This is a genomic window from Serratia sp. D1N4 (assembly GCF_054552755.1).
The window spans coordinates 2,072,601-2,187,943 of the sequence record NZ_CM137274.1 but is presented as its reverse complement, the minus strand read 5'-3'; the positions used below and the strand labels follow the sequence as shown (position 1 = coordinate 2,187,943).

General features: G+C 52.8%; 102 protein-coding genes, 1 tRNA gene and 1 pseudogene (2 of these 104 cut by a window edge). 34 read left to right on the top strand and 70 right to left on the bottom strand.

Annotated elements, in window-relative coordinates; translation table 11 throughout:
• The 11 genes from fliH to fliR all read left to right on the top strand — a co-directional run.
• Positions 1-198: the 3' portion of a flagellar assembly protein FliH gene (fliH, locus tag ACX1CU_RS09425; protein ID WP_459402297.1), read on the top strand. 489 nt of this gene lie to the left of the window's left edge; 198 of the gene's 687 nt are visible here — the last part of the coding sequence; its start codon lies beyond the left edge, outside the window; it ends in the stop codon at positions 196-198.
• Positions 198-1,559 carry a flagellar protein export ATPase FliI gene (fliI, locus tag ACX1CU_RS09420; protein ID WP_459402766.1) on the top strand — a complete coding sequence of 454 codons (1,362 nt, stop codon included), beginning with the start codon at positions 198-200 and terminating at the stop codon, positions 1,557-1,559. The genes fliH and fliI overlap by 1 nt, the downstream gene beginning before the upstream one ends.
• 18 nt (positions 1,560-1,577) lie before the next feature.
• Positions 1,578-2,024 (top strand): flagellar export protein FliJ, encoded by a 447-nt coding sequence (gene fliJ / locus ACX1CU_RS09415; protein ID WP_459402296.1) that lies wholly within the window; start codon positions 1,578-1,580, stop codon positions 2,022-2,024.
• On the top strand, positions 2,021-3,157 hold the full coding sequence (locus tag ACX1CU_RS09410) for a flagellar hook-length control protein FliK (RefSeq protein WP_459402295.1): 1,137 nt from the start codon (positions 2,021-2,023) through the stop codon (positions 3,155-3,157). Before fliJ ends, ACX1CU_RS09410 begins: the two co-directional genes overlap by 4 nt.
• 123 nt (positions 3,158-3,280) lie before the next feature.
• On the top strand, positions 3,281-3,769 hold the full coding sequence (fliL, locus tag ACX1CU_RS09405; RefSeq protein WP_459402294.1) for a flagellar basal body-associated protein FliL: 489 nt from the start codon (positions 3,281-3,283) through the stop codon (positions 3,767-3,769).
• Between the two features lie 6 nt (positions 3,770-3,775).
• Positions 3,776-4,780, top strand: coding sequence for a flagellar motor switch protein FliM (gene fliM, locus ACX1CU_RS09400; protein WP_459402293.1), 1,005 nt, complete (start codon positions 3,776-3,778; stop codon positions 4,778-4,780).
• A complete protein-coding gene (gene fliN / locus ACX1CU_RS09395) occupies positions 4,773-5,189 on the top strand; it encodes a flagellar motor switch protein FliN (RefSeq protein WP_459402292.1) in 417 nt (138 codons plus the stop codon). The genes fliM and fliN overlap by 8 nt, the downstream gene beginning before the upstream one ends.
• Positions 5,189-5,596 carry a flagellar biosynthetic protein FliO gene (fliO, locus tag ACX1CU_RS09390; RefSeq protein WP_459402291.1) on the top strand — a complete coding sequence of 136 codons (408 nt, stop codon included), beginning with the start codon at positions 5,189-5,191 and terminating at the stop codon, positions 5,594-5,596. Before fliN ends, fliO begins: the two co-directional genes overlap by 1 nt.
• A complete protein-coding gene (gene fliP / locus ACX1CU_RS09385; RefSeq protein WP_459402290.1) occupies positions 5,593-6,327 on the top strand; it encodes a flagellar type III secretion system pore protein FliP in 735 nt (244 codons plus the stop codon). The genes fliO and fliP overlap by 4 nt, the downstream gene beginning before the upstream one ends.
• A gap of 942 nt (positions 6,328-7,269) precedes the next feature.
• Positions 7,270-7,539, top strand: coding sequence for a flagellar biosynthesis protein FliQ (gene fliQ, locus ACX1CU_RS09380; RefSeq protein WP_459402289.1), 270 nt, complete (start codon positions 7,270-7,272; stop codon positions 7,537-7,539).
• A 2-nt stretch (positions 7,540-7,541) separates the two neighbouring features.
• Positions 7,542-8,324 (top strand): flagellar biosynthetic protein FliR, encoded by a 783-nt coding sequence (fliR, locus tag ACX1CU_RS09375; protein WP_459402288.1) that lies wholly within the window; start codon positions 7,542-7,544, stop codon positions 8,322-8,324.
• Between the two features lie 59 nt (positions 8,325-8,383).
• Here fliR and flgL read toward each other — a convergent pair whose 3' ends face one another.
• The 11 genes from flgL to flgB form a co-directional block, all read right to left on the bottom strand.
• Complete coding sequence (gene flgL, locus ACX1CU_RS09370) at positions 8,384-9,346, bottom strand: flagellar hook-associated protein FlgL (protein WP_459402287.1); 963 nt, start codon at positions 9,344-9,346, stop codon at positions 8,384-8,386.
• An 18-nt stretch (positions 9,347-9,364) separates the two neighbouring features.
• The gene (flgK, locus tag ACX1CU_RS09365) at positions 9,365-11,017 is read right to left on the bottom strand and encodes a flagellar hook-associated protein FlgK (RefSeq protein WP_459402286.1); all 1,653 of its coding nucleotides are present in this window, start codon (positions 11,015-11,017) and stop codon (positions 9,365-9,367) included.
• 705 nt (positions 11,018-11,722) lie between these two features.
• Positions 11,723-12,664, bottom strand: coding sequence for a flagellar assembly peptidoglycan hydrolase FlgJ (gene flgJ / locus ACX1CU_RS09360; protein WP_459402285.1), 942 nt, complete (start codon positions 12,662-12,664; stop codon positions 11,723-11,725).
• Positions 12,664-13,764, bottom strand: a complete 1,101-nt coding sequence (locus ACX1CU_RS09355; RefSeq protein ID WP_459402284.1) for a flagellar basal body P-ring protein FlgI — start codon at positions 13,762-13,764, stop codon at positions 12,664-12,666. Before ACX1CU_RS09355 ends, flgJ begins: the two co-directional genes overlap by 1 nt.
• Before the next feature lie 35 nt (positions 13,765-13,799).
• A complete protein-coding gene (locus ACX1CU_RS09350) occupies positions 13,800-14,459 on the bottom strand; it encodes a flagellar basal body L-ring protein FlgH (RefSeq protein ID WP_459402765.1) in 660 nt (219 codons plus the stop codon).
• Between the two features lie 61 nt (positions 14,460-14,520).
• The gene (gene flgG, locus ACX1CU_RS09345) at positions 14,521-15,303 is read right to left on the bottom strand and encodes a flagellar basal-body rod protein FlgG (RefSeq protein WP_459402283.1); all 783 of its coding nucleotides are present in this window, start codon (positions 15,301-15,303) and stop codon (positions 14,521-14,523) included.
• 17 nt (positions 15,304-15,320) lie between these two features.
• A complete protein-coding gene (locus ACX1CU_RS09340) occupies positions 15,321-16,076 on the bottom strand; it encodes a flagellar basal body rod protein FlgF (RefSeq protein ID WP_459402282.1) in 756 nt (251 codons plus the stop codon).
• Positions 16,077-16,088: 12 nt separating this feature from the next.
• Entirely contained in the window at positions 16,089-17,327 is a 1,239-nt protein-coding gene (gene flgE / locus ACX1CU_RS09335; RefSeq protein WP_459402281.1) for a flagellar hook protein FlgE, read from the bottom strand.
• Between the two features lie 61 nt (positions 17,328-17,388).
• Entirely contained in the window at positions 17,389-18,090 is a 702-nt protein-coding gene (gene flgD, locus ACX1CU_RS09330; protein WP_459402280.1) for a flagellar hook assembly protein FlgD, read from the bottom strand.
• A 12-nt stretch (positions 18,091-18,102) separates the two neighbouring features.
• Positions 18,103-18,507 carry a flagellar basal body rod protein FlgC gene (flgC, locus tag ACX1CU_RS09325; RefSeq protein ID WP_459402279.1) on the bottom strand — a complete coding sequence of 135 codons (405 nt, stop codon included), beginning with the start codon at positions 18,505-18,507 and terminating at the stop codon, positions 18,103-18,105.
• A 5-nt stretch (positions 18,508-18,512) separates the two neighbouring features.
• Complete coding sequence (flgB, locus tag ACX1CU_RS09320; RefSeq protein WP_459402278.1) at positions 18,513-18,920, bottom strand: flagellar basal body rod protein FlgB; 408 nt, start codon at positions 18,918-18,920, stop codon at positions 18,513-18,515.
• A 158-nt stretch (positions 18,921-19,078) separates the two neighbouring features.
• On the opposite strand from flgB, the gene flgA reads away from it, so the two are divergent.
• From flgA to ACX1CU_RS09300, 4 genes are all read left to right on the top strand, one after another.
• Complete coding sequence (gene flgA, locus ACX1CU_RS09315) at positions 19,079-19,747, top strand: flagellar basal body P-ring formation chaperone FlgA (RefSeq protein WP_459402277.1); 669 nt, start codon at positions 19,079-19,081, stop codon at positions 19,745-19,747.
• A gap of 1,210 nt (positions 19,748-20,957) precedes the next feature.
• Complete coding sequence (gene flgM / locus ACX1CU_RS09310; protein ID WP_459402276.1) at positions 20,958-21,269, top strand: flagellar biosynthesis anti-sigma factor FlgM; 312 nt, start codon at positions 20,958-20,960, stop codon at positions 21,267-21,269.
• Positions 21,270-21,280: 11 nt separating this feature from the next.
• Entirely contained in the window at positions 21,281-21,715 is a 435-nt protein-coding gene (locus ACX1CU_RS09305; RefSeq protein ID WP_459402275.1) for a flagella synthesis protein FlgN, read from the top strand.
• 273 nt (positions 21,716-21,988) lie between these two features.
• Positions 21,989-30,580, top strand: coding sequence for a GH36-type glycosyl hydrolase domain-containing protein (locus ACX1CU_RS09300; RefSeq protein WP_459402274.1), 8,592 nt, complete (start codon positions 21,989-21,991; stop codon positions 30,578-30,580).
• 137 nt (positions 30,581-30,717) lie between these two features.
• Here ACX1CU_RS09300 and ACX1CU_RS09295 read toward each other — a convergent pair whose 3' ends face one another.
• From ACX1CU_RS09295 to ACX1CU_RS09285, 3 genes are all read right to left on the bottom strand, one after another.
• Positions 30,718-31,017, bottom strand: a complete 300-nt coding sequence (locus tag ACX1CU_RS09295; RefSeq protein ID WP_459402273.1) for a putative quinol monooxygenase — start codon at positions 31,015-31,017, stop codon at positions 30,718-30,720.
• 184 nt (positions 31,018-31,201) lie between these two features.
• On the bottom strand, positions 31,202-31,504 hold the full coding sequence (locus tag ACX1CU_RS09290; RefSeq protein WP_218520036.1) for a contact-dependent growth inhibition system immunity protein: 303 nt from the start codon (positions 31,502-31,504) through the stop codon (positions 31,202-31,204).
• A 512-nt stretch (positions 31,505-32,016) separates the two neighbouring features.
• Entirely contained in the window at positions 32,017-32,406 is a 390-nt protein-coding gene (locus ACX1CU_RS09285) for an MGMT family protein (protein ID WP_459402272.1), read from the bottom strand.
• Between the two features lie 254 nt (positions 32,407-32,660).
• Between ACX1CU_RS09285 and ACX1CU_RS09280 the strand changes: the two genes are divergently transcribed.
• Positions 32,661-33,263: a site-specific integrase gene (locus ACX1CU_RS09280; protein WP_049635414.1), complete on the top strand. Its 603-nt coding sequence runs from the start codon at positions 32,661-32,663 to the stop codon at positions 33,261-33,263.
• Between the two features lie 264 nt (positions 33,264-33,527).
• Here the strand turns inward: ACX1CU_RS09280 and ACX1CU_RS09275 are convergent, their stop codons facing one another.
• Positions 33,528-34,058 carry an NAD(P)H-dependent oxidoreductase gene (locus ACX1CU_RS09275; RefSeq protein WP_459402271.1) on the bottom strand — a complete coding sequence of 177 codons (531 nt, stop codon included), beginning with the start codon at positions 34,056-34,058 and terminating at the stop codon, positions 33,528-33,530.
• 121 nt (positions 34,059-34,179) lie between these two features.
• Between ACX1CU_RS09275 and ACX1CU_RS09270 the strand changes: the two genes are divergently transcribed.
• From ACX1CU_RS09270 to ACX1CU_RS09255, 4 genes and pseudogenes are all read left to right on the top strand, one after another.
• Positions 34,180-34,539, top strand: coding sequence for a winged helix-turn-helix transcriptional regulator (locus tag ACX1CU_RS09270; RefSeq protein ID WP_459402270.1), 360 nt, complete (start codon positions 34,180-34,182; stop codon positions 34,537-34,539).
• 237 nt (positions 34,540-34,776) lie between these two features.
• A pseudogene (locus tag ACX1CU_RS09265) lies at positions 34,777-34,931 on the top strand (integrase); the annotation flags it as partial.
• Between the two features lie 36 nt (positions 34,932-34,967).
• Positions 34,968-36,122, top strand: a complete 1,155-nt coding sequence (locus ACX1CU_RS09260) for an SIR2 family protein (protein ID WP_459402269.1) — start codon at positions 34,968-34,970, stop codon at positions 36,120-36,122.
• A complete protein-coding gene (locus ACX1CU_RS09255) occupies positions 36,110-37,885 on the top strand; it encodes an ATP-binding protein (RefSeq protein WP_459402268.1) in 1,776 nt (591 codons plus the stop codon). Before ACX1CU_RS09260 ends, ACX1CU_RS09255 begins: the two co-directional genes overlap by 13 nt.
• 277 nt (positions 37,886-38,162) lie before the next feature.
• Here ACX1CU_RS09255 and ACX1CU_RS09250 read toward each other — a convergent pair whose 3' ends face one another.
• The 50 genes from ACX1CU_RS09250 to ACX1CU_RS09005 all read right to left on the bottom strand — a co-directional run bounded on the left by ACX1CU_RS09250 (position 38,163) and on the right by ACX1CU_RS09005 (position 98,079).
• Complete coding sequence (locus tag ACX1CU_RS09250; RefSeq protein WP_459402764.1) at positions 38,163-39,605, bottom strand: IS1182 family transposase; 1,443 nt, start codon at positions 39,603-39,605, stop codon at positions 38,163-38,165.
• Positions 39,606-39,827: 222 nt separating this feature from the next.
• Complete coding sequence (locus ACX1CU_RS09245; RefSeq protein WP_459402267.1) at positions 39,828-40,802, bottom strand: nucleotidyl transferase AbiEii/AbiGii toxin family protein; 975 nt, start codon at positions 40,800-40,802, stop codon at positions 39,828-39,830.
• Positions 40,799-41,518: a DUF6088 family protein gene (locus tag ACX1CU_RS09240; RefSeq protein WP_459402266.1), complete on the bottom strand. Its 720-nt coding sequence runs from the start codon at positions 41,516-41,518 to the stop codon at positions 40,799-40,801. The genes ACX1CU_RS09245 and ACX1CU_RS09240 overlap by 4 nt, the downstream gene beginning before the upstream one ends.
• 478 nt (positions 41,519-41,996) lie before the next feature.
• Positions 41,997-42,848: a DUF4431 domain-containing protein gene (locus tag ACX1CU_RS09235; protein ID WP_459402265.1), complete on the bottom strand. Its 852-nt coding sequence runs from the start codon at positions 42,846-42,848 to the stop codon at positions 41,997-41,999.
• Between the two features lie 268 nt (positions 42,849-43,116).
• Positions 43,117-45,321, bottom strand: coding sequence for a metallophosphoesterase (locus tag ACX1CU_RS09230; RefSeq protein WP_459402264.1), 2,205 nt, complete (start codon positions 45,319-45,321; stop codon positions 43,117-43,119).
• Positions 45,322-45,503: 182 nt separating this feature from the next.
• On the bottom strand, positions 45,504-46,391 hold the full coding sequence (phnE, locus tag ACX1CU_RS09225; RefSeq protein WP_459402763.1) for a phosphonate ABC transporter, permease protein PhnE: 888 nt from the start codon (positions 46,389-46,391) through the stop codon (positions 45,504-45,506).
• A 2-nt stretch (positions 46,392-46,393) separates the two neighbouring features.
• Entirely contained in the window at positions 46,394-47,254 is an 861-nt protein-coding gene (gene phnE, locus ACX1CU_RS09220; RefSeq protein WP_459402263.1) for a phosphonate ABC transporter, permease protein PhnE, read from the bottom strand.
• Positions 47,255-47,330: 76 nt separating this feature from the next.
• The gene (gene phnD, locus ACX1CU_RS09215) at positions 47,331-48,263 is read right to left on the bottom strand and encodes a phosphonate ABC transporter substrate-binding protein (protein WP_459402262.1); all 933 of its coding nucleotides are present in this window, start codon (positions 48,261-48,263) and stop codon (positions 47,331-47,333) included.
• Positions 48,264-48,312: 49 nt separating this feature from the next.
• Positions 48,313-49,146 carry a phosphonate ABC transporter ATP-binding protein gene (phnC, locus tag ACX1CU_RS09210; protein WP_459402261.1) on the bottom strand — a complete coding sequence of 278 codons (834 nt, stop codon included), beginning with the start codon at positions 49,144-49,146 and terminating at the stop codon, positions 48,313-48,315.
• 100 nt (positions 49,147-49,246) lie between these two features.
• Positions 49,247-49,996 carry a phosphonate metabolism protein PhnP gene (gene phnP, locus ACX1CU_RS09205; RefSeq protein ID WP_459402260.1) on the bottom strand — a complete coding sequence of 250 codons (750 nt, stop codon included), beginning with the start codon at positions 49,994-49,996 and terminating at the stop codon, positions 49,247-49,249.
• Positions 49,997-50,020: 24 nt separating this feature from the next.
• The gene (phnN, locus tag ACX1CU_RS09200) at positions 50,021-50,557 is read right to left on the bottom strand and encodes a ribose 1,5-bisphosphokinase (RefSeq protein ID WP_459402259.1); all 537 of its coding nucleotides are present in this window, start codon (positions 50,555-50,557) and stop codon (positions 50,021-50,023) included.
• Positions 50,557-51,693, bottom strand: a complete 1,137-nt coding sequence (phnM, locus tag ACX1CU_RS09195) for an alpha-D-ribose 1-methylphosphonate 5-triphosphate diphosphatase (RefSeq protein ID WP_459402258.1) — start codon at positions 51,691-51,693, stop codon at positions 50,557-50,559. Before phnM ends, phnN begins: the two co-directional genes overlap by 1 nt.
• A complete protein-coding gene (phnL, locus tag ACX1CU_RS09190; RefSeq protein WP_459402257.1) occupies positions 51,690-52,394 on the bottom strand; it encodes a phosphonate C-P lyase system protein PhnL in 705 nt (234 codons plus the stop codon). Before phnL ends, phnM begins: the two co-directional genes overlap by 4 nt.
• Before the next feature lie 13 nt (positions 52,395-52,407).
• Positions 52,408-53,196, bottom strand: coding sequence for a phosphonate C-P lyase system protein PhnK (gene phnK, locus ACX1CU_RS09185; RefSeq protein ID WP_459402256.1), 789 nt, complete (start codon positions 53,194-53,196; stop codon positions 52,408-52,410).
• Positions 53,196-54,047 carry an alpha-D-ribose 1-methylphosphonate 5-phosphate C-P-lyase PhnJ gene (locus ACX1CU_RS09180; RefSeq protein ID WP_459402255.1) on the bottom strand — a complete coding sequence of 284 codons (852 nt, stop codon included), beginning with the start codon at positions 54,045-54,047 and terminating at the stop codon, positions 53,196-53,198. The genes phnK and ACX1CU_RS09180 overlap by 1 nt, the downstream gene beginning before the upstream one ends.
• Complete coding sequence (locus ACX1CU_RS09175) at positions 54,040-55,107, bottom strand: carbon-phosphorus lyase complex subunit (RefSeq protein WP_459402254.1); 1,068 nt, start codon at positions 55,105-55,107, stop codon at positions 54,040-54,042. Before ACX1CU_RS09175 ends, ACX1CU_RS09180 begins: the two co-directional genes overlap by 8 nt.
• Positions 55,107-55,688, bottom strand: a complete 582-nt coding sequence (gene phnH, locus ACX1CU_RS09170) for a phosphonate C-P lyase system protein PhnH (RefSeq protein WP_459402253.1) — start codon at positions 55,686-55,688, stop codon at positions 55,107-55,109. Before phnH ends, ACX1CU_RS09175 begins: the two co-directional genes overlap by 1 nt.
• A 3-nt stretch (positions 55,689-55,691) precedes the next feature.
• A complete protein-coding gene (gene phnG / locus ACX1CU_RS09165) occupies positions 55,692-56,135 on the bottom strand; it encodes a phosphonate C-P lyase system protein PhnG (protein WP_459402252.1) in 444 nt (147 codons plus the stop codon).
• A complete protein-coding gene (gene phnF, locus ACX1CU_RS09160) occupies positions 56,136-56,864 on the bottom strand; it encodes a phosphonate metabolism transcriptional regulator PhnF (RefSeq protein ID WP_459402251.1) in 729 nt (242 codons plus the stop codon).
• A 323-nt stretch (positions 56,865-57,187) separates the two neighbouring features.
• Positions 57,188-58,357: a glycerophosphodiester phosphodiesterase family protein gene (locus ACX1CU_RS09155; RefSeq protein WP_459402250.1), complete on the bottom strand. Its 1,170-nt coding sequence runs from the start codon at positions 58,355-58,357 to the stop codon at positions 57,188-57,190.
• 79 nt (positions 58,358-58,436) lie between these two features.
• Positions 58,437-58,898 carry a phospholipase domain-containing protein gene (locus ACX1CU_RS09150; RefSeq protein WP_459402249.1) on the bottom strand — a complete coding sequence of 154 codons (462 nt, stop codon included), beginning with the start codon at positions 58,896-58,898 and terminating at the stop codon, positions 58,437-58,439.
• A gap of 291 nt (positions 58,899-59,189) precedes the next feature.
• Positions 59,190-61,235: a bifunctional 2',3'-cyclic-nucleotide 2'-phosphodiesterase/3'-nucleotidase gene (locus tag ACX1CU_RS09145; RefSeq protein WP_459402248.1), complete on the bottom strand. Its 2,046-nt coding sequence runs from the start codon at positions 61,233-61,235 to the stop codon at positions 59,190-59,192.
• Between the two features lie 199 nt (positions 61,236-61,434).
• The gene (locus ACX1CU_RS09140; RefSeq protein ID WP_459402247.1) at positions 61,435-61,644 is read right to left on the bottom strand and encodes a DUF6538 domain-containing protein; all 210 of its coding nucleotides are present in this window, start codon (positions 61,642-61,644) and stop codon (positions 61,435-61,437) included.
• Between the two features lie 235 nt (positions 61,645-61,879).
• On the bottom strand, positions 61,880-62,416 hold the full coding sequence (tssJ, locus tag ACX1CU_RS09135) for a type VI secretion system lipoprotein TssJ (RefSeq protein ID WP_459402246.1): 537 nt from the start codon (positions 62,414-62,416) through the stop codon (positions 61,880-61,882).
• Entirely contained in the window at positions 62,397-63,494 is a 1,098-nt protein-coding gene (gene tssG, locus ACX1CU_RS09130; protein WP_459402245.1) for a type VI secretion system baseplate subunit TssG, read from the bottom strand. Before tssG ends, tssJ begins: the two co-directional genes overlap by 20 nt.
• A complete protein-coding gene (tssF, locus tag ACX1CU_RS09125; RefSeq protein WP_459402244.1) occupies positions 63,458-65,221 on the bottom strand; it encodes a type VI secretion system baseplate subunit TssF in 1,764 nt (587 codons plus the stop codon). The genes tssG and tssF overlap by 37 nt, the downstream gene beginning before the upstream one ends.
• Positions 65,222-65,490: 269 nt before the next feature.
• The gene (locus tag ACX1CU_RS09120; protein ID WP_459402243.1) at positions 65,491-66,336 is read right to left on the bottom strand and encodes a hypothetical protein; all 846 of its coding nucleotides are present in this window, start codon (positions 66,334-66,336) and stop codon (positions 65,491-65,493) included.
• Positions 66,333-68,912 carry a hypothetical protein gene (locus ACX1CU_RS09115; protein ID WP_459402242.1) on the bottom strand — a complete coding sequence of 860 codons (2,580 nt, stop codon included), beginning with the start codon at positions 68,910-68,912 and terminating at the stop codon, positions 66,333-66,335. The genes ACX1CU_RS09120 and ACX1CU_RS09115 overlap by 4 nt, the downstream gene beginning before the upstream one ends.
• Positions 68,913-68,983: 71 nt before the next feature.
• Positions 68,984-72,382, bottom strand: coding sequence for an ImcF-related family protein (locus ACX1CU_RS09110; protein WP_459402241.1), 3,399 nt, complete (start codon positions 72,380-72,382; stop codon positions 68,984-68,986).
• On the bottom strand, positions 72,379-73,629 hold the full coding sequence (locus tag ACX1CU_RS09105) for a hypothetical protein (RefSeq protein WP_459402240.1): 1,251 nt from the start codon (positions 73,627-73,629) through the stop codon (positions 72,379-72,381). Before ACX1CU_RS09105 ends, ACX1CU_RS09110 begins: the two co-directional genes overlap by 4 nt.
• Positions 73,630-73,634: 5 nt before the next feature.
• Positions 73,635-73,892 carry a PAAR domain-containing protein gene (locus tag ACX1CU_RS09100; RefSeq protein WP_459402239.1) on the bottom strand — a complete coding sequence of 86 codons (258 nt, stop codon included), beginning with the start codon at positions 73,890-73,892 and terminating at the stop codon, positions 73,635-73,637.
• Positions 73,893-74,022: 130 nt separating this feature from the next.
• On the bottom strand, positions 74,023-76,065 hold the full coding sequence (locus tag ACX1CU_RS09095; RefSeq protein ID WP_459402238.1) for a DUF1176 domain-containing protein: 2,043 nt from the start codon (positions 76,063-76,065) through the stop codon (positions 74,023-74,025).
• 31 nt (positions 76,066-76,096) lie between these two features.
• Positions 76,097-76,609, bottom strand: coding sequence for a hypothetical protein (locus ACX1CU_RS09090; RefSeq protein WP_459402237.1), 513 nt, complete (start codon positions 76,607-76,609; stop codon positions 76,097-76,099).
• 88 nt (positions 76,610-76,697) lie between these two features.
• Positions 76,698-77,189, bottom strand: coding sequence for a hypothetical protein (locus ACX1CU_RS09085; protein WP_459402236.1), 492 nt, complete (start codon positions 77,187-77,189; stop codon positions 76,698-76,700).
• 367 nt (positions 77,190-77,556) lie between these two features.
• Positions 77,557-78,093: a hypothetical protein gene (locus ACX1CU_RS09080; protein ID WP_459402235.1), complete on the bottom strand. Its 537-nt coding sequence runs from the start codon at positions 78,091-78,093 to the stop codon at positions 77,557-77,559.
• 16 nt (positions 78,094-78,109) lie between these two features.
• Positions 78,110-80,353, bottom strand: a complete 2,244-nt coding sequence (locus ACX1CU_RS09075) for a peptidase M23 (protein ID WP_459402234.1) — start codon at positions 80,351-80,353, stop codon at positions 78,110-78,112.
• A gap of 15 nt (positions 80,354-80,368) precedes the next feature.
• The gene (locus ACX1CU_RS09070) at positions 80,369-82,729 is read right to left on the bottom strand and encodes a type VI secretion system Vgr family protein (protein WP_459402233.1); all 2,361 of its coding nucleotides are present in this window, start codon (positions 82,727-82,729) and stop codon (positions 80,369-80,371) included.
• 153 nt (positions 82,730-82,882) lie between these two features.
• The gene (locus ACX1CU_RS09065) at positions 82,883-83,491 is read right to left on the bottom strand and encodes a hypothetical protein (RefSeq protein ID WP_459402232.1); all 609 of its coding nucleotides are present in this window, start codon (positions 83,489-83,491) and stop codon (positions 82,883-82,885) included.
• A gap of 35 nt (positions 83,492-83,526) precedes the next feature.
• Positions 83,527-84,066 carry a hypothetical protein gene (locus ACX1CU_RS09060; RefSeq protein WP_459402231.1) on the bottom strand — a complete coding sequence of 180 codons (540 nt, stop codon included), beginning with the start codon at positions 84,064-84,066 and terminating at the stop codon, positions 83,527-83,529.
• 126 nt (positions 84,067-84,192) lie between these two features.
• Positions 84,193-84,738, bottom strand: a complete 546-nt coding sequence (locus ACX1CU_RS09055) for a hypothetical protein (protein ID WP_459402230.1) — start codon at positions 84,736-84,738, stop codon at positions 84,193-84,195.
• On the bottom strand, positions 84,738-85,316 hold the full coding sequence (locus tag ACX1CU_RS09050; RefSeq protein ID WP_459402229.1) for a lytic transglycosylase domain-containing protein: 579 nt from the start codon (positions 85,314-85,316) through the stop codon (positions 84,738-84,740). The genes ACX1CU_RS09055 and ACX1CU_RS09050 overlap by 1 nt, the downstream gene beginning before the upstream one ends.
• Before the next feature lie 120 nt (positions 85,317-85,436).
• Entirely contained in the window at positions 85,437-87,989 is a 2,553-nt protein-coding gene (locus ACX1CU_RS09045) for a type VI secretion system Vgr family protein (RefSeq protein WP_459402228.1), read from the bottom strand.
• A 2-nt stretch (positions 87,990-87,991) separates the two neighbouring features.
• Positions 87,992-90,640 carry a type VI secretion system ATPase TssH gene (gene tssH, locus ACX1CU_RS09040; RefSeq protein ID WP_459402227.1) on the bottom strand — a complete coding sequence of 883 codons (2,649 nt, stop codon included), beginning with the start codon at positions 90,638-90,640 and terminating at the stop codon, positions 87,992-87,994.
• 186 nt (positions 90,641-90,826) lie between these two features.
• Positions 90,827-91,318, bottom strand: a complete 492-nt coding sequence (locus tag ACX1CU_RS09035; protein WP_459402226.1) for an Hcp family type VI secretion system effector — start codon at positions 91,316-91,318, stop codon at positions 90,827-90,829.
• Between the two features lie 12 nt (positions 91,319-91,330).
• Entirely contained in the window at positions 91,331-93,034 is a 1,704-nt protein-coding gene (locus ACX1CU_RS09030) for an OmpA family protein (protein WP_459402225.1), read from the bottom strand.
• Between the two features lie 9 nt (positions 93,035-93,043).
• Positions 93,044-93,700, bottom strand: coding sequence for a type VI secretion system protein TssL, short form (tssL, locus tag ACX1CU_RS09025; protein WP_459402224.1), 657 nt, complete (start codon positions 93,698-93,700; stop codon positions 93,044-93,046).
• Positions 93,697-95,046: a type VI secretion system baseplate subunit TssK gene (gene tssK, locus ACX1CU_RS09020; RefSeq protein WP_459402223.1), complete on the bottom strand. Its 1,350-nt coding sequence runs from the start codon at positions 95,044-95,046 to the stop codon at positions 93,697-93,699. The genes tssL and tssK overlap by 4 nt, the downstream gene beginning before the upstream one ends.
• Positions 95,047-95,068: 22 nt before the next feature.
• Positions 95,069-96,640, bottom strand: coding sequence for a type VI secretion system contractile sheath large subunit (tssC, locus tag ACX1CU_RS09015; protein WP_459402222.1), 1,572 nt, complete (start codon positions 96,638-96,640; stop codon positions 95,069-95,071).
• Positions 96,641-96,667: 27 nt separating this feature from the next.
• On the bottom strand, positions 96,668-97,168 hold the full coding sequence (gene tssB, locus ACX1CU_RS09010; protein WP_459402221.1) for a type VI secretion system contractile sheath small subunit: 501 nt from the start codon (positions 97,166-97,168) through the stop codon (positions 96,668-96,670).
• Between the two features lie 823 nt (positions 97,169-97,991).
• Positions 97,992-98,079, bottom strand: a tRNA-Ser gene (locus ACX1CU_RS09005).
• Positions 98,080-98,309: 230 nt separating this feature from the next.
• Between ACX1CU_RS09005 and yccA the strand changes: the two genes are divergently transcribed.
• Both yccA and tusE read left to right on the top strand, forming a co-directional pair.
• Positions 98,310-98,969, top strand: coding sequence for an FtsH protease modulator YccA (gene yccA / locus ACX1CU_RS09000; RefSeq protein WP_459402220.1), 660 nt, complete (start codon positions 98,310-98,312; stop codon positions 98,967-98,969).
• Positions 98,970-99,082: 113 nt separating this feature from the next.
• On the top strand, positions 99,083-99,412 hold the full coding sequence (gene tusE, locus ACX1CU_RS08995; protein WP_459402219.1) for a sulfurtransferase TusE: 330 nt from the start codon (positions 99,083-99,085) through the stop codon (positions 99,410-99,412).
• Positions 99,413-99,415: 3 nt separating this feature from the next.
• Here the strand turns inward: tusE and yccX are convergent, their stop codons facing one another.
• A complete protein-coding gene (gene yccX / locus ACX1CU_RS08990; RefSeq protein WP_459402218.1) occupies positions 99,416-99,694 on the bottom strand; it encodes an acylphosphatase in 279 nt (92 codons plus the stop codon).
• A gap of 95 nt (positions 99,695-99,789) precedes the next feature.
• Between yccX and rlmI the strand changes: the two genes are divergently transcribed.
• Both rlmI and hspQ read left to right on the top strand, forming a co-directional pair.
• Positions 99,790-100,980 carry a 23S rRNA (cytosine(1962)-C(5))-methyltransferase RlmI gene (rlmI, locus tag ACX1CU_RS08985; protein ID WP_459402217.1) on the top strand — a complete coding sequence of 397 codons (1,191 nt, stop codon included), beginning with the start codon at positions 99,790-99,792 and terminating at the stop codon, positions 100,978-100,980.
• Between the two features lie 61 nt (positions 100,981-101,041).
• Entirely contained in the window at positions 101,042-101,359 is a 318-nt protein-coding gene (gene hspQ / locus ACX1CU_RS08980) for a heat shock protein HspQ (protein WP_024913550.1), read from the top strand.
• 67 nt (positions 101,360-101,426) lie between these two features.
• Here hspQ and ACX1CU_RS08975 read toward each other — a convergent pair whose 3' ends face one another.
• Complete coding sequence (locus ACX1CU_RS08975; RefSeq protein ID WP_459402216.1) at positions 101,427-101,840, bottom strand: CoA-binding protein; 414 nt, start codon at positions 101,838-101,840, stop codon at positions 101,427-101,429.
• A 217-nt stretch (positions 101,841-102,057) separates the two neighbouring features.
• Here ACX1CU_RS08975 and ACX1CU_RS08970 point away from each other — a divergent pair, with 217 nt between their 5' ends.
• Both ACX1CU_RS08970 and ACX1CU_RS08965 read left to right on the top strand, forming a co-directional pair.
• Positions 102,058-102,729 (top strand): DUF2057 family protein, encoded by a 672-nt coding sequence (locus ACX1CU_RS08970; RefSeq protein WP_459402215.1) that lies wholly within the window; start codon positions 102,058-102,060, stop codon positions 102,727-102,729.
• 124 nt (positions 102,730-102,853) lie between these two features.
• Complete coding sequence (locus ACX1CU_RS08965) at positions 102,854-103,312, top strand: methylglyoxal synthase (RefSeq protein WP_459402214.1); 459 nt, start codon at positions 102,854-102,856, stop codon at positions 103,310-103,312.
• 34 nt (positions 103,313-103,346) lie between these two features.
• On the opposite strand, the gene helD is transcribed toward ACX1CU_RS08965, so the two are convergent.
• Positions 103,347-105,401, bottom strand: a complete 2,055-nt coding sequence (gene helD / locus ACX1CU_RS08960) for a DNA helicase IV (RefSeq protein ID WP_459402213.1) — start codon at positions 105,399-105,401, stop codon at positions 103,347-103,349.
• Positions 105,402-105,545: 144 nt separating this feature from the next.
• On the opposite strand from helD, the gene ACX1CU_RS08955 reads away from it, so the two are divergent.
• Together ACX1CU_RS08955 and yccS are read left to right on the top strand one after the other, a co-directional pair.
• On the top strand, positions 105,546-105,998 hold the full coding sequence (locus ACX1CU_RS08955) for a YccF domain-containing protein (protein ID WP_459402212.1): 453 nt from the start codon (positions 105,546-105,548) through the stop codon (positions 105,996-105,998).
• Positions 105,999-106,023: 25 nt separating this feature from the next.
• Positions 106,024-108,168 (top strand): YccS family putative transporter, encoded by a 2,145-nt coding sequence (gene yccS, locus ACX1CU_RS08950; protein WP_459402211.1) that lies wholly within the window; start codon positions 106,024-106,026, stop codon positions 108,166-108,168.
• Here yccS and ACX1CU_RS08945 read toward each other — a convergent pair.
• On the bottom strand, positions 108,165-108,818 hold the full coding sequence (locus ACX1CU_RS08945) for a TfoX/Sxy family DNA transformation protein (protein WP_459402210.1): 654 nt from the start codon (positions 108,816-108,818) through the stop codon (positions 108,165-108,167). The genes yccS and ACX1CU_RS08945 overlap by 4 nt on opposite strands.
• 299 nt (positions 108,819-109,117) lie before the next feature.
• Between ACX1CU_RS08945 and sulA the strand changes: the two genes are divergently transcribed.
• Both sulA and ompA read left to right on the top strand, forming a co-directional pair.
• Complete coding sequence (gene sulA, locus ACX1CU_RS08940) at positions 109,118-109,624, top strand: SOS-induced cell division inhibitor SulA (protein ID WP_459402209.1); 507 nt, start codon at positions 109,118-109,120, stop codon at positions 109,622-109,624.
• Between the two features lie 360 nt (positions 109,625-109,984).
• Entirely contained in the window at positions 109,985-111,070 is a 1,086-nt protein-coding gene (gene ompA, locus ACX1CU_RS08935; protein WP_459402208.1) for a porin OmpA, read from the top strand.
• A 71-nt stretch (positions 111,071-111,141) separates the two neighbouring features.
• Here ompA and matP read toward each other — a convergent pair whose 3' ends face one another.
• Positions 111,142-111,600, bottom strand: coding sequence for a macrodomain Ter protein MatP (gene matP / locus ACX1CU_RS08930; protein WP_459402762.1), 459 nt, complete (start codon positions 111,598-111,600; stop codon positions 111,142-111,144).
• 210 nt (positions 111,601-111,810) lie between these two features.
• Here matP and ACX1CU_RS08925 point away from each other — a divergent pair, with 210 nt between their 5' ends.
• From ACX1CU_RS08925 to fabF, 4 genes are all read left to right on the top strand, one after another.
• Positions 111,811-113,559, top strand: coding sequence for an AAA family ATPase (locus tag ACX1CU_RS08925; protein WP_459402207.1), 1,749 nt, complete (start codon positions 111,811-111,813; stop codon positions 113,557-113,559).
• 67 nt (positions 113,560-113,626) lie between these two features.
• Entirely contained in the window at positions 113,627-114,145 is a 519-nt protein-coding gene (gene fabA / locus ACX1CU_RS08920; RefSeq protein ID WP_459402206.1) for a bifunctional 3-hydroxydecanoyl-ACP dehydratase/trans-2-decenoyl-ACP isomerase, read from the top strand.
• Between the two features lie 131 nt (positions 114,146-114,276).
• Entirely contained in the window at positions 114,277-114,801 is a 525-nt protein-coding gene (locus ACX1CU_RS08915) for a winged helix-turn-helix transcriptional regulator (protein WP_459402205.1), read from the top strand.
• Positions 114,798-115,343, top strand: the 5' end (the start) of a protein-coding gene (gene fabF, locus ACX1CU_RS08910; protein ID WP_459402204.1) for a beta-ketoacyl-ACP synthase II. 729 nt of this gene lie beyond the right edge of the window; the window shows 546 of its 1,275 coding nt (coding positions 1-546); it begins with the start codon at positions 114,798-114,800; the stop codon falls past the right edge of the window. The genes ACX1CU_RS08915 and fabF overlap by 4 nt, the downstream gene beginning before the upstream one ends.

The following is a 115,343-nucleotide window of genomic DNA, read 5'->3' as shown; positions in this document are numbered from 1 at the left end:
CGCGTGCACCCGGATGATTACCCGCGGGTGGAACAGCAGCTTGGCGTTACGCTCAGCCTGCATGGCTGGCGGCTGCTGGCCGATGGTCAACTGCACCCCGGCGGCTGCAAAGTCAGCGCCGACGAAGGCGATCTGGATGCCAGCCTGGCAACGCGCTGGCATGAGCTTTGCCGCCTGGCAGCGCCGGGAGACGTATGATGACGGTGCGACTTGGCCGCTGGCTGAACGCGCTGGATGCGTTGGAAAAACGCATTGCCCGTGCCCCTGCGGTACGCCGCTACGGTCGGCTGGTGCGCGCCACCGGGCTGGTGCTGGAGGCCACCGGGCTGCAACTGCCGCTCGGAGCAACCTGCCTGATCGAACGCCATGATGCCGGTGCCATACAGGAAGTGGAAAGTGAAGTGGTCGGGTTCAACGGCCAGCGGCTGTTCCTGATGCCGCTGGAAGAGGTGGACGGCATCGTCCCTGGCGCTCGAGTCTATGCGCGCATCGCCCCGGAAGGGCAAAGCGCCAGCAAGCAACTGCCCCTCGGCCCTGCGCTGCTTGGCCGGGTGCTGGACGGCAGCGCCAAGCCGCTCGACGGCCTGCCCGCCCCGGAAACCGGCTACCGGGCAGCATTGATCACCGCACCCTTCAACCCATTGCAACGCACCCCGATTGAGCAGGTGCTCGACGTCGGCGTGCGTACCATCAACGGTTTGCTGACCGTCGGGCGCGGCCAACGTATGGGCTTGTTCGCCGGTTCCGGTGTCGGTAAAAGCGTGCTGCTCGGCATGATGGCGCGCTATACCCAGGCCGACGTGATTGTCGTCGGGCTGATCGGTGAACGTGGCCGTGAGGTGAAGGATTTTATCGAAAACATTCTGGGTGCCGAAGGCCGTGCCCGCTCGGTGGTGATCGCCGCCCCGGCGGATGTCTCACCCTTGCTGCGCATGCAGGGGGCCGCTTATGCCACCCGCATCGCCGAAGACTTCCGCGATCGCGGCCAGCACGTGCTGCTGATTATGGACTCGCTCACCCGTTACGCCATGGCGCAGCGCGAGATCGCACTGGCGATCGGTGAGCCACCGGCCACCAAAGGCTATCCCCCATCGGTGTTTGCCAAATTGCCCGCGTTGGTGGAGCGCGCCGGTAACGGCATCAGCGGCGGTGGATCGATTACCGCTTTCTATACGGTGCTGACCGAGGGGGACGATCAGCAGGATCCGATCGCCGATTCGGCACGCGCCATTCTCGATGGTCACGTGGTGTTAGCAAGGCGCTTGGCCGAGGCCGGGCACTATCCGGCCATTGATATCGAAGCCTCGATCAGCCGGGCAATGACCGCGTTGATTGATGAAGAACACTACCGCCGAGTACGGCAATTCAAGCAGATGCTGGCCAGCTACCAGCGTAACCGCGATCTGATCAGCGTGGGGGCCTATGCCGCAGGCAGCGATCCGCTGTTGGACCGCGCCATCGCGCTGTATCCGCAGATGGAAGCCTATCTGCAACAGGGCATCTTCGAACGCAGCGGATACGACGAGGCCTGCCAGCAATTACGGCAACTGATCCTGTAACCAAGGAGCGTGAACGCAATGAAAACACCATCACCTCTGATTATTCTGCGCGATCTGGCGCAGGACGCTGTGGAACAGGCCGCACAGCAGCTCGGCCAGGCACGCCAGGCGCAACAGGCCGCAGAACAACAGCTCAGCCTGCTGCTCAACTATCAGGATGAGTATCGCAACAAGCTGAATAGCACCCTATGCGATGGCATGGGTTCTGCCAGTTGGCAGAACTACCAGCAATTTATCGGCACGCTTGAACAGGCGATCGTTCAGCACCGCCATCATGTGTTGCAGTGGAACGAAAAAGTCACTCATGCCGCCAAGCACTGGCAGGACAAACAGCAACGGCTGAACGCCTTCGACACCCTGCATACCCGCGCCTTGAGTGCCGAACAGGTGTTGGAGAATAAACGGGATCAGAAACTGATGGATGAGTTCGCGCAGCGCAGTGCACACAGGAACCTAGCCCAATGAATCTCACTCTTCCGGTTGGCCTGCTGACGGCTGGCGATAATCTGGCGCTAGGTGAAACCGCTCTGCCGCTAAGCGATAGCGAGCTGTCTTCGGCCTTTGCCCAACTGCTGAGTGAACGCTTTTCGCCCGAGGGGAAACCGAACGGCAAGCTGATGGCGGCACAGTTACAGGCTGCGGTTCCCAACGCACCCGCGTTGAGCCGTAGTCAGCTTAACCCACTGTTGGAACAGGCTGGCGTGCTGAGCCGCGCAGAACCCCAAGCGGTGTTGATTGACACCAGCCCCCGGCTTGATGAACAACAGCAAAAGCCTGATGAAGCTCCATTACCACCAGCCGCCACGCTACAGGCGCTGTTCGTCATATTGCCCGCCCTACCGCCGCCACAGCCGAGTGGACAGGCGATAATTGGTGAGCAAAACCAGCCTGAAGCCACGGATTTGTTAAGCACGGTGAATGATAAGCCAGCCGAATCTGCGCCAAATCTGGCCCAGCAGAAAGCGCCAACAACCGTTGCCGATAAAACCCCGCTGGCGGTAAAAGCCGATACGACCCCATTCGCGCCCGATAGCCAGGCTGACCAACCGCCCGTTCTAACCAAACTCACCGCCGAGCCTGCCCAGCCCTCAGCGGCGATCGCTTATGCCCCCACACCGGCGGTTACCAGCCCGGTTGCCGCAACCACATCGCCAACACCTCAGTTGCATGCACCACTCGGCAGCGCGGAATGGCAGCAGGCGTTAAGCCAACAGGTGCTGTTGTTCCAGCGCAACGGCCAGCAAAGTGCCGAACTGCGCCTGCATCCGCAGGAGTTGGGCGCGCTACAGATCAGGCTGACGCTCGACGACAACCAGGTGCAGTTACATATTACCTCGGCACAGGGTCAGGTACGTTCGGCGGTGGAAGCCGCATTGCCGCAGTTGCGCCAGGCACTGGCGGAAAACGGCATCAGCCTTGGCCAGAGCAGCGTTGGCGGCGAATCGCTGCCATCACCGCAGCAAAACTCACACAGCGGCGGGCAGCCTGCGTATCGCCAGCAGCACGGCCGCGCGGAAACCCATATGCAAAACCTTGATACTCCAGCAGCCTTACAGGCAATGGCCCGGTCGGTCGAAGGCGTTGATATTTTCGCCTAAACGCTCAATCTGGCGCGCTTTTCTCCACCTATTCTGGCTATTGGCCAGCAGGATAAACGAGATAATCCGCTTATATGTCATACGTGAGTTTTTTGCACACGCCGCCCTAATGGATACTACATCATGTCTGAAAATTCCCTGCCGACAGCACCCAAAAAGCGTTCATTCCAGTTGATCCTGTTTGTGCTGATCGCCCTTGGTGCCTGCGGGGCCGCAGGCTACGGTTGGTGGCTGATGCAACCACCGAAAGACGGCAAGTCTGCCGCAGCGGCGCAAAAGCTGCCACCGCCCGCGCCGGTGTTTATGCCGCTCGACACCTTTACCGTCAACCTGGTCACGCCGGATAACAACCCAGACCGCGTGCTGTATATCGGCCTGACGCTGCGCTTACCCGATGAGGCCACCCGCCGCCAGTTAAACGATTTTCTGCCGGAAGTGCGCAGCCGCTTGCTGATGCTGCTGTCGCGGCAGGAAGCTGGCCAACTGGCCAGTGAACAAGGGAAACATCAATTGGTGGTGCAGATCAAAGAAGCCCTCGCTACACCGCTGGTCAAAGGGCAGCCTAAACAGGTGATCAGCGATGTACTATTCACTGCCTTCATACTGCGGTAATCCTCCATGGGCGACAGTCTTCTTTCACAAGCAGAGATCGACGCCTTGCTCAACGGTGAAGCCGAGGGGGATCAACCCGCTGCGACCATTGGCAGCGAGAATGAGATCAAACTTTACGACCCGAATACCCAGCGCCGCGTGGTGCGTGAACGGCTACAGGCGTTAGAGATTATCAATGAACGCTTTGCCCGGCAGTTTCGCATGGGGCTCTTCAACCTGCTGCGCCGCAGCCCGGATATCACCGTCGGCGCGATCAAGATCCAACCGTACCATGAGTTTGCCCGCAATCTGCCGGTACCGACCAACCTGAATCTGGTGCATCTGAATCCGCTGCGCGGCACGGCGCTGTTCGTATTTGCTCCCAGTCTGGTATTTATCGCCGTCGATAATCTGTTTGGTGGCGATGGCCGTTTCCCCACCAAGGTGGAAGGGCGGGAGTTCACCCCCACCGAACAGCGGGTGATCAAACGCATGCTGCGCCTGGCGCTGGAGGCCTATGGCGATGCCTGGAGCGCCATCTACAAGCTCAACGTGGAGTACGTACGCGCCGAAATGCAGGTTAAGTTCACCAATATCACCACCTCGCCGAACGACATCGTGGTTACCACGCCGTTCTTGGTAGAGATCGGTGCGCTGAGTGGCGAGTTCAATATCTGCATCCCGTTCGCCATGATCGAACCGCTGCGGGAACTGCTGACCAACCCACCGCTGGAAAATTCACGCCAGGAAGACAGCCATTGGCGGGAGACGCTGGTGAAACAGGTTCAGCACTCGGAGCTGGAGTTGATTGCCAACTTTGTCGACATCCCGATGCGCCTGTCAAAAGTGCTGAAACTACAGCCAGGCGATGTATTACCCATTGATAAACCCGAGCGTCTGATCGCCCACGTCGACGGCGTGCCGGTGTTAACCAGCCAATACGGCACCCTGAACGGGCAGTACGCCCTGCGCGTTGAACATCTGATTAACCCTATTTTGAATGCTCTGAATGAGGAACAGCCTAATGAGTGATCCTAAGCCACCGTCTGGCGAACAGCCGGGATCCGTAGACGATCTGTGGGCTGATGCGTTTAACGAACAACAGGCCGCCGAACCCGCCACGGCAACCACCGAAGGCGTGTTCACGTCGCTGGAAGCACAAGACGCGCTCGGCAACCTGCAAGATATCGAGCTGATTCTGGATATCCCGGTCAAGCTGACCGTCGAGTTGGGCCGCACCAAAATGACCATCAAAGAGTTGCTGCGCTTGTCGCAGGGCTCCGTAGTGGCGCTGGACGGTTTGGCCGGAGAACCGCTGGATATCCTGATCAACGGCTATCTGATCGCTCAAGGTGAAGTGGTGGTGGTGGCCGATAAGTTCGGCGTGCGGATCACCGACATCATTACCCCTTCCGAGCGCATGCGCCGCCTGAGCCGCTGATGAACGCCCACGCCGCCGTACCCACCCAGAGCACTCAGCAGCAGCAGCCGGTCACTGCGCTGCCCACCGGTTCAACGCTGATGCAGGTCAGCAGCGCGCTCGGCGCGATCCTGCTGCTGATTGTGCTCGCAGGCTGGCTGTTCCGCCGCCTGGGGTTTGCGCCCCAGGCTCACAGCAGTAAATTGCTCAACCTGAAGGCCAGTTGCCAAGTGGGGCAACGTGAGCGGGTAGTGGTGGTTGAGATCGATAACACCTGGCTGGTGCTGGGGGTCACCGCCCAACAGATCACCCCGCTGCATACCCTACCGGCTCCGCAGAAAGACAGCGCGGCAGAAGCAGACACGCCACCGGCGGATTTCCGCCAGCTAATGCACAACGTGCTGAAGCACCGGGGGAAAGCGCGATGAATCCACGCTCGCTGCTTGCCGTTACCCTGTTGTTGCTGAGCCCAGCGGCGTTGGCACAGCTACCCGGCCTGATTAGCCAGCCTTTAGCCAACGGCGGCCAAAGCTGGTCCTTGCCGGTGCAAACGCTGGTGTTGCTGACCTCACTCAGCTTCCTGCCCGCCATGCTGCTGATGATGACCAGCTTCACCCGCATCATCATCGTGCTGGGCCTGCTGCGTAACGCGCTGGGCACCCCTTCGGCACCGCCGAATCAGGTGATGCTGGGGCTGGCGCTGTTTCTGACCTTCTTTATCATGTCGCCGGTATTCGATCAGGTGTATCAGAACGCTTATCTGCCATTCAGCCAGGATAAAATCAGCATGGAGGTGGCGTTCGAGCAGGGTTCTCAGCCGCTGCGTGAGTTTATGCTGCGCCAGACGCGGGAAACCGATCTGGCCCTGTACGCCAAACTTGCCAACCTGCCACCGCTGGCCGGGCCGGAAGCAGTGCCGATGCGCATTCTGCTGCCCGCCTACGTCACCAGCGAGTTGAAAACCGCCTTCCAGATCGGTTTTACCGTATTTATTCCGTTTCTGATTATCGATCTGGTGGTCGCCAGCGTGCTGATGGCGCTGGGGATGATGATGGTGCCCCCCGCAACGATCTCATTACCCTTCAAGCTGATGCTGTTTGTGCTGGTGGATGGCTGGCAGTTGCTGCTCGGATCGCTGGCGCAGAGTTTTTATAGCTAGGCCTGATGGGGAATGCCAACCCGTTAAGACTAACCAATCCCCTCTCCTTGGGGAGAGGGGATTGGTGAGGGGCGATCACCGGACTACAAGCCCCTCACCCCGGCCCTCTCCCCCAGGGAGAGGGGGCGCTCTGTTCAGCATTGTGGTGTGGGTTTTAGCCAAGCTACCCCGTGGCAGCTGACCAGTTGCTGCTCTCCCTCAGGGCTGTCTCTTGTTCACATCTTGAGGTAGGGGAATGAGTGTTTATTTAGGTCGCTAAACATATTGTGTACACATTGGCAATGTGATGAACGCGCCGTCCGTGGCGCGGTCGCTTATGCGCCGTGTCTGCGTTCAGCGCCTTCAATGGCTTCAACATCAGTGCTCATCTCACCAACAACGGAGTTTGACACGCTGTTATCAATACCATTATAAAATTTGCCCGTTACTTACAGATTCGGGTGTTGACGTTAAGCGCATCATGGCCTGCTGAGCAAGACACCGTTGCCAGGGGCAACCGGCCATGGATGGCCGGTTGAGGCGATATGAACAGGGACGTGAATTGAGCCGACCCGTCCGGCAACGGGGGCGTAGCGAAGGAACCCGCGCAGCGGGCAGGCCATGTTAAGCGTAGGCGTGGGTGCAGGGCCCCGCCTTGGGCCCTGCAATTGCCGTCCATTATTGTTCCATCGGATTATGATCTTTTACGGCAATTCCCATTACACCTGACTTACAGAGACGAACACGTTGTGTATAAGAGACAGCCCTCAGGGAGAGAGGGCATCCTGTTCAGCATCGTGGTGAGGATTTTAACCAGGCTATCCCAAGGCGGCTGACCAGTTCCCTCTCCCTCGGGGAGAGGGTTAGGGTGAGGGGTTAGCAAAGGGCTGCAGGATTATGCAGTCTTGCGCTCAACTGACGGGCACGTCGCCAAAAGGAGGATTTTCATAGTGGAGAATAACGATGACACCTGAATCAGTAATGACACTCGGTGCCGAAGCGATGAAAGTAGCGCTGGCGCTGGCCGCCCCGCTGCTGCTGGCGGCGTTGATCAGCGGCCTGGTAGTCAGCCTGCTGCAAGCGGCCACGCAGATTAACGAAATGACGCTGTCGTTTATTCCCAAGATCCTGTCGGTAGTCGCCACCCTCATCATTGCCGGGCCGTGGATGCTCAACTTGCTGCTGGATTACATGCGCCTGCTGTTCAGCAGTCTGCCGCAGCTGATTGGCTAACCATGCTCACGTTCGACAGTGCACAACTCAGCGTCTGGCTCAGCCAGTTTTTCTGGCCGCTGCTGCGCGTGCTGGCGCTGATCGTCACCGCGCCATTACTCAGTGAAAAACAGATTAGCAAACGGGTAAAAATCGGCCTCGCCGGGCTGATCGTGTTGCTGATCGCTCCGGCGTTGCCCAGCAGTAACATCCCGATTTTTTCCATCACCGGCCTGTGGCTGGCGGTACAGCAAGTGCTGATTGGCGTAGCACTCGGGCTGACCATGCAGTTCGCCTTTGCCGCCGTGCGCCTGGCCGGAGAGGTGATCGGTATGCAGATGGGGCTGTCGTTCGCTACCTTCTTCGATCCTGCCGGTGGCCCCAATACGCCGATCCTGGCGCGTTTGCTGAACCTGCTAGCCATGCTGCTGCTCCTGAGTTTTGACGGGCATCTGTGGCTGATCTCCCTTTTGGCAGACAGTTTCTACACGCTGCCGATCCAGGCTCAGCCGCTCAACGGCAACGGTTTTCTGGCGCTCGCGCAGTTGGGTTCACCGATTTTTATCAACGGTATGATGCTGGCACTGCCGCTGATCTGCCTGCTGCTGACGCTCAATCTGGCGCTCGGCTTGCTCAACCGCGTCACCCCGCAGCTTTCGGTGTTCGTTATCGGCTTTCCGGTCACCATGACCATTGGCATTCTCACCATTGGCATGATGATGCCGATGCTGGCCCCATTCTGTGAGCATCTGTTTGGCGAGTTTTTCGATCGGTTAGCGCTGCTGATCGGCGGGATGAAACAGTAAAAAGGGGTACGGCACCGGGTTGTGTAGGAAGAAGTGCCGTACCAAATCGAAAAGCGCAATTAACGATTGATCTGGAACAGCGACATCCCCTGCATATCGCTGAAAGTCTTATACGACGCCTGCAACGCCGCCTGCTGCATATAGTAAGACGAGATCGCTTCGACCACATCGGCGTCAACCAGCGCGCTCAGTTGCCCTTGGTGATAGGTGTTGCTTTCAATCCCTATATTATCCAGCACATCCAGCTCCTGTAATTGAGTACCCAATTCCGCGCTGGTGCTCAGCACGTTGTTGTAGGTGTTATCCAGGCCGCGAGCGGCCTTATCCAGTGCGGCTTTCACCTGTTCACGGATGGCATCATCAGTTCCCTGCAACGGGGTTTTCAGGGCATCGAGCGCCCTATCGATGCTTTTGAATACGTTAGTTTCTGCAGGGCTGCCATCCGGTTCGGGCTTGATATTGCGGGTTAGCGCCATAAAGATCCCGCTACCGCTATGGCCGATGGTCATGGTGCGGTTAGCATCCACCTTTTGTTCGATCGCCGAATGGCTGCCCTGATAAACCACCGTGCCCCCCTGTTCGGCAAACGGCGGCTGATCGTTGGCATAACCGGCGAAAATATAGCGGCCGTTGCCATCGGTGCTGTTCGCCTGGCTCAGCAGTTGATCTTTCAACCCCTGTAACCGGGTGGCGAGCGAATCACGATCGTTGTCGCTGAGCGTACCGTCTCCGGCATTGACGATCAGCGCTTTCATGTCTTTGATGCCGTCTGCCGCGCTGCGCAGCACGGTTTCTTCCAGCGAAATATTCTGGCGGGAGAAGGTCCGCGCCAGCGCATACTGGCTATTCTCGGATATCGCCTGAGAGATCATCACCGCCTGTGAGGCCGCCAGCGGATCGTCCGAAGGTGAGATGACACGCTTGCCGCTGCTCAGCTGTTGCCCAGCCTGCATCCACAGCGACTGATTGTTGGTGACCCCCAACAGATTCTGCTGGTAGATCATGCTGGTGCTCATGCGCATGGTGTGGGTTCCTCAAACTCAACGGATATTCAGCAAGGTGTCAAACATGGCGGTAGCGGTCTGAATCACCTGCGCATTGGCCATGTAATACTGCTGGAAACGCAACAGTTCACCGTATTCTTCATCCAGATTAACCCCGGAGATCGCTTGCTGCTGAACCTCCAGCTGTTTGACGATATGGGTTTGCGAAGTGCTGTTAACCTTGGCCGTGGCGGTCTGGTTACCAACGCTGCTCACCAGCCCGGCATAGGCGCCGCTCAGCGTTGCTTTGCCCTCCACCACCTTTTGCGTTTGCAGATCGAGCAGCTTTTTGGCGTTATCATTGTCGCCCTTGCCGCCCTCTTCTGCTCCCGCTGCCGCCAGCTTCGCCGAGTCACCGATCGCCACTTTCAGGCTGCCCGCCACATCGCTGACCGGTTTGATAGTGAAACTGTCGTTTTTCTGTGCACTGCCGCCAACGCCGATCTGCAAACCCTCAAAGCTTAATGTCGAATTGCCGTCGGCATCGGTTCCCGGCGTGGCCGCGACCTTGGTGTTGTCGGCAAGGCGCGTCACCTGCCAATCGCTGCCGTCAAACTCCACCCGGTAATCGCTGGCTTTAACTTTGCTGGTGTCGGTAAAAGCCACTGATAAAGAGGCATCCCCGCTGTTGTGCGTATTGTTGATAACGCGCCCCCCCGCGAAGCTGAAGAAATTCTCGCCCGGCTCGCCATTGATATCAAACCCCTGTCGGTGCTGCTGGTTAAAACTGTCCGCCAAGGCCAACGCCAACTGCCCCAACTGGTTATGGGCGCGATCCAACGATTCGCTGCGGAATTTCAACACCCCGCTGACGCTGCCGCTCGCGATCTGGCCTTCAGGAATTTCACTGGCACCGCCGCCCCGGTTGTAGCCGAGCGTCAAACGGGCCGAGTCTTGGCTCGAAGGCACGGCGGCAACCTGATACGCAGAGTTACCCTGCACCAGCGTCAGGCCATTGGCAAAGGTGATGGTATAGGCATCGCCGTCCTGCTGCGTCACCTGCACACCGACAATCTTATTCAGCTCGGTGACCATCTGATCCCGTTGATCCAGCAGCGCATTCGGTTCACTGCCGCCGCTGCTGGCACGCAGTTGGGTGATTTCATCATTCAGCCTGGCGATCTGCTGGCTGTAGGTATTGATCTGCGTGGCGCTGTCGCTCAGTTGCTGATTCACCCCCGCCGCCATATCACGCAGGTATTTGTCGGCATTATTAAACTGGTTCACCAACCCGCTGGCCTTGCCTAGCACGCTCTGGCGCGCGGCATCGTCCCCGGCATTGCTGACCAGGTTTTGCAGGTTTTTGAAAAAATCCTCCATGCCGCTCGCTAACGTATTAGTTTTGTTCGCCAGCAGATTGTCGATCTGAGAGATTTTTTCAAAATAGCTGTTCTGAGCCGCAGCCTGACTTTGCGCACCGCGCAGTTGCGTCATGATGAACTGGTTATATTCACGGTTCACGCCGGTCACGTTCGCCCCGTTACCGATAAAGCCGTTCATGGTGCCAAGGCCGCCGTTTTGCGCCAGGATCGCCGTCTGGCGGTTATAGCCCGCCACGTTGTAGTTGGAGATATTGTTACTGACGGTGCTGAGCGCCACCTGCGCCGCATTCAGGCCACTCATTGCGGTATTGATTAAGCTGTTGGACATGGGGTTTCCTTATGCTGCGGCTGCTGGATTCAATGATTCTGCTGAGCATTGCCGCTTAGTCTGTATGGGTTATCGGCGTTAAAGGCGAAAACTTGAGGGAAATGCGCCTTATATCAGGGTTGTCTCTTGTTCATATGCTGGGTATGTATTTATTTCGGTCGCTAAACATATTGCGCTCATTCGACAACAAGGTGAACGCGCCCGAGCAGGGGGCTCAAGAGCCAGCCCCCTGCACCCCGGCCCTTGCCATATCAGGCGGTCGCTGCGCGACTTCCCTCACTCCACCACGGCGCCTTCGATGGCGTCAACACCGGTGCTCATCTCGCCTATTGCATTGCTTGAAGTTCTCTTATCAACACACATGTTGATGTTACCCGGTGATAACAGATTCGGGTGTTGACGTTGAGCGCATCATGGCCTGCTGAGCAAGACGCCGTTGCCAGGGGCAACCGGCCATGGATGGCCGGTTGAGGCGATATGAACAGGGACGTGAATTGAGCCGACCCGTCCGGCAACGGTGACGCAGCGAAGGCACCCGCGCAGCGGGCAGGCCATGTTAAGCGTGGGCGCGGGTGCAGGGCCCCGCCTTGGGCCCTGCAATTGCCGTTCACTGCTGTTTCATGGAATTGCATTCTGTTTACGGCAATTCCCATTACAGCAAACCTACATAGACGAAAGCGTACAACCCAACTAATAAAATTCCCCTCAAAACAACTCCTCCGCCCCCTGACCATAGGCCTTCGCCACCTGCTCACCCGCGCTTTTCATCTGCTGAATCACGCTAACCAGTTTTTTGGCGTAGTGCGGATCGGTGGCATAACCGGCCTGTTGCAGCGCGTGCGCCGCCTGCTCCGGGCTGCGCGCGGCGGCCACATTGGCATAGCGCGGGTTGTTGGTCAGCAGCTTGACGTAATCACCGATCGCTTCCACGTAGGAGTTGTACACGCGGAAGCGGGCCTTGATCTTCTTCGCCGCCCCCTGCTCAAATTCGGTGGTGGTGATTTCCGTCACCGGCCCATCCCAACTGCTGCCAGCCTTGATGCCAAACAGGTTGTAACTTGGCGTTCCCTCGGCGGTGGGGATTTCACGCTTGCCCCAGCCTGACTCCAGCGCCGCCTGCGCCACAATCAACTGATGCGGAATACCGCTTTGCAAACTGGCAATCCTTGCTGGCCCCGACAACTGCGCGACAAAGTTGCCATTGCTAAGCGGTACGGCGGCTACCGCTGGCGCTTTCGGCAGCGCCCGGCGCACTATCTGCTCCAGCGCCTGAATCGGTAACCGTTGCAGCACTTGGTTATCCAACAGCATCGGCACGGTGCCCGCCGTTTCGCTTGGTTCACTATTTGCCGCAGCAAGCTGTCTGGCCATCATCTCTGCCAGCCCGAACCCTTTCTGCGCCATCTGCTGGGCGATCTGCTGATCGTACATCGAGGTATACAGCCGGGTTTGATCGCTGCTTAACACGCCGTCCTGCGGCAAGGCGGCGCGCATGCTTTTCAGCATCATCTGCACGAACATGCCCTCAACCTGTTGGGCGACCTGCTTCAGGTTGCCCTGCGGATCGGCGGCAACATCGCGTTTCAGGCTGTTCAGCGCCTGAGTATCATAGGCCGCTCCCGACACCGCCATCAGATCGCTGCTCATCAGATAATCTCCAGCTTGGCACGCAGGCAGCCCGCACTCTGCATCGCTTGTAGAATCGACATCAGATCGATCGGCGTAGCCCCCAGCGCATTCAAGGCACGAATCACGTTGTTCAGATTGGCGCTGGCGTTCACTTTCTGCAACGATCCGCCCTGCTGTTGCAGCGAAATCTGGGTATTGGGCATCACCACCGTTTGACCACCGCCCAGCGGGGTATCCGGCTGGCTGACAATCTCCTGACGATCGACCACCACCGATAAGTTGCCCTGGGCCACCGCGCAGGAATCAAGCATCACATCGCGATTCATCACCACTGAACCGGTACGGGAATTGATGATCACCTTGGCATCCATGGTCCCTATATTGATGTTGATATTCTGAATATCCGCCAGAAAGCGCACCTGCGAACTGTTGCCACGCGGCACCAGCACCTGCACGGTACGCGAATCCAGCGGCGATGCGGTGCCGCCGCCGCGCTGGCGGTTGATGGCATCGCTGATCTGCTGCGCCAGCGTGAAGTCATCATCGTTCAGTTGCAGAATGATCACGCCGTCCTGACCAAAGGTGGTGGGCAGTTCACTTTCGATGATCGCGCCGTTGCTGATGCGCCCGCCCGCCAGTTGGTTGACCTGCACGCTGCTGCCCCCGGCTGCCGCTCCGGCACCGCCCACCAGCACATTGCCCTGCGCCAATGCGTAAACCTGGTTGTCCACGCCTTTCAGCGGTGTCATCAGCAAGGTGCCACCGCGCAGGCTTTTGGCGTTGCCCATTGAGGACACCACCACGTCAATATTCTGGCCCGCGCGCGCGAACGGCGGCAGCTTGGCGGTCACCATCACCGCCGCCACGTTTTTCAACTGCATATTGGTGCCGGGCGGTACGGTGATCCCCAGCTGCGACAGCATATTGCTCATGCTTTGGGTGGTGAACGGGGTCTGCATGGTCTGATCGCCGGAACCGTCCAATCCTACCACCAGCCCGTAACCGATCAGGGCGTTGTCACGCACCCCTTGCACTTTAACCAAGTCACGAATGCGTTCGGCGTGAGCGGGCAACGTCAGTGCGCTGAGCAGCAGCATCAATACTATCTTCTTTAACATTGTCACCTCGCTGGCCTGTCTTGAAACGCGCTAGTTTAAAACGGTGAAATATTCAGGAAGAAACGCTGCAACCAGCCCATGGTCTGCGCTTCATTGATGTAACCATTGCCGACGTATTCAATGCGGGCATCTGCCACCTGTGTTGAGGTGACCGCATTGTTGCCGCTGATGGTGCGCGGATTGACCACGCCGGAAAAACGAATAAATTCGGTGCCCTGATTGATGGCGATCTGCTTTTCCCCCACCACATGCAGGTTGCCGTTGGCCAAAACCCGGTCGACAGTCACGGTAATGGTGCCGCTAAAAGTGTTGTTGGCGTTGGCCCCGCCTTTGCCACCGAAGGTGCTGTCGCCGGAGATATCCATATCGGCGCGCGCATTGCCCAGCAGGCCCTCGAGATAACGCGGTGAGGTCGCAACGCCGAATGTGCTCGCCCCGTTGCGGCTGGCATTGGCCGACGAACTTTTGCTGGCGCTGACGTTTTCCTGCAACACAATGGTCAGGGTATCGCCGATATTGCGTGGACGACGATCTTCAAACAGCGGTTGATAGCCATAGTTCATCGGCTGCACCGCCTGGAAAATCGAACCGTTTGGCACCGGTGCGCCTGCCGGTGCCGGTTGCGCCGTGGTCGCCCCTTCCACCAGCGGCGTGCGCGGAAGATAGGCACAGCCGCTGAGCGTCAGTAACGCCATGGCGCAAAGAAACAACCCAAAAACCGTTAAATTGGTGCTTACCACGGCGATCTCCCACCCGTTACAGCTGCGTCAGCTTTTGCAGCATCTGATCGGAGGTCGATACCGCTTTGCTGTTGATTTCATAGGCGCGCTGGGTCTGGATCATACTGACCAGCTCTTCCGCCACATTGACGTTAGAGGTTTCCACATACCCCTGATACAGCAGACCAGCCCCGTTCAGGCCGGGGGTACTTTCATTCGGCGCGCCGGAGCCTTCGGTTTCCTGATACAGGTTTTCGCCCACGCTCTCCAGGCCACTGTCGTTGATAAAGGTGGTCAGGGTCAGTTGCCCCACCTGCTGAGCAGTGGTTTGCCCCTGCTGGGTGACGCTGACGATCCCGTCACGGCCAACGGTAATGCTCAAAGCATTGGCGGGAATGGTGATCGCCGGTTGCACCTGAAAGCCACTGGCCGTCACCAGTTGGCCGTTCTGATCGATCTGGAACGAACCGTCGCGGGTATAAGCCTGGCTGCCGTCCGGCAGCATGACCTGAAAGAATCCCTGCCCTTTGATCGCCACATCTTTACTGTTGTTGGTCTGCGACAGATTCCCCTGGCTGTGGATGCGTTCGGTCGCCACCGGGCGCACGCCGGTGCCAATCTGCAAACCGGAGGGCAACGTGGTCTGTTCCGAAGACTGCGCCCCCGGCTGGCGCATGGTCTGGTAAAGCAGGTCTTCAAACACCGCGCGCTGGCGCTTGAAACCGTTGGTGCTGACGTTGGCCAGGTTGTTGGCGATCACGTCCATATTGGTCTGCTGCGCATCCAGACCGGTTTTGGCAATCCATAACGATGGGATCATGGCATCTTCCTCTGCACTTAACTCATTGACAGCAAGGCGTTGGCGCGCTGTGCGTTTTCGTCCACGCTGTGGATGACCTTCATCTGCATTTCAAACCGGCGGGCGTTGGCGATCATCTCCACCATGGTTTCCATCGGTTTGACGTTGCTGCCTTCCAGCACTCCCGGCATCACCCGCACCTGCGGATCGTTTTGCAACCTGTTGCCACGCTGCTGCTGGCTGGCGGCGGTCAGATGGAACAGGCCATCATCACCGCGCATCACGTCACGCATCTCGGCCTTTACCAGCTTCAGGCGGCCAATTTGCGCCACGGTATTCGGCGGATCGCCAGCATTCAGCGCTGAAATAGTGCCGTCTGCGGCGATGGTCAGTTGCGCCTGAGGGGGGACTTCGATTGGCCCGCCGTCGCCCATCAGCGGCTGCCCCTGCACCGTCAGTTGCCCGCTGGAGGAGATCTGAATGCTGCCGTTGCGGCTGTAGGCTTCGCTGCCGTCCGGCAGGCTGACCGCCAGAAAACCGTCCTGTTGCAGCGCCACGTCCAGCGGCCTGCCGGTGTAATTCAGCGGCCCCTGGCTGATATCGGCACCCGGCGTGGAGGCCGTGACCAAAGTACGCGTCTGCAAGCTCGGCCCGTCGACCGGCACCGCACGCAGCGCCACCAGTTGCGCACGGAAACCCGGCGTGGAGGCGTTGGCCAGATTATTCGCCGTAACCGACTGCTGCTCCAGCGTCTGGCGTGCGGCGCCCATGGCGGTATAAATTGCGTGATCCATAATTCAGTCCTCTTAACGCAGGCTGACTAACGTCTGTAAGATAGAGTCCTGGGTTTTGATGGTCTGCGCGTTCGATTGGTAGTTACGCTGCGCGACGATCATGCTCACCAATTCCTGGCTGAGATCGACGTTGGAAGATTCCAGCGCACCGCTGGTCAGCGTGCCGAACCCACCGCCACCGGCCAGGCCCACGCGCGGCTGGCCAGACGTGCCGGTGGCATTCCACAGGTTGTCCCCCTGCGCTGCCAGCCCTTCCGGGTTCGAGAAGTTGGTCAGGACGATCTGGCCCAGCAGTTGGGTCTGCTGGTTGGAATACACCCCTACCACGCTGCCGTCTTTGTTGATCTCAAAGCCTTTGTACTCACCGGTGGCGTAACCATTCTGAGCAATCTTGCTGACAGAATCGCTGCCCACGTTCTGTTGCAGGCTGTTGGCAAAGTTGAGGTTGAAGGTTTGTGCCGGTGCGCCGTCTTTGGCCGACATTGGTACCAACAGGTTGAACGGCGTGGTACTGGGGTTGCCCACCGCATCCCGCGTATCGATCAGAACCCCGCTGGTGTTGAAATTCAGGCTGCCCGCTTTCCCGACGGGAGAACCGCTCACGCTGCCGTCCTGGGTATAAACATCCCACTGGTTATCCGCCGTTTTAACAAAATAGGCGTTAACGTTGTGAGCATTGCCCAGCGAATCGTAGGTGGTAATGGTGTTGACGTAATTGAACGAGTCGGTTTGGTTCGGCGCAAACGGCGTTACTTGCGGTACCGGATGGGTGGATCTCAGGTTAACCACCATGTTGCCGGAGGTGGTGGCTCGCGCGATCATCATCCCTTCCGGGATATTCAGCGGCACCGGCTCGGCCCCCTGTTGGATTGCCGGTGGCGTTCCACTGGCCGGATAACCCGTCAGGCTCAGGCCCTGCATGTTGGTAATATTGCGGTTTTCGTCCATTCTGAACTGGCCGTTGCGGGTGAAGAAAATCCCACCGTCGGCGTCCTGCATCCGGAAAAAACCATTCTGGCTGATGGCAATGTCCAGCGAACGGTTGGTATTGGTGGTGGTTCCATCTTTGAAGTTCTGAGTGATCCCCGCCACTTTCACCCCCAGCCCAACCTGTGAACCCGCAAACATATCCGCAAAGGAAACGCTGCCGGATTTGAAGCCGAAGGTCGCGGAGTTGGCAATATTATTACCGATCACATCCAGATTGGTGGCTGCCGCGTTCAGACCGCTGACTGCTTGTGAAAAAGCCATATTATTCTCCGAAGATAGAGTTATTAGGATGGGCTCAGCAATCCATCGCCGTCGAGGGAGTTCATTCCCTGTTATCCGCAGCCCAAAACTTGGATAAGATCAGGCGCACATCGTCCAGCGTGGCGGATCCCGCCATGCCCAGATCCAGTTTCGCGCCATCTGCCCCGCGCGTGACGCCGTTCACCTTGGCAAAACGCAGCGGCTGCGCCACCAGTTGTTCACTGCCGCTTTTGGCTGCGAACGCCACGCTGTAAGCCCCGTCTGGGGCGTTGGTGCCATCTTCCTGCAAGCCATCCCAGGCAAATGAATGCACGCCTGCGCTCAGCCCGCCGAGATCAAGGGTACGTACCACTTTGCCGCTGGCGTCACTGATGGTGGCGGTGACCGCATCGGCGCTGCGCTCCAGCTCAATGCCAAAAGGCGTGGTACTCACCTTGCCCCCCTGATTGCCTACCAGGATCTCTTTCCCCGGCACCATCACACCGTGACCAATCAGCGAACTGGCCTGGATTGACTGATTGCCGTTGATCTGGCCGGAAATCGCCCCGAGCGTGGTATTCAGCTTTTCAATACCGCTGACGGTGTTGATCTGCGCCAGCTGCGTGGTCAGTTCGTTGTTCTGCATCGGGTTGGTCGGATCCTGATTTTTCAGTTGCGCCACCAGCAACGTCAGGAAATTGTTGTGTAGGTCTGTGCTGTTGCGGTTGCTGGCACCGGCAATGCTGTTGTCCTGTGATTCATTGGTCGTTGCGGCAATCGCCATAACAAGCTCCGGTTACTGACCCAGCGTCAGGGTTTTCATCATCATGGATTTGGTGGTATTCAACACTTCAACGTTGGCCTGATAGCTGCGTGAAGCGGCAATGGTGTTAACCATTTCCCCCACCACGTCAACGTTGGGCATGCGCACGTAGCCTTTGGCGTCCGCCAGCGGATTGCCGGGTTGAAACACCAGGCGATCGGGGGCCGGATCGTCCATCATTTGCGCCACGCGCACGCCGCCGGTCGCTTGCCCCGCCGCGGCGGCTACCTGAAATACCACCTGTTTGGCCCGGTACGGCTCGCCATCCGGGCCGGCAACGCTGTCGGCGTTCGCCATGTTGCTGGCGCTGACGTTCATCCGTTGCGACTGCGCCGATAGAGCAGAACCGGAGATATCAAAAATATTCAGTAGCGACATACTCGTTATCCTCCTTGCAGCACGGACATCATGCCCTTGATCTGCCCGCTCATCAGGGTCAGGTCGGTCTGATATTTCAGGCTGTTATCGGCAAAATGGGTACGCTCGCGATCCATATCCACCGTATTGCCATCGAGCGCCGGTTGATCCGGTACGCGGAACAGCAACGCCAGCGACGAGGGTTGCACGTTTTGCGCCGGAATATGCTGGGCCGAGGTCAGATTCAGCGCAATGCCGCTGGCTCGCCCCTGCGCCATCGCCTGGCTCAGTTGGCTGGCAAAATCGATATCGCGCGCCTGATAGCCCGGCGTATCTGCGTTGGCGATGTTGGCGGCCAGGATCTCCTGCCGCTCGGCACGTAAGTTCAGCGCCTCTTGGCCAAAGCGCAGCGCTGCGTCCAGTTTGTCGAGCATGCTTTCCTCACGAGATGAATGTTTGGAACCGACAGCATAAGCGCCGCTATCAGCCAGTTATCGCGGGAATAAGGGCAAAATGCGCGGCTATTTGCCGGTTTAGCCTGCGAAGGCCATGGGTACACTGAGATACCGCGTTACTGCATTTGAAGGCGAAAATGAAAGGTAAATTGCCGGGTATCACCGTCCTGCTGCTCACCGCCCTGCTGTTTGGCCATAGCGCGCGGGCCGACGATCTGGCGGCGCAAATTAGCCGTTTTATCAGGGTGCAATTGGCTGATAGTTCTATCGAACTCAAGGTACAGGTGCGTACCCCGGTTGGCCAATGGCCGCAGTGTGAAGCCCCGCAGCTTGCATTGCCGCAACATGCCCGGCGCTGGGGCAACCTCAGCGTTTCGGTACGCTGTGGCCAGGAACGGCGCTTTATCCAGATTCAGGTGCAGGCGATTGGCCACTATCTGGTTTCCACGCGTGGGATCGAAGCGGGCGGCAAACTGACCGCCGCCGATATCACCCTGAAAACCGGGCGGCTGGATACCTTGCCGCCGCGCACGCTGACGCAAATCCGCCAGGCGATCGGGGCCATCAGCCTGCGTAATATCCGCCCTGGGCAGCCACTGAGCCAGGCAATGCTCAGGCGCGATTGGGTGATCAAAGCGGGTCAAGCGGTGCAGGTAATCGCGCAGGGGGACGGGTTTAACATCAGCGGAACGGGTAAGGCGATGAACAATGCCGCAGCGGAAGACAGCGTGCGGGTACGGATGGTTTCCGGGCAGATCGTCAGCGGTATCGCCCACCCTAACGGCACGATTCGGATTGCGTTATAAAAAATATACCCTAAATAATTCGAGTTGCAGGAAGGCGGCGACGCAGAGAATCCCCAGGAGCATAGGCCACTATGTGACTGGGGTGAGCGAGGAAAGCCAACGCACATGCAACTTGAAGTATGACGGGTATAAAGATTTGCCGCAGCGTGCCGATAACAGCACTGTGAAATCTTTTCGCGCCTCTCCCGATGAGAAAGGGGCACCAGGTTTAGTATCAGTCAGTTAAATAAAGAATGCCGAATAATACGGCACAATGCTAAAGGTGAGGGGCTTTAGCTCGGTAATCTTGGCTCCCCCTCACCCTAGCCCTCTCCCCAAGGGAGAGGGGACTGGTTAGCCTTAACCGACCAGCATGGCTAACAAAGCAACACTCGTTTGACACGCTGTTATCAATACCATTGTAAAATTTGCCCGTTACTTACAGATTCGGGTGTTGACGTTAAGCGCATCATGGCCTGCTGAGCAAGACACCGTTGCCAGGGGCAACCGGCCATGGAGGGCCGGTTGAGGCGATATGAACAGGGACGTGAATTGAGCCGACCCGTCCGGCAACGGGGGCGTAGCGAAGGTACCCGCGCAGCGGGCAGGCCATGTTAAGCGTAGGCGTGGGTGCAGGGCCCCGCCTTGTGCCCTGCAATTGCCGTCCATTATTGTTCCATCGGATTATGATCTTTTACGGCAATTCCCATTACACCTGACTTACAGAGAGGAACACGTTGTGTATAAGAGACAGGCCCCAGGGAGAGGGACTGGTTAGCCTTAACCGACCAGCATGGCTAACAAAGCAATACTATGTCGAGCAATACGCCCCTTCTCCCTGTGGGAGAAGGGACTGGTTAGCCTTAACCGACCAGCATGACTAACAAAGCAACACTATGTCGAGCAATACGCCCCCTCTCCCTGTGGGCTGTCTCTTATACACATCTCAAATTGCGGTCAAATAGCCGCAATTTGAGAAACATAGCAGGCTGATTTTAAAGATAATTTTTTCGAGCGGAAAATTGACAGGCTTAAAATAATTACATTAAAAAACAGCAAGATGCCGAGTTGTGTATAAGAGACAGCTCCCTGTGGGAGAGGGCCGGGGTGAGGGGGCTTTAGCTCGGTGCTCTTGGTTCCCCCGCCCCCTAATCCCAAGGAAGAGGGAAAACTGGCCCGCAGGGCAATACATTATATAAACCACAGCAAGTGGTACGACTGGAGATTGAGCATGAGTATCGATCGCACTCAGCGGTTACAACCCGTTCCTGCGGTACAACCGCGAGAAACAACCGCTGAGAACACCCTGCCAACGCGCAAAAGCGTGCAGCAGGAACCGGCCGTCAGCGGCACTCAGGTTAAGCTGAGTGACGCGCAAGCGCGCCTGATGCAGCCGGGCACGCAGGATATTGATATGAACCGGGTGGAAGCCATCAAGCAGGCGATCCGCAGCGGTGAATTGAAAATGGATGCCGGAAAAATTGCCGATGCGTTGTTACAAGAGATGCAAAACGATGCGCAATGGATGCTTAACGACGGCTAAAGGGAATCACGATGGAAGACCTGATACAACTGCTGGATAAACTGCTGGTAACGCTCAATGCCTTGGGCACGACGATCGCGCAGGAACATGCCTTGCTGTGTTCAAATACGCTGGCCGGTGTGGCATTGCAACGGGTTACGGACAGCAAAAGCCAGCTGCTGGCCACGGTCAGTTACCTGGAAAAACAGCGGTTAGCGGTAGAACAGCCCCATGGGCTACGGGCTCCTTATACGCATCATGCGCACCTTGCTGCCCATTGGCAACGCGTGCAGCAACTGGGCCAGCAACTGCGTGAGCAGAATCAGCACAACGGTTTATTGATCAAACAACATATTGATCACAACGCACAGGCATTGGCGGTGCTGAGCAAACAGAACTCATCGCTGTATGGCCCTGATGGCCAGGCTTGTGCCAGCAGCCTGCTGGGGCGCAAGATTGGGGTTTAAGGATCTGGGTCGCACCATCAGCAAAAGCGAATATGTCCCTCACGCCGTGTTCATCCCTTATTTCAATATAAAACGCTACTAATCAGTCCCATCGGCATTTCATTAGCTAATAATTAACTCTGCAACGATAAATCTTGCTATAGTCGCAGCATACCTTTCCAAAATCCCCACCCTTCTGTGAAGTTCTCCACGCTTCCCACTTCACTATTTTTGCACCATTTTCCCCGTTTCAGCGACTGCCTCTCGGTGTCTGTTACGCTACGGAGTGTATGAGTGAAAAAAAAATTTATGCGTTGGTTTAGTCATAAGCCCAAACTGCCCCTTGCACCAAAAGAACGTCAGCTTACAACGGAAAAACGCCGGGACGAGGCGACGATCAATGCTGAGCTATTTTCCATCGATCAAATGGAACGCTACGGCCAAAGGCTGGCGCGATCCCATAAGCTGGCCAGCAAGAAAACGCCCTACTTTTTATTAAAACGTCTGGATGACAACGAAACGGTGTTAACCCAGAGTTGCCATATTCTGAGCACCGGCAGCAAAATCAGCATTGCCCCGGCGGGCGAGTGGCTGCTGGATAACTTTTATCTGGTGGAAGAACAGATCCGGCTGGTACGCCACCATTTGCCGAAAAACTTTGGTAAGGGGCTGCCGCAGCTCTCTGCGCCCCATAATTGCCCGCGTATTTATGATATTGCCACCGAAGCCATTGCTCACGGCGATGGCCGCTGGGACACCGCCAGCCTGACCCGCTATATCGCCGCCTATCAGAAAGTCTCGATTCTTACGCTGGGTGAGCTGTGGGCGCTACCGGGCATGCTGCGCCTGGCGCTGATTGAAAACCTGCGGCGCGTCAGCATTGAAGTGGCAGAAACCCAGCAAGAACGCAATCTGGCCACGCGCTGGGTCAACAAAATGCTCGACAGCGCCGAGAACGATCCGGCCAACCTGATCATCGTTATCGCCGAGATGGCCAGCTCCAACCCGCCCCGTGCCAGCGCTTTCGTGGCTGAACTGGTGCGCTGCCTGAAAGGCCATGGCAAAATGCTGGCCCTGCCGCTGACCTGGGTAGAGCAGCGGCTATCGGAAGTCGGGTTAACCAGCGACCAGCTCATCCTCAACTTTAACCAACAGTTGGCCAACAGCCAGCTTTCGGTCAGCAACAGTATCTCCAGCCTGCGCCAGTTGAGCGATATGAACTGGGCCGAATTTGCCGAAACCATGAGCCAGGTGGAACAAACCCTGAACCAGGATCCGGCGCAGATTTACGGCAAGATGCATTTCGATACCCGCGACCATTACCGGCATATTATCGAAACGCTGGCTCGCCAGTGTGCGCACAGTGAAACCGAGGTCGCCAAACAGGTGCTATCGCTGGCGCAAAATGCGGCAGATCAAGGCTGTATGCGCCACGTGGGCTACTATCTGGTGGATACAGGCCGGGATGATCTGGAGCAGAGCCTCGCCATTCGCCGTTCACCGTTAGCCCGGCTGCGCCTCATGCTGAAAAAGGTGTCACTGTTATCCTGGCTAGGCGGCTTGGGCCTGGTCACGGCGGTGGGTAGCCTCTATATTCTCTCTGAGAGTTACCGCAGCGATACCCCGCCATTACTGTGGCTGTTAGCCATCCCGACGGCGATCGTGGTCAGCCAGTTTGCTATCAATCTGCTGAGTGAGATTATCAACCGGCTTAAAACGCCGAGGCCGTTGCCGCGCATGGATTTCTCCTGCGAGATCCCGCCCCAGTTCCGCTCGCTGATCGTGATGCCCAGCATGTTGGTCAGCCGAGCCGGTATCGATGAGCTGATTAACAGCCTGGAGGTGTGCTATCTGGGTAACGTGATGCAACACCTGCATTTCGCGCTGTTAACCGACTTCCCCGATGCGCCCGCACAAACCCAGCCTGAAGATGCCGATTTGCTAGCCTATGCGGTTCACCAGATCGCCCAGCTTAACCGCCGCTACCCAGCCAACCTTGGCACCTCGTTCTTTTTGCTGCACCGCGAACGCGAATGGAATAAGCAGCAAGGGCAGTGGATGGGCTATGAACGTAAGCGCGGCAAGCTGGCGGCGCTGAACCAGTGGCTGCGCCATCAGGGAGATCAGTTTGCCACCGTGGTGGGTAACCACCCTGAAGTGCTGAGCAACGTTAAATACGTGATTACGCTGGATGCGGATACCGTGCTGCCGCGCGAGGCCGCGCACCAGTTGGTGGCCACCATGGCGCACCCGCTTAACTACCCGGTATATGATCCGCAAAGCAAGCGGGTGGTCAGTGGCTATAGCATTTTGCAGCCGCGCCTGGCGGAAGAGATCCCGCGCTATGGGCAGAGCCGCTATGCGGCGATGTCCAGCAGCGTTGCCGGTAATGACCCCTATTCCCTGATGTCTTCCGATCTCTATCAGGATCTGTTTAAAGAAGGCTCCTTCGTCGGTAAGGGGATCTATGACGTCGATATGTTTATCTGCACCACCGACGGCATCTGCCCGGAAAACCTGGTGCTCAGCCACGACTTGCTGGAAGGCTGCTATGCCCGTTCCGGCCTGCTGAGTGACGTGCTGCTTTATGAGCAGTATCCGGCCAACTATCTGGTGGACGTTGCCAGGCGCAGCCGCTGGATCCGCGGTGACTGGCAACTGCTGAACTGGATGCGCCTGCGGGTGCGCCAGGCGGACAACAGCCGCATCGCCAACCCGCTCAGCGTGCTGTCGCGCTGGAAACTGGGGGATAACCTGCGCCGCAGCCTCGTGGCACCCAGCCTGTTGATTCTGCTGTTTTACAGCTTGACCATCGCGCCAAATCCGCTGTTCTGGCTGCTGGCATTCGCCATCATGCTGCTGCTGCCAACCCTGCTAATGCTGTTGCAGGGGCTGATCGGCAAGCCGCGCCGCCGCCCGCTGCTGCAACACGTGAGCATTGTGCTTAACGGCACGCTAAAACGCTTAGCGCATATTGGCCTGCACTTGGCCACGCTGCCGCATGAAAGCGGCTATACCCTGCGGGCGATTGCTGTGACGCTCTGGCGGCTGGCCATCAGCAAGCGCAATCTGCATGAGTGGACCAGTTTTGCTCAAAGCCAGGCCAGTGTTTCACCACAGCTAATCAATTTTTATCGGGCAATGTGGCTGAACCCAGTCGCAGGCATTTTACTGGCCCTGCTGAGCGCAGTGTTCAACCCTGCCCTGCTGCCGTTTGCCCTGGCGCTCGGCCTGCTGTGGTTTATCGCGCCGCGCCTGCTCAGTTGGCTCAGCCAGCAACCGGTACGTCCTTCGGTGGCGATCAACGATCGGCAGCGCCGTTTTCTGCGCCAGACCAGCCGGGAAATCTGGTCATTTTTTGAAACCTTTGCCAATCAGCGGGAAAACTGGCTGCCGCCGGATAACTATCAAGAGATCCCGGTGCCGACCATCGCCCATCGGACTTCGCCCACCAATATCGGCCTGTCGCTGCTGGCTAACCTCACCGCCTGGGACTTTGGCTATATTCCGCAGGGCGAAGTGTTGCAGCGCATTTCCCTGACGCTGGATACGCTGGACAAGATGGAGCACTACCGTGGTCACTTGTATAACTGGTACGACACCCGCACGCTGGCGCCGTTAACCCCGCGCTATATTTCCAGCGTCGACAGCGGCAATCTGGCCGGGCACCTGCTGACGCTCAGCTCTGGCATCAGCGGATTAAAACATCAGCCGATCCTGGATATTCCCCGCCTGATTGCCGGGCTTAACGATACTTTATGCCTGATCGAAGATCGCTGGGGCCAGGATGCCCCGGGTTTACTCAGGCAGGTACGCAAAAGCCTGCACGATCTCGCATCACTGCCGCTCAATCAGCTATTTGTACAGTTGAACGTGATCAGGGTGTTGGCTGCTGGCTTGCCAAACCTGGCGGACGCGAAAGACAACGTATTAATCGACTGGTTGGAAAAGTTTGATAAACAGCTGGGCCTGATGTGCCATGAATGGTCGCTGCTGCTGAGCTGGCTCGCCCCCGATAACGAGTTGGCTACCCTGCCGTCCACCCTGTGGCTGGCGCTGGCCGATCAGCAGCCTTCGATCGGCCCGGAACAACTGGCCAGCATGCAGTTAGCCATTGGTGAAGCCCGCCAGCGCCTGGCGATTATGGCGGAACTGGAAGAACGGCTGAATAATCATGCGATCATGGATTTCCAGTTTCTGTATCACAAGGCCAGCAGGCAGCTTAGCGTCGGCTATAACTGCGATATCACTAAAATGGACAGCGGCAAATACGATCTGCTGCCCTCGGAAATTCGCCTGACCAACTTCTTTGCCATTGCCGCCAATCAGTTGCCGATGAAGAGCTGGTTTGCTCTGGGCAGGCTGTTCACCGTGATCGACAAACAGCCCGCGCTGATGTCGTGGAGCGGTTCGATGTTTGAATATCTGATGCCGCAGTTGGTGATGCCCGCCTACCCAGATACGCTGTTGACCCGCATGTGCCAGTCGGCGGTCGATCGCCAGATTGACTGGGGTAAACAATGTGGCGTGCCGTGGGGCATTTCAGAATCCGGCTATTTCTCGTTTGATCCGCAGCAGAACTACCAATATCACGCGTTTGGCGTGCCGGGATTGGGGCTGCGCCGTGGGCTGGGTGACGATATCGTCATTGCTCCTTATGCTGCGCTGATGGCGCTGATCGTCGCGCCTCAACAGGCTTACACTAACCTGCGGGTGCTGGAGAAGAACGGGGCAAAAGGCCAGTTCGGATTTTATGAGGCGCTGGATTACACCGCCTCCAGGCTGGCTCGCGGCCAGCTTTATGCCGTTGTGCAATCCTATATGGCACACCACCAGGGGATGGGCTTCCTCGCGCTGTCTCATCTGCTGCTTGATGCGCCAATGGTCGATCGCTTTGCTGCCAATCCTTCATTCCAATCCGCCCGCTTGCTGTTACAAGAACGGGTGCCTGATGCCGTTGAGCTTTACAGCCCGCGCCGCCAGTTCGAGTCTTATGAAGGCCGCCTGAAATCCGTCGACTACCAAACCCGTGAATTCAACGACGTAGGCAGCCCAATCCCGGAAGTTCAGCTACTTTCCAATACGCATTATCACCTGATGGTGACGCAGGCCGGTGGCGGTTACAGCCGCTGGAAAGACATCGCGCTGACCCGTTGGCGTGAAGATACCACCCGCGATAACCGTGGGACCTTCTGCTACCTGAGCGACCCGAAAACCGGCGAGATGTGGAGCACCACCTGGCAGCCGGTGGGCAAAACCGCCGAGTACTACCACGCGATGTTTACCGATGCGGGCGCGGAATTCACCCGCACGGAAGGCACCCTCAGCGTACAGACTAAAATCGTGGTCTCGCCAGAGGACGACGTTGAGCTGCGCCGCATGACGTTGACCCACCGCGGACGCCATGCCCGAACGATTGAAATCACCACCTATGCCGAAGTGGTCTTGGCGCCTGCCGCCAACGAGCTGGCCCATCCGGCGTTCAATAATCTGTTTATACAGACCGAACTGTTGCCGCAACACGAAGCGATCCTGTGCCATCGTCGCCCGCGGGAAGCGAAAGAATCCTGCCCGTGGCTGCTGCATATGATGGTGATCCACGGTGACATCCAGCGGGAAACCTCGTTTGAAACCGATCGTTCGAAATTTATTGGCCGGGGCCACACGCCAGCCGACCCGCAGGCGCTGAAACAGGGTGGCGCGCTGAGCAACACATGCGGCCCGGTGCTGGATCCGGTGATCGCTATCCGCCAGCGCATCCTGCTGGAGCCGGGGGTACCGGTGATTATTGATGCCATTTACGGCGTGAGCGAAGATCGCCCAACCACCCTGGCGTTGATGGAAAAATACCGCGACAGCCATCTGGCTGACCGGGTGTTTGAAATGGTGCGATCTCACAGCCAAGTGGTTTTACGCCAACTCAATGCCAACGAAGACGATGCCAGCCTGTTTAACCGCCTGGCCGGTGCCCTGCTGTTCCCTTCCCATGATCTGCGTGCTGAATCGCGGGTGATTATGCAGAACCGGCGCGGACAAGCTGGCCTGTGGGGGCACTCCATTTCTGGCGACGTGCCGATTGTGCTGCTCACCGTCACCGACGAGCAGAATATCAGCCTTGTGACCACGCTGATCCGCGCCCATAACTACTGGCGTTTAAAAGGGTTACACGCCGATCTGGTGATCCTTAACGACAGCATGGGCGGCTACCGCCAAGACCTGCACAATCAGATCGTCGATCTGATTGCTGAAGATGCGCAAAACAGCCAGCGCGATAAATCCGGCGGGATCTTTATCCGCAACGGCGAGCAGGTGTCGGCGGAAGATCGCACTCTGTTGCTGAGCGTGGCGCACATTGTGCTCGACGATCAGAGCGGCGGGCTGCTGGAGCAGATCACGCAGCGGATGCAGGCCACCCTGTCGATTCAGCAGCCGCTGATCCCGAAGGTTAACCTACCGCGCAATCTGCAACCGCTGCGGCGCTTCAATACCGAGCATCTGGCGTTCTTTAACGGCTTTGGCGGCTTCTCAACCGATGGCCGTGAATACCAGATCCTGCTGGAAGAAGGTAAAAATACCCCTGCCCCTTGGTCTAACGTGATCGCCAATGCCAGCTTTGGCACGGTGCTTTCTGAAAGCGGCCAAGCCTATACCTGGTATGAAAACGCCCATGAATATCGCCTGACGCCGTGGGAAAACGATCCGGTGTGCGACAGCTCCGGCGAGGCGTTCTATTTGCGTGATGAAGAGAGCGGCTACCTGTGGTCGCCAATGGCCCTGCCGGTGCGCGGGCAAGGCAGCTACCTCACGCGCCACGGCTTTGGCTATAGCGTGTTTGAGCATCAGGAAACCGGCATTGACAGTGAACTGACGGTGATGGTGGCTGAACATGCGGCGGTGAAGCTGTTTACCCTCACGCTGAGCAATAACTCTGGCCGCACCCGCAAACTGCTGGTGACCGGCTATGTGGAATGGGTGCTGGGCAACCTGCGCTCAACCTCTTCCCGCCATGTGGTGACCTCTGCCGCCAGAGTGGCTAACGGCTGCGGCGTGCTGGCCAATAACTATTATGGCAGCAACGGATCCGAACGAACCGCGTTCTTTGCCGTGAGCGGCGCTCACTGTGCCATCAGTGGCGATCGGGGTGAGTTCCTCGGGCGCAACGGTTCACCGGCCGCTCCGGCGGCGCTGGAACTCCTGCGATTATCCAACAAAACCGGTGCTGGGTTCGATCCATGCGGCGCAGTGCAGTCTGCCACTACGCTGATTGACGGCGATCAGCGTACCTTTGTGTTTGCCTTAGGCATCGGCCAGGACGCGCTTGAAGCGGAAGCCCTGATACGCCAGTTCCTCAATGAAGACGCGGCGAACGCCGAACTGGGCCGAATTCACCATCACTGGCATCAGATGCTGGATAAAATCCAGATCACCACGCCAGATCCGGCGCTGAATCTGCTGACCAACGGCTGGCTGATGTATCAGACGCTGGCCTGCCGAATGCTGGCGCGCAGCGGGTATTATCAGTCTGGCGGTGCTTATGGCTTCCGCGATCAGTTGCAGGACAGCCTGGCCCTGGCGCATTCCGCGCCGGAAAGAATGCGCGAGCAGATCCTCTTGTGTGCTTCACGCCAGTTCGTTGAAGGCGACGTGCAGCACTGGTGGCATCCACCACAGGGCAACGGCGTGCGCACCCGCTGTTCGGATGATTATCTGTGGTTGCCGCTGGCGATCTGCCACTACGTTAAGGTGACCGGCGATAGCTCTATTCTCGAACAGAAGGTCGGCTACCTTGAGGCGCGCAGGCTCAACCCGGGCGAAGAGTCCAGCTATGAGCATCCTTCTATCAGTTCCGTTGAAGAAACCCTGTGGCAGCACGGCGTTCGGGCGATCAAAAACGGCCTGACGTTTGGCGAGCATGGTTTACCACTAATCGGCTGTGGCGACTGGAATGATGGCATGAACTTGGTGGGGATGGAGGGGCGCGGTGAAAGCGTCTGGCTCGGCTTCTTCTTCTACAGCGTGTTACAAGGCTACGCCGCGCTGGCGCAGCAGCGTGATGATGCAGAGATCGAGACGTTGTGCCGGGAACAGGCCGCCACGCTCAAGCAGAATCTGCACGACCATGGCTGGGATGGCGAATGGTATCGCCGGGGTTATTTCGACGGCGGTGAACCCTTGGGTTCCCACACCGCCAATGAGTGCCAGATTGATGCGATCGCCCAAAGCTGGTCGATACTTTCCGGCGCGGGCGATACCGAGCGCAGCCAGCAGGCCATGCAGCAGTTGGATCGGCAGTTGGTTGACACCGATGCCGGGATCATCAAGCTGCTGATGCCACCGTTCGACGGCAACGGCCCTAACCCCGGCTATATTCGCGGCTACCTGCCCGGCGTGCGGGAAAACGGCGGCCAATATACCCACGGGGCAATTTGGGCGGTGATGGCATTTGCCGAGATGGGCGAAGTGGAACGGGCATGGCAACTGATGGCGATGATTAACCCAATCAATCATGCGTTGAACGACGAGGCGGCGGCGCGTTACAAAGTGGAACCTTACGTGATGTGTGCGGATATCTACGCGGTAGACCCGCACGCCGGGCGCGGCGGTTGGAGCTGGTATACCGGCTCTGCGGGCTGGACCTACCGTTTAATTACCGAATCCCTGCTGGGGTTGGAACGCCACGGTGAATTTATCACCCTCCACACGCGGCTCCCGGCCAGTTGGCCTGAAGTCTCGCTGAGCTATCAGCAAGGCAGCAGCCGCTATCACATCACCGTACGGCGCAGCGAGGAGCAATACCGGGTGGTGCTGGATGGCAATGTGCTGGCAGATGACCGGATCCCGATCGGGGATGACGGCATGGACCACCGGGTTGAGGTGTTTGTTTAAGCGGGGTTAAACAAGTGAGGTGTCTGGCTACGGGGTTTGCTTACGTGTGCAAATCCCGTGGTCGGTGGGTAAGCAATGGCGGCTCAAATGCTTAATGGGGATTGATTTGACTGTTGGCTAAGTGCCAGTAGTGGACTTTATCTCTCCGGGTCCACCCGACTATCCATCAAGATATACTGCGCCGCTTTACGCGCATATTGATCAATCAAAGGAACTAGCCGAGTGAAATGCTCACTGGCACAGTGTGCATCGAGTGCTGCCCGGTCAGGCCACTCTTCAATAAAAATAAAATGCCCCGGATCCTTTTCATCCCGGTACAAATCATAAGCAATGCACAGGGACTCTTTCTTCGTTGCTGCGATGAGTTCCCGGTAGAAAGGGAGAACGGTGTCGACGCACTCGGGTTTGATAAAATCTTCAGCGATGACCTTTAGCATGCGAACTCCTTCATTAAAAATGGTACAAGGTTTTCTAGGGGTAATGCCAGCCTGAAGGGCTGTTCAGTGCCAGAAATAGACCTTCAAAAGTTACAGCCGAGCCAACTCAGCGGCCCAACGGAATTGACAATACCTTGGCTAAAGTGGATATGTTGTTGGGCGTTATTTTGCCTTGGCATGTACATTAAGAAAGTGAGTCGAAAACCTTTGTCCTCAACAAACGGAGAAAATCTGCTGAGGTCATACCCCATAATTCTATTGAGAACTCCGCGCCATAGCGGCTTTCAAAATCATTTTCAAGGTCGTCGCATTCTTGGGTAAATTCCTCAATTTCGCCTATTAAGCTTTGCCGTAAAGAAGGTGATGTATCAGCAATCCATGCATCAATTTGAGCTTCCACGCTTTCACCGGAACCAAACAGATCATAATCTTGGCCAAAATAAATTGCGATCAAGCTGTCCAGCTCGGATACGTTGATATCTTTCATAGTAAGGCCATCGGGTAGGCAACAAGGATGAGATAAGGTTTACGGTTTCAGTATTCAAATTTGAACGCCATGCGAAACTTATAGCAGCTGACATTCTACCAGTCGACAGGTACATCGTGATGTAAGCGTGCACAAAACTTTGAACGTCCGCATCACGCCCTGAGTGGACCTGACGACCTTGCTTTCTGCCCACTCCGTGCCATGAGCGGACATAACGACGATGGGTAGGATTAAGCAAAGTACATGTCCATCAAGACATGCTCAGACAGATCTACGCTGCATGGATATGTCCATTGAGCTATGAAACTCCGCCATCTATAGCTCCAGGTTGATACCTCCACAACCTTTAACAATCATATTTTCCCTGGCATATGACGAGAATCACCATATGCCAGAAAGTCTACTTCGCTCACACCAGACTGTCAGGTTATCTACTAAACCTGTCAGCTTAAATCTAACCTGACACAACTAATCAGTAGGTTGGGAGCATTACCGTCAATTGCATTGGGTTATTATAACTGGACACGAAAACCATTTTGTTCTGCTATTTTCCACGCTGAAGCCAACTCAGTTGGCGTTGGTGGAATAATATCAAACCAGTAAAAATTAAATGCTTTTTCTCTCTGTTTATGTAAATCACCCATCGTATCAAACCCATCTCCAGGCAATCCTGTCTCAGAATTTACAACCAATACACTTAATGGTGGTAATTTGTTTTGAGCACAAAAGTGAAGAATATGACCTAGTTGACGATCCATTGTACCTGCACCTTTATAACCAAGAATATCAGCAATCTCTCCATATGTAGTTATCTTACGCTCATAAGCGAATCCGATAAGAATTTGCCATATTTGTAATGCTCTATTCTCAAGGGTATTTTTTTCAGAAAAATATTGGATCATAGATTCCTCTTCAGAGTTATAACACCGGCAACAGGGCCGACCAAATAAGCTCAGCGTTTTGTGTGTCCCGCGACCACAGGGAGCACACTGCTTGCGATAGCTATTCCTAGAATAGGATATCATGATCAAGGTCGTCCACCATTCCCCTATTTTCAGTAGCTCAGGGCTTTAGAGTGGGGACAACTGTCAAAGGTAGCAATTCGCTCTTGAGGGACAGCCATAATCAAATCTCCCACACCTCAGGAGGTTTGATTATGAACACGTCACCGTGGAACAAAAATCGCATCATCGGCCAAAAAAAGCCGCTTCAGATATCCCAAATCTGGGGGATCCGCATCAGACTTGAGCTGGAGGGTAAAACGCGCGATTTGGCTCTGTTCAACATGGCTTTGGATAGTAAGCTTCGGGGCTGCGACCTGGTTAAGCTTAAAGTATCGGATGTTGCATATAGCGGTTCTGTTTCAAGCAGAGCAACGGTGTTACAACAAAAGACCGGTAGCCCTGTCCAGTTTGAGTTAACCAAAGGGACAAGAGAAGCAGTTGCAGCATTGATTAAGCTGGGCAATTTGCACAGTAAAGACTACTTGTTCCAATCACGGGTCGGTTCTTGCCAACATATCTCAACCCGACAATACAGCCGTATTTTTCATGGATGGATAGCAAAGCTTGGCCTCGACGATTCGCTGTACAGTACACATTCCATGAGAAGAACAAAACCTTACCTGATATATAAGAAAACCAAGAATCTTCGTGTGATCCAACTCCTGCTTGGACATAAGAAACTGGAAAGCACGGTTCGTTATTTGGGCATTGAAGTCGATGATGCGTTGGAGATCTCTGAGTCTATCGAAGTCTAGGATTGTCAGGGCTGCAACTGCAGCCCTTTGCCAAAAGCAGATGATATTCACATCACTGTGCGTTTTTTATATCGATAATATAGTCATCCCACGGTCAGGAAATACAAGGGGGCTTGGTTTTTCAGATGAAATTAACTTGAACCTCGGCCTCACGTAAAATAATCCTAAAAGGGCTAATCAGTGCTGAGAAAAGATGCATTCCTATCACATGGGATCTTTAAAAATCAGCTTAATTAATTTCTTTACGCGTGACCATGATATTATCTAAAGTGATTTAAGATAGTCAATATAACCTTTGGCGTTAATTTCCAACTCTTTTTCCGAGATTTCAAATTCCGCACCATAGAAGGAATAAAACGGAAGATAATTTGCACCCACATATTTTGCTGTCATTTCGAAAGGTAGAAGTATTTCCTCTAGTGAGTGATGGTAGCGCCCATTACAGGTGAAGTCTTCTTGCTTAATGCCAGCGCTCACGGCCAATGCAAATTTACGGCCTTTAAGCTTATATCCACTATTAGAACCGTATGCCCAGCCGTAGGTAAGGACTTCGTCCAGCCAACTTTTCAGCAGTGGAGGGCAATTAAACCAATAAAGTGGGAACTGCAGAATAATACTATCATGTAGCTCAATTAACTTCTGCTCTTTTTTAACGTCAATAACACCATCAGCATAGGCTTGGTAAAGGTTGTGAACAGTATATAAGTCAGGATGTTTAGCTAACTCGCTGACCCACCTTTTATTTACAATAGAGCTATTTAAGTTTGGATGAACAACAATAACTAAAGTTTTCAAGTACCCCCCCCTCTCATTAACTAATAAATTAACATTCTGTCAGATGTTTGCATCATAGCCGGGGTTGTATTAAAGTACAATACTATCACTTTAGATATATACTATACAAAAGGATAGTGCAATGAGCGAAAGAAAGTTTGATAATTCCTGCGAAATTATGGGAGAAACAGGTTTTGCCTATACGCTTTCACTGGTAAGTGGAAAATATAAAATGATTATTCTCTATTCTTTAGCAGGAGTTAGTTCTGTTCTGAGATTCAATGAGCTCAAACGCCGTATCGGGACAATTTCATACAGAACACTTAGTCTGACGCTGAAGGAGCTGGAAAGCGACGGCTTAATTATCAGAAATGAGTACCCACAAATTCCGCCAAAAGTGGAATACAGCCTCTCTGATAGAGGGCTGTCGCTTATCCCAGTTTTAGATCTAATGTGTGACTGGGGGAACGTTCATCGCGCTGACAAAACGAACGAAAAATAGTTATAAAGCACAGTAAGTTGCAATATCAATTTTAAAAAATTACTAATGTTTAATGGAGAAAACCTAGTTTAGTCAGGGTAAAGTGTATGCGTATTCAATAAGCTCTTGGACCATGACGTACGCTTCTCTCGAAGCTGCCATAGCAAGGTGTTCGGGCAGCTATGAGCGAGCAGCGGAAGTTGGCAACTCCAACAAAATGACTAACATTGAGGTGTCTTAATCAACGGGGAGCAGGTCAAAACTGCTAATGCCGCTTTAAAACGTATTGGCTATAGTGGTAAGTTAGTTGCTCATGGTTTGAGAGCTCTTGCTCATAGTGATAAAATCAGATCAGAAAAGCTTATAACAGATCGATTTATCTTGAGCATCGAATTGATTTGATGAAGTGGTAGGGAAGTTTTTCAAAAATAAGAATGGAAAAGGAATATATGAACAATGATATTCTAAAAGCATTTAAAGCGTCAGATTTAGTCGATAAGAATATTAATTTTCTTATTGGTTCTGGTGCATCAGCAGGCTACATACCGACCTTATGGATTAAGGATGAAATATCATATGAAGATATATTAACTAATGAGAAATATCAAGAAATTGAAAACGTTATATATCATTCTTACTACGACGATATTTTATCTAAAAGCTTTTGTATAATCCCAACCACCTTCAAAGAGAAAATTAAATTCAAACACACTTTCATCAATTATTTAAGGTTTATTAAAAACCTCTCATCTTTAGTTGATAAAAAAAGTGCCAATCAAATCCGCAGAGCAAATATCTTTACAACTAATTATGATCTTTTCTTAGAAAAATCATCTGACTTACTCCTAAAAACCAATACTGGCTTTATATTTAATGATGGTGGGAGAGGGCTCCATACTCGCCACCTTAATATAAGTAATTTCCATACGTCAACTTGGCATCAGGGGACTAACGATCTTTATAAATTTGAAATTCCTACTATCAACCTCATTAAAATGCATGGGTCAATATCTTGGAGTAAAGTTAACGAAGATACTATTAGCATACGTTATCTCAATACCCTTCCTGATGAGCTGTCGATTGAGACAGATTATTACTTAAATATAACAGAGACGATAGAGAAGATAGACCAACTATATTATTTCGATGGTGCAAAAACTGCTATTGAGCTTTCTCAAGAAGATGATGAAAGATTAAAGAGATTTAGAAATGAATATGAAAAACTAGCAATTGTTAATCCAACAAAAGCTAAGTTTGAAGAAACTGTCTTTCAGCAACACTACTATCAGTCGTTGCGACTATTAAGTTATGAACTCGAGAAACCGCAAACAATATTAATTTGCTTTGGATTTTCTTTTAAAGATGAACACATTAGAGAAATAATCCAAAGATCTTTAAGTAATCCATCTCTAATAATCTATGTGTTTTGCTATAGATTAAAGGATAAAGAAAACATAAAAAGAATCATCAATAGCAAAAAAATCGTTTTCATATTTCCTAATTCCTATACCAATGAAAACAACATTGATTTCAAAAGATTTATATCATGCATATTCCCGAAGAAAAATGAATATGCATTGCGGGGGTTAACATGCAGCTTGTAATAGGTGCCGTAACTTCGGTTAAGGGAACAGCAGTCAGAGCCCTGATTAATCCTAATCTTTATCAAACTACATATATTTATGATGGGAAATTATACCGTGGTGTGTCTATAAATGAATACATTGTGATAAAAAAGGGGTTTCATGAGATAGTTGGGAAAATCGAAGGTGAAGAAATAATTGAAAAAAAATCTTACAACCAAGAACAACCCAATGCAGAGAAGTATGATAGATTTATCGACCTTAAAATTATTGGATACGTGCAAGATAACAAGTTTCAATCTGGCATAAAGTATCTTCCCATGATTCAAGATAGCCTGTATTTGGCTTCGGATACATTAATAAGCGCCATCTACACCTTTGGCGGTAATTTGGATTCAAAATCCATAACAATAGGAAAATCTTTGCTGGAGGATATATCTATTAGAATACCTATTAATGGGGTTTTCAATTCCCACTTAGGTATTTTCGGAAACACAGGAAGTGGCAAATCAAACACTCTGGCTAAACTTTACATAGAATTATTTAACTCATTTAAAAATAGAATATTTGCACGCTCCCGATTTATGTTCATAGATTTCAATGGCGAATATCGGACAATGCATAATAATTTCATTAAATATAGTTCGTATGTAGAACTTGACACCCACACCAATGCAGGAAAAGATAAATTACTTTTAAAGCAATCTGAGTTCTGGGATGCAGAGTTGCTTTCAGTATTATTCTCAGCAACAGAAAAAACACAAAAGCCCTTCTTGAACATCTTAATTAGAAATAGGATTGAGTATGGCGAAGGACTTAACGATTACTTCCAGAAAACTTTACAGGTTATGTTTGGTCAGAACCAACATAGAGAAACAATAAGTGTTTTACTTAGTATAATAAAGATTATCAACCCTGATAACGAGGAAAACATAAATAATGAACTGGCGACCTTTAGTTGGTTTTCTAGAGGTGAAAACAATAAATACTATTTAGGTGGGGTTTATCCAAGCACGCCGGAAGAGTATTTGTCGCATGCCCCAACCCTAAGAAGTACATATATAAACCATGAGCAACTTACAGCATTCGAGCAATTATCAGTACGTGCAACATTACAGCTTATACAATCAGTATCAAGAAACTATGTTCAATATGAACATATAAGCCCTTTAATTGGTAAAATAAATGCATCTGCAAAATCACTTGAAAAAGTCATTAAAGTAATTTCCGATGTTGAAATTCACCCCTCACCATTAATATTCATTTCCCTAAAGGACTGCAATCAAGACATAAAAAAAACCATACCAATGCTGATTGCGAAGTGTTCTTTCTTAGAACATAAGCGTTTCGAAGAAAAAGAAAAAAGTTTCCATTTAATTATTGATGAAGCACATAACATCCTTTCTGAAAGTTCAGTTAGAGAGTCCGAAACTTGGAAAGACTATAGACTTGAACTTTTCGAGGAAATAATCAAAGAAGGACGTAAATTTGGTTTTTTTATAACAATTTCCAGCCAAAGGCCCGCGGATATATCTCCAACAATAGTGTCTCAAATACACAATTATTTTCTGCATAGATTAGTTAATGATAACGATATATTTTTGTTAAAAAACTCTTTAAACAACCTCGATAACTCATCTCGCGCCTTAATACCATCATTACCTTCAGGTGCATGTGTACTATCTGGTACCGCTTTCCACACCCCAGTAGTAATACAGATTGAGAGGTTATCGAAAGAACTTGCACCAGAGAGCGATACAATAGATTTGGATGCATATTGGTAATTTCTCTGGCGCGCAGCACTTTCCCCACCTCGCCTGCTCGCTTAAGAGGGCGTGACCTTGCTTAACTCTCCGTTGCGTTAGTAACGTCCGCTCCTGGCACAGGCTGTGTGAAAACTCGTTTTTGCATTATCTGAGTACTATCCCCGTTCAGGAACGCAAGATATTCCAGATATTGACTGCATTCGGAGTAATTTAGATATAGAGGCAGTTCGAGGCTTTTGAAGCCTGGTATTGAGGGCTATTGAGTGGTTATCAGGGGCTAAAGCGGTTATACCGGCTAGTTGTATTGCTCTCGCAGCTTAATGGCCAATCCTTCATTACCCAAGATCGACATCATCCTTTTCAGGTTATAAGCCAGCACATGCAGACTGATTTCTGTGCTGACGTTTTTAAATCGTCGCATCAGGAAGTGAGTTGCCCCCATCCACATTTTAATTGTTCCGAACGGATGCTCTACCGTTTGCTTTCGCACGACAGCTGTTTGTGGCGATGCATCAAGCCTGGTCTGCATATCTTCCATTTCGGCTTCATGAACCCAGCGTCTTATACGTCTCGGATCGCGTTTTGATGTGGTGCACCTTGACCGCTGGCTGCAATCGCGACATGCAATATGGTTAAAGTACATTTGCAGCTCTAACCCATCTTCGACTACCGTAAACCTGTTCTGAAGCTCGCTACCCGTAGGGCAAATATAAATGTCTTTTTCTTGGTCATATTTGAACAATGAACGATTGAAAAGACCTTTGCGGTCTGCGCCAGAGGTATCACCTTTTGGTACTAAGGCTACGGCACCTAAATCCTGAGCGGCTTTAATATCACTCCGGCTGTAATAGCCTTTATCAGCCAGAACTGTAATATCCATTTTGCCAACAGCATCTTGCGCTAATTTTGTCACAGCAGTTAACTGCCCACGGTCTGGTGTATTCGTCACTTCATGCGCAACAATCAGGTGATTTTTGGCATCAACGGCAGTCTGAACGTTATAGCTAACCTGACGGTTAACATTGTTTATCTTCATCAACCGGGAATCAGGATCTGTCAGTGACAATTGTTTATCAGGATGCTGTTCCACGGCCTGCTGCATTTGCTTTAACTCTTCTAAGCGCTGTTGCAACCATGCCAGTTTCGTCGCTGTTAAATCTGTGATTATTTCAGGCTCAGCAGTCTTGTCAGCTTCATCAAGCTTATTCAGGTAAAGAGCGATACTTTGCTCAACCCTTTCGATGTGACCTTTTGCTTTCTGGGGGGTGAAGTTGTTCGATTTGCTGTTTACCGCCTTGAACTTGCTGCCGTCGATGGCAACAATCACATTGGTGAACATTTGCATCTGACGACACAAGTCAATAAAAGCTCGGCAAGTGTTTTTGATACCTTTACCATTGTTTTTTCTGAAGTCGGCAATGGTTTTAAAATCAGGTGTTAATCGTTCAAGCAACCACATCAGTTCCACGTTCCGATGGGTTTCTTTTTCTAACCTGCGGGAGGACTGAATGCGGTTCAGGTATCCATAAATGTACAGTTTTAGCATGGTTGCAGGGTGGTATCCTGGCCGCCCAGTCTGTTTGGGATTAACGCTTTCGAAGCCAAGTACATCAAGCTGTAATCCATCAACAAATACATCAACAACTCTGACTGGGTTATCCTCGGTGACAAAATCATCCAGCACTTCAGGCAGCAACGTCACCTGATGTCTGCCCTGACCTTTAATGTGATGGGTCATATCTTCACCCGCAATATGTAATCGTATCTTTCTAATTTTAATGAATAAAGTGGGTTGACGCATGGGTTTATCAAGAATGGTTGATCATATTAAGTCACTGCTTAGACCAAAAAGTGATCAGCAGTTTTCACACAGCCTGGGCACAGAACGGCCTGTCATATGAGGTGAATCTCTGTGCCTTAACCGTTTAGCTCATACACAAAAAAATATATTACCACCGTTTCAATCAGGCCTTCTTTGCAGAAGGTCGGCTACTGAGGAAAGTAATCCGAAAACTTCCTCGTCAGAGGGAAGGTCACCGTCGTAAACTAATTCAGAAAATGCACCGTGAAAAATACCCCTGATACTTTTCCATGTTTCACTGGACTGACCGAAAAGCAAACTCTCATGCAGAGGTTGGTCAAGCCAGTTTCCTGCATCGCTGAACTGATCCCTGTCAGCTTGAATAACAATATCAATGAGTTCCCAAAGATTATCAGAAGAAAAAAGCTGACTGTACTGTGCATCGCGTTTGATCATGCACAGATCATATATATGACGAATTTTATCAGCTAGTGCCTGCTCTGGGTCTTCCGCTCTCGAGGCTCTGACCAGCCCTAATATTTTTTCCGCTACCGTTCGTTTAATGTCGAGAACGTTGACTTCAAATTTTTCCAGCCCGTAGCGTGTTATGACTTCATCACCGCCATCAATCCGTCCTTCCCTGATGAATTTAGCAATCAGCGATTCGGCAGGCATAAGCGAGAAAGGTTCTGGTGAGGTAAAACTGTTTGTTTCCAGCAGAATAACATCAGAGGCGTGACCAAACTCTCCATCAACAATTCGTGGAAACTCATAATAGACTTTCCGGAATTGACTTCCTTTAGACTCACCATGTCTTTTAACATAGGTCAATCCGGCAGAGATCGTTTCCTCAGCTGCCCTCATGCGCCTTTTAATCTGGTTGCCGTTCAGCTCCCGATTGTTAAACATGGCCAGATCAACATCTTCTGAAAACCTTTGGATTAGACCGAAGACCTTGGATAGCGCCGTTCCGCCTTTAAAAATAAAATCCTCCCTGAACTCAGACTGGCTTAGTTGGAGAAGGATCCGTGTAACCCAGTAATCCTTCTCAACATAAACTTCTGGGATCTTAAAATACTCTGCTGTCCGGTTAATCAGTTCTAGGAATATTTCCCGGTTGTTATGAAGATTCATTCAATATTCCATTCACCTGCATTATCCCAGTAACTGTCCAGCCCAATCCGATAACGGGTCGTCGGATTAAGACTATTTTTGAGATTCGCGGCCATATTTTTATTAATTCTTTCTATCAATAATCCCAACAAAGCCCGCGTTACAGGCGAATAAAAACTGGCCAAGTTAATAAGTTTATAAAGGTCATCTTTTTTGATATTCTTCAGTTTGTTCGCTATTACTTTCATGACTTCTGATGGGTTACTGTCCGGTATTTTCTTAATGTCAGAAAGAACATCAAGAATCTCAAGGTATTCCCTGTTGGATTCTGAAACGGGCACTTTAGCTTTCACTAATTTCACTTCGAGGGTGCCCAGATTCTTGCGCTGTGGTGATTTGTCACTGGCAATGGTAATTGTTCTGGGAACCTGAGTAGTCAGCCCCAGTCGGTTATAGAGACCTGTTCCCGTAACATAGCCTCTCCGCTCCCCATCTTGATACATGAAGATTTTCAACTTCTCGGTATCACTCAACTGCATTTCACCAAACATCCCTTTTTTCGGGCGGTAAAACTGGCCTTTAGCGAACCTTTTAATGTCACCATTCTTCACCAGGCGACTGACAGCTTTCACCGTCGTTTCAGGATTTGAAAAATATGGTGTTAAATCTCTATAGGTGAAAACTTTACCAGGTTCAAATCGGGTTATTTCCTTCTCAACTAAGGGTTTTATCTTCATATTGTTATCCTCCCGTTAAGTATTCTACGCCTGTTTAGTAAATGGTAAAGTTTTTTTGCAGGAAAACATGACATACGCAGGGCTTTAATATAATAAGCACCTGTAATTACAGTGAATTATAATATCGATTCTGTTCAGTCAAATTTATTGCTGATAGTCTGCCTCGTTAACATGGGTGACACCACAAAAAAACATTGAAGTTGGAAGATCTATAGTTCAATCAGCCTGATGTACAACAGATCCTGAAGATAGAAAGAACCATCCGTCAGTTTAGTAAGATTAAAACGCCACACATATTATAAATACTTCAAGGGTGTTGTTGGATTGCTCCCACCCGATAGATGAACTTGCCTTAATTTTTATAATGTCCGCTCTGGCACAGGGCCGCATCGCTGCCAACCCCATCACCCTGCCGTTATACTCTAGTACCCAACTGCAACTGGCCACGGCAACCAGAGCATTAAGGGCAGCAACACGCTTAACGCGGCTTGTTGCGTTGAACTCGACAACGCTCCTCAAGGCTGCTATTCCCACCATTATTCAAACCTGCATAAACCTCGCAAGGCATAGTCAGATCCTTATCCTCAAGATACCAATACGGGGGTTCAGGTGAACAGATATCCATCTCCTTCACACGCCACTGATTGCTGGATTTATTGAGTACCACCCAAAGCATTTTATCTAAATCTGCCGCACACTCTTTAGCCAGCTTCCAATTAAGATTACCACCGTCAGTTGCCACTAATTCTCCCACCAGCACGGCCCATTCGTTACTCACATTCAACTTGTCGACCTTAATCAGCACCGCCTGCCCTGCTTCACTGGCAGCTGCGGGGCGGATGGCATCAAGAATAGGCTTACGTTCACTGTTGGTGGGCTGTAGCGTATTGGCTTTGGCATCGAATTTGGGAGTACCCGATAAATCTAACAACAGAGCAGTATTATGATGGCCGTTATCTGCATGACTGAGGCTGCCGCTGACGGTAACGTGCTGGCCAGCAAAATCCGATAAATTAAGAGAACCAGTGGGGATCAGTGTAACCTCAATCTGGTCTTTTTCGGCTTCATTATAATCTTCACCGACAGTGCAAATTGGCTTATCCAAAAAGAGTAGCCCTTGAATATCCCGGCGGTCAGTCGCTGGATCCTCGCCGTAATTAGGTGAGCCAAAGAACACCCGTATTTCGACAATGCCGCTGAGGCTAATGGGTTTGCCATAATTCAGGCAACTCTCTGCTGCCGATACAGCACTGGTATAAAGCACGAAAAGGCTCATGACAACAGTCATCAATTTATAATGGCGGATAATATACTTATTTTTAGTCATCATCTAAGGAGCTCTTTCTCCGTCTTGTAATTTCATCTTTTGGGCATTATTGACCGCAGCGCTGCGCTAAGGTAATCAAGCGCAGGCCGCATCAGGTCTTATTGCAGATTACGACACTCAACGCCTGCTCATCTTATTGTTCCACATTCATCTGGGAATATCACAAAAAAGACACCCGAGCCTACAGATGGTCAGGCGTCTTTTTTACCTATGAAGCACCGAGCAAACAGAAGAAGAACTCAAATCCTCTCTGATAGATAGCCCCGTCCGGTTACTCTGCAAAACCTGTTTTATCGCTCAGGTTAATCACCTCATGCTGCTCAAGGTTAATCATAAAGTGGTCACTGGGCGGCAATGAAGTACCCAACTTGCGCAGAATGGTAAACAGAGCACCAAAACGGTTCTGAAATACCTGGCTGACGCTATTTTCATCCAGCACTTTCTTATCAGAAAAATGAATGGTTGCCTGGGTATTCGCCAAAGCATCAGCCAGCACGCTGTACTGACCAATACGCTCAGGCGTGATGTCATCCAACGCCAGATCCCCAGCGTTAGCCAAGCGATAAAAATCGGTGGCCAGATCAAATCCGCTCCATGGTGCAAAATCATCTAGCCTGAGGTGGTTTGCTTTCGCTAACGACGCCGCCTTGTTCTGCGCACGCTCCCAGTCTGCGCTCATCGTCTCTGGCGCTACGTTCGGTGGTGCTGAAGGCGAAACCACAGTGCATTTGGCTAGCATTGTCACTGGTGACAATGCCGGGTTAGCCTGCAATTGGGCCAGCGTCACTTCTGTATCCAGTTGAGAGAGGATCAGCATATCGCGGCCAGTCATACTGAACAGCATTTCGCGCATTTCACAGGGCCATTCGCTGGGTAAAAACCGCAGGCGAGTCAGCTCCGAGAGATAAATACTATTGAATTCATGGTAATCCTTGGCGGCAAGGATATCTGCATTCCATAACTTCGCCGAACCTTGAGCGGCCAAGTGCTGATGCTCCATCTGATAATGCTCAAACAGCTCATCGAAATGCGGAACCTGACTCAACCGCACGGTTTCCACCTCTATGGCACTTTCGCTGGTAAGCGTCAGCAGCTTATAGGCAGGAACATAAGCCGCCATCGACGGTGCCTGAATATTCACCAGAAAACCATCGTCGTACTTTCGCACACCGGTATCATTAAAATGCATATGCCCCCCGACATGGATCTGAATACCCGCCTGAGCCAATGCATGAGCGGTATCCTCTGCTGGCCGGCGCGCCATCTGGAAGCTACCGGTGCCAAACAGGGCTTCTATATCCTCAGATGCCCCATTATAAAATTCGGTCATCGGGAAATGGCTGAAGGTGATCAACTGCTTATTCTGCTCTTTGGCGCGCTGCGTCACGGTTTTGATCCACTCAATCACGTGAGTTTTATGCGTCAACATTCGGTTATACCCCGCATTGCCTGAGCCATTAAAGTTTTTGGGGTTGGCAGGGTCCGCGTCATTGGCAGAAGATGTGGGAATATAAACATTGGCATCAATCGCCAACAGCCACACCCCAGGGATAGGCTCTACCAGATAGCTGGCATCAGGGACCTGTAAACAGTGGGTGTAACCACTTTTCTTATAGCTGCCGCCGGTACCTTCGGCACAAATTTCATAATGTCGATACTGCCAAGCGGCCTGCTGGCGGGCGAGATCAAATGTGTAGCTGGCGGTTGAATAGCTGCTGTAAGGGGTTTCCCAGTAAAGATAGGAGGCTTTGGGCATAAACCCGTGATCGGCAAGGGCGGAGGTCACCCCTTCATAGCCCAACTCGCGAATATCCTCCGTACAGACGGTGGGTAATTCATACCCTGCATCAATGATTGCCCAAGCCTCGCTGTAACCGTTGCATTCAGCAGCGCCCTTGCTGTAGATGCGTTGTTCTTTACCCTCCTCACCGAGAAAATCGCTTTTCCCTCCGGGGCGCTCAAACGGCACATTCGGATCGTGATTGCCCGGAGCGGCGAAAAACTCAATGCCATAACGCAGGGAATATTCATCCAGAATTTTTTTCAGCCCACGCATATGGATTGGCTGCCCATCATCACTGAAATCGCCCGGTAGGGCGATCAACCGGATCCCACGCTGTGCGGCATCGTCCAACGCGGCCAGAAAAGCAAAATAGTTCTCATTAAACAGCCGGGTCGATGTCAATTGCGCATACATGGTGCGGATCATGGCTGGCTGCCCGCTTTTACCGTTCATCAGGCCAGCGAAGGCGTTACCTTCGAAGGTGCCGTAAACGTCATGAAAATGGACATCGGGCATAAAAGCCACGGTTACCGGGTTCTTATCTGGTGGGAGGTCAGTGATGGGTTTTTCTGTTACCGGGTTTTCCGTTGAAGTGGGTGGTAACACCCGCTCGCTGTTGCTGTCGGTATCATTACAACCCACTAGAACAGAAGCAGAGATAAAGAGAACGCCAATCGGCCAAATTTTTTTCACCGGAAACTCCATTTAAATTAAGAGGAAATTTCGAGCGATAGTAGGTTCTCTTTGTGTCAGAAAGATGATTGCTACAGCATTGGCGTTAAAATAACCCGGGTAGGTTAGGCGGAAGTATCATTAATAAATCAGTGGGTTATACGCCTATCCGGTCACTGGCCGGATAGCGTTATGCATGTCATTTACTTCTCTTTCTGGTAAAGAGGAACCTCTTCTCCCAGGATGTATTTGTTGCGCAGGATCGAAGATATCTTGTCCATAATCATCACCACCACCACCAGGATCAGGGTGATAAACATCACCACATCCCAGTTCCACAACCGCATGTTTTCGGCATACACCAGGCCGATCCCTCCGGCACCAACAAAACCTAAGACCGCCGCAGAGCGGGTATTGGATTCAATCTGATACAGACTCAGCGCCAGAAAGGTAGGGAAAGATTGGGTGAAAATACCGTAGCGATGCTTTTGTAAACTGTTGGCCCCCACCGCCGTCAGGCCACGGCTGGGGGATTTCTCCACCGCTTCATGCCCTTCGGCATACAGCTTGCCCAGCAAACCGATGTCCTGCATCAGGATCGCCAATACCCCAGCCAGCGGCCCCATTCCCACCGCACGCACAAAAATCAGCCCCCAGATCGCCATGTCGATGCCCCGCAGGATATCGAGCAAACGGCGCACTATCATGGCTATCGGGCGCAACCAGGGTGATGACATCACATTGCGGGCCGCAAAGAATGAGAGTGGTAAGGCGATCAGTGAGGCAGTGAGCGTGCCAGCGAACACGATGGCAATGGTGATGAAGATCTGCTGGAAGTAATACACGAACGGCCAGTTGACGAAATCGTGCCAGACAAACATCCGTACAAAGTAACGGCCAATCTGTTGGCAACCGTTGATGAACTGTGGCCAGGCGATGCCAAAAAACTGAAAAAAGAACAGGTAATACAACACAATGGCCGCGGCGATGGTGCCTAACGTGCGCAGATAGCGGCCCTGACGAGCAAAAATTTCCGCATGCTGCTGTTTGAGCTGTTGCAGCGCGGCGGCGGATAGCGGTTGAACGGACATCATTATTTCCCCTCTACGACGCGTTTACGCAGCTCACCGGACAGATAATCCAGCAGCGATACCACCACAATAATCAATAACAGCGTCATGCTGACCTGATCGTAGCGGTCGAGTTTGATATTGGTCATCAGTTCCTGGCCAATCCCCCCTGCCCCAACCAGCCCCAGGATCGTGGATTGGCGGAAGTTGATTTCCAGGCGCATAAAGCTGTAGGACAAAAATACCGGCTTAACCTGTGGCCACAGGCCAAAACGCATCCGCTGCAACGGACTGGCACCACAGGCAGTCAGGCCACGTACCGGTTTGTGAGAGGCTGTTTCGATCGACTCATAAAACAGCTTGGTCAGGCTGCCAATGGTGTGCAGCGCCAACGCCATAAAGCCGGGGATCGCTCCGATACCGAATGCCATCACGAACATCACCGCCCAGGCCAGCTCTGGCATGGTGCGTAAAAACGCCACCAGCGTACGGATAGCCAAGCGCAGGCTCGCCAAGCCATGGGTATTTTTTGCCGCCAGAAAGGCCAGCACGCCAGCCACCAACGCTGAAAACAGGGTGGCGGCGAGCGCCAGTTGCACGGTTTCCCAAATCAGCGGCAGCTGGATAGGCAGACGATAACCCCAGTAAGCGAAGGAGCCTTCGGTTCGCCCATCGGCAAATAACGCGTGCCAGTGCAACACCGGCAGGGTTTCTGTCAGATAATCAAAGAAATGAGGAAGGGAAATCCACACGGTATGCAGATTGAATTCAGCGACATTGCCCGCACCGAGATAGAGCACCGCCAGCCCGAGTGACCAGATCAACGCTTCGCGCTTCTGCTTGCTGCGGATGCGTTGGTAATACTGTGTGAAATCGGTGTTCAAAATAGCGTTCCATCATGTTGTGACAGGGAGAGCGTTCTCCTCTCCCCACAGGCCGAGTCAGGGAGAGGAGCAGAGGTTAACGCTCGCCTTTGGTCAGATCGCGTTTCATATCAATAATGGTCTGATATTCAGCCAGTTTGACGTCCTCAAGGTGCTGTTTACCGCCCATGGCTTTGATAAAACAGGCATGGTCTTCTTTATCCAGTTTTTTGACTGCCGCAACCAGTTGGTCTTTGAAATCGGTCGGCAGCGCCTGACGCACCAAAACCGGGCCGTTGGGGATTAACGGCGACTGCCAGATGATACGGATCTTCTTCATCAGGTCTGGCTGATCCATACGGATCATGCGGCCAAAAGCACCGCTGCTATAACCGCTATCGTAATCCCCCACCATCGATGTCCAGGTCACCGCCCCTTCAAACTGACCGTTCAGCACGCCGAGGATGTCCTGTTCATGGCCACCGGAGAAAGTCACGCTGGAGAAGAAATTGTTGTATTTGTCGTCCACGGAACCACCAAACTGCTTTTTAAATACCTGGTTGGGCACCAGAAAACCGGAGGTGGAATCAGGCTCCGCAAAACCGAAGGATTTACCTTTCAGGTCTTCCAGCTTTTTATAAGGGCTATCGGCTTTCACTACCACCACCGAATGATAACCACGGGACTGGTCCACATCGTCCACGCCGATCCCCACCAGTTCGACCGCTTGCGGATCTTTAATGTAAACAGAGGCCATTGACGAAGGTGACATGCCGAATACCAGGTCGATCTTGCCGCCGAGCAGCCCCTGGATCACGCCAGCATAATCAGAAGAGTTACGCAGCTTGGTATCCACGTTTAACTCTTTGTTGAGAAACTGCTTCACGCATTGGTTGTCGCCAATCTGCTGAGTGGCGTTTTGCCCGCCCATAATCCCCAGATTCAATTCCTTGGGTGCCCCCGCTGCCCCTGCATTAAATGCCAACATAACGCCAGCCATGATGCTGGTCAGAGTGAATAATTTTTTCATTGCGCTTGCCCTGTGTGAAAAGATAAAGGTGGAGAAAATACTCAGGTGATTAATGGATCTGATTGGCTTCTTCGCCGTACAGCTGGTGCAAAATCCGCTCATTCAGCAGCGATGGATGGCCGTCGAAAATAATTTTCCCCTGAGCAATGCCGATCACCCGCGTGCAATATTCCTTCACCAGTTCGACCGAGTGCAGGTTAACCATCACCGCGATGTCGTCCTCACTGATTTTTTGCAGCGCATCCATAATGCGGCGGGTGTTTTTGGGATCGAGAGAGGCTACCGGCTCGTCGGCCAGCAGGATTTTCGGGTTCTGCATCAGCGCCCGGCAAATCGCCACACGCTGCATCTGGCCGCCGGAAAGATTCTCTGCGCGTTGCAGGGCATGCGGCAGCATGTTCAGCCACTGCAACAGTTCGATCGCCCGCGCGCGGTCTGCGTCGTCAAACACTTTAAAGAAGGATTTCAGGGTCGACGTGTGGCTGAGGCGGCCGAGCAGGACGTTGGTGATCACATCCAGGCGCGGCACCAGGCAGAAGTCCTGAAAGATCATCCCGCAGCGGGCGCGCCACTGGCGCATCTGGCGGGTGGTGAGCTGCGCGATATCCTGGGTTGCGCCGTCGTCGTCAAAATGCAACATCTCACCGCAGCTTACCGGGATGGTGCCATTCAGCGTATGCAACAGGGTGGATTTACCCGCCCCCGAGCGGCCAATCACCGCCACAAACTCCCCGGCATGCAGATCAAAATTGATGTCATCCAGTACGCGCTGCTGAGAGGAGTAAGCCTTGGCTAATCCTTTGACGGATAACACTTTACGTAAAGGAAACAGTTGTTGTGCTGGATAATCGGTCGGTGCCAGTTTTAACAGTGCCTGAACCATGTGATATCTCTAATTTTGAGGGTAAATCAGTATGTGGTCCTATTAACGGCTACTTTCATGACATCGAGGTGATGGTTTTATGAACAGAAAATGATGTTAATCAGAGTTCAATCCTAAGATTATCAAACGCCTGTTCCATCCCCGACGGCAGTGCGTTGCTCATCAGCCACAGGTCCAGCTTATGACTGATATGTGTCAGCAGCATGCGGCACGGCTGCACACGTTGCTGGATCTCCAACGCACGGGTCAGATCGTTATGGTTGCGCGGTGTTTGCGGTTGTGGCGGCAGGCTGCAATCCAGCACCAGCACATCGAGTTTGATCTGCTGTAAATAGCGTGCGGTTTCTGGTGGCAGGCCAACGGTGTCGGTCAGGTAGGCAAGGGCTTTTCCGTGCGCTTGGATCAGGTAACCCTGCGTAAGCTTGGAGTGAATCAACGGCAGCGGTGTGATGCTCAACCCGCCTAATTCGACGGTTTCAAATGGGATTAGCGATGGCTGAAACGCCAGAATCCCCGGGTGTTTGAACAGATCGTCACAGCCCTGTTCATCGGCCGGGCCGTAAACCGGGATAGCCTCACCGCAGCCCCAGCGTAAAGGGAATAACCCCTGTACGTGATCCATATGGTAGTGCGTCAGCAAAAAACGCTGAATTTCCCTCGCCGCAAAGCGCCGCTCCAGCGAGCTTATCCCTGCATCAATCAAGGTTGTTTCCCCCTGATAACGCAGCATGGCGCTGCATGGCCGCCGCCGAAAAGCCGGTTCACTGCGTGCCCGCAGGCAAGCCTGGCATTCACAGCCAAACACCGGTACCTGTTGGGCACCGCCAGTGCCAAGAAAGGTCAGTTGCATAATGGTTTCTCTATGGAGGAAAACTCACCAATACTCCGCCAGCAGCGCATCAAGGGTCTGCCTAAGATCGCCGTTGTTATCCAGCAGGCGGCACCCCGCAGGTAAGTTCTGCTGATAGTCGGCCGCACGTGCCAGCCGTTGCTCGATCTGCGCGGCATTCTCTCGCCCGCGCTGTTCCAGCCGTTGGCGCAGCACGGCGGGCGAAACCTGCAAACAGATCGGCAGCAGCCTGCTACCGTAGCGGCTTAACGCCTGCGGCAGGTGTGCCCGCGAGCCATTGACCACTACGTCGTTCCCCTGCAGTAACCACAGATCAATCTCAATACCCAAAGCGTAATGATACTGATGCGCCTGCCAATCAAGGGCGAACAGCTTTTTGGCGCGGCGGCGCAGAAACTCGGCTTCACTCAGCGCAATATGGTTCTCACAGCCCATCGCTGCCGGGCGGGTAATATAGCGGTGTGCCACCAGCGGCCCAGCGCGGGGATCGTCCCGCAACCGTTCGAGCAGGCTGTCTTTGCCGGAACCCGATGGCCCCATCAGATAGATAAGCCGGGCCATCAGAACACCTGCTTGCCCTGACGCCAGACGTTTTGCACGTAAACATGCTCAGCGTGTGGCCGCACCAGCACCAGATCCGCCCGTAGTCCTTCGGCGATCAGGCCGCGATCCTGCAACCCCAGCGCCCGCGCCGGGTTGCGGGTAACCCGTTGTACCGCCTGCGGCAGGTTGAAGGCGTTGCTGTCGTCATTACTGAGGCGAAACGCCGCATCCAACAGGCTGGCCGGGTAGTAATCGGAAGAGAGAATATCCAGCACGCCAAGCGCAGCCAGATGATGGGCCGCCACATTGCCAGAATGGGAACCCCCGCGCACGATATTGGGTGCGCCCATCAGCACCTGCAAACCCTGCTGGTGTGACGCTTGGGCGGCGGCTTCGGTAGTCGGGAATTCGGCGATCGCACTGCCCAACGCTCGGGATTCAGCCACGTGCTCGGCGGTGGCATCGTCGTGGCTGGCAAGCGCGATATGGCGCGCCCGGCAGTGAGCGGCGATTGCTTCCCGGTTGTATGTAGACCAGCGCTCGGAAAGATGAATCTGCTCCTGTTCAAACTCGCTCATCTGCTGGTCACTCAGATGATATTTACCCTGATAGTATTCACGGTATTTTTCGCGTGAGGCAAACTGGCGCTGGCCCGGCGAGTGATCCATCAGCGAAACCAGAGACACGCCCGGCTTATCCATCAGCTGTTCGAACAGTGACAACGTGTTTTCATTTGGCAGTTCGCAGCGCAGGTGCAACCGGTGCTCGGCGCGGTTGACCCCGGCTTGCTGGCTGTGGATCACCGCGTCGATCATTTTTTGCAGGTTTTCCAACCGGTGGCCGCCGTCGCGCACGTCGCCGATCGCCACGGCATCCAGCACCGTGGTGATGCCGTTAGCCACCATCAGCGCGTCGTGGCTGCTCATGGCCGAATGTGCAGGCCAGTCAACACTCGGGCGCGGGGTGAAAAATTTATCCAGATTGTCGGTGTGCAGCTCAATCAGCCCCGGTAGCAGCCAGCCGCCTTGGCCATCCAGCGCTTGCGGCAACTGGCTCGGCGTATCGGCAAAGCTGCGGATCACTCCGGCATCCATCTCTAATGAACCAGCAACGATCTGATCTTCCAGCACCAGTTTGACGTTATTGATAATCATAGGGTCTCCAGCAATTGTGTGGCTTGCATATCGTGTAACCGGTCAGCCACCTGCTGGCGGACGCCCTCATCATGGAAAATCCCGACAATCGCCGCACCGCGCTGCTTGGCCTGTTCGATCAGTCTCACCACCGCTGCGCTGTTGCGGCTGTCGAGGGACGCCGTCGGTTCGTCCAGCAGCAGGATCGGGTAATCTTTGATAAAGCCGCGTGCGATATTCACCCGCTGTTGTTCACCCCCTGAGAAAGTGGAGGGAGCCAGTTGCCATAGGTGCTGTGGCACGTTGAGCTGGCTGAGCAAGGCTTCGGCCCGTTCACGGCATTCGGCACGGTTGACGCCAGACTCCAGCAGCGGCTGCATCACTACCTCCAGCGCGCTGATGCGCGGGATGACCCGCAGAAACTGGCTGACCCAGCCAATGGTGTGGCGGCGCACCGCCAGGATTTGCCGGGCTTCGGCCTGTACCAGTTCCAGCCAGTCGTTTTGGTGATGCACCCAAATCCGACCGCTGTCCGGCTGATAGTTGGCATACAGTGAGCGCAACAGAGTGGATTTACCGCTGCCGGAATGGCCGTGCAGCACCACACATTCACCGCTGCGGGCGATCAGATTGGCATCGTGCAGCACCGGCAAACGGGTGCCATGCTGCTGGTGCAGAACAAACGTTTTACTGAGGTGTTCAACCCGGATTTTAATCGTCATTTGGTCACCTGAATTACGACAACACCGAAGAAACCAGCAATTGGGTATAAGGATGGTGTGGATCGTCCAGCACCCGATCGGTAAGACCGCTTTCCACCACCTCTCCCTGCTTCATCACCAACAATCGGTGAGCCAGCAGGCGCGCGACGCCGAGATCGTGAGTGACGATCACCGCCGCCAACTGCATTTCCACCACCAGATTGCGCAGCAAATCCAACAGCCGCGCCTGTACGGAAACATCCAGCCCGCCGGTGGGTTCATCCATAAACACCAGCTTGGGGTGCGTCACCAGATTGCGGGCGATCTGCAAACGCTGCTGCATGCCGCCGGAAAAGGTGGTGGGCAGATCGTCGAGGCGCGCAACCGGGATCTCCACGTCCTCCAGCCATTGACTGGCCTGCTGGCGGATCTCACCGTAATGGCGCTGGCCGATGGCCATCAGACGTTCACCAATATTGCCACCGGCAGACACCTGCGGGCGCAGGCCGTCGAGCGGATGCTGGTGCACCACGCCCCACTCGGTGCGCAGCAGGCGGCGACGATCGCTCTCTGCCATGGCGTACAGATCCTGTTGCAGGCCGTTTTGCGGGCGGTAAAGGATCTGCCCCTGCTGCGGTGCCAAACGGGCAGAAATCGATTTTAGCAGCGTGGTTTTACCCGAGCCGGATTCGCCGACGATGCCCAATACCTCACCGGGGTAGATATCAAACGATACGTTGCTGAAACCTTTGCCCGGCGCATACAGATGGGTAAGGTTGTTGACCGCCAGCAACGGCGTGGAACTCAGCGGAACAGAAGTCATCAGTGCTGCACCTTTTGGTCTAATTGTTGCTGGCAGAAGTCGGTGTCGGAGCAGACGAACATGCGGCTGCCCCGATCGTCGAGCACCACTTCATCCAGATAGCTGTGGCGCGAGCCGCACAGCGCACAGGGCTGATCCCACTGCTGCACGCTGAACGGGTGATCGTCAAAGTCCAGGCTTTCTACCTTGGTGAACGGCGGCAAAGCGTAGATACGTTTTTCGCGCCCGGCACCGAACAGTTGCAGCGCGGGCATCATGTGCATCTTCGGATTATCGAATTTCGGGATGGGTGAAGGGTCCATCACGTAGCGATCGTTGACCTTCACCGGGTAGGCATAGGTGGTGGCGATATGGCCGTAGCGGGCGATATCTTCGTACAGCTTCACCTGCATCACGCCGTACTCCTCCAGCGCGTGCATCTTGCGCGTTTCGGTTTCACGCGGTTCGATAAAGCGCAGCGGTTCCGGAATCGGCACCTGATAAATCAGGATCTGATCCGTCTGTAACGCGGTTTCCGGAATACGGTGGCGGGTCTGGATCAGCGTGGCCTCTGGCGTGCGCTCGGTGGTGGCTACACCCGCGACCCGCTGGAAGAAGCGGCGGATCGATACGGCGTTAGTGGTGTCGTCTGCTCCCTGATCGATCACCTTCAGTACGTCCGCACGGCCAATAATGCTGGCGGTGATCTGAATACCACCGGTGCCCCAGCCGTAAGGCATCGGCATCTCGCGGCCGCCGAACGGCACCTGATAGCCGGGGATCGCCACCGCTTTCAGAATCGCGCGGCGGATCATGCGTTTGGTCTGTTCATCCAGATAGCCCAGGTTGTAGCCGGTCAAGACGTCATTCATCGCGGGCCTCCTGTTGCAGGCGTTTGAGTAATTCCAACTCCGCCTGGAAATCAACGTAGTGCGGTAGTTTGAGGTGGGAAACAAAACCGGCGGCCTCCACGTTATCGGCATGGGCCAGCACAAATTCCTCGTCCTGCGCCGGGCTAGCAACGCTTTCACCGTATTCAGCGGTTTGCAGGGCGCGATCCACCATCGCCATCGCCATGGCTTTACGCTCTGAACGGCCAAACACCAGCCCATAGCCGCGGGTGAAATGCGGCAACTGACCGGGCGGATCGACAAAGCCATTCACCGTTTCGCATTCGGTCAGCAGGATCTCGCCAATCTCTATCGCGAACCCAAGCTCTTCCGGCACGATTTCCACCGCAACCGATCCGCTGCGGATCTCCCCGGCAAACGGGTGATTGCGGCCATAACCCCGCTGGGTGGAGTAGCTCAGCGCCAGCAGGAAACCTTCATCGCCACGCACCAACTGTTGCAGACGTGCCGATCGCGAGCAGGGGTAGACCGGCGGATTACGCGTGATGTCGTCCGGCGTGCTGCCATCGTCCTGCTCTTCATGAGCCAACTGCTGCTGACTGAGCAAATCAAACACATGAACGCAGCTTTCCGGCAGCGCTTCATCGCCCTGTGGTGCCGGTGTCGTTGTTCCTTCCGCCAGCAGCGCAAAATCCAGCAGCCGATGGGTGTAATCGTATGTTGGGCCAAGCACCTGACCACCGGGCAAATCCTTGTAAACCGCCGAGATGCGCCGCTCCAGCCGCATATTGGCCGTGAGCAAAGGTTCGCTTACCGCCAGGCGCGGTAAGGTGGTGCGATAGGCGCGCAGCAGAAAGATGGCTTCTACCAGATCGCCACTGGCCTGTTTGATCGCCAGCGCTGCTAATTCACGATCGTAGATGCCGCCCTCGGTCATCACCCGATCCACCGCCAGCCCAAGCTGTTGGCCGATCTGCTCTGCGCTGAGCTCGGGCACGCTTTCATCGCCACGCCGCAGGTTTTCTTGCAATTGATGGGCCGCCGCAATGGCTTTTTCGCCCCCTTTTACCGCAACGTACATCAGCACTCCTCCACGCGGGTGGTTCGCGGCAGCGCCATCAGGCATTCACCGCAGGTCAGTACAATATCCAAGCCCAGCGGGAAACGCTGCGGCCGCTCCAGCAGGTAATCCCGCAGCGCGGTGGGCAACTGGGGCGAGATTTCCCGTGGTTTTTCAATGCCGGGGCCGGAAAGGCGCAACCTAGGACCACCTTCCAGAGCGGCGACTTGCACCACCACGGTGGCACCAAGCTCCGGCGATATTTCGCTGCCGTGCGGTAATGCCAGCAGATCGGCAGACTGCAACGGTGCATCGAACAGCGCCAGACCGATCTCTGCGTTGCTGATGGCCAGCGGTGCGCCGGTATGAAAACGAATATTGGTCAGCACCTGCTCATTTTTTAACTCTGCTGAGAGATGAAGCGGGGTTTCCCGATCGGCCAAGGTCAGCAACAGTGCAGTGCTGGCAGTATTCAGCGCGCCCCACACCGGGCCGCCTTGTAGCGTTACCTTCTGCCCCGGTTCGCTTAACGCCTTTAAAATCAATCGGAAAGCCTGTTGAGATTGCTCAATCGGTTGGTCAAAACCGGCCAGTAGCGTCATGGCTTAGTCCCCTCGTACCAGCGTAAAGAAATCCACCCGGCTAGCCGCTACCGAACGGGCGCGCTGCTGGCGCTGTTCCTGCTGCATTGCCGCCAAGGGTTCAATCAACCGCTGTTGCAGCAGTTCATGGCCGCCCGGCTGTTGCAGCAGGGCATCAATCAGCGCACACAGCTCGGCATGGGCTTTGTCACGCCCGCTGATATAGCTGTAACCCTGGCCGCCGTTTTCCAACTGCACCACTGCGCGGGTGACGGTCATATCCCCCAGCACAAAGCGGCGACCCGTGGCGCCCATCCGCCCCTGCAACTGGGCCAGGCCGATCTCCGGTGCGCGCAGGCTGTGGTAGCTCGGGCTGAGGTTGAGCGCCTGCCAGTGGCTGCGCAACTGGGCTGGCTGGCTATGTGCCAACACCGACATCCAGCGTTGTCTCTGCTGTAAGGCTTGCATTCAGTGCTCCATCGTCAGTTCGATCATGTCGGCGCGCGCCAGGCTGACGGAATATTCCGCCACCCGATCGCTGCCGGTACAGGTGTTCAGGGTGCGCACGCACAGCAAAGGGGCGTGGGTAGCGATCTCCAGCAGGCGGCTCTCTTTAGCCTGAGCACGGCGTGCGCTGATGCGCGTCTGATAGCGGGTGAGCGGCTGATGGATATGTTGCTGGATAAACTGATGCAGTGAACCGCTGTGGAACTGTTGCAATGCGGGCCACCAATCCAGATCGGGCAGATAGTGGTCAATCACACTGATCGGAATACCATTCACGCGGCGCAGGGTGCGCAGATGAATGATGGTTTCCCCTTCTTCGCGTGAGAGTGCGCTGGCAATATGCCCGTTGCATGGGCGCAATACCGCCAGTAAACGTTCACTGGTGGGGTGACTGCCCTGCTCCAGCAGATTCTGGCTGAAACGGGCATTGGCATGCAGCGGATAATTAAAGGGGCGCATCAGCACCAGAATGCCAATACCGTGGCGGCGCTGTAGCCAGCCACGCTTTACCAGTTCGTCTACTGCGCGGCGTAGCGTGTGGCGGTTGACCTGGTAACGTTCGGCAAGCTGTTGTTCAGAGGGCAGATAATCCCCGCAGCGGTATTGGCTGCCCAGTTCCTGCTCCAACTGTGCGGCGATCTGCTGATAGCGTGTTGGGTAAGTGGTCGGATGTCTAGATAAGTGTGTCATAGAAAAAACTCCGACACGTTATCTAACTGGTGGCATATGCAGGCAGCGATGGCGTTCATAATCGGCACTCCATAACAAAAGTTAGCGTTATGGTGCCCATCGCTGATGACAATGGCGTTACGTGGGGATGGCGAATTGATGAACAATGCAGGGGGTGGCGCGTCTTGTCGTTGTTTATACCTCAGCCAACATCTTTTCCCCCTTCTCACCGGACGATCGCCGGTGAGAAAGAAGAGTGCTTTGGCTGCAAAATAACCTGCCGCTCCTTCGGATTATTTTGGGTATCACATCATTTTATCGTTAAATTAGCTCACCACCTCTGCTTATGGATTCTGAGTCTCTGTAGGCAAGCGTTTTTGCGTTTCAATAAACAGCGCTTTTGCTTCAACGGCAATATCAGGATAATTGGAGAAAAAACCATCCATTCCAAGTTCAAAAAAACCTAAGTATTCAGCAATAGACAGAGCATCTAGCCTTGATTTATTAAACGTCCAACCTGTAACGGTCATACCAAGCTCATGAGCATAAGTATAAAAATCAGGTGTATATAAAGGCCAACTCGAACTGGTTGTTAACGCCTTTGACGTAGAGAGGGATACACCAATATCTGGCGCATATTCTTTGATATCAGCAAGACGAATCACCTGTGGAGGACTGTCTTGTGTAAGTACGCAGTAATCCTGGCAATCCAAGCCTAAAGTCCCACTATACTCAGTGTCATTAAAGCTGCTATCAATCGCATTACCCAGTTGAACCAGAGGTAATAAATAGCCTCTATTTTGCATTTTGTTCTTTAAGCTTTTTAATGTCTCCGCACTAAAAGACTGAATGTATATTTTGTTTTTTTCAGTGTAACCGTATTTTTCTAATGACTCTAGTATTTTGTTTTCTTGAAGCTCATCTTTTAATTTTGCTTCTGGGTAGATGCCAATTTCTTTTGCTGTCTCCGTTGAAAGCCTTTGAGCCAGCTTAATTACTTCATCAAAAGTAGGGACTTTAAATGGATCGTTCGATGTTGGGGTAAAACCCGGATAAGTATATTTAGCAGTGCCATTTAGCTTCATTTCAAGTTGTTTGATCTCTGCTAAGGTGTACTCCCCTACATTCGTAGAACCATTTCTGGCACCAAAACGTTCCAAAACATCGGTCGTCCGTTCCAAGGTCGTATCATGAACAGCGACAAGCTCACCATCCTTGGTTAATTGAAGATCGGGCTCAATGTATTCGGCGCCCATTTTAACGGCTAACTCGTAGGCCCCTAACGTGTGCTCGGGTAAATATCCGCTTGCGCCTCTATGTGCAATGATTATCGGTAACTTAATGGGTTTGAGTTCTGGTTCGATATACTCTGGCTTGGTGATATATTCAGTTTCTTTTTGGGTCACATACTCAGTCTCCGTCTTGGTAATATACTCGGTATCACCATCGCAGCCGGTGAACAATATCGTCCCTGCGGCGACTGCACTAAGATTAAATATTCTATTGCCCCTCATAACATTCTCCTTTTAAAAATTTAGAATATAGACTCGTTATACTTCATGTTGCATAAATGCTGACTGCATGACTTGGCATTTATAACAGCCCCATGGCAGGATCGGTAATACTGTCTTTACCGGTTTCTACCCGCCCGGAAAAACGGCGATAGTAAGCGGGTAATTCTTGGCACGTCACCTCAAAGTCATACCAGTTGCCGCTGTCTTGCAACTCCCAGCTACATTCCTGCTGTGCGCCCGCGGCTACAGTGGCCGTCCAGGGGCCATCTTTGCGATAAGCTTTTGCTGTGACGTAAAAGGCACAGGGCCGATCGCTGCTGTTCATCAGGGTAACCAGCACTTTTCCATACGTGATGTCATAACAAACGCGTATTTCAGGATCGGCATGCCCCAGCGTTAGTTCGCCAGCAAAAGCCCGATGGTAGCCATTGGGGCCAAGCACCCACAAATCATAAGCCCCTGCATCCGCGTTATCGAGAACCCAAACGTCATCCAATTGTTTACCCGCTTCTACCACATAACGGCGCGGTACGCGCTTCAAATCGCTCTGTTCCCGTTAGCAGCCCCTCGAATGACTTCGGGCATATCACGTTTTCCATTGCCTTATGCTTTGTATTGTTCAAGTTACGGCAGGAAGTAGCAAAAGCCATGCATCGACAACTTGATCCCAGAAAAAGATACTGATAAATAATGGTATATATATTAAGGAAATATGTAATTAGTATGACATTGGAAATAAGAGGGATCTCTATATCCTCGTTCCATTACAGCAGGAGTATTACCCTGCTGTAATGGAAAAGTTTTGTCGAACAATGTGACGTTAAACTTTAGATTACTTAGAGAGATCAATCTGGTATAGGCTCATACCATTGCCATCATCCGCTTTATATACGCTGATATTCTTCAAGCCGATGCTCTGCGCATAGGCCAGTTTATCTGCGGCGGAACGGAAAATAACCGGGCCTGCGGTGGTCACCGGGACAAAACGCCAACTACGTGCGCTGCCATCCTGTTCCCGTGTTAATACTGCACGATTCTTGATGTAATTTATCAGTACATCGCGGTTGTTATCCGGTGATGCATAAATGATCCGATCCGCCGTGAGCCCTGGGAAACCACCACCGCCGGTTGCTCGATAATTGTTGGTGGCAATAATAAATTGCTGGCTGGCATCTATTGCTTGCCCCTTATAGGTGAGATCAACAATCCGCTTGCCGACGGGTTGCGTGATATCAATCTGGTATTTCAGGTCATCGGACGTAAACATATCAAAGTTAAAGCTGGGAAATGAGGTGGTCAAGTTTTGCGCCACGTCAGAAGCTGGATCAATCTGATTAAAGCGCTCCGCCGCTTTTTCCAGCCAACCCTTGACAATATCCCCCGTGACCAGCACCGCATAGACAGTATTGGGATACAGATAGAGGTCGGCGGCGTTATAGATAGAGAGATCCCCCGCTTCAACCACCGTAAAATCCCCCACACCAGAAAAGCCCCCCTTAAATGGCGCACTGACAGAGAGAACCGGAATATCATGATACTGAGGGAGATTAAGATCGACATAAGCCTTGACGTAATCCGCCTGAGCAGCGTTAACAATCTGAATGGCGGAGGCTTCACCAATATCGGCAAAATAGGTTGTCATATCAAAATCACTTTTTCCAATCGGCGTTTTGACATAATCAATCACTTCTTCATGAACGGCCTGAATCGTTTGTAAAATTGACGGATCGGCGGCGACATAAGTTTTTGTGCTCGGATCTAATAGCGTTTTTTCCAATTCAACACGGGTGTTTTCCTTGATGACCTTCCAGCCAGATTGATCGTGCTGTAGGGTCAAATGAATTAGCCCCACCGCCTTCCCCCAATAGCTGGCCATCACTGCCGGAACGCCATTCAGAAAACCATTTTTGCTGTCGACGCCTAGAGCATTACAGACGCTGCTATTACAGGATGCCAGCGGGAATTCATTGTGGGAATGCCCCATAATGATCGCATCTATTCCAGGGACTTTTGCAAGATAATAGTTGGCGTTTTCCATCTCTGCGGAGTAAGCGCTTGTGCTATATCCACCATGGGAAAGTGCAATAACCAGATCGGCCCCCTCCGCTTTGGCCATGGGAACATATTTTTCGGCAGCTTCGACAACGCCGCTGACGCCGATCTGCCCATCCAGCCAGCGCTTGTCCCAGTTCATAATAGGAGGAGGAGTGAAACCAATCACGGCGATCTTGATAGACGCCAGATTTTCCTGACCCTGTGAGTCATAGGTTTTCAGGTTTTTATTCAGGATGATATACGGCTTATAAAGTGGCTTGCCGTCTTTCTGGCTCCAGACATTGGATGAAACCAACGGAAAATTGGGGCCGACACATTTTTTTTGCTCACTCACCGTAGGCAGCGCCGCTATATTAAATGTTGCCCCAGTCACCTGGGCCAAATAAGGTAAACCGTAATTGAACTCATGATTACCCAAAGTACCCGCATCGTAACCTATCTCATCCATTGCTTGGTAAATAGCCAGCTTTTCATCACAGTTAATCGGATTAACCTGCGCCTGATAGTCTGCCAAGGCCGTACCCTGAATGGTGTCGCCGTTATCAAATAACAGAACGTTGCTGTATTTGCTTTTAATTTCCCGCAACAGCGTTGCAGTTCGCTCAAACCCGACGCTATTATCCTCGCTAAGCTTGAAATAGTCATAACTGAGGGCGTTGGCATGAAGATCGGTGGTCGAAACCAGCGTCAGTTCGCTGGTACCGACGACTGGAGCAACGGCAGTATCTGTTCGATTACTGCTTGAATCACAGGCGTCTAATACCAATACCACGATGGATAGAAGAGACAGGGAAATAATATTTTTCTTAAAACCGGCTAACATAAGCTCTCCAGGAAATAGGGGCGTCACTTAAACATTGATTGACACCATAGAAAACATCAGTCCATGATTAAATATAGAAAAACAAGAATAAAAACCGTCTATTACATCGAGGTTTCATTTTAGTGAACAATGCAATAATAGCTAATAAAAACTGATAGCTAACCACACCCTGCCCCGTTATCCAGCGATGTCGCTGGCTCTAAAACAAAATGCGCTGGTGATTCTGCGCGTAAATCGGGGGCAGTCTGAGGCGATAACCTTCCAGCCGGACCAACCTTTCTGCTTCAAAGCGATTGGACGTGCCTAGAGCCTTGAGGATTTCTGTTCGTTGGAAATGGGAGATTAGAGATAAAGGGATTCTTCTGCGGAAGTAATAACGTGAGCCACGTTTAACCAGATGAGTGCACATAGGGAAACCCTGTGTAGCATCTGTGTGTAGCAATAGGAATTCTTGGGGGGGAGAAAATCTTTAGGAAACAACTAGAAGGATCGACATAGGGGGCAGCTAAGCTAGCTGCCCCCTGCCAAACCACTCGGCATGCGGGTCCGCACCGGACGGTTCGAGTCGTTGAGGTTATGAGAGTCGAGGCATGCCACGGGCATCAAAGTAGCCTATTGTCAGCACGTTATGTAGCGCTGTCATGCTACTCCTTCAACGGTTGCAACTTGAGGGTGTTGTCACCCAGCTCTATCACCCGGGCACGATCGGGCTCCAGTTGTTCACGGGGGATCACCAGCCGCCAGGTGTTCTTTGCCGTGTCTGGCATTCTGAACATCCCGACCACCGCCACAAATTTCGCGTCTTTATCCAGCGGCATGTCCAGCGTCGCTCCGTCCCCCGGTTTTACCACCACCTCACGCCAGGCCAGCAGGTCAGCCTGCAGCAGGGCATCGCCCTCGTTCAGCACGCTCTGGTAGGTGGCCTTCTCCAGCGCTTTGCTGTCACGCAACTGGTAGACCCGAACCATTGTCGGCACCGATAACGCCGTCATATCCTCATCGTCCCGGTTCAACGCCGCACGCCCGGTAAAATCCAGTCGCAGTGTGGTGATCTGCTTGTAGAAAACTGATTTGGTGGCCGACTTGGTCCCCTCCACCACGCTTTGTGTCAGACCGCAGCCACTCAGCAGCGCAACGGCCACAACAAGGGCAAAGGGTGACTTAAAAGCGGTAATTGACATACTGACTCTCCCTGTTTTTGGTATTGAGGTGTAATCCCTGATAACGGCCCAGACTGACCGTGATGCTGTCCGGTAGCGCCGCCGGTGGCGGCGACATCCCGACGCCCAGTATGCCGGTCAACCCCAGCAGTACCCGAGGTTCACCCAGCACCGGAGCCGGTAAACTGTGGGTCGGCAGTCGCAGCTGCAATCGGGCATTGCAACGCCACCCCAGATACACCCGCAGCAGTACCAGCAAATCCTGGTGTAACTGCCCGCCCGGCAACCAACTCTGAGCTTCTGCCGGATCGTCGGTACTCAACAACAACAGCAACTGGCTGTTAACATCAATCCCGGTGTCGCCCAACACCGCCCCCTGAGACAGGCTCACCGAGGGAATTTTCGACAGGCTGGCAGGCTGAGCCAATCGGATTTTTTGCGGGCAGTGCGGCGTCACCGTCGCCACGGTGTTCGGGGCCAGCAGCTTGACCAGCGCCACCACCCCTTCCGCTGTCCGGGTCGGCAAACGCATCACCCCGAGCAGCGCCAGAAAACGCGACACCGGGGTACCAATATGGTTAGCGGTACCGGGAATACCCAGCCCAATCAGCCCCAGCAGGCATTGTGAGGTGGCGTCAGTCCCGCCCGACACAAAGGTGGCCGGGTAGGAGTATTTACGCCAGATACGATAGAATTGGGTGAAGATCCGGTGGTTGAAGATGTCGAGGAATGCCTCAATCGCCTCATGCCCTTCCCGACGCTGGGCAATGTCATCCAGATACGACGTCGGCAACGGGGAATCCACCCCGTACAAGCCGAGAAAGGTGGTGCGCACGGTGGCTGGCCGTTCGGGATGATCCGGATCGGTTTCCAGTGCCTTCAGTTCACTGACCGGGAACCCCATGCCGGGGTGCGGCCGAAAGCGCACCGGATCATCCGCCGGGTGGGCGGTACTGCCCAGCGGCGGGTTGTCCGGCAGCGCCTGTTCCAGCAACTGGCAGAAACGGTAGACATTGGCATACGACATCCGCCCGGCCAGGGCTTCAACAAGCCCGCTGTTTTTCAGCCGGGTATGCGCTGACTGTGGTTCTCTTTCCATCGCAGACAGGTTCCTGACGGTTGCAGTATCAGCGTAAGCTGGTTAAACAGATGAATATCGGCGTACAGCGCAAAGAAGCGGCTGAGCATCTCGCCAAACAGGCTGATATCCCCTTCGCCGGCAAAGCCGTTGCTGTCGAGGGTGACTTCAATGTCCACGCCCCGCAGCAGGAAGCCTCTTTCAAAGCGCTGTATCAGATGGTGTTTGACATCGACAATCGCCGCCAGACGGCGACGGTTCATCTCATTCTCCGTCCAGTCGTACAGCGCCAGGGTGCCGCGCAGCACCTCGGCATTGTCCATCATCGGCAGGAAGTTCGACCCCAGATGACTCAATATTCGCCAGTGGAAACGGTCACGATTCGGGGGATAACAAGGCATAGTCGGTTGGCATAGGTTGCGTACCTTCAGGCCGCTCTGGGCGAACGGCACCACCGTATCGAGCAGGGTACTCTGCAACGCGGTGCGCGGCAGTTGGCCGTTGGTGCCCGTCAGCGTCAGCGACAGGCTTTCATCGGTGCCGAGTTTGTCACTGTCAAACGCCTCGCCCCCGAGGATCAGCCAGGTATCGTGCAACCCGTTCACACCGCGTTTGACGCGGGTATGGAAATAGCGTTCCGGGGCTTCGGAACGCAGCATTCCTCCCTTATGGCGGAAACTGCTGAACGGGACGTAATGTTGATGCCCGGTATGTTTGGACGAGGTCACGCTGTTGACCGAATAGATTTCGGTATGCCCGTCCTGCAGGCGCATCGGGCGCAGCAGGTAATCGCTCTCCAGCGGTGAAAGCGTCAGCGGATCGGCCTCCAACTGGAACAGATTGATCACCGGCACACAGTGCAGACGGATATTGTCGGTATTGAACGGCAAATCATGGGGCCACAGGGTGTCCAGCACTACATCCACTTCAAACCAGGGCATGCCCTGCGGGAATGTCGATGACGCCAGCCCGTTGAGGGCCACAAACATGAACTTCTCACGGAAGGTAAAATACTCCAGCAGCAGTTGATAACCGCTGAACGCACTCTCCCCTTTTGGCCACAGCCCGTCCTGCTCGCCAAACCCCAATGGAGAAAAGTGCCCATCCAGGCGCTGGCGATCGGTTTGCCCAGGGAGCCGCAGGTACAGCGTCTGCGCCTGCAGCGTGAACGCCCGGTGCAGTGCGCAGGCCACCGGACCATCGGCATTCAGGTACAATGGCAGGCGGCTCAAATCCGTCTGGCTCCAGTCGGTCAACGCCCCGCAGGCAAACCGCAGCCGAATGACCGATCGCCCGTCAGGCTCGGTGGCAATGCCCGCCGAAGCCACGCTGAGCGGCGTCAGCGTGATGTCCTGGGTAGTGGTATACCGGCAGCGGGTCTGGTGTGCCCCCACTGGTTGTGACATCACCTCAAACCCGCGACCAAGGTTTTCACTGTGTTTCATCTGCTGCCGATCGGGCGTCAGTTCTATGATCGACAACGAGGGAATGGTGCGCAGGTAATGCGGCCACAGCAGGCTGACCAGCCCTTCGGTCAACTCGGGCAAATCATCATCCAGCTTTTCCCGCAGCCGCCCCATCAGGAAGGCAAAGCCCTCGAACAGGCGTTCGACATAGGGGTCACTGGCCCCCACCTTGTCCAGGTTCAGCATCGCCGCCCGATCCGGGTGGGCCTGGGCGAACTCTTTACCGGCTTCACGCAGGTAGCGCATTTCGGCCTCGAAATAGCGCAGGGTTAAATCTTCCATGCAGAAAGTGCCTCTTAAAATAACAATCAGTGCGTGAACGGATATTTAATATCCTGCGTTATTTTCATTTTCGTGACGAACTTATCCATTTTTCTTTGCTTCATCAAAAAAATTTAACAAACTGCCACGGCAACTGGGTCTAGTTCTGGTACCTATGACATCCGCTCGATGAAGCTTTCAGGTAATCTTTCCAGGATGGAGCACCACGCGTCAAAGGCTCCAGATGCGTCAGAACGAAAGCCGCAGAATGGAGCGGCTTGGGTTATTTTTCAGTCAGCGATTAGATCGCGTTTGACCCAGGCCACTAAAGGCATACCTTTAGCATTAATATAACCAATATTTGCCCACTCGTTATCCGGCGTTATTTTTATTACTTTAACTTTATCACCAGATACAAGATAAGCTTTTGTTTTGCTATGAACATTCGGTTCAGAAAACAAAACCGCCTTAGCTTTTACCGATAATTCATTTTTGATACCATTTAGATAATCAACAATTGCGTTGGCGATAACCTCTTTTGAACCATTGCTCTCTTTTAGTAATTCTTGATAATTATTTATATTACCTGTATTTGGCACATCACACCGCAATATATTCTCTATTCCTTTATCACTTATCAGTGAGAAGGTTTTTTTTACTCCATTGATTGATGGTCTCATTGATAGAAAGGGAAAAGTATCAGCTCCCTGTGCCGTTGAACTCGCCAATATATCTTTATTATCAACCCAGTCATAACCACAGACTTCACCATCCCAATCACTCACTATGCAACCATCTCTCATATCAATTACGCTACAATACTGTTTGTCAGTATATTTTTGCGTTCCGTCCTCCTGCGTAACCTCTCCACCTGAAATACTATTTACTATCACGTAGTTGCCAGAGGGAGATGTTTTTGTTGAACCATCTTCAGTATAATATCTATCGCTACGAGTTATGTCTAATAGGCTATTTTTATTTGAGAATGCTAACTTCCCCCAGGCATGACTATCAAAGTGCTCACCTTTCTTTTCTTTTGAGAATATTAAAAAATTACCATTCGGTGATTTGATTAGTATATCAGCATGACTTATCATAGAAAAAAAACCGATAAGAATAATAAAGAATTTAATCATAACTTAATCCTTAATGAGTTATATCTCTCGATAGAATTCGTCATTTCCCTAGTTAACTTATACTCTTCCAGTAATTTATTTTCATAAAAATTATGTTCCGCCCCCCAGGTTTGAGGATCTAAACTTATTGCAGGGTTATGTGAATGGAAATTTCTTATTGCTTTCTTAAAATCCCTAACAACATATCCAGGTCTATTAACTGAATGATCTAAAACAACCGCACGTCCAAATTTACTCTTCACAAAATCTTTTATTTTTTTATTTTCAGAAGTTACCGTCGCCCCCTCATATTGATGAAGTCGTTGTATGAAATCTAAAACTTGAATATCCAAATATTCAGGTAATAATATAACTTTGAGCAATGCTGCCAATGGTTTATTGTGTACAATACTTCCATATGAAGTTGCATTACTACCCTGCCTTATCAGTGTTTTCAAGTCTGATGCTGTGATCCTATTCCCTTGAGTTAAAACTTGATCGCTGTAATACATTATTGCAGATGAACCCGTCCCTTCTACAGACCAACCACAATGCGTTACATAGTTTTCGTACAAATCAGGGTGTAGATCTCGAAATTTCGCGAGTTGAGTAGGAAGTTCACCTTTCCCTTCACGCCCTTCTTCATCCTTAACCGTTTTCTGCATGGCACCAGCAGTGATTACCTCACTATCATACGACTGAATCGCATCCATTTTGCCTTCATTCTCAGACATAGCGATAAGTATCGTTTTCTCATCTTGCGTGATTTGTCCTTCTGAGATTAATTTGTCCCATCGAGCATAACTCGCAAGAGTTATCTCCCCCCAGTAAACTGGGCCATATTGTGTCCCGTATTTTGTAACTTTAAATCTATTAGCATAAAGTTCTTCACAGTTACATTCAGAGGAACTCAATGCCTCCAAAAACGCCACCGGATGCAGATGCCACAACGCCTCCCCACTGCGGATCTCTGGCACATGCTTCATCCACACCATCGCATTGATATGCTGGCGGTTGTACTCCGCATCCCCCGGATAGCGCTTCGCCATCTCAGCCAACGTACTCTGCCACAGCGCCGAATTCGCATCGTGAACCCATTCACTGTGGTGCTTCACGATAAACCGCTGCACCTGATCCTGTATGTGCTTTTCCCGGCAATGTAGATACTGCCACAATTCACTGTTAGAGACCTTTCCATCGCCGTCCCTGTCCATCTCACGCAACAAACGCTGATACCCCTCCGACACCGTTGCTGAATACATCCCTTGGGTGTGGCTGTCTGCCTGCGCCTTAAGCTGCTCAAACACCTCCCGAAACCACGGCTCCTGCCTCGCTTTTTGCACGTCTTTCGGCGGAGCTTCCTCCTTCAGTAACACAAACCCCCGTTTTGCCAGATCAAACTGATTGACGAGAGTCACGTCATTCACTGGCAGCCAGGCACCTTCTTCCGGCACGTAGTACCAGTCTTTCCCCTCCGCCATCTTTTTGGCAGATTTTCCCATCGGGGTAAACCTGTCTTCATGGGTAGGTGACGGATCATCCCCGCCAAACACCGCAAAGGTGTTTCCCTCCTCTTGATACAGATACCGTGTTTTCCCAGCCAGTGACCGGATAAGCGGTTCGCCCCCCGTGAAACCTGTTTTGTTCGCCACAAAATCTGGCAGACGGCTGTCCTGACTGAACACTTCCAGATGGGAGAAATGATTCGGTGGCTCAAATGGCGATTCGTGCCGCCCCATATGCCCGATAACATCACCGGCCTTCACCTGAATAACCTCATCACCCTTGAGTGTCACCACTTCATTGAAGATCCCTTTCTTTCGCGCTGCCTCTATCCACGCCGGGACAGGCCGGGTCTGCCTTTTCAGGTATCTCTCCAGCCCGGAAACCCACCCCGCCATGCCTGCTTCAACGGTCGATGAACGCCCCTCCGGCACCGTTTTCACTCGCACGAAAGCAAACGGGGCCACCCTGCCGCGCAGGAAGAAATTTGCTTCCTCAAGGATCTCCACCACACTGTTGCGAGGCAAAACAACCTGGCTCTCGACCGGAACGGCATAAGGACGCTGGCCATCCGCCGACGTCGGGACGGTAGCCCCCTGGGGCAATCCACTGCGCACCCAGCCGGTTGCCGGGTTGTCTTGCCGCACTTTCAGCGAACTCGCCACCACCTTGGCGGTCGTGTTAGCCTCCAGTCCATACGCCGCCAACGGGGCCAACTGTATCCACAGCGTGTAAAAATCCAGCGCGTTATCGGGTTTCTCGGTATCGGGCGTACAGGTAGATTTGATCAACACAAAGGTCGATGTGAAGCGAAAGGCTTTGGGGAGATGAGTCAGTTTGTACGCCGCCGTCAGATAATCATCATTCAGCCGGTAAGCAACTATCTGACCGTCTGTCATCACGTTCAGACCGCTGCGGCGCTGGCCGCTCGGATCGTACACGCCACCGGCATAGAACCGGTCATTCAGGTGGATACCACCATGCCAATGGCCTTGAGACTTGAACAACCAGAAAGCATCGCCCAAACCTCCCTGCAAAGCAGACATCAACTCACTGGCAGATGAATAGCCCTCAACGGGCAGAACCATTTTCATTCCATAAACTCCTGTAAAAAACATCCCAGGCTGACTAGCCATGACAACGAATGGCCGTGTCTTTATTCTGGCTACTCTTCGATCGGGTTATCCACTGTGTCAGCCCCAGACAACGGCGCGGCTTCCGCCTGGACATCAAAAATCTGTGTCGGCAGGGTAAAGCCTCGCAGTTTCAGCAAGGCCAGCGGTCCACGGCCCAGTTCGGTGCGCATATTCCAGGTCAGTGGCGTCCCGTCCGGGGTGTTCAGGATCAGACGATAACGGGTATCACCGTCATCCAGCGGTGTGATGGCCGCCTTTTCCAACAGACGGATCAGCCCCCAGTTGCCCTGTTCATCGGCAAACAGGTTCGCCCCGCCGTTGACGCTGGTCCAGGTCAGCATCACCCCCGGCTTATCGGTGGCACCAGGCCAGTTAAAACTCTGCCAGCTTTCCATCTGGTTGAAGTAACGCAGCTTCTGGCCATCCAGATTGAAGGTGGTTTCCACCACGTCACGCACCGGCTTGCCCATCAGTTCAAAACGGATCCCCATGCCGCCATCGGTATACAGAATATCGGCCAACTGACTCAGCTGATTGACCGCCTGCAGGAACGCCGGATTGAAACGCAACCCTTGGCTGTTCACCTTGTCCGGCACCCACAGGTTACCTTCCTTGTGCAGCACGCCCCCCAACTGGCGGGTCAGGAACTGGTCGATACGCCCCGAATCCGCCCGGATAAACTGCCCCAGCATCGGCAACGAGGCATCGCTGCGCGTCGCGGCAAACGGGTAGCGCCCGTCAAAGGCGGTATGCCAACTGGTGACGATCGAGGCCTGCCACTGGCTGTTCAGGCTGGCAGCAGACGGTTGCAGGACGGTCTGCCAGGCCTGGTTCAACGGTTGCACAAACAGGGTCTGGCCAAAGTTGCGCCATTCCGAACCCAGACTGGCGGCGATCAGGTTGCCATACTCCTGGGTATCGGTCAGATCAACGCTCTTACCCTCAAACACCGTCTGCGCCAGTATCTGAGTCATTTCCTGCGGATCGTTGGCGTTCGCCACCTGCTGCAGCTTGAGACGTACCCGGGTCAGGCGGGTCAGGAAGGTTTGCAGACTGAGTGAGCTGTCGGCGGTCATCACCCCGGTGGTATTGCCTTTACCCATCAGGGTCAGTAGTGGACCAAAGGTGCCATCCAGTGGGCCGGTCGGGCCCTCACTGCCCTGGTCAATCGCCGGTAATTTGTCTTTATGCAGCAGATTTTTTGCGGATTTAACCAGCGAATCGGATAGCGCCTCGCTGCGCGCGCCGGTCTGCCCCTGATAGGCCAGGGTATTCATCAGCGCAATCAGCGGGGACTGCCGTACATCGCCCATCAGGGTGAGTTGGTCGGTCACGTCGGACAGGTTGGCGGCATTGTTCAGCCGCAGACTGTTGAGGAAGTTGAGCCAGGCGTTGCTGAAGTCACTGAAATAGCGCTCGGTCAACCGGGCCTTCAGGGCTTCTGGCGACACATCGTCAGACACCGGGTGCTGGCTATCGCTCAGCACCCAGTCAATTTCTTCCCGCCGTGCGGTCGCGGCCGTTTCAATGGCTTTTTGCACCTGCCCTTCCCAGGCCTGGCGGGTAAACATCCCCGGTACTACTTCCTGAGTGGTAAACAGCGCCTGGGCATCGGTATCCCCGACCATCTGGGCCAACGTCAGATCGGCATAGTTGTTGGCCACCGACTGCAACATTTTCTGGTATAACGCGCCATCGGCATTACGCCGCCCCATCTGCCGGAGCAACAATTGCCGCACCTGAGCCACCAGGGCCGCGTCCGGCTTGATATGCCACTCGGGATGGGTGGCCAGGTTGCGGGCATAAAAGCCCCATAAATCCGGGGCCACGGCCTGCCAGACGCCGGGCGTTACCCCCGTGCGGGCGGTGTCGTTCTCGGCCAGCACGCGGAGAAGAAATGCGGTATCGACTTTCTCCGGCCGCGCCATCATCAGGTAGGCCTTGAGTTGGTCATACCCCTTGGGCCCCAGCGCGATACGCTCCTGGGTTTCAGGTGGCAGCGCGGCCAGCTTGCTGAGTTGTTGGTGCAATTTGGCCGCCGCCCCGTCACGGATCAACCGGTTGTTGGCCTGCGTAAAATGCGGCCACAGGGCATTCAGCAATGCCTCGTTCTGGTTCAACCCAAAACGCTGATACCAGGGGGTGCCGTGTTCAGCACGAAATTGCAGGCGCTCCAGTTCCGTCTGCATCTGCCGCAAGGCCAGCAGTTGTTCATCCGGGGCCGCCTGCTGTCGAATGGCCGCCAGTTGCGCCTGCGCGGTTACCATTTGCTGACGGTTGGTCAAGAACGACAGCAGGCTGCCCGCCCCCCACAACAACATCAGCCCCAGCAGACCGGCATACGCACTCTGTTCCCAGGAGAACCCGACACGACGGCCACGGGCGCGATTATCGTCCAGAACGCCCTGCCAGACCGGATCGGGTAACCAGCCGTGTGGCGCGCCGTCTTCGGCTTTCGCCACCGGCAGGCTGAACATCAGGCCACGCAACGCCAACGCCGGGGAGAAGTCACGCAATAACGGGGTCAAAGCCCGTGACCAGTGGTCAATACCCCGTTGCACCAGAGTCTGGGACAGGCGCAGCAGATAATCATGCGTGATGTTCTCACGCATCTGTGCAATCCCCTCGCGGCGCAGCGGGGTCACCAGGGTCTGCAGGTGACCTGCCATCTGCTCTGGCGTACAGCGTGATGGCAACAGGCAGCCCACAGGCTGTGTCGGTCGCTCCCACTGCGACCAGTCACTGTCAACCACTTGCCACAGGTACAGCGGAGCCTGCCAATGCCAACGCTGACCCTGTTGTTGGAACTGACGCCAGGCGTTATCCAGGGCGGTAGATTTCTGGCTTTGCGCTTCGGTCAGCGCCCAGACAATCCCGTCCAACGGGCGACGGCGACGCAACGTGCGCAAGGTACGGTGCAGGGGCTCCGCCAGTTCGTCCTGTGGGCGGCCTCCCCACAGCAACAGGGTATGACGCCCTTCCAGCCAGTGTTGGGTGGTCAAGCCAGGCACCAGTGCCTCAACCTGTTCGGGCTCCCCCACGACCAGCAGAATGCGGGTCTTGCGCCGCCAGAAGAAACCCTGGCGTTGGCGCAGGTGTCGACGCATCCCGTCAAAAGCGGTGGACGCTTCAGACACCGGCTCAGCGTCGGGGATCTCCTTATGGTCGTCCCCTTTCAAAGCCTGTCGCTGCACCTCATAGGCCTGGCGACCCGCGCGGCGAACCACCGCGTAATAGACGCCCATCAGCATCAGGACGAGACAAGCAACGCCAGGAACGGCCCATTGCCAGTAACGGTGGGCATCACTGCCGGGTGTGAGGCCCAGCAGGCCCGGTTCGCGCCGGAGCAACCAGCTCAGGACGGCGGTAATCAGTAGTACAACCACGGCCAGTGGCCAGAAGTAAGAACGGGTCCAGGTACGCGTCACTGCGTTATCTCCTGCGGGGATAAAGGGGGGGAAACCACGGTACTCCATACACCAGTCTCAGGTGCTGACGCCCCACTGAAGATAAACTGGGGAGCCTGTGTTAACTGAGCGGCCTGTGTGGCCGCAGCAATGGCCAACCAGGGGGTCACGCAACCGGGATGCCCCAACGAGGCGTCCAGGTCGTAAATCCCCTGCTCACGCGTCACCGGAAACGCCACCGTTTCCATCACCGTGCTGAGTGAGGCCGTACTCTCCTCGCGCAGGCCGGAAAGCCATACATGGCTGATTGACTCGGGAGACATCGGCACCCAGTCCAGCGCCTGACGGACCGCGTATTCTAGCCGGGATTCGGGGGCAAATTCCGGGCGGTGCAGGTATGCCTGCGGGGAGAGCGTTGTCTGGGTCAAGCGGTTGCCGAAAATCAGCCCGACGGCCGATTCGGCGGTCATCTCGGGTTGCTGGGGATGTATCTGCAGCGCCACCACAACCAGCAGTGCCGCCTCATGAATATGATTATCCAGCCAGTCATCCACCCCTGACAATCCCACACCGTCAACCCGGCTCATTGGGTGGGCAATACCCGCATCATCCCAGGCGGCTTGCCACACCTGCTGCAATGCCTCGTCAGATAACGCCGTACTCGATTCGACAATCAGCTTTAGAGGAACGGTTTCGTCCAGAGGAGATAATGTCTCAGCAAACGATGTAAATAGGGAAAGCAGAAGACGCTGAATCACCGCTTCCGATGGCTCATCTTCCGTCTCCCCCCACGGATTTTCCAACTGCGGTAGCCGACTATGCCTGACTGCTGCCTGACCTTGCCAGGAGGGTTGTGATAATAGCGCGTTTTCATTGTGCGTCAGGGCCGAAAGTTGCCTCTCAGGATGTTCCTCATTGAAATGTGCCGTATGCAATACCGCCCCCAACACCTGCAACGAGCGGCGGCCCTGTCGGGTCTGCTGTAGCAACACCTGCCAGCGCTGCGCATCCCAGCCATCGGCCAACAGATGCTGGCCGATGTACACCAGCCAGCGCCCCGCCGCCAACAGGCCCCAGCACAAGGCCGGGATCCCCAACGCCAGTGACCAGAACAGCAGTGGTTGGCGAGCGAGTGACTCTCCACCCCATAAGACCGCCACCACCACCCCAACCAAAAGGAAACAGGGGAACACCCCCAACCAGCGCCACCAACGGGGAGGCACCGGACGCGGGGCCAATCCGGGCAGACGATCCAATCTGACGGGCATAATGATTAACTCGCTGTAGCTTGGGGCAGAGAAGAGATCAACGTGCATCCGCAGGCACAGCGATGGCCATGAAAGGCCACCGGGATCCCGTTATCACAGAATGTGGCATGCCCCTCGCTGATCACGGTCTTCCCGTGAGCGAGGCAAGAGACCGGATCCCCCAGGCGAGCAACCCCAATGCCGCCGAACCTCATAGTGGAAGACCCTGATTTGACGACACCGCCGTGGGTGGTTTTATCACCGATGCGAATAATTCCCTTCATCGTATTACTTCCCTATCACGTTGAGGATTAACATGAAAAAACAGCACTTGCTGATACTATCTTATTTTTTCGGATCACGTTAGTTATCAAAGAGTAATATTAACGTTCGTGGCTGCCCCACAGTATCAAATTAGGGTACCCCGTTATCACCTTCACGTTCTTTATAGCCACTAGTCACCGACGTCACATTCCTTAACCCAGTCACTGTATAGCCGCCGATAGGCTCTTCATCATTTTCTGGGGACAAAAGAATAATCTCCCCATCAACACCGTGATTGTAATGTCCAAAGTGGCTGGCGACGGTTCCTATATAACAGTGGCCATTGAGCCAAACAGGAATTTTTGCAACAAATTCATAAGCATAATGAAGAGGGAAACCCATGCTATAGCGTTCGGCCTCTTCAGGCAATGTTCCTGGGGGGACTGGGCATATGGGGGGAGTAATCTGCCCAATGGGTTGCTCTTTAAACAAGCTTTTTTGCATTTTTTCAAGCGACTTCAACAACCCTTTCCGGTCTTTATCACTCAGCGCAGGTGTCAGCGGCTGCCCTTCTTCCTGAGAGCCAATTGAATCTAATTGATAATGGTAGCGAAGGGTAACCACAGCCGTTTTGTCAGCGTTGTTAAACGGACGTATCAGGTAAAGATTATCCTCACCGAACATGCCATTAAACCAAAGTGCATAGACCTGACCATCGATTTCAATCCACTGACTCCACTGGTTAGCACCACGTCCATTTTCTGAAAATAGCTCTCCTGATATACTGGATTCATTATCGTCCACACCATTATTGGTGGAGTAAAATTCGGTATTGCCGCGTTTGAGAACACCGGTAAAACGGAATAAGCCGGTCCCCCCCACATAGGCATCAACAATTAAATCACGTTTGCCGTCATTATCGAGGTCAACAAGCTGAAACCTTACCGTGCCAGTTTCCGTATAGGTGGTAATATTTGAGTGTAAAAACGCCTGCCACTCGTCGTCAGTGATATCGGCAGAGGGTTTGGTTTCTGGCAGTTGGGCGTTTTCAGCATACGAAACCTCAAAATCGGTGATAGGTTTTTTTAACGGAAACTGCTCAGTAATCTTGCCTAAGGTCGGTAGCTCCGGGTTCGCCATTTTCTCTTTCATAACGGCGTCATAAAATTTTTTCAGCGCAGCGTTATCACGTTCGACTTCTTTTTGAGTGCGAACTTTGCTGACAAAGGTAGGAAGGTGCCAGACTCCACCGATGAAAAAGTTAAATCCCAGTCCAACGGTATCATAGTATTGGTCACTCAGAACAAATTGCCTGCCATCCCAGACCCAGGCTCGAATCGGCCCACTGAACTCCCAGAGTTTACCCTCCTTATAGTCTCCAACATCACGGGTGATAAATTGTGGACGCGATTTGAAAGCATTATCAATCAACCACATAGCAAAACGGGATACGTCAAAGCATTCTGTTCTTATTAATGAATAATTTTTATCTACCGGGATGATGTCGTAAACCCTTTCATACCCCTCATCAAGCTTCCTACAGTACATTTCTGGTGTTGGTTGTATCCAGCGCCCTATTTTTTGTAACTGCGCTGGAGATAATGGATTAATTTCTGGAGATGCAATAACTGGCCGGGTAATGATTACGGGTTTTGGAATGGCGGGTAAAACATGATCATTGTTGTTCTTTCCAGGGTGCAGCAATGCGCTACGTGTCCCAATACGTTTTTGAAATTCATCCATTTTCAAAAAAACGGCGTCCGAACCTGCCGTCGAGAGCTCCACACGCTCTCCATTGGCTAAGAATTCAATTTTATCACTCTGACGCAATGCAGTAATGATAGACTTTCCCTGCTCATAATTGAGTGAGAAATACCCCCATGACTTTTCCTTTAATATTCCCTCCAGCTTGTCATTAATAAACAATTTCACGTTTCTTCTAGGAGGGTCTCCCTCTGTTTGCTGATTAAAAGCAACCTCGATTTCCACATTGTCATTGGTTCCCGCATGACGCGTTAATAAAACACTGACTTTTTCTTCACTTCCTTCACCATAACCCGCAGCCCGACAAGTACCTGTATTATCACAGGCCACTTCCCAGTATTTATGACTAAAGAAAAAACCTTTTAATGGTGCGGCATATGACGATCCTGTGGCGAGTAATCCCAGAGCAAAGAGTATAAAAACACGCATATAGAAGCCTTTACATTAAAAACACGCAAATTTATTCAGGAAATTTATTATACTTCCAACCGTTTGGCTTTTGGCAGTTTTCCGATATGCTTTCTAATTTCTCTAGCGTATTATTATCAAATCCTTCCTCACGCCCAGACTTGATGTTTACAATATAGCCACTGCCTGTTTCAAGTAATACCCTGGAATTATCAGATAAAAACACAGCACCAAAGATCCCATGACTCATTAGACCTTTTTTTATTGTTTTCTTATTTTCCAGATCAAATATAACATAACCATTGCTAGCGGGGCTCTGATCATTGAATTTTAATGGATATCCCCACAGTACCACTTTTGTCCCAGAGCAATTTACTTCATAGCCATTGATTGACACATTGAATTTATAAATTCTTTCTGACTTATTTTCTTTTATCTTTAGTTTGTTTGACTCTAAAATTGAAATATCTAATCCGGGTTGAAATGCATAGCATGAATTAATTGTAAACAAGAAAAAAGCCAGACCAGTTAATAATATTTTCATTTCCTTGACTACAGCCTCCATTTTTATCCTTTTCATTTATCCCCCAAGTCGCCACAATGGAATAGCACCTAATTTTCACGAGTATTATCACAATGCCGAAATAATAATTTTAATCAATACTTTTCAATTTGAATGATGAATATATTTTCTTGTAAACATCAAATGCATGTGGATCACCTTTACCCATAAAAGTAAATCCTGATTTTTTTGGTAAAAGAATTTCTGCTTGAAAACATTGATCCACATGATATCCCGCATCATCTTTATATCTACATGCGACTATAGCACTCAAGCCGGTGAGTTTTGAAATAACATTTACATCGGCTAAAACGGGAACCCCCTCAGTCATAGCCTCCCATTTATCATCTTCATTCTTGATAAAGTAATAACTGTCTTTCCTTGATATGTACTTGCATATTGTAAAATTCCCTGAGCCTTGCGCACTCGGATCATTAATGTTCAAACAATTATTTTCTTCATTAGCCTTCAATTCAGTTGGAATACTTAGTGTAGCACCGTTGAAAAGTACATCTTTATAGCGTTGGCTAGCATAAGTGTAATCAATAAAAAAAATGGAAAGCAATATTAAAAAATACCTCATTTAGCCCCCCCCGTTCAGCAACACTGCTAATCTCCGCGATAGTGTAAAATCTGTAAAGCCAGAATCCACACATCATAATTTAAGTTGAATATGTATTGAATTTTCTGTCGTTAAATAACTGTGCCTAATACCGCTACAGTTTCGAATTCAGGTGATGTTTGTCCAGTGATCAGCAGTAGCCGGTGAAACCGTTTAACAGCAAAGAGCAAATCCAAGCCCAGCCAGACCTGATGTAGGGGGTAGCACAATTAGGCGCCGTTATTTAGATTTACTACCCCCTCCAAATAAATATTCACTTACCCAAAATTTTTTAAATATAATTTCAATGTTATAATTAAGAAGCCAATATTTGGCTTCTTATGAAAAATCATTTTTGAATCACAAGATTGCCAGTGATCTTTTCTGGAAATTTTGAAAGACAACTTTTGTCACCTAAAGGATATACTTTTGCATGGATAACATCACCGGCGTTACCGATAAAAATTAGATTATTAAATACATCTTCATTCGAAGAGTGGCTATGAGAGTAGAAAGAACCACCTAATCTTTTATTTTTCAAGCCGGGATATAGGTATGTAACAACATCAGAAGCAACATTATCATTCATAGTCATAACTGAGAGCGAGTCAAAAGTATATAATTTCTTATTATAAATATATCCATGCCCAAAAGTAGTAGCTCGAGAACCATCAGGAGAAACATTAGGATCTTGTGTTTTTCCTGTTAAAAGTAAGAAAGTCTCTTTTTCCAGCCCAGATATTTTGGCATTAGGCATCACAGCACTAATTAAATCATTCCCTATAGTAGCACAAAGTTGTACCGCTTCTTGATCCGCATCATCAGCATTGCAGTTTCCAAATATAAAAAACAATGATAAAAACAATGAAAATTTAACTCCACGCATGTAACTCATATTCACCTCAAGCTATTTCAATTGGTCGATAGTTATTATTTTGAGATATCTCATCATTCAAAACAAACCAAGCATGCTGGAATGATGGCCAACGAACATCCTCAAACCCTTCCCTCCCTGGGTTTATACGCCTAGTGACTTCTTCAGCATCGCCGTGGTCACTACCTTTATCAGCCCAATAATTAACACTAAACTTGCCACTTGGAGTTAACCGGCCATTTATACGAACCATTTTCTGCTTGCTTACCCAAAAATAACCACCGGCATCACAAGCATAGTAAGCATCTGTAACTGGGAGTATATTATTAGGTTCTTGTGTAAAGTATTCAGACCCTGGTCCGAAACGATATTTACTATATCTACTATAATTAAACCTTCCTGTAAGATGCACTGTTCCGCGCCCTTTAAATCTTGCGCCATCTCCTGTTTGTGTATTCCCCAAGTTGTCTCCCTGGACTTCTCCAGGCTCGTACATATTGAAATACTCCAAATCACCGTCTTCTACAAATGATTTAAATCGACCGGTTTCCCTAGCCATTTGGCCCATGAAGTGAGCTATTCTTAACGGTGAGGTGATAAGATATTTATTCAATACTTTGGATAAACTAGCTTTTACATTTGCAGGACGGATTATATCTCCTGACCGTGCTGTTCCTTCAACAGTCAACCAGTTGATTACTTGATCCTTTGTTAACGATGGTTGTAATGCCCTTGACTCATTGCGACGAATAAGACGTATAAAATCATTTTCACCCATCCATCCACACTTCCTGAAATGCGAAATAAACTGCCGTGGTTCAAAGTGCCAGACGCGTCCAGCTGGTAGCCCAAGCGCCTTGGCATCAAAACACAACGCCTTGATATGCGCCATCAATTCATCCCAATCTTTGTCTGCCAATGCGATCGTTTCACCGGCTAGTTCATAAGCTGATGGTGTCGGTTGATCAAATATTTCACCAGCTAGTTCATAGGTTGACGGTGTAGGTTGATCAAACTCTTGGAGTTCGGGTTGCGTATATGAAGCCTCTTGTTTATTACCTACACGGTCTTTCCCCAAAAGGTCCGTCTGATGCTTAGCCAGTGAAATCGATGTTGTCGGTGACTTTAACCAACGATAACGATCCTCAGCCGTTGCTTCATCCCATTCCAGCGGAAAGTGGCAAATCGTCCGGCTTAAATCTTCCCCATTGAGGGCAAAGAGCGTAGGAGAGTTCCACTGGCTGTTATCGTCTGTATCGTCGTCAATCAATATCCACCCAGTCCAGTGAGGAAAATCGCCGTCGCTGAATTTTGTTATCTTACTGTCGGCCAGATTGACAACGCCACGGCCCCCTGGATAGTTTACCGTACGCCACAGGGGCGCATTGGCAGGGACTAGTGTTTCATGTTCGGTATTAATCACCCGCCCAAAGCGTAACAACTCATAACCTGCACTCGGGCTATCGGGGTATAATTTAAAAGCTGTTTTATAGAGGTTGTACTCATAATCCTCACCATCGACGTTAACCAACGCCTCACCTACTGTCACATAGGTGTTGCTCAGGACCAATTTGCGACGGGTAACCATGCTACAGTTACCTTTCTCAAAACGCATAGTGACATATAACGGCTCGGTACTTTCTGTCGCCGTTGCCCCGTCATTCGCCGGTATCGTCGGGTAAAATTTGGTGCCTGCAGGCAGATAAAAATGCATATCACCATAGACGATATTAGCGCGACCATTCTTGCCTGTATCCAGTTCTGTCGTTTCGCGCCCTACCAGCTTTTTCAGATTGGCATCGTCACAAAATATCTGGAAGTGAATGCCGTTTTTGCCATCAATATGCCCAACCTGGCCCAAAGGATCTTTGCGAGAAACTGTGCTCCCCTGTTTCACCTCACTTTTAATGCTACCCATGTGCATATACAACGAATAATATTGAACTTTACCTTCATCACCGCTGCCAATTTCGGTTTCATGCTTAAGTAATACGTAGCCAAAATCGGTACTCCCATTGTAGTTCAACGGCGGGATATCCCGTTTCTTTTGGTCAGGTTGGCGCAGGGAAATGACCGTCCCGTCCGCAATGGCACGGATATACTCCACATTGCTACCGATATCGCTGTGCATCAGATGAACACCACCATGCCAGGCTTGGCTGGCATTAATCGGAAAGTTACGCTGGACATCGATCGGGATCATTCGTTCTACCCAATCGGCATCTTTTTCGCCACTGTTCTTGTTACGTAATCTTGGAGGACTGATAATCATTGTTCTGTACCTTTATCAAGAGAATGACGAACGCGCTACCGGGTCAGCAGCTGCCGCTGGCATCACCGGGGTCTCTACGCTCTGCGTGGCCGGGCCGATATAAGCAAAACTGACACTTTTGACCAGATAGTCACCGGCCGTGCCCGATTCAATCTTGTTCGCATCCAGCGTGATATAGGTGCCCCCGGCGTTCAGCGTGATTTTCGTCTTCGCCGTGATACGGATTTCATCTTCAGTACTGGTGATATTGATCGCTTTACGCGCCAGCAACTCCATCCGGTCATTCTGCGCCTGCACCGAGATCGGCCCCTGGTTGGCGATCAGTTTCATCCCCAACTTGCGAACAAACAGACTGAACGCCTGCCCAACCCCCACAAACAGGTTCTTCACCACCCCGATATCTGCCTGGTTACCGGCATTCACCATCAGGTTCTGCGCTGCCGCCAGTTGCAGGTGCTCCCCGCTGGTCACCGCAATCCCTTTCGGCGCACTCATCAGTAATACCGCCGATTTCAACTGATCGATGTCCTGCTTTAGCATCGCCAGTTGGGCATTGACCTTCGCCGGGTCCGCATTCGCCGCCTGTGCATCCTGCGAGAGACGCTCCATCTGATCGCCAGCCTGCCTCAACTGACCCAGCGCCGCCCCCATCTCCAGCACTGCCCCTTGCGCTTTCGGCTGCGCATCTGCCGTAATAAAGATCCCTTTCGCCGCACGTATCGCCCCGAACAGGTCCGTTCGAGCCTCAAACCCCGCTCCCCGTTGTTCTCGGGCACTGTCGACCAGGTGACCGATGCTGAATTGGCTCGCGCCAAAGACCGTACTGAGCTTGATATGCTCCTTACCGCGTTCATCTTCGAGTCTTATCTTGTTAAGACCAGCAGTACGCAGCACATTTCGCTTATAGTTGGCTATCGTCACATGGTCCGGGTGTTTCGAATCGTGCAAGGCGTGCGAGATGTACGGCCTATCTGGATTGCCCCCCTCAAAGGCGATCCCGACCTCGGCTCCCGCTAATAAAGGGAGATGCAGACCATAAAGCTCTCCGGCATACGGGCGCGCCTGGCGTACCCACAAACTCTCATACCCCGCTTGCCACTCGTCACGATCCAGGTTGAACGACACCCGGTAGCGCCCGTCCTTGTCGATATGGCTGTAGGTGTCGTTCACCAACGTGCTGGTCACCCTGGCCGGGATCGTCCCGGCCATCACCGGTTTGGCGCTTGGCTCTGGGCGATAGCACACCGTTTCCGAGTACGGGATGGCGGTAAACGCCACTTCATAGCTTTTATCCCGCGCCGCCTGGCTGCGTATCCCGGTGATCACCGCCCCTTTCTGGAACACCGCAGGGGCATCTGCCCCCACCACCTTCAGCTCTTGCCCCGGCGTCAGGCTGGCCGAGGTGGTCATGCCGTTCAGTTGCGTCTGCTGGTTAAGATAACGTTCGTGGCGCAACCGGGCGTAGAATACGCCGCTTTCCGGCTCCGGCTCCTGCGCGTACTGGTCCCCGAGGGTCAGGTAATTGTCGGCATAGTGATAGGCTTCGCCGTAGGTGGTCTTGTCTCCCCGGCTGACATCCACCTCGCTGTCCATCCCGGCACCGGCGTCACGGTAGTTGTAGTCGCGGGTACTGACCCGCCCTTCCACCACATTGTGTGCCGTTTCCAGGGCCCAGACGCACTCCGCCCCCTGTGCATCCAGCCCTGATGGGCTGCGCAGCGGCAGGGTGAGGCCAAACTGGTAGTGCCGCTGGTCGTCATAAAACTCCACCACATCAATCTTGAGGCGGGGGTCAGCAGTAAAGCGAAACCAGATCCCCACTTCGGCCAGCAGACGGCTGATGAATTTCAGGTCATCCTCGCCGTACTGCATGACCAACTCACGTTTCGGGTAAGTGTGGGCGAGAGTGAACAGGAAGTCCTGGCCTTTGAAGCCATGCCGGTCACGCAGCACCTTCTCCACAATCTCCGGCACCGACAGGTGCTGGTAAATACGGTTTTGATGGCTGTTGGCCAACAGCGCCAGACGGGGAACCAGCGTCACTTCATAGCGGCTTTCATCACGTGAAGTGGAGAGGCGCTTAAACCCACTGATCACCCCGTGCAGGGTGCGCAACGGCGTCGGCTCCGGTACGGCAAACCCCAACATCGGCAGTGTGACCGGCGGCGCGTTGAGCGTAAAACTCGCATCCTGCATCAGCATCTGCGCAGGCTGCAGGTCTTTCTCCGGGCTGGTAAACGCAATCTGGTAGGCAAAGGGCTGACTGAGGTGTTCTTCGCCGCTGAACGCCAACACGTCCAGCGGTGCGGTAATGTCCCACACGGTCAACTTGTGCTGACTGTGATCGAAAAAGATCGCGGGTATATTGCTGATCATGGATGCATCTCCATTATGTCTGCATCAATAAATTAAAAAATATAATGAATACGCCGGTAATGATTCATTATATTTTCTGTCCTTTTAATCAATACGTTGTTACAAACACGCTCTTTTCTCAGCAAAGCGCTGTGTAAATAGAAGATCAGATTATCAATAAGGATATGACCACATGTAATGACCTTCAAGCACATCATCAACATGCTCTTGAGTGAACATAACGTCAGCATTCTTTTTAAAGCGAGCACGCCAGTCTGGCAACCACCAATAATACAATGACGTTCCTTTTATATTCAGATCAGGGTTGATAGCCTGCATAGCCACGTCTTTATCCGTAATAACATGATTTTCTAACGCCGTGTTGACGACATCCATGACACACAGATATTCTTTAATCGGTAATTTCTGCATCATCATAACCGTGTACATTTTTTGACTTTGATCATACGCGGGGTTGGCAATAACCTTCAGAGCATCACTTAAATACTGACCGGGTGCAGCATCGATTTTTTGCACCACACCATCGGAAAAAATATCATATCGATTTTGCATATCACGCCAGGAGCGTAATGCATTACCCTCCCCTTCATTTTCCGACAAGTTTTGCAGTAGGGTATAGAAATCAGCATTCCCTTTTGGCTTCACTAGAATCTCCTGACACAGGGTATTATCGGCTCTCAGCTTGATAAAGTACCAAGGCAAAACAAGAATACATAATGATAGCAATAAGAAAATGATGGTTTTGAAACTACGCTTTTTCATCCATATCATTTCATTGTACTTTTATATTGATGACATCATTTTAATGAAAATATTTTATATCCTTCTTTAGGTGGGAGTGTGTCAATATGATATGACCGCTCGCCACTTTTTCTCGCACTATCATAAATTGTATATTTACCATCTAACGCACTAATTTCATTTTCATTTTTTATAACAATTAACGTATTTTTATCGCTAACCCAAATTGACTCAGGAAGATCTTTTTCAGCAAAACAAAAAGACTCCGGCTTATTGTCACTATTCCAAGCTGTAACAAGACATCCTTTTAGATACGGAGGACCAAAGTTCAAAGCAAAAATAAGAGAGTGATTTACGCATTTGGATAAAACCATATCTCCCACACTAAAATAATCATCCTCACCTTGTTCTTGAAATGCCCCAACCAGAATATTCCTGAATTTTAAATATAGCGTATCACCATCAATCGTATTAACTGCAATCAGTTGAATTTTCTCACCTTGCTTTAACTTGCAAGTTTTAACAATTTTTATAGAGTCAGCTAGGCAAGTAAACGAAATAAAAAGGAGGGTGATAATATATAACTGCACCTTCATTTATCCACTCCACACCTTATCATCTTCATTTTATTAGGCTCTTTTATCAGTTTAATTGAAAAACTTGCGACTATCCGTTAAAAAATAATTTACTTTAAAAAACAATAAAGTCAGTATTATGCACAATCACTGTTTTAACTTTACTACTTCCATATCACTAATATTCTTGGGGAACTGATCGATACCTTTGATATCAGCATCTTTTTTATCGCCAATTATGTGACTATACATAATGTATTTCTGACTAAACTCACCATGACCATATGTAGGAAAAACAAGCCAGACATCTTTTTTATTTATATACAGTCTGATAGGCCTGCTTTTCTCAGCAAAATCCAGACGGTCTACCGTTCCTGTTTCCTGCGCATAGGTAATAGCCAGGCCCTGTATGGCATTTGCAGTAAACTCGCCAGACAATATAAGTGCCCGATTGTTTTTTCCTGCACAGATTACTTTAACAGATGAACCACGAGAGTGTTCTTCATCATCAAAAACAGGAACAATGTTTCCCTTCACTTTCAGATAATACACATGTGTATCATAAACCTTGCCATCTCTAACAATCTCCACAAGCTGGTTATCTTTAGAACCGACCTTACATGAAGTAACAACTTCTTTCGAAAACGCCAGAGATGAGAGAAACAATAATGACAGAACAATTAACCTTTTCATTACTTCACCATATCCCTTAATATCTCCATAGACTCTGGAGCACTTTTTAGCTTATCAGCAGCTGCTTTTATTTTTTTATAGTAAATTCCATTTCTAACCCCTCGGTAATCCTTATATGCCTCAGCAATAGGGTCGGCAGAACCATCTTTATTTCTTTTATCAAGGAGTAATTGCAAGTAAGTAGTTCCAGTTCGAATATTAGTTGCTTCATCAACAAACGATGGGCCGTTATGAAACACGTCCGCTTCTTTATATACTACCGGCTCTGGCCTCCTCTCTTTTCTCGGTAGATTAAGGTTCTCCATACGATATAACTCGCGCACCGGTGCTTTTAATAACTGCATCAAGCCACGAGCACTACTTCCTTGTCCATGCGCATCTTTATCAAACCGAGACTCCATATAAATGTGACAGATAATCAGGTCTGTACTGAGAGTTGACGCATTATTTTTCTCAACCAGCTTTCTAATTTCGCGTAATCTTGCAGTCTCGTCAACAGTCACTTTTTCCGGTTTCGCCTCTTTTTTTGGTGTTAATTTAGCTTCATGTGTTTTGATAGCCTTTTTCTTTGGTGGCATATATGGACCCTTGTAAGATTTTGGGTAACACAATCACAATATTGTGAGTACAAAATGCGACATTTATACTTCGATTAGCAGAAACACCTTCCGTCTTTATTTTTCATACTATTATGAAGATTAGCGGTCCCAATTTGGATTTATTGGTGTTACCTCTGGTTCCAGAACATGTAAAACAGCCGATTCCGCCTGTTTTGATGCCACTTGTTTAGTTTTCCCTTCGCTATCAGTTCGCCCCGTTAGCTGACTACCGTCTTCCAATTCAATGGTATACGGCCAGTCTATCAGCGGTTTACCACTGACTTCGTCGATCACAGAGAAATGCAAGTCATACTCCCCTTCCAACAGCCCAATGGGGAGGTAAGGCAGAGCGGTGCCTAATGTTGCCTTGGCCGGGCGATCAAAGCTGGCACTCTTCACCCGAAAATCCCCCGCCGTCCCCGACTCAATCCTGTTGGGATCCAGCGTGATATACGACCCTCCGGCGTTCAGCGTGATTTTTTTCTTCGCCGTGATAAGGATTTCATCTTCCGTGCTGGTCAGGATCAGACCTTTACGCGCGAGCAGCTCTATCAGGTCATTCTGTGCCTGCACCGAGACCGGCCCCTGGTTAGCGATCAGCTTCATCCCCAGCTTGCGCACAAACAGGCTAAATGCCTGCCCCACTCCCACAAACAGGTTCTTCACCACCCCGATGTCTGCCTGGTTACCGGCATTCATCATCAGGTTTTTGGCCGCTGCCAGCTGCAGGTGCTCCCCGCTGGTCATCGCAATCCCTTTCGGCGCACTCATCAGCAACACCGAGGCGGTCAGGTTTTTCACCCTTTGCCTGATCAGCGTGATTTGCGCGGCCATATCCGCACTGTCGGCATGGGCCGTAGCGGCATCGTCTGACAGCTGTTGTATCTGTCGACTCAAGCTCTCCAGTTCATTGAGCGCCGCCCCCATCTCCAGCACGTCACCCTGCGCTTTCGGTTGCGCATCGGCGGTGATAAAGACGCCCTTCTCTGCCCGTATCGCCCCAAACAAATCGGTGCGCGTTTCAAACCCCGCTCCCCGTTGTTCTCGAGCACTGTCGACCAGGTGACCGATGCTGAATTGGCTCGCGCCATGGACCGTACTGAGCTTGATATGCTCCTTATTGCGCTCATCGTCGAGTCTTATCTTGTTAAGACCTGCCGTACGCAGCACATTCCGTTTGTAGTTGGCGATCGTCACATGATCCGGGTGTTTCGAGTCGTGCAGGGCGTGCGCGATGTACGGTTTATCCGGATTGCCCCCCTCAAAGGCAATCCCGACCTCAACACCCGACAGTAACGGGAGATGCAGGCCATAAACGTCCCCGGCATACGGGCGCGCCAGGCGTACCCACAGGCTCTCGTACCCCGTTTGCCACTCGTCACGGTCCAGGTTGAACGACACCCGGTAGCGTCCGTCCTTGTCGATATGGCTGTAGGTGTCATTCACCAGCGTGCTGGTCACCCTGGCCGGGATCGTCCCGGCCATCACCGGTTTGGCACTCGGCTCCGGGCGATAACACACCGTCTCCGAGTACGGGATGGCGGTAAATGCCACTTCATAGCTTTTATCCCGCGCCGCCTGGCTGCGTATCCCGGTGATCACCGCCCCTTTCTGGAACACCGCAGGCGCATCTGCCCCCACCACCTTCAGTTCTTGCCCCGGCGTCAGGCTGGCCGAGGTGGTCATGCCGTTCAGTTGCGTCTGCCGGTTCAGGTAACGTTCGTGGCGCAGCCGGGCATAGAAGACGCCGCTTTCCGGGTCTGGCTCCTGTGCGTACTGGTCCCCGAGGGCCAGATAATTGTCGGCATAGTGGTAGGCTTCGCCGTAGGTGGTCTTGTCTCCCCGGCTGACATCCACCTCGCTGTCCATCCCGGCCCCGGCGTCACGGTAGTTGTAGTCACGGGTACTGACCCGCCCTTCCACCACATTGTGTGCCGTCTCCAGGGCCCAGACGCACTCCGCCCCCTGTGCATCCAGCCCTGATGGGCTGCGCAACGGCAGCGTGAGGCCAAACTGGTAGTGCCGCTGGTCATCATAGAACTCCACCACGTCAATCTTAAGGCGCGGATCGGCGGTAAAGCGGAACCAGATCCCCACTTCAGCCAACAAACGACGGATAAATTTCAGATCATCCTCGCCGTACTGCATGACTAGCTCACGTTTCGGGTAGGTATGGGCGAGGGTGAACAGGAAGTCCTGACCTTTGAAGCCATGCCGGTCACGCAGCACCTTTTCCACAATCTCCGGCACCGACAGGTGCTGGTAAATACGGTTTTGATGGCTGTTGGCCAACAGCGCCAGACGGGGAACCAGCGTCACTTCATAGCGGCTTTCGTCTCGCGAGGTGGAAAGGCGCTTAAACCCACTGATCACCCCATGCAAGGTGCGCAACGGCGTCGGCTCCGGTACGGCAAACCCCAACATCGGCAGCTTTACTGGCGGCGCGTTGAGCGTAAAACTCGCATCCTGCATCAGTATCTGCGCAGGCTGCAGGTCTTTCTCCAGGCTGGTAAACGCAATCTGGTAGGAAAAGGGCTGACTGAGGTGTTCTTCGCCGCTGAACGCCAACACGTCCAGCGGTGCGGTAATGTCCCACACGGTCAACTTGTGCTGACTGTGGTCAAAAAACAGTGAACTGATGGTATTTAACATGGTCATGCCTCCGTGCTATCGGTCGCGACAGCCGTGTCCGTGAAGGTCAGGGTAATGCCGTTGTCGTCGTTATAAGCCAACGTCAGCCCCTGAGCCGGTTGTGAGGCCGCCTGCCGTTGCAGCAGTTGGCTGCTGAGTGCGGGCAGAATGTGTTGATTGAGTACGCTGTCGATATGGCGTGCCCCGCTGTCTGGCAGCAGGCAGGCGGCCACCAGAGTGTCGGTCAGGCTGTCGTCCATCACGCAGTGCAGACCGTAATGCTGGTGCAACCGTTGGGCCAGTTGGCCCAGCTTGATGGCAACGATACGCGTAAGCGCCACCGCGCCCAGCGGGCGGTAAATCAGGGTCTGAAAACGCGCCAGCAGCGCCGGCTGGAAATGGTCCCGCAGCAGCGGGCGCAGCCGTTCGTGTAATGCGCTTTCCGGTGCATCGGGGTATTTATCGAGATACGTCATCAGCGCGTCGCTGCCGAGGTTGGAGGTCATCACTATCACGGTATTGCGAAAATCAATCTCGCGCCCTTCGCCGTCGCGCATAAAGCCCCGGTCAAACACCTGATAGAACAGGTTGATAACATCCCGGTGAGCCTTTTCCACCTCATCCAGCAACACCACACTGTAAGGCCGTTGACGCACCGCTTCGGTCAGAATGCCCCCCTGGCCGTAACCCACATAGCCCGGCGGTGAGCCTTTGAGCTGGCTGACGGTGTGGGCTTCCTGGTATTCGGAGAGGTTGAGGGTGACCAACGACGCTTCACCGCCAAACAGGGTATCCGCCAGCGCCAACGCGGTTTCGGTTTTTCCCACCCCGCTCGGGCCGACCAGCAGGAACACACCCTGCGGGCCATTATCCGGCGTCAATCCGGCGCAGGTTGCACGCAATCGCTGCGCCAGAGCACCCAGCGCCACGTCCTGCCCGATAACCCGTTTCGTCAACTGGCGTTCAAGCTGCAATAATTCGCTCTGTTCGTCCTTCAGCAGGCTGCCCAGCGGCACGCCGGTCCAGTCAGCGATCACCGTCGCCACCGCGCGCGCATCCACGTCCAACCACAACAGCGGGTTGCAACGCTGGATATCGTGCAACTGCGCCCTGAGCGTCTGGCACGCTTCACGGCGGTTGCCCGCCTGACGCGCCGTCAGGAGTTGCTCTGTCAGCGCCCGTTCTTTCTCGTATTGCACCGCCAGCCGGATCTGATGCTTCTGCAGTGCCCGGACCCGATCGCTGATGTCCGCCAGCCGGGCCGGATCGACTTCGGAGCTCAACACCTTGTCATCTTCGATCGCCTGTTGCTCGACGGCCAACGCCGCCAGTTCTGCTCTGAGGTGTACGATTTGCTGTGGTTCGTTATCCAGGCTCATGCGCACCCGGGCACTGGCGGTATCCAGCAGATCGACCGCCTTGTCCGGCAACTGCCGGCCGGTCAGGTAACGGCGCGAGAGCGTCACGGCGGCTTTGACCGCCGAGTCGCGGATATGCACCCCGTGGTAGGCGGCATAGCGTGCCTTCAGGCCACGCAGCATCCGGCAGGCGTTTACATCATCCGGCTCCTCCACGTTGACCCTTTGGAAACGCCGCTCCAGCGCCGCATCACGCTCAAAATACTGCTTGTACTCTGACCAGGTGGTGGCGGCAATGGTACGCAGCTCCCCGCGCGCCAGCGCCGGTTTCAGCAGGTTGGCCGCATCGGCTCCGCCCGCCTGATTACCGGCACCGATAAGCGTGTGCGCTTCATCGATAAACAGCACGATCGGCGTCGGTGATTGCTGCACGGCGGCAATCACATTCTTGAGCCGTTGTTCAAACTCGCCCCGCACGCCGGCACCCGCCTGCAACAGCCCCAAATCCAGGGTGCGTATCGCGATGTTTTTCACACTGGCCGGGACGTCACCTTCTGCCAGGCGCAGCGCCAGCCCTTCCACCAGGGCCGTTTTGCCGACGCCGGGCTCACCGACTAAAATCGGGTTGTTCTTGCGGCGGCGGGAAAGAATGTCCACCATCTGGCGGATTTCATTATCACGCCCCAACACCGGGTCAATCTGGCCTGCCCGCGCTTTGGCGGTCAGATCCTGGGTAAATTTATCCAGCTCGGCGAGCAAAGCCTCATCCGGTTCGACAGCGGGGGGCAACGTGGCTTCAACCGGAGCATCGACCGGCCATTCCAGGCGCGGGGGCTTTTCCGGGCGTTCTTCTGATTGCGCGTCCAGCAACGGCATCAGGTGGGCCAGTTGCGTGGCACTGAGGCTGAGCAACGGCCAGGCCGCCGTCTGGGAGACCAGATACTCTGTAGCCGTGAGTGCCATCAGCACGTGCAGCGACCGCACCGCCTCCGTATTGACCTGCGCAGACGCTTCCAACCAGGCCTGCTGTATCAGTTGTTGCAGCGGGGCCGACAGCTGCGGTTTGCCCTGCCGCTGATAGGGTAACCGCTCCAGCGGGGCCAACAGCCCGTGCCACAGCGCGTCCTGATCCCAGTCGTAGCGCCGGGCGATCACCGAGACATCGCCATCTCCCTGCTCCAGCAGCTTGAGCAACCAGTGCTCCACGGTGATCTCCGCATGGCCACGGGTCTGGCACAGGGTGGCTGCTGCCGCCAACGCCTGGGCACAGTAAGGATTTAACCGATGTAATAAACGTGCTGCGTGAGTGCTCATGCCTCTTCCCTGTTCTCTCTTTTCTGTGCCCGCCATGATCCCGTGCAGGCACGCTACCGCCCATAGCCGTTAACCGAGGCCCATAAGGTCATTGATATCGTGTGAATGCGTTTGGCTGAATACCGGCACGCCGAGACTCAGCCAAACACACCCAAGAGCAGGCGGTTTCCCGCCTGCTGTCAGGGCTTACGCGGTAGTACGTTCGTTCCAGGCATCGGAATGAATGATGTTGCCGTCTTTGTAGGTCCAGGTGATTTTTTCGTAGCGCAACTCGATCTCTTCCAGGTGGTTGTGCTTCTCTTTACCCGGATCCTTGATGTCGTGCATCTTCGGCGCCACTTTCACCACTTTGACGTTGTCCAACGTGGTGTTGAAATACTCCACTTCCTGACCGGCGTCATCGATGCGGTACCACTTGAACTCGGCCTTTTTAAGCGTCTGACCGGTGGTCACCGCCTTGTACAGATACGGACTTGAAGCATCGATTTCCTTGGTGAACACAAACGGCGTGTGGATACGGGTACCGGTCAGCTTGCCGGTGTTGTTGTCGGTCGGGATGTACAGGTTATGGTCCTGTGCCACCACTTCGATGCTGCCCTGACGGCTTTGCACATCGACAGACCCTTTGATGTCTGCACCGCCGTCGTCCTTCAGCCAGAGATAGACTGGAATTGCCATGTAAAGCTCCTTTTATTGACGTAATAAGGTCATCTGTTCCGATGACCCGGTTAGTGTTTTTGGTCCCGTGCAAGCCGACGCCGCCGGGACCAGACTGATTTCTACCCGGCGATTGGCCGCCCGTCCGGCTGGCGTGTCATTCACACCCAACGGCCGCGTCGCCCCAAAACCCTGTACCGCAAAACAGCTCGCGGGAACCTCGCTGTTGTGTACCATCCAGTCACGCACCGCTTCGGCGCGCTTGAGTGACAGCACCTGGTTGCCCTGCGCATTGCCCGTGGCGTCGGTATGGCCACTCACCACAATCAGCCAACCCGGCTGGGCCTTGAGGTTGACTAGCGCCTTCACCAGCACCGGGGTCGAACCCGGTTTAAGCTGAAACCGACCGGGTTCAAACAACGACAGGCTGTCCAGACGCACCGCCTGGGGGGCCTCGGCCAAGGTAACAGCCGGGGCGTTGTCCACCGGCACTGCCGGAGGCCGATACCGCGCAATCGCCGTTAATACCGGCTGGCGCACCCGTTCACCGGCATACAACCCCAGCCCCAGACGCAGCGGCGTCCCCTCCCGGTAATAACCGGTCAACAAGCGCGCATCACGCTGCAATACCGCCACCGTGCGGGCTTTCTCCGTCGGGTTATCGGCCGCCACCGTCTGATAGCGCTGCAGGTCATCACCGACCTGACGCAACAGCAGCCGGTTCTGCCAGGCAGAACTCCCCAACGCCACCCCACCGGCCACCACAAATAACCAGAGTGCCGTCACCTGCGCCCGATGCCTCGGTGTCCACCGCGGTTGGCACGGCAACAGCGGCAACAGCCTGTCGGGAAACGGCAACGTCACCGGCGCATCCCCACGGGATGGCGCGACACCCTCATTCAGCGACGTTTTACGCCGTATCCACTGCTGCCAAAGATTGTTCGTGGTCCGTAACGGCACATCCGGGACCCAGGTCAACGCCAGCAAGGCCAGTGAACCGGATCGCTCAGGGTGTTCAGGGTCAGTCCAGGCGGGTAGGAGCGTCTGTGCCACCCAGTCCTGCCAACTGTTCAACTGCACCCGGGTATCCAGAGAGTCTGCAACCGCCCCCTGCGCCAACGGCACCGGATACCCGCCGGCCTCACTGACGCGGACAGAAGGCTGCCCGGCTTGCCAGATAAACCAGGTCGTGTCGGCAAGGTGCTGGGCAGGTCCGGCCAGGTAACTGGTCAGGCAGACTGTCATCTGGCACCCATACCGGCGACGCACGTCACCCAACTGATAGCGCAGGGTCCTTGTCTGCCCCGCCAGTACCGCCACATCCTGTTGCTGCTGCGGGTTGACCACCCATAACACACTGAGCTGCCCTCCCCACCCCGGACGGTGCGCCAGGATGTCTCCCACCCGTTGCGCCAACTGCCCGATCGCCGGCACCGGCAGGTAACAACCCTGTGGCGTCACGCGTACCGGGTGTTCACCCAACAAGGCGGCCAGGCCATCGCCACACACCAACACTACCGGATGGGGGTACGTCGCCGGGGGCAGTACGCTATCATCAGCAAACGCGTCGGTACCGGTCTGACGTCCATACCGCACCCACACCACCAGAACGATAAGCACCACGGCAACCGATACACCCACCCGTAGCCCGGTGGATAACGGCAGAAAGCCCCACGACAGCAACAGGAGCAGTCCACCGCCCCAGAGCCACAGGCCCCGCACTCCCCTTGGTGTCATACCGAGTCCTTAAGGATGCCCCGGCAACAGGGCCGTGATGGCCGTGGCCAGGTGCTGTTGCAGCCCCCACCAAAGGCTGGCCAATACGCCGACCGCAACCAGCAGATGCACAACCCGTGACGACATCCAGCCTGCCCACTGGCGTCGGTTGGCCTTGATCAACAGGGACATCCCCGGCGTCACCGCCAACGGCGTGACCCGGCTGGCCAACTCCGTCAGCAATTTCACCCGCTCCGGCGCGTGCTCCTCGCCATAATGTCCGCAGAACCCCAGCATCAGCACCCGGTGAAAACCGGTCAGTACCGCCACATCCGGGGCCGGTTCACGCAGGACGGCACGCAGGGTGTCATACAGCTGCACACCGGCCTGATGCTGATTGAAAAAATGCGCCTGCAGTGGTTGTGCGGCCCAGGCGGCATGTTCCGCCCCCTTCGCCCGCACCAGCACGGTCTCATCCAGCAACGCGCACAAGGCATAGCAGAGGTGGTCGACCGACCGCTCGTTCACCCCCTGCTCACGCAGGCGCTGCCGGGTCTGTTCAATCTGCGCCGTGCAGTGCTGCCACAGCGCGGCCCCCTGTTCCACCGCCGCCCCCTGGCGCAACTGCACCACCAGGAGATAGCTGTCCTGCAACAGGGCATCGATATCGACCGGCGGCGTTTTCATGAGCGCAGTACCGCGAACAGTTCAAGCTGCACGTCCGTCAGCGTGCCGGGCACGTAAAACGAACAGGCCCCCGCTGCCAGCATGGCCTGCCCCTTGGCATGCTTCAGATCCAGCGCAAAATACTGGTTCTCCAGCCGCAACGGGATGGCAGCCGGCACATGGCTGAGCGGCAGCAACGGAATACCGTTCAGGGCGATGTTAATCAGTTGATTGACGTCATCGGGAGCACCGGCCTTGCACAGTAACGGGAACTGCGTCTGGATCTGATGCGCTGGCAGGCTGGAGCGAACGGACAGGTAGAAATCTGCGTCCTCGCGTAAACGCGGGTCGTTCAGTGAAACGGTCCACAGATGGGCATTCACGTTTTCCAGCGGCAACGCAATCACCCGTGATGGCAGGCTGGCTTCCAGCAAGGTGCCGATCAGGCTGAGCAACGGGGGCAACACCGAGCCCAGTTGCTGATGGTCATAGGCCGGGATAGCCGACAGCTCATGATCCAGTGAAAACGTCAGCAATGCCCCGGCCAGCTTGACCAGTTCCCGATAAACCAGCTCGGGAGGTCGCGCCGGATGGGCCAGCAGGTCGGCCAGCACCGGCTCATAGGTATTCAGGGCGTTGAGCAGCCAGAACAGCGACACATCGGCCACGGCAAAATCGGCCATGCGCTGGTTGCTTTCGCGGCGCATTCCCATCAGCCGGGTGCGCTTGGCACACAGCTGGGTCAGCAGGCTGTCCAACTGATTCATCAGGGCGGGATGGGCGCTGACATGCAGCAACGGCGGCACAAACAGCGGATCCAGGTTCCAACTGCCCTGCGTATCGCGCACCAGTTGCACCACCGGGCAGGTCAGGTAATTACCGTTTTCATCACCGTCTACGCGCAGCGTCAGGGCATACTCTTCCACCGCAATCGACAGGCTGTCGTCGTCATACACGTCCTGCACCTCGCGCCAGTCCTGGCGGTAACGGGTCGGACGATCGGCCTTCGCTTCCCCGCGCAGGCAGTTTCCCCCGTTGGCATGCTCCAGCGGCAAGGCCAGCAACAGGGTCACCGTCTGACGGCCTTCCGGTACCACTTGCGCCAGCTCCAGCGCCGGGGGCAACCGGTCCGCACAGTCGGTATCAATCAGCGTGCCATCCTGCAGGCGTACCCGCAGGTGTTGGGCCTTCAGTTTCCCCAGGCGCAAGGCGTCGTTGTCAAACGACGCCGCCAACACCCCCCAGGGATGGGTCAGCGCCAGGCTGGCCAGACACTCATTGGTATACGCTTCCCAGCGCGCCTGCTGCTGAAAAATCTGGGGGGACAACATCATCCCCGTGGCCCATAACGGGCGATCAATCTTCATTGCATATCCTTTAGGTCAACAATCAGGCTTTGGCTTTCGGCATCATGGATACCAGTGACAGCGCCACATCCAAGCCTTCTACCTGGAAGTGCGGCACCGCATACAGTTTGACGCGGAAGAAGCCTGGGTTATCTTCAATGTCTTCCACCGTCACCTTGGCATCACGCAGCGGGTGCGACGCCTGCAGGTCATCACCCGGATCGGTCATCTCGGTCACCAGGCCGCGCACCCAGTTGTTGAGCTCCAGCTCCAGCAGGCGACGGTCTTTGGTGGTGCCGATGTTCTCGCGCTGAATAATCTTCAGGTAATGGGCGATACGCGACAGCAGGAAGATATACGGCAGGCGGGCGTTGATGCGGCTGTTGGCCGTCGCATCCGCGGTGTCATACAGCGCCGGTTTCTGCGCCGAGTTGGCGGAGAAGAAACAGGCATAGTCGCGGTTTTTGTAGTATGACAGGGGGATAAAGCCCAGGTTGGCGAACTCGAACTCGCGGGTTTCCGGGATCATCACTTCTGACGGGATCTTCACCTGATTGCCGGTGCCCAGGTCATACAGGTGGATCGGCAGGTCCTGCACCGCACCACCGGCCTGCGGGCCACGGATCTGCACACACCAGCCGTTGTCAATAAAGCTTTTCACCATATTGGTGGCAAAGGCAAACGACGCATTGGTCCACAGATATTTATCGTGGTCCGGGCCAGTGACCTCTTCCACATAGTTGAAGCTGCGTACCGGAACGGTATCCGGGCCATACGGCAGGCGGCCCAGCACGCGCGGCATGGTCAGACCGATATAGCGGGCATCGTCAGTGTCACGGAAGGACTTCCACTTGATGTATTCGGCGCGATCAAAGTAGTTGCCGATATCCTTGATGGCGGCCACTTCCTCCATGGTGTTTTTGCCGAAGAACGCCGGGCCAACGGCACCGATAAACGGCATATGGGCCGCCGCCGCCACCTTAGAGAGGTTGCGTAGCAGCGCCACATCCTGTGGGCTGGCATCAAACTCGTAGTTGGAAATCACTGCCCCAATCGGCTCACCGCCAGGGGTGTCATACTCCTGAATATATGCATGGCGGTACATTCCGCTCTGTATGATTTCCGGGCTGTCTTCAAAATCCTGGCGCAGGTCTTCTTTGGAAACGTCGAGCAGCTCCAGCTTCACGTTCTGGCGAAAATCGGTTTTGTTCACCAGGGATTTCAGGCCACGCCACAGGGATTCGACTTTCTGGAACTCCGGGTGATGCATCACCGCATCCAGTTGACGGCTGATTTTTTCATCCAGCGCGGCGATATGGCTGTCCAGCAGGTTCTTGTCGAGCTTCTCGACCTTCTGCGCCGACTGCTTGAGCAAGTCTAAAAAGACGCTGACGGCGGCGGTGACGCGTTCATCGGCCGAGACGTCCGCCAGGGCATCACCGTCCTGGAAAGCCTCGATGCCGTTAAGCTGGGAGACCGGGTTAAGGTTGATTTTTTCAAACAGTGACGCGTAAACGCTGTGCGGCGCCGGGGTGCTTTTTTCCAGCACGGTGGTGGTAGTATGGCTCTGATGCTGTGCCGTTCTTTCCTGCAGTGTTTCTTCCTGTCCAGACATCGGTTTCTTCCTTATCTTCCCGGGCGATTAACAGTTTTCGAGTGCCAGTATTTCCAGCTCCATCCGCAGTTCGTCGCTCAGCGCCTCATCCTTCAGGATGATTTCGAGCTCACGTCGGAAGGTGGTGTTGTCCAGCAGGTTGGATTTGAGGTCGCGCAGCAGGTTGCGCATCGCCAGCAGGGCACGCAGTTGCGGGATTTGGCGCGCCACCTGTTCCGGTTCGAAATCTTTCATTTCGCGGAAGGCCAGTTCCACGGCGGTGTCGCTGCGGTCATCGGCCAGGGTATCGGGCACGGAGAGGGTAAGTTGAGGGTTGAATTCTGCGAGCACGCTGTCGAAGTTATTTTTGTGGACGGAGACCTTGCTGCGTTCGGACAGGGCACGCTGTTCCTGACCGTGACTGTAGTCGCCCATCACCAACAACTTGAGCGGCAACTCGACCTTTTTCTGCGCGCCGCCGGTGTGCAAATCGAGCCTGACGTTAATGCGGGCCTTCGGAATTTCATTCTGGTAGGAGGAGTTTGACATAGCTATCCCTGTTCAACTGAAACAATGAAGAACGGTATGCCTGGGAATAAATAAGAATGGCTAACCCTGCCAGATAACAACATCCTTTTCTTTACACCGTTCGGTGTAAACCAAAATGGGTGTGACAAGCGAGCACATTCAATCCCTGATGGCATGACGCAGTGTGTTCTAGGTTAAAATCTGAAATACCGTCTTCCAGACAGACGACCATAATAACAGCGTAGAAGGATTAGCAAAGTGATTGGAAAGAAAATATTTTCCACACAAAATAGCGATAATGGCGATTACCTAAAAAACGTATCATACTGATTAACAAAAATATCCTGTAAAAACTGCAGAGCATAAAACCACATAAGAGTAGCCCAAGTCCCGTTTTAAACGTTTATCTCAACATCAGCTATCAGATATCCGACTTTGAGATAAAAATTAAGCATTCACTCAATGAATACTTAATTCATTTAACCCAAAAAAAATTATAGATATTCTGAAAAATAGCGTACTCGTGGATAAGGAAGAGGATTGCAGGATGATGAATCAATAACCTCTTGAGACTCTCACTCAATAACACATCAAGGACAAAACATTATCTGACCGAAAAATAACCGCTGATGCACAATGTTTTTCAGCCTTTCGTCGAACAAGTGCTTTCAGAGAGCGAAGGATGAAAATAAGGAATAGTACCGAAGGGATTCTGCGACGGAAGTAATAACGTGAGCCACGTTTAACCAGATGAGTGCACATAGGGAAGCCCTGTGTAGCATCTGTGTGTAGCAATTGGGATTTTTTAGGGAGAAATCTTTAAGAAACAACTAGAAGGAAGAAATGGCGGAGGAGCAGAGATTCGAACTCTGGAACGGTTTCCCGTCGACGGTTTTCAAGACCGTTGCCTTCAGCCACTCGGCCACCCCTCCGCAACGAAGCGAACTATAAACACAGCCGATCCGCTTGTAAAGCCTGAAACCGTTTAACCGAGCGAAAAACAGGCATATAGCCACTGTGCGCTGAAGAAATCGCCATTTATCATGCCCAGAACCCCAGCGCGATCGCTAATGAGTAAAGATGAGTAAACACTCTTTAATCAAACGTTTGTGCTGCCTATCATCGTGGCTAATTTTGTGATGACCTGATAAGAGAGATCATTATGGACCGCATTGTCGTCTCATCCTCCTCGCGCGATTCGTTGCTGAGCACGCACCGAGTGCTACGTAACACCTATTTCCTACTGTCACTGACGCTGGGCTTTTCTGCCCTGACCGCAACGGCCAGCACCATGCTTGGCTTACCTGCTCCTGGGTTATTGTTAATGCTGGTCGGTTTTTATGGCCTGATGTTCCTGACTCACAAGCTGGCAAATAGCCCTGCCGGGATTCTGGCTGCTTTCGCCTTCACTGGCTTTATGGGCTATGCCCTCGGCCCGATCCTGAGTTCATTCCTCAACGCTGGCGCTGGCGACCTGATCATGCTGGCTCTGGGCGGTACCGCAGCGGTGTTCTTCTGTTGTTCAGCCTATGTGCTGACTACCCGTAAAGATATGTCATTCCTTTCTGGCATGCTGATGGCGGGTTTCGTGGTGCTGCTGGTGGCAGTAATTGCTAACCTGTTCCTGCAAATCCCTGCCCTGCACCTGGCAATTAGCGCGCTGTTTATTCTGTTCTCTGCCGGCGCCATCCTGTGGGAAACCAGCAATATCATTCATGGCGGCGAGACCAACTATATCCGTGCCACCGTGAGCCTGTACGTATCACTGTACAATATGTTCATCAGCCTGCTGAGCATTCTGGGCTTCGCCCGCAGCAACTGATTGAGCGTTTGGCAAGATCCCAAGCCCTGCAAATCCTGCGGGGCTTTATTTTTTGCCGAAGCCAAAATTTGCTAGACTGATGCCCGCCATAAATCATTTGTTACCGAGGCAGTATGTTGGAGTTTGAAGGTCAGACAATTGAAACTGACGCCCAGGGTTACCTGAAAAACAGCGCCGACTGGCAAGAAGGCCTAGCCCCGCTACTCGCGGCGCAGGAAGAGATCGTGCTGACGGAAGCACACTGGGAAGTGGTGCGTTTTGTGCGTAGCTTCTATCAGGAATTTAATACATCACCCGCTATCCGCATGCTGGTGAAAGCCATGGCACAGAAATACGGCGAAGAGAAAGGCAACAGCCGTTATCTTTACCGTTTGTTCCCGAAAGGCCCGGCCAAACAGGCGACAAAAATCGCTGGCCTGCCTAAACCGGTGAAATGCATCTAACATTCAGTAGCGGATGCTGAACCCTTTGTGATCGGCGACGCCTTGCGGCTCCACCAGCACGCGCTCAATGCGGGCACCACGTGGGCCGCCGCTTTTTAACCATTCAACCAGTTGATTAACCTGCGGCTGTTCACCGCAGGCGACGACTTCAACGCTGCCATCATCCAGATTGCGTGCATAACCGGTTAGCCCTAGCGCCGTCGCTTTATGCTGCGTGTTATAGCGAAACCCTACCCCTTGCACTAACCCATAGACATACGCGGCAATACAAACTTGTGTCATAATCGACTCCTTATCGATTTTTCGTTTATGGCATTTTCTGCGCTGATGCCCAGAGAGTGTGACTCTTTTTTATCTAGCTGGCAGCATACTTAATTATGACCGTACGCCTGTTTCTCGCCAAGGGACGTGAAAAGTCCTTACTTCGTCGCCATCCATGGGTTTTCTCTGGTGCAGTTCTGCGCCTTGAAGGTAAAGCCCTCTCTGGCGAAACCATTGATATTCTCGATAGCCATGGCAAATGGCTGGCGCGCGGCGCTTACTCGCCAGAATCACAAATTCGCGCGCGCGTCTGGACCTTCCAGCAAGATGAAGAGATCGACATTGCGTTCTTTATCCGTCGTCTGCAACAGGCGCAAAGCTGGCGTGACTGGGTTGCAAAACGTGATGGGTTGAATGGTTATCGCCTGATTGCCGGTGAGTCTGACGGTATGCCGGGGATCACCATCGATCGCTTCCAAAACTTCCTGGTGCTGCAATTGCTTTCCGCAGGCGCAGAATATCAGCGAGCGCCACTGATTTCGGCTTTGCAGCACTGTTACCCAGAATGTGCCATCTACGATCGCTCCGACGTTGCCGTGCGTAAAAAAGAAGGCCTGCCTTTAGCACAAGGCCTAGTTTTGGGCGATCTGCCCCCTGCTCTGTTGCCAATTACCGAACACGGCATGAAATTGCTGGTAGATATTCAGCAAGGCCATAAGACCGGTTTTTATCTCGATCAGCGTGATAGCCGCTTGGCTGCGCGCAACTATTCTGCTGGCCGTCGCGTACTCAACTGTTTCTCTTATACCGGTGCTTTCGCGGTTTCGGCATTGATGGGCGGTTGTACACAGGTCATCAGCGTGGACACTTCACAGGCGGCGCTGGATATCGCCAAACAGAACGTTGAGCTGAACCAACTGGATCTGAGTAAAGCAGAGTTTGTGCGTGACGATGTTTTCCAGTTGCTGCGCAGCTATCGTACACAAGGTGAAAAATTCGACCTGATCATCATGGATCCGCCCAAATTCGTCGAAAACAAGAATCAACTGGCTGGCGCCTGCCGTGGTTATAAAGACATCAATATGTTAGCGCTGCAATTGTTGAACCCGGGTGGTATTTTGCTCAGCTTCTCTTGTTCCGGCCTGATGCCAACCGATTTATTCCAGAAAATTTTAGCCGATGCCGCTGTAGATGCCGGGCGTGATGTACAATTTATAGAGCAGTTCCGGCAAGCTGCCGATCATCCGGTGATCGCAACTTACCCTGAAGGGTTGTACTTGAAAGGGTTTGCGTGTCGGGTGATGTAACTTGAAATACGCTGTTTTGCCCTCATATAGAAGGCAAAGCACTGTTTCTCAGGAGGTCATCATGATTGCCAGTAAATTCGGTATTGGACAGCAGGTACGGCATAAACTGCTGGGGTATTTGGGCGTGGTTATTGATATCGACCCCGAATACTCTCTGGAGCAACCCAAAGCTGACGAGATTGCAGCCAACGATGAGCTGCGTCTCGCACCTTGGTATCACGTGGTGATGGAAGACGAAGAAGGTCAACCGGTTCACACTTATCTGGCTGAAGTACAGTTAGCGGGTGAAGAACAGGATGCCCATCCGGAACAACCCTCGCTGGATGAACTGGCGGAATCTATCCGCCACCAGTTACAGGCTCCACGCCTGCGCAACTGAGCACCAAATCCTGAGAAACCCACGTAAGGGCTTGGCATATGAGGCCAGGCCCTTATTTTTAGCGGATTCAGTGCTCAAGGCCCAAGCGTGGGATCTCTATTTTCGGGCAGCGATCCATAATCACTTTTAGCCCTGCATCCCCAGCCAGCACCGCAGCCTGTTCGCTGATAACCCCAATTTGCAACCACAGCACCTTGGCACCGATAGCGATCGCTTCCTGTGCCACACCGTAAGCCGCCTCAGCGTTGCGGAATACATCAACCATATCGATAGGATAAGGAATGTCTTCCAGTTTGGCGTAAACCTCCTGGCCAAGCAGCGTCTGCCCCGCCAGTTTCGGGCTGACCGGCGTCACTTGGTATCCTTGAGCCTGCAAATAGGCCATCACACCGTAACTGGGCCGACCAGGATTATCACTGGCACCCACCAACGCAATCGTTTTTACCTGCTTCAGCACGTCTGCAATGTCTTGATCTTGCATCTTTCACTCCCGATAGGGTATAGGGGAAATTCCTTTCTCAAGTGTAACCGAAGGCTCTATCTCAGTGAGTATTTCTTCGCGACACACCCGCGGCGCTTTAATTCAAAATATTTATAAATATGTTAAAATGTAAATTAATGAATAATATTGAAAAACTTTGACACAACCTGCGCTGTACTCAACACTTATCACCATGTCCTACGAAAAGGAAATAGCGATGAAATTTGGTTTGGTGGTTGCGGGGCTATTCAGTCTTTCGCTGAGTGTATCGGCCGCAGCTACAACCCTGAAACTTTCACCGGATATCGATTTACTGGTGGTTGATGGCAAGAAAATAACCGGCTCATTATTAAAAGGCGCAGACAGCCTGGAGCTGGATGGTGGACAGCATCAGTTGCTGTTCAAAGTCACCAAATCCATACGCAAGAATGCACGGACTCAAGTGTTGTATACCTCACTGCCATTGATAGTAGTGTTCAATAGTCAGAATGTCAGTTCGGTAAGCATTGAACTGCCACGTATCGAAAATGAACGCGAAAGCAGGCACTTTGATGATGTGTTGAATTATAAAATCATAGATAAGAACGGCAAAGCGCTGGCGGTAAAACGCGATGTGCTGCCGATGCATACGCTGTCTGCCGATACCCATCTGGAAAAAGTAATAGCCGATTACAACGCTCAGGCTCGCCCAGCGTCTGTGCCCGCACTGGCACATCTGCGTGCCACCATCATCGCAGATCCGCCAAACTCCGCTAAGGCCAACCAGAAGGTGATTACCATGAAAGGGGAAAACGTATCAGAGCAGATGCTGCAATACTGGTTCTTGCAGGCCGATAAAGAAACGCAAAAGCGTTTTATCCATTGGGCCAGCCAACGTGTCACTCATTGAGATTCATTCACACCTTTCTTATGCAAAGGCGTGTTTTACTCGCATTTTCTGGCGTTAACGCTGGGCAGTGAAAAACAGTTTCAGTAATCTGTAGCAAATCATTTGAGTTGCCAAGGATACTGATATGGAACAGACCACCCGCACCATCGCCGCACGCAAGCACATCGCGCTGGTTGCGCACGATCATCGTAAACAAGCTCTGCTGAAATGGGTTGAAGATCACAAGGCTATACTGACGCAACATCAACTTTATGCCACTGGCACCACTGGCAATTTGATCCAGCGCGCCAGCGGCATCCCGGTTCAAAGCATGCTGAGCGGCCCGATGGGGGGTGACCAGCAGGTTGGCGCACTCATTTCCGAAGGCAAGATCGATATGCTGATCTTTTTCTGGGATCCGCTCAACGCCGTACCGCACGATCCCGATGTGAAAGCGCTGCTGCGCCTGGCGACCGTCTGGAACATTCCCGTCGCCACCAACCGCTCCACCGCTGATTTCCTCATCGACTCACCGATGTTCAAACGCGAAATCGAGATCACCATTCCTGATTATCAAAAGTATCTCGAAGCTCGTCTGAAATAACCGCCAAGGCCTGGTGCTGCCACCAGGCCTGCATTCACGGCTTTTTCTGCAGCGGTACGCCGATATCCTGTAATTGCTCAACAAACACCGACGGGCATTCGCGATCCTGCAATAACCACACCTGATGTTTGGCGCGCGTCAGTGCCACATACAGCAACCGCCGCTCTTCAGCGTCAGGGAAATCTTCCGGCTGCGGCAATAACACCTCTTCGATCAACGATTCACGGGCAATTGCCGGGAATCCATCACTGCCCTCGTGCAGCCCGGCAATAATCACATATTCCGCCTGCTGCCCTTTGCTGGCATGTATGGTCATAAACTCAATATTCAGCTTCGGCCAGCGCGTTGCTGCTTTTAGCAACACGTCGGGTTTCAAGTGATGATAACGCGCCAACACCAGAATGCGTTCCTCTGGTTTTGCATAACCACTCATCTTGTCCAACAAGGCTTCCAACTGTTCCTGCGGTAAAATAACCACCGACTTTTTATTGCCTTGGGTCAGGCTGTTAAGCGGCTTTTTCAGCTGATGCGGGTTCTGCTGGATAAAGCTGTTCGCTACTTCACCGATACGATCGTTGAAACGATAGGTGGTATCCAAGGCACATTGCGCACCCTCACCAAAATTCGCGGCGAATGCGGTCGTCAGCGCAAGTTCTGCACCGCTAAAGCGGTAAATAGCCTGCCAGTCATCCCCGACGGCAAACAGGCAGGTCTGCTTATTCTGCCTGCGCAATGCTGCCAGCAGTTGGGCCCGCTGCGGCGAGATATCCTGAAACTCATCCACTAGAATGTGTTTCCACGGGCTGATAAAACGCCCTTTATCCAGAATATTGATCGCCTGATGGATTAGCCCGGCAAAATCCACCGCGCCCTCTTCCTTCAGCGCGGCTTTCCAGGCTTTCAGCAACGGCGCCATCAACCGGATGCGTTTGGCGAATAGATCGCGGATTTCTTCATCAGCCAGCGCGATCATCTCGGCCTGACTGCCGCCATAGGTGCGCATCAACCCCAGCCAACGCTCAAGACGCCCGGCCAAACGCTCCGCCAGACGCGAGTCATGCCAGAAATCCCCTTCAGGGATCTCCCATTCCAACTCTTCTATCAGCCACTGACGCCAGCCTTTAGCCTGCACTTTTTTCTCTGTGCATTGCTGTTGCCAGTGTTTTATCAACAACGCCCGGCGCACTTTGCTGTCGGTTTCCAGCTTGCTGATTGCCGGGGCTTTGCGGCTCCCTTCCTGAATCACCTGTAGTGCCAGCGCGTGGAAGGTTTTGGCCTGAATGGCGACATTCCCCAAGCGATCCCGAATGCGCTCGTTCATTTCATCAGCGGCTTTTCGGCCAAATGCCAGCAGCAGGATCTGCCCTGGTTCGGCCTCCTGACGACGCAACAGCCACCCGGCCCGTGCGACCAAGACCGACGTTTTGCCGCTGCCCGCACCGGCCAGCACCAGGACGGAATCCTCACCGTTCACCACCGCTCGGCTTTGCGACACATTCAGTGGCGAAGTTTCAATGGTCTGGAAGAAATCGTGGTGGGTTGCCAACATACGCTCGGTCCACTGCTGGTTGCGCTGCACGACGCTACGTTGGCCATGCTGCAACCATTGCAGGCATCGCTGATAATCCTCGCGACAATTATCAAATTCATCCAGCCGCACAACCGGCATCGGTAATGCCCCGAAAGCCTGACGGATTTGTTGTTGCAGTTTGCTCAACTCAGAACGCTTGAACCATTTATCCTGCTGTTCGATAACACCAATGTGCTCAACCTGCTCTTGCAATACCCCCGCACTGACTGCGCTCATCTCAGCACTCCACTGCTGCCAGGATTGCTGCAGATAATGGTAGAAACGCTGTGTCTCTTGCCACTCTGTGCCATGCAGGCGAACCACCTTTTCATCAGGCAACTCGAACTCCAACTCGCCCCAGACGATGCCACGCTTGCAACGCACCTGAATTAACTGATTGAAAGGGATAAGATATTCATGCTTCTCGCCGCTCACTTCAACGCCAGCATGCAACAGCCGCACGCGATTGTAGGGATGCTGCGCCAGGTGTTTGCCCAGCGATGTCGCTTTAAGTTCCATATGCTCGCGCCATGATTCTCTTGAGATTAATATCGCCAGTTTACCTGCGATAAGCAGTGGCACTCTAGCGTTAAAAACAGGGTAGAATAGTAGTTAAATATATCCGCCCTGCGGTTTATCCACCATTAAAGCAGAGTGTCGCCTATGCGTACCGTATTGAATATTCTTAATTTCGTGTTGGGTGGTTTCTTCACAACCCTTGGTTGGTTGATTGCCACCTTCTTTAGCATAGTGCTGATTTTTACCCTGCCACTGACCCGTTCCTGCTGGGAGATCACCAAGTTATCCTTCCTGCCATTCGGCAACGAAGCGATTCACGTGGATGAATTATACCCAGAGAAGAGCAACGCACTGCTTGCCGCCAGTGGTTCGTTGCTGAATATCGTCTGGCTGGTGCTGTTTGGTTGGTGGCTGTGCCTGTCGCACATCGCTGCCGGAATTGCACAGTGTATTACCATTATCGGTATCCCGGTTGGTATTACCAATTTCAAAATTGCAGCTATCGCACTGTGGCCCGTTGGGCGACGCGTCGTTTCTGTTGAAATGGCCCAACTGGCGCGGGCGGAAAATGCGCGGCGTCAGTACCAGAAACGTTAATTTTTTCTCCGATTAAGGAGTTTTTGTGCTCTCTTTTGCACCAGCCATTAGGCGTTATACCTATAACAGCAATCTGCTTTACAACCTGCGGATCTTTATTGCCTTGGCGGGTGCTGCGGCGGTGCCCTGGTGGCTGGGAGTGCCAACACTGACCATCCCCCTGACGCTGGGCGTTGTGGCCGCCGCGTTAACCGATCTGGACGACAGATTGGCCGGGAGACTGCGTAACCTGCTGATTACGCTGGTGTGTTTTTTCCTTGCTTCAGCATCTATTGAATTGCTGTTCCCCTATCCTTGGTGGTTTGCTCTTGGGCTGACGACTTCAACCTGCGGATTTATCCTGCTGGGCGCGCTAGGGCAGCGTTATGCCACCATTGCTTTTGGTGCATTATTGATCGCTGTCTACACCATGCTGGGCACTTCAATGTATGACGCCTGGTATCAGCAACCAGCGCTGCTGATTATTGGTGCCATTTGGTACAACCTGCTGACGTTGATTGGCCATCTGCTGTACCCGATCAAGCCATTGCAGGAGAGCCTGGCTCGCAGCTACGAACAGTTGGCAAACTATCTGGATGCCAAGGCCAACCTGTTCGATCCAGATGCCGAGCACGACAAGGATTTGCCCTGGATGGATGTCGCGATGGCCAACAGCGCGCTGGTCTCAACGCTCAACCAAACCAAAGCCTCTTTGCTTACCCGCCTGAAGGGCGATCGCGGCCAGCGCGGCACCCGCAGGACGTTGCACTACTATTTTGTGGCGCAAGATATTCATGAGCGAGCCAGCTCATCGCACGTGCAATATCAGGCGCTGAGCCAACAATTTCGTCACAGCGACATTCTGTTCCGTTTCCAGCGGTTGCTGACCATGCAGGCTCGTGCCTGTCGGCAACTGGCACAATCGATCCTGCTACGCCAGAAATATCTTCATAGTCCTCGCTTTGAGCCAGCATTCAGCCGTATAGAAGAAGCACTGGCCCAGGTTGCGGTCACAGAAGAAAACCGTGAATTGGCCAGAGCACTCTCACACCTGTTGAAAAACCTGCGGGCTATTGATGCACAATTGGCCAATATTGAGTCAGAACAGGCGCTGGCCAATGAACAGGCGGAGGAGAACAGCCTTTCCGATGACCGGCTCACCGGTTGGAGCGATATTCGTCTGCGTATCAGCCGCCACCTGACGCCTCAATCGGCCCTGCTCCGCCATGCCGTTCGCATGTCAGTCGTGCTATGCGCAGGCTATGCCTTTATCCAGATAACCAATTTGCAGCACGGTTACTGGATCCTACTGACTAGCCTGTTTGTCTGCCAGCCAAACTACAATGCCACCCGCAGACGCTTGGCGTTACGTATCATCGGGACGCTGGCGGGTATTTTGATTGGCCTGCCGATCTTGTACTTTGTCCCCTCCCTGGAAGGGCAAATGATTCTGATCGTCATTTCTGGTGTGCTGTTTTTTGCGTTCCGTACCGTGCAATATGCCCATGCCACGATGTTTATCACCCTGCTGGTTCTATTGTGTTTTAACCTGCTGGGTGAAGGATTCGAAGTGGCGGCTCCGCGCGTTTACGATACCCTTTTAGGTTGCGCTATCGCCTGGGCGGCGGTGAGTTTTATCTGGCCAGACTGGAAGTTCCGCCAATTATCTGCGGTTGTGCGCAAAACGCTTAATGCCAACTGCCGCTATCTGGACGCTATTATGGTGCAATATCATCAGGGCAAGGATAACGGTTTGCCTTATCGCATCGCCCGCCGGGATGCACATAACAGCGATGCAGAACTGGCTTCGGTAATTTCCAACATGTCTGCGGACCCTAAAGCAGATAAAACCATTCAGGACGCGGCTTTCCGCTTGTTGTGTCTTAACCACACACTGCTGAGCTATATCTCAGCGCTCGGAGCACACCGCAAGCGCCTGAATAACTCCGCCGTGCTGGACTTGCTAAATGATGCCGTATGCTATGTTGATGGCGCATTGCACCACGATGCACAAGACCATCAACGCATCATGCAAGCTCTGGAGACGCTCTCCGCACGTATCGAACAGTTAACGCCTGAACCTGAAAGTGAAGAACAACTGGTGTTGCAACAAATTGGATTAGTGCTTGAGCTGCTTCCAGAACTAACGGCACTCAACGCACAAATCGGTAAAGCAGAATTAATTATTTAGGGGCCAAGTGCCCGACTTTTTTCCAAACGCGGCTTCAAGCAAGGAAGCACCATGGTTTCTTCGAACCACTCAATCAACTCTTCCTTCTGAGAGGCAGGCAATGCGGCATGGTGATACCCCGCCAGTGCTCCAGCTAGTGATATCAACACTTTCATGCCGAGACCTTGTTGCTGCTGCAACAGTTTGAGGTAGCAATCTCTCGCACCCAGCAAGCGCAATTCATAAATACTCTGTATGCCAACACGCCATAGTAAGCGTTCCATTGCTACATCAATGTTCGGTAAATCTTTCAACCTACCATTGCTGCGGGTTTTCACCGTAATCTCTTTACGTGTTTCACACACCGCCTGCCAAGCGAGCGCGAACAGTTCCTGGCTTTCCTGCCATAAGGATTCATCCACCCAGTAATAGCGCATAGTCACTGGTGCCCCGCGCTTTAGATACGTCATATTCACCATCCCACGCCCACGAAATGTCGACTCCAGGCTCTCGGTAGCACGCAAATACAATTCTCCCTCTGCAATGACGGCAAACATCGTGCCGTCGGCCAACAAGCCGTATCCGCCAAATTGCGAACGTGTAGTAATTTTTCCTAATGCGGCAAAGCAGACTTTTGCCTGTGCGATCCTTCCTGCAGACCTGCCTTTCATTAAAACCTCCTTGAGTGAATGATGATCTATACCCGCCGCATCTCAATATGCTGGGATGTTGCTGCTCACCTATATTTTGAAATCCATTAGGTATAAACATTCGTTACATCAATGAAATAAACGTAACTGGAACAACTAATTAGGGAAAATACGCATTATCCCCTTCTGTGCCAATCACAAAATCGAGGTGTATAAAAAAGAATCGCAAATATGCGAGGCGTCACGAAAATTTGAGTTGATCTTCTGTTTTGATAGCTATACTGTACATACATACAGTAACACTACGGGCGGGATACTTCATGCGTACTCAATCACTCTATCAACCCCAGTTCAGCCATACATCTTTTGCGCTTAACAAGGCTGCAGAAACGTCTCACAACGGTAAGGTCAATGGACTCATCAGTGAACTTGTTTACAGCGAGCACCAACCCGTTGTGGCGCAACTCCTTGTACCACTGCTGCAACAGCTGGGTATGCAGTCACGCTGGCTGCTGTGGCTAACCCCACAACAGAAGCTCAGCAAGCAGTGGCTGCAACAAGCCCAGTTACCCGTCGATAAAGTGGTGCAACTGAGCCAGATCAGCCCAATGGATACCGTCGACGCCATGGAGAAAGCATTGCTGACCGGTAATTACAGTGTCGTGCTTGGATGGTTGCCAGAACTGACCGAAGAAGATCGCCTAAAATTGAGTCGGGCAGCGGAATTGGGTAACGCTTATGGCTTCATAATGCGCCCGCAACCAGACGTAGATCCCTCACACGGACACTGTTCTACGCTAAAAATTCACTCTTCTTTGTATCATTAAGTAAATTTAGGATTTTTCCCACCGTTCTTTACCCCTAGTGAGAGAACTCACATGGGATCATGCACAAAGCTAGGTTGGCTGGGGTTCTGCATCAATTATTGTACAAAAAACAGACGCGATTCTTATTGTAATATGTTAGCGAATATGTCTAATTCCATGTTTTTTTTTAGAGCTTTATCACATCACACTTGTAACTTTCGCGCCACGTTGTAGACTTTACATCGCCGAGGTTGCTCTATAAGGCCAGAAAAACTGGCAGAGTAACAAACGAGGGTACAAACCTGGGCGAATGAATTTAAACCAAGGGCTTAAAGCAGCTTTAAAGCTCATTGCCTATTTGGATGATAACGAGGCGCAAAAATGAAAAAGACAGCTATCGCATTAGCAGTGGCACTGGCAGGTTTCGCTACCGTAGCGCAAGCCGCCCCAAAAGATAACACCTGGTACACCGGCGCAAAACTGGGCTGGTCCAAGTATTATGACACTGGGTTCGACGGTAATGGCTTTGACAGCACTATCGGCAATGGTCCAACCCACAGAACTCAACTGGGTACAGGCGCGTTTGTAGGTTATCAAGCGAACCAATACCTGGGCTTCGAAATGGGTTATGACTGGCTTGGCCGTATGCCTTACAAAGGCAGCGTGAACAATGGTGCTTTCAAAGCTCAAGGCATTCAGTTGGCAACCAAGCTGAGCTACCCAATCATGAACGATCTGGACGTTTACACTCGTCTGGGTGGTATGGTTTGGCGTGCAGATTCTACCGCTTACTACGGTGCAACTGGTGATCGTATCAGTGCTCACGATACTGGCGTTTCTCCTCTGGCAGCAGTGGGTGTTGAATACGCACTGACTCAGAACTGGGCTACCCGCCTGGATTACCAGTGGACTAACAACATCGGTGACAAAGGTACCGTTGGTGCTCGTCCAGATAACGCCCTGCTGAGCGTTGGTGTTTCTTACCGTTTCGGCCAGGATGAAGTTGCTGCTCCAGTAATCGCTCCAACTCCAGCCCCAGCTCCAGTTGTTGAAACCAAGAAGTTCACCCTGTCTTCTGGTGTTCTGTTCAACTTCGGCAAATCTACTCTGAAGCCAGAAGGCCAGCACGCTCTGGATGAACTGTACACCCAACTGAGCTCACTGGATCCGAAAGACGGTTCAGTAGTCGTTGTTGGCTTCACCGATGCAGTAGGTTCTGCTGAGTCTAACATGCGTCTGTCTGAGCAACGTGCACGTAGCGTTGTGGATTACCTGGTTTCTAAAGGTATCCCAGCAGACAAGATCACCGCTCGTGGTATGGGCAAAGCTAACCCAGTTACCGGTGACACCTGTGGTTACCGCTCTGGCCGTGCTACCCCAGCACAGATCGCATGCTTGGCTCCAGATCGTCGCGTAGAGATCGAAGTTAAAGGCATCAAAGAAGTTGTATCTCAGCCTCAGGGCTAAGTTACCTCTCCTTAGTAAAAAACCCCGCATTGCGGGGTTTTTTTTCGACATTTTGCCTGACAACGAATCCGTTAACCCTCGTCTTTACCAAGAATCGCTTTCAGATCCTGTTTCAACGATGACATCTGGCTGGCATATTTTTCTTTTCGCTCCGCATCCTCAATTAATTGAACGACAGTTTCCGACAGCGTCACCCCACGCCTGCGGGCCAACGCGGCTAACCGTTGCCAAACCAAGAACTCCAGATCGATAGATTTCTTGCGCGTATGCTGATGTTCTGCGTTAAAATGACGTTTGCGCCGAGCGCGGATGGTTTGCTTCATCCGGTTATCCAACGCCGGATTCATGTGCATATCAATCCACGCCAGTACTTTTACCGGCTCATTTTCCAGCTTCAACAGCTCATCAATCGCTTCTAGAGCAACGCTGGTTTCAATGTGGCGGGTAATTAGCTCACCTTCCCGGTGCTTTTTAACCAGGTACTTCCATTTCCAACCGCTCTCCAGATTTTCCAGTTGCTGATATTTCATCATGAACTCTTCTGTGACCGTGTAACTTCTATTAAGCATAACAGCTTTACGCTGATTTTCCTCGGCTATTAGAACCACTTTTAGACTGTTTTTTACACAGTAATCGTGTGATGTCAAACTCCCAGACATCAACCACCACTCTGCATCTATCAAGCTGGCGTTATTCTTGTATAATCGCCCTTTCCCTTTTTAATGATTGCATCTAACACTTTGACCAATAACCGACTTGAATGGCAATCCTTGTTGCCTGTTGCCACGCCTTATCAGGCGATATTTGATTCCGCCGCTCAACTGGCACCCGCAACCTTTTCTGCCATCCAGCCTCGTTTGGATAATGCGTTGACGCTGTTCCTGCACCCGCTGTCGCAGCCACGCTTTATGCTGCTGAAAGCACAAGAAACGCGTGAGTATCTGGCGTTGATTGCGCAAGCGGCAGAAAAGTTGCAGCCACAGAATACTGTCAAAGGCAGTCACTATGTGATCGATGCCAACAAGATCACTGTGGAGCCTGCTGTTCGCGGTGATGAGCCCTTTGCGGCTGGCGGAGCCTGTGTTTATCAGGAATGGATCGAGCCCGAACAATTGTTTGGCTGCGTCAGAATGCACAACGGTGAAATCACCTTGCAGCCCGGCCTTATCCATCAGGCCAATGGCGGTGTACTGATTCTTTCGGTGCGTTCACTGCTGGCACAGCCCTTGCTGTGGCTGCGTTTGAAGCAGATGATCATTCAACGCCAATTCCAATGGTTTACCCCGGATGAAACCCGGCCGCTGCCCGTTTCTATCCCCCCGATGCCGCTGGAGTTGCGCCTGATCGTGCTTGGTGATCGCCACGGTTTGGCTGATTTCCATGACATTGAGCCCGAACTGTGCGAACAGGCCATCTACGGTGAGTATGAAGACGATCTTCAACTTACCGAAGCCGATGATATGGTTCAGTGGTGCAGCTACATCAACGCGGTAATTGCTGAACAGCAGTTGCCTCCGCTGGCGGCAGACGCCTGGCAGCCTCTGATGGTCCAGGCGGTGCGTTATACCGGCGATCAGGGCAACCTACCAATATCACCGTCGTGGGTCAGCCAGCAGCTCTCTGAAGCGGCCCTGTATGCCGAAGAAGAACAGATCAGCGCAAAAGCGTTGGAAGCAGCGCTAAATTCTCGCGAATGGCGTGAAAGTTATCTCGCAGAACGCATGCAGGATGAGATCGAACTTGGCCAAATCATGATCGAAACCGAAGGCGAGGTTATCGGCCAGATCAACGGCCTGTCGGTATTAGATTATCCTGGCCATCCGCGCAGTTTTGGTGAGCCTTCACGTATCAGCTGCGTGGTGCACCTCGGCGATGGTGAGTTCACCGACGTTGAGCGTAAAGCCGAACTGGGGGGCAATCTCCATGCCAAGGGCATGATGATCATGCAGGCCTTCCTGATCTCTGAACTGGATCTTGATCAGCAACAACCCTTCTCCGCTTCGATTGTATTCGAACAGTCCTATGGCGAAGTGGATGGCGACAGTGCTTCGCTGGCAGAACTCTGCGCATTGGTCAGTGCCTTGTCACAGCAGCCGATCACTCAGCAAATCGCCGTAACCGGCTCTGTTGACCAATTTGGTAACGTGCAGCCGATCGGCGGAGTAAATGAAAAGATCGAAGGCTTCTTTGAAGTCTGTCTGCGTCGTGGCCTGACGGGTAAACAGGGTGTTATTCTGCCCGCAAGCAACGTGCGCAATCTTTGCCTGCGCCAAGATGTTATCGACGCCGTGCGCGAGGAACAGTTCCACCTGTGGGCAGTGGACAGCGTCGCGGAAGCCCTGCCATTATTAACGGGATACCCCTACGCCGATGAGCAGCAGCCAAGTTTACTGGCTGCGATTCAGGAGCGAATTGCGCAGGTAAATCAACAGGAACGTCGCCAGTGGCCATGGCCATTGCGTTGGCTCAACTGGTTCAACCACGGCTGATCGGACTTGTTCAGCGTACACGTGTTAGCTAATCTGCGTTCTTCATTAAAATAAGGCTTACTGAAACATGGTAGATAAACGCGAATCCTATACGAAAGAAGACCTCGAGGCCTCTGGCCGCGGCGAGCTATTTGGTGCCGGTGGCCCACCATTGCCAGCAGGTAACATGTTGATGATGGACCGCGTGGTCAAAATGACCGAAGACGGCGGTAGCCACAATAAAGGCTATGTAGAAGCCGAACTCGATATCAACCCGGATTTATGGTTCTTTGGCTGCCACTTTATCGGCGATCCGGTGATGCCAGGTTGCTTGGGCCTTGACGCTATGTGGCAGTTGGTCGGTTTCTACCTCGGCTGGTTGGGTGGCGAAGGTAAAGGCCGCGCGCTCGGTGTGGGCGAAGTGAAATTCTCCGGTCAGATCTTGCCAACCGCCAAAAAAGTCACCTATCGAATCAACTTCAAGCGCGTCATCACCCGCAAACTGATTATGGGCGTTGCCGATGGTGAAGTTCTGGTTGATGGCGAAGTGATCTACACCGCCAGCGATCTGAAAGTGGGCCTGTTCAAGGACGCCGCTGCATTCTAAGCACCATTACGGCGGCCTTTACCGGTCGCCGTCTCTTTTCCCTGTTGTTACATTATTTCATGCTGCAAGGCTGGCTTGGTTAACGATTAATTAGTGACTACAATAAAGGTAGTAATTGAAAAGGGAATGTGATGAAAAAAATCAGTTTCGAAAGTACCCCGTGCCCAATAGCTCGTTCTTTAGGCCGCGTAGGGGAATGGTGGAGCATCCTGATACTGCGGGACGCTTTTCATGGCTTATCTAAATTTGATGAATTTCAGCAAAGCCTGGGGCTATCCCCTACTCTGCTAACCCGCCGGCTTAAGTTTCTGGTGGAAAGCGGCATTTTGCACAAGCAGCAGTATCAAGCGCGCCCGGTACGTTATGAGTATCTGTTGACCGAACGCGGCAAAGACTTTTTCCCGGTGCTGGTTACGTTGTTTCACTGGGGCAACACGCATCTGGCGGATGATGGTATCGCCGCAGAACTGGTGGATCGCCGCAGCGGCAAGCCGATACAACCACAGCTGATTGATACCATGACTCAACAGCCCGTCACTTTACAACACGTCACGTTGACACCGGGCCCGGCAGCCGGAGAAGGCATGGGTTTACGCGCTTCACGGATGCAACAACACTATGCTTTACTCACCGAATCGTCCAAGGAGTCATTATGAGCAGTCATCGTATCGTTATCACCGGGATGGGAGCGGTCTCTCCTCTGGGCTGCGGCGTAGAAACCATCTGGCGGCGCTTGCTGGCTGGCCAATCGGGTATCAGCCCATTGCCAGAGCAGATGGTAGCGGATCTACAGGTTAAAATCGGTGGTCAGATTCCCACTTTGGCACAGGATGCCGAAGCTGGCTTCAATCCGGATCTCTCCGTGGCACCGAAAGACCAAAAGAAAATGGATCGCTTTATTCTGCTGGCCATGGCGGCCGCTGACGAAGCCATTCATCAGGCTGGATGGGTGGCCGACACCGACGATAAGCAAGAGCGTACCGCTACGGTTATTGCTTCCGGTATCGGCGGATTCCCGGCTATCGCCCACGCGGTGCGTACTACCGACAGCCGTGGGGCAAAGCGCCTTTCGCCCTTTACCATCCCCTCATTTCTGGTCAATCTGGCGGCCGGGCATGTATCCATCAAACATCACTTCAAAGGGCCGATCGGCGCACCGGTCACCGCCTGTGCCGCTGGCGTACAAGCCATTGGCGAT

Bases quoted from the DNA above. Each gene is read 5' to 3' on its own strand.
- fliI (WP_459402766.1), top strand. From the start codon at position 198: ATGACGGTGCGACTTGGCCGCTGGCTGAACGCGCTGGATGCGTTGGAA.
- fliJ (WP_459402296.1), top strand. From the start codon at position 1,578: ATGAAAACACCATCACCTCTGATTATTCTGCGCGATCTGGCGCAGGAC.
- ACX1CU_RS09410 (WP_459402295.1), top strand. From the start codon at position 2,021: ATGAATCTCACTCTTCCGGTTGGCCTGCTGACGGCTGGCGATAATCTG.
- fliL (WP_459402294.1), top strand. From the start codon at position 3,281: ATGTCTGAAAATTCCCTGCCGACAGCACCCAAAAAGCGTTCATTCCAG.
- fliM (WP_459402293.1), top strand. From the start codon at position 3,776: ATGGGCGACAGTCTTCTTTCACAAGCAGAGATCGACGCCTTGCTCAAC.
- fliN (WP_459402292.1), top strand. From the start codon at position 4,773: ATGAGTGATCCTAAGCCACCGTCTGGCGAACAGCCGGGATCCGTAGAC.
- fliO (WP_459402291.1), top strand. From the start codon at position 5,189: ATGAACGCCCACGCCGCCGTACCCACCCAGAGCACTCAGCAGCAGCAG.
- fliP (WP_459402290.1), top strand. From the start codon at position 5,593: ATGAATCCACGCTCGCTGCTTGCCGTTACCCTGTTGTTGCTGAGCCCA.
- fliQ (WP_459402289.1), top strand. From the start codon at position 7,270: ATGACACCTGAATCAGTAATGACACTCGGTGCCGAAGCGATGAAAGTA.
- fliR (WP_459402288.1), top strand. From the start codon at position 7,542: ATGCTCACGTTCGACAGTGCACAACTCAGCGTCTGGCTCAGCCAGTTT.
- flgL (WP_459402287.1), bottom strand. From the start codon at position 9,346: ATGCGCATGAGCACCAGCATGATCTACCAGCAGAATCTGTTGGGGGTC.
- flgK (WP_459402286.1), bottom strand. From the start codon at position 11,017: ATGTCCAACAGCTTAATCAATACCGCAATGAGTGGCCTGAATGCGGCG.
- flgJ (WP_459402285.1), bottom strand. From the start codon at position 12,664: ATGAGCAGCGATCTGATGGCGGTGTCGGGAGCGGCCTATGATACTCAG.
- ACX1CU_RS09355 (WP_459402284.1), bottom strand. From the start codon at position 13,764: ATGTTAAAGAAGATAGTATTGATGCTGCTGCTCAGCGCACTGACGTTG.
- ACX1CU_RS09350 (WP_459402765.1), bottom strand. From the start codon at position 14,459: ATGGCGTTACTGACGCTCAGCGGCTGTGCCTATCTTCCGCGCACGCCG.
- flgG (WP_459402283.1), bottom strand. From the start codon at position 15,303: ATGATCCCATCGTTATGGATTGCCAAAACCGGTCTGGATGCGCAGCAG.
- ACX1CU_RS09340 (WP_459402282.1), bottom strand. From the start codon at position 16,076: ATGGATCACGCAATTTATACCGCCATGGGCGCCGCACGCCAGACGCTG.
- flgE (WP_459402281.1), bottom strand. From the start codon at position 17,327: ATGGCTTTTTCACAAGCAGTCAGCGGTCTGAACGCGGCAGCCACCAAT.
- flgD (WP_459402280.1), bottom strand. From the start codon at position 18,090: ATGGCGATTGCCGCAACGACCAATGAATCACAGGACAACAGCATTGCC.
- flgC (WP_459402279.1), bottom strand. From the start codon at position 18,507: ATGTCGCTACTGAATATTTTTGATATCTCCGGTTCTGCTCTATCGGCG.
- flgB (WP_459402278.1), bottom strand. From the start codon at position 18,920: ATGCTCGACAAACTGGACGCAGCGCTGCGCTTTGGCCAAGAGGCGCTG.
- flgA (WP_459402277.1), top strand. From the start codon at position 19,079: ATGAAAGGTAAATTGCCGGGTATCACCGTCCTGCTGCTCACCGCCCTG.
- flgM (WP_459402276.1), top strand. From the start codon at position 20,958: ATGAGTATCGATCGCACTCAGCGGTTACAACCCGTTCCTGCGGTACAA.
- ACX1CU_RS09305 (WP_459402275.1), top strand. From the start codon at position 21,281: ATGGAAGACCTGATACAACTGCTGGATAAACTGCTGGTAACGCTCAAT.
- ACX1CU_RS09295 (WP_459402273.1), bottom strand. From the start codon at position 31,017: ATGCTAAAGGTCATCGCTGAAGATTTTATCAAACCCGAGTGCGTCGAC.
- ACX1CU_RS09290 (WP_218520036.1), bottom strand. From the start codon at position 31,504: ATGAAAGATATCAACGTATCCGAGCTGGACAGCTTGATCGCAATTTAT.
- ACX1CU_RS09285 (WP_459402272.1), bottom strand. From the start codon at position 32,406: ATGATCCAATATTTTTCTGAAAAAAATACCCTTGAGAATAGAGCATTA.
- ACX1CU_RS09280 (WP_049635414.1), top strand. From the start codon at position 32,661: ATGAACACGTCACCGTGGAACAAAAATCGCATCATCGGCCAAAAAAAG.
- ACX1CU_RS09270 (WP_459402270.1), top strand. From the start codon at position 34,180: ATGAGCGAAAGAAAGTTTGATAATTCCTGCGAAATTATGGGAGAAACA.
- ACX1CU_RS09260 (WP_459402269.1), top strand. From the start codon at position 34,968: ATGAACAATGATATTCTAAAAGCATTTAAAGCGTCAGATTTAGTCGAT.
- ACX1CU_RS09255 (WP_459402268.1), top strand. From the start codon at position 36,110: ATGCAGCTTGTAATAGGTGCCGTAACTTCGGTTAAGGGAACAGCAGTC.
- ACX1CU_RS09250 (WP_459402764.1), bottom strand. From the start codon at position 39,605: ATGACCCATCACATTAAAGGTCAGGGCAGACATCAGGTGACGTTGCTG.
- ACX1CU_RS09245 (WP_459402267.1), bottom strand. From the start codon at position 40,802: ATGAATCTTCATAACAACCGGGAAATATTCCTAGAACTGATTAACCGG.
- ACX1CU_RS09240 (WP_459402266.1), bottom strand. From the start codon at position 41,518: ATGAAGATAAAACCCTTAGTTGAGAAGGAAATAACCCGATTTGAACCT.
- ACX1CU_RS09235 (WP_459402265.1), bottom strand. From the start codon at position 42,848: ATGATGACTAAAAATAAGTATATTATCCGCCATTATAAATTGATGACT.
- phnE (WP_459402763.1), bottom strand. From the start codon at position 46,391: ATGTCCGTTCAACCGCTATCCGCCGCCGCGCTGCAACAGCTCAAACAG.
- phnD (WP_459402262.1), bottom strand. From the start codon at position 48,263: ATGAAAAAATTATTCACTCTGACCAGCATCATGGCTGGCGTTATGTTG.
- phnC (WP_459402261.1), bottom strand. From the start codon at position 49,146: ATGGTTCAGGCACTGTTAAAACTGGCACCGACCGATTATCCAGCACAA.
- phnP (WP_459402260.1), bottom strand. From the start codon at position 49,996: ATGCAACTGACCTTTCTTGGCACTGGCGGTGCCCAACAGGTACCGGTG.
- phnN (WP_459402259.1), bottom strand. From the start codon at position 50,557: ATGGCCCGGCTTATCTATCTGATGGGGCCATCGGGTTCCGGCAAAGAC.
- phnM (WP_459402258.1), bottom strand. From the start codon at position 51,693: ATGATTATCAATAACGTCAAACTGGTGCTGGAAGATCAGATCGTTGCT.
- phnL (WP_459402257.1), bottom strand. From the start codon at position 52,394: ATGACGATTAAAATCCGGGTTGAACACCTCAGTAAAACGTTTGTTCTG.
- phnK (WP_459402256.1), bottom strand. From the start codon at position 53,196: ATGACTTCTGTTCCGCTGAGTTCCACGCCGTTGCTGGCGGTCAACAAC.
- ACX1CU_RS09180 (WP_459402255.1), bottom strand. From the start codon at position 54,047: ATGAATGACGTCTTGACCGGCTACAACCTGGGCTATCTGGATGAACAG.
- ACX1CU_RS09175 (WP_459402254.1), bottom strand. From the start codon at position 55,107: ATGTACGTTGCGGTAAAAGGGGGCGAAAAAGCCATTGCGGCGGCCCAT.
- phnH (WP_459402253.1), bottom strand. From the start codon at position 55,688: ATGACGCTACTGGCCGGTTTTGACCAACCGATTGAGCAATCTCAACAG.
- phnG (WP_459402252.1), bottom strand. From the start codon at position 56,135: ATGCAAGCCTTACAGCAGAGACAACGCTGGATGTCGGTGTTGGCACAT.
- phnF (WP_459402251.1), bottom strand. From the start codon at position 56,864: ATGACACACTTATCTAGACATCCGACCACTTACCCAACACGCTATCAG.
- ACX1CU_RS09155 (WP_459402250.1), bottom strand. From the start codon at position 58,357: ATGAGGGGCAATAGAATATTTAATCTTAGTGCAGTCGCCGCAGGGACG.
- ACX1CU_RS09145 (WP_459402248.1), bottom strand. From the start codon at position 61,235: ATGTTAGCCGGTTTTAAGAAAAATATTATTTCCCTGTCTCTTCTATCC.
- ACX1CU_RS09140 (WP_459402247.1), bottom strand. From the start codon at position 61,644: ATGTGCACTCATCTGGTTAAACGTGGCTCACGTTATTACTTCCGCAGA.
- tssJ (WP_459402246.1), bottom strand. From the start codon at position 62,416: ATGTCAATTACCGCTTTTAAGTCACCCTTTGCCCTTGTTGTGGCCGTT.
- tssG (WP_459402245.1), bottom strand. From the start codon at position 63,494: ATGGAAAGAGAACCACAGTCAGCGCATACCCGGCTGAAAAACAGCGGG.
- tssF (WP_459402244.1), bottom strand. From the start codon at position 65,221: ATGGAAGATTTAACCCTGCGCTATTTCGAGGCCGAAATGCGCTACCTG.
- ACX1CU_RS09120 (WP_459402243.1), bottom strand. From the start codon at position 66,336: ATGATTAAATTCTTTATTATTCTTATCGGTTTTTTTTCTATGATAAGT.
- ACX1CU_RS09115 (WP_459402242.1), bottom strand. From the start codon at position 68,912: ATGAAAATGGTTCTGCCCGTTGAGGGCTATTCATCTGCCAGTGAGTTG.
- ACX1CU_RS09105 (WP_459402240.1), bottom strand. From the start codon at position 73,629: ATGCCCGTCAGATTGGATCGTCTGCCCGGATTGGCCCCGCGTCCGGTG.
- ACX1CU_RS09100 (WP_459402239.1), bottom strand. From the start codon at position 73,892: ATGAAGGGAATTATTCGCATCGGTGATAAAACCACCCACGGCGGTGTC.
- ACX1CU_RS09095 (WP_459402238.1), bottom strand. From the start codon at position 76,065: ATGCGTGTTTTTATACTCTTTGCTCTGGGATTACTCGCCACAGGATCG.
- ACX1CU_RS09090 (WP_459402237.1), bottom strand. From the start codon at position 76,609: ATGGAGGCTGTAGTCAAGGAAATGAAAATATTATTAACTGGTCTGGCT.
- ACX1CU_RS09085 (WP_459402236.1), bottom strand. From the start codon at position 77,189: ATGAGGTATTTTTTAATATTGCTTTCCATTTTTTTTATTGATTACACT.
- ACX1CU_RS09080 (WP_459402235.1), bottom strand. From the start codon at position 78,093: ATGCGTGGAGTTAAATTTTCATTGTTTTTATCATTGTTTTTTATATTT.
- ACX1CU_RS09075 (WP_459402234.1), bottom strand. From the start codon at position 80,353: ATGATTATCAGTCCTCCAAGATTACGTAACAAGAACAGTGGCGAAAAA.
- ACX1CU_RS09070 (WP_459402233.1), bottom strand. From the start codon at position 82,729: ATGATCAGCAATATACCCGCGATCTTTTTCGATCACAGTCAGCACAAG.
- ACX1CU_RS09065 (WP_459402232.1), bottom strand. From the start codon at position 83,491: ATGAAAAAGCGTAGTTTCAAAACCATCATTTTCTTATTGCTATCATTA.
- ACX1CU_RS09060 (WP_459402231.1), bottom strand. From the start codon at position 84,066: ATGAAGGTGCAGTTATATATTATCACCCTCCTTTTTATTTCGTTTACT.
- ACX1CU_RS09055 (WP_459402230.1), bottom strand. From the start codon at position 84,738: ATGAAAAGGTTAATTGTTCTGTCATTATTGTTTCTCTCATCTCTGGCG.
- ACX1CU_RS09050 (WP_459402229.1), bottom strand. From the start codon at position 85,316: ATGCCACCAAAGAAAAAGGCTATCAAAACACATGAAGCTAAATTAACA.
- ACX1CU_RS09045 (WP_459402228.1), bottom strand. From the start codon at position 87,989: ATGTTAAATACCATCAGTTCACTGTTTTTTGACCACAGTCAGCACAAG.
- tssH (WP_459402227.1), bottom strand. From the start codon at position 90,640: ATGAGCACTCACGCAGCACGTTTATTACATCGGTTAAATCCTTACTGT.
- ACX1CU_RS09035 (WP_459402226.1), bottom strand. From the start codon at position 91,318: ATGGCAATTCCAGTCTATCTCTGGCTGAAGGACGACGGCGGTGCAGAC.
- ACX1CU_RS09030 (WP_459402225.1), bottom strand. From the start codon at position 93,034: ATGACACCAAGGGGAGTGCGGGGCCTGTGGCTCTGGGGCGGTGGACTG.
- tssL (WP_459402224.1), bottom strand. From the start codon at position 93,700: ATGAAAACGCCGCCGGTCGATATCGATGCCCTGTTGCAGGACAGCTAT.
- tssK (WP_459402223.1), bottom strand. From the start codon at position 95,046: ATGAAGATTGATCGCCCGTTATGGGCCACGGGGATGATGTTGTCCCCC.
- tssC (WP_459402222.1), bottom strand. From the start codon at position 96,640: ATGTCTGGACAGGAAGAAACACTGCAGGAAAGAACGGCACAGCATCAG.
- tssB (WP_459402221.1), bottom strand. From the start codon at position 97,168: ATGTCAAACTCCTCCTACCAGAATGAAATTCCGAAGGCCCGCATTAAC.
- yccA (WP_459402220.1), top strand. From the start codon at position 98,310: ATGGACCGCATTGTCGTCTCATCCTCCTCGCGCGATTCGTTGCTGAGC.
- tusE (WP_459402219.1), top strand. From the start codon at position 99,083: ATGTTGGAGTTTGAAGGTCAGACAATTGAAACTGACGCCCAGGGTTAC.
- yccX (WP_459402218.1), bottom strand. From the start codon at position 99,694: ATGACACAAGTTTGTATTGCCGCGTATGTCTATGGGTTAGTGCAAGGG.
- rlmI (WP_459402217.1), top strand. From the start codon at position 99,790: ATGACCGTACGCCTGTTTCTCGCCAAGGGACGTGAAAAGTCCTTACTT.
- hspQ (WP_024913550.1), top strand. From the start codon at position 101,042: ATGATTGCCAGTAAATTCGGTATTGGACAGCAGGTACGGCATAAACTG.
- ACX1CU_RS08975 (WP_459402216.1), bottom strand. From the start codon at position 101,840: ATGCAAGATCAAGACATTGCAGACGTGCTGAAGCAGGTAAAAACGATT.
- ACX1CU_RS08970 (WP_459402215.1), top strand. From the start codon at position 102,058: ATGAAATTTGGTTTGGTGGTTGCGGGGCTATTCAGTCTTTCGCTGAGT.
- ACX1CU_RS08965 (WP_459402214.1), top strand. From the start codon at position 102,854: ATGGAACAGACCACCCGCACCATCGCCGCACGCAAGCACATCGCGCTG.
- helD (WP_459402213.1), bottom strand. From the start codon at position 105,401: ATGGAACTTAAAGCGACATCGCTGGGCAAACACCTGGCGCAGCATCCC.
- ACX1CU_RS08955 (WP_459402212.1), top strand. From the start codon at position 105,546: ATGCGTACCGTATTGAATATTCTTAATTTCGTGTTGGGTGGTTTCTTC.
- ACX1CU_RS08945 (WP_459402210.1), bottom strand. From the start codon at position 108,818: ATGAAAGGCAGGTCTGCAGGAAGGATCGCACAGGCAAAAGTCTGCTTT.
- sulA (WP_459402209.1), top strand. From the start codon at position 109,118: ATGCGTACTCAATCACTCTATCAACCCCAGTTCAGCCATACATCTTTT.
- ompA (WP_459402208.1), top strand. From the start codon at position 109,985: ATGAAAAAGACAGCTATCGCATTAGCAGTGGCACTGGCAGGTTTCGCT.
- matP (WP_459402762.1), bottom strand. From the start codon at position 111,600: ATGAAATATCAGCAACTGGAAAATCTGGAGAGCGGTTGGAAATGGAAG.
- fabA (WP_459402206.1), top strand. From the start codon at position 113,627: ATGGTAGATAAACGCGAATCCTATACGAAAGAAGACCTCGAGGCCTCT.
- ACX1CU_RS08915 (WP_459402205.1), top strand. From the start codon at position 114,277: ATGAAAAAAATCAGTTTCGAAAGTACCCCGTGCCCAATAGCTCGTTCT.